The 115,343-nt window shown below is 63.2% G+C and carries 90 protein-coding genes, 2 tRNA genes and 1 pseudogene (2 of these 93 only partly in view); 47 read left to right on the top strand and 46 right to left on the bottom strand.

All coding sequences use genetic code 11. The features are described 5' to 3' along the window. Positions 1 to 1,046: the 5' end (the start) of a DEAD/DEAH box helicase gene (locus tag M3G14_RS02850; protein ID WP_259924486.1), read on the bottom strand. 5,386 nt of this gene lie to the left of the window's left edge; only the first 1,046 of its 6,432 coding nucleotides appear in the window; its start codon is at positions 1,044 to 1,046; its stop codon lies beyond the left edge, outside the window. A gap of 202 nt (positions 1,047 to 1,248) precedes the next feature. On the opposite strand from M3G14_RS02850, the gene M3G14_RS02845 reads away from it, so the two are divergent. Continuing rightward, positions 1,249 to 6,720, top strand: coding sequence for an AAA domain-containing protein (locus tag M3G14_RS02845; RefSeq protein WP_259924485.1), 5,472 nt, complete (start codon positions 1,249 to 1,251; stop codon positions 6,718 to 6,720). Positions 6,721 to 6,770: 50 nt separating this feature from the next. Here the strand turns inward: M3G14_RS02845 and M3G14_RS02840 are convergent. Beyond that, positions 6,771 to 7,184: pseudogene (locus tag M3G14_RS02840) on the bottom strand (mannitol dehydrogenase family protein); the annotation flags it as partial. Positions 7,185 to 7,705: 521 nt separating this feature from the next. Between M3G14_RS02840 and M3G14_RS02835 the strand changes: the two are divergent. Together M3G14_RS02835 and M3G14_RS02830 are read left to right on the top strand one after the other, a co-directional pair. Beyond that, positions 7,706 to 8,548: a helix-turn-helix transcriptional regulator gene (locus tag M3G14_RS02835; protein WP_259924679.1), complete on the top strand. Its 843-nt coding sequence runs from the start codon at positions 7,706 to 7,708 to the stop codon at positions 8,546 to 8,548. Between the two features lie 791 nt (positions 8,549 to 9,339). Continuing rightward, on the top strand, positions 9,340 to 10,608 hold the full coding sequence (locus M3G14_RS02830; protein ID WP_259924484.1) for an ATP-binding protein: 1,269 nt from the start codon (positions 9,340 to 9,342) through the stop codon (positions 10,606 to 10,608). A 105-nt stretch (positions 10,609 to 10,713) separates the two neighbouring features. Here M3G14_RS02830 and M3G14_RS02825 read toward each other — a convergent pair whose 3' ends face one another. The 6 genes from M3G14_RS02825 to M3G14_RS02800 all read right to left on the bottom strand — a co-directional run bounded on the left by M3G14_RS02825 (position 10,714) and on the right by M3G14_RS02800 (position 26,305). Continuing rightward, a complete protein-coding gene (locus M3G14_RS02825) occupies positions 10,714 to 12,837 on the bottom strand; it encodes a hypothetical protein (RefSeq protein ID WP_259924483.1) in 2,124 nt (707 codons plus the stop codon). A gap of 75 nt (positions 12,838 to 12,912) precedes the next feature. Next, a complete protein-coding gene (locus tag M3G14_RS02820; RefSeq protein ID WP_259924482.1) occupies positions 12,913 to 17,487 on the bottom strand; it encodes an Eco57I restriction-modification methylase domain-containing protein in 4,575 nt (1,524 codons plus the stop codon). Positions 17,488 to 17,499: 12 nt separating this feature from the next. Further along, positions 17,500 to 20,424 carry a DEAD/DEAH box helicase gene (locus M3G14_RS02815; RefSeq protein ID WP_259924481.1) on the bottom strand — a complete coding sequence of 975 codons (2,925 nt, stop codon included), beginning with the start codon at positions 20,422 to 20,424 and terminating at the stop codon, positions 17,500 to 17,502. A gap of 252 nt (positions 20,425 to 20,676) precedes the next feature. Next, a complete protein-coding gene (locus M3G14_RS02810; protein WP_259924480.1) occupies positions 20,677 to 22,704 on the bottom strand; it encodes a hypothetical protein in 2,028 nt (675 codons plus the stop codon). A 303-nt stretch (positions 22,705 to 23,007) separates the two neighbouring features. After that, positions 23,008 to 24,537, bottom strand: coding sequence for a DUF5129 domain-containing protein (locus tag M3G14_RS02805; protein WP_259924479.1), 1,530 nt, complete (start codon positions 24,535 to 24,537; stop codon positions 23,008 to 23,010). 382 nt (positions 24,538 to 24,919) lie between these two features. Continuing rightward, positions 24,920 to 26,305: an amino acid permease gene (locus M3G14_RS02800; protein WP_259924478.1), complete on the bottom strand. Its 1,386-nt coding sequence runs from the start codon at positions 26,303 to 26,305 to the stop codon at positions 24,920 to 24,922. Positions 26,306 to 26,672: 367 nt separating this feature from the next. On the opposite strand from M3G14_RS02800, the gene M3G14_RS02795 reads away from it, so the two are divergent. Next, positions 26,673 to 27,614, top strand: a complete 942-nt coding sequence (locus M3G14_RS02795; protein WP_259924477.1) for an acryloyl-CoA reductase — start codon at positions 26,673 to 26,675, stop codon at positions 27,612 to 27,614. A 24-nt stretch (positions 27,615 to 27,638) separates the two neighbouring features. On the opposite strand, the gene M3G14_RS02790 is transcribed toward M3G14_RS02795, so the two are convergent. Both M3G14_RS02790 and M3G14_RS02785 read right to left on the bottom strand, forming a co-directional pair. Further along, complete coding sequence (locus M3G14_RS02790; RefSeq protein WP_259924476.1) at positions 27,639 to 28,928, bottom strand: amino acid permease; 1,290 nt, start codon at positions 28,926 to 28,928, stop codon at positions 27,639 to 27,641. A 133-nt stretch (positions 28,929 to 29,061) separates the two neighbouring features. Then, a complete protein-coding gene (locus tag M3G14_RS02785; protein WP_259924475.1) occupies positions 29,062 to 30,540 on the bottom strand; it encodes a DUF5129 domain-containing protein in 1,479 nt (492 codons plus the stop codon). Between the two features lie 281 nt (positions 30,541 to 30,821). Between M3G14_RS02785 and M3G14_RS02780 the strand changes: the two genes are divergently transcribed. From M3G14_RS02780 to M3G14_RS02745, 8 genes are all read left to right on the top strand, one after another. Further along, positions 30,822 to 31,943, top strand: coding sequence for an ABC transporter ATP-binding protein (locus tag M3G14_RS02780; protein WP_259924474.1), 1,122 nt, complete (start codon positions 30,822 to 30,824; stop codon positions 31,941 to 31,943). A gap of 11 nt (positions 31,944 to 31,954) precedes the next feature. Beyond that, positions 31,955 to 33,193, top strand: coding sequence for a DUF4032 domain-containing protein (locus tag M3G14_RS02775; RefSeq protein ID WP_259924473.1), 1,239 nt, complete (start codon positions 31,955 to 31,957; stop codon positions 33,191 to 33,193). A 111-nt stretch (positions 33,194 to 33,304) separates the two neighbouring features. Then, positions 33,305 to 34,660 (top strand): ABC transporter substrate-binding protein, encoded by a 1,356-nt coding sequence (locus tag M3G14_RS02770; protein ID WP_259924472.1) that lies wholly within the window; start codon positions 33,305 to 33,307, stop codon positions 34,658 to 34,660. 15 nt (positions 34,661 to 34,675) lie between these two features. Continuing rightward, positions 34,676 to 35,521 carry a carbohydrate ABC transporter permease gene (locus M3G14_RS02765; RefSeq protein ID WP_259924471.1) on the top strand — a complete coding sequence of 282 codons (846 nt, stop codon included), beginning with the start codon at positions 34,676 to 34,678 and terminating at the stop codon, positions 35,519 to 35,521. Positions 35,522 to 35,525: 4 nt separating this feature from the next. After that, the gene (locus M3G14_RS02760; protein WP_396122178.1) at positions 35,526 to 36,413 is read left to right on the top strand and encodes a carbohydrate ABC transporter permease; all 888 of its coding nucleotides are present in this window, start codon (positions 35,526 to 35,528) and stop codon (positions 36,411 to 36,413) included. Positions 36,414 to 36,687: 274 nt separating this feature from the next. Continuing rightward, a complete protein-coding gene (locus M3G14_RS02755) occupies positions 36,688 to 37,323 on the top strand; it encodes a hypothetical protein (RefSeq protein ID WP_259924469.1) in 636 nt (211 codons plus the stop codon). 150 nt (positions 37,324 to 37,473) lie between these two features. Further along, positions 37,474 to 37,884: a hypothetical protein gene (locus tag M3G14_RS02750; RefSeq protein ID WP_259924468.1), complete on the top strand. Its 411-nt coding sequence runs from the start codon at positions 37,474 to 37,476 to the stop codon at positions 37,882 to 37,884. A 33-nt stretch (positions 37,885 to 37,917) separates the two neighbouring features. Next, positions 37,918 to 38,316, top strand: coding sequence for a hypothetical protein (locus M3G14_RS02745; protein ID WP_259924467.1), 399 nt, complete (start codon positions 37,918 to 37,920; stop codon positions 38,314 to 38,316). A 113-nt stretch (positions 38,317 to 38,429) separates the two neighbouring features. On the opposite strand, the gene M3G14_RS02740 is transcribed toward M3G14_RS02745, so the two are convergent. Together M3G14_RS02740 and M3G14_RS02735 are read right to left on the bottom strand one after the other, a co-directional pair. Beyond that, positions 38,430 to 38,972, bottom strand: coding sequence for a winged helix-turn-helix transcriptional regulator (locus M3G14_RS02740; RefSeq protein ID WP_259924466.1), 543 nt, complete (start codon positions 38,970 to 38,972; stop codon positions 38,430 to 38,432). A gap of 15 nt (positions 38,973 to 38,987) precedes the next feature. Beyond that, complete coding sequence (locus M3G14_RS02735) at positions 38,988 to 39,707, bottom strand: ATP-binding protein (protein WP_259924465.1); 720 nt, start codon at positions 39,705 to 39,707, stop codon at positions 38,988 to 38,990. A gap of 221 nt (positions 39,708 to 39,928) precedes the next feature. Between M3G14_RS02735 and M3G14_RS02730 the strand changes: the two genes are divergently transcribed. After that, positions 39,929 to 40,672: a S1 family peptidase gene (locus M3G14_RS02730; protein WP_259924464.1), complete on the top strand. Its 744-nt coding sequence runs from the start codon at positions 39,929 to 39,931 to the stop codon at positions 40,670 to 40,672. Between the two features lie 435 nt (positions 40,673 to 41,107). Here M3G14_RS02730 and M3G14_RS02725 read toward each other — a convergent pair whose 3' ends face one another. Further along, positions 41,108 to 42,331 (bottom strand): dicarboxylate/amino acid:cation symporter, encoded by a 1,224-nt coding sequence (locus M3G14_RS02725; RefSeq protein WP_259924463.1) that lies wholly within the window; start codon positions 42,329 to 42,331, stop codon positions 41,108 to 41,110. Positions 42,332 to 42,552: 221 nt separating this feature from the next. Here M3G14_RS02725 and M3G14_RS02720 point away from each other — a divergent pair, with 221 nt between their 5' ends. The 8 genes from M3G14_RS02720 to M3G14_RS02685 all read left to right on the top strand — a co-directional run bounded on the left by M3G14_RS02720 (position 42,553) and on the right by M3G14_RS02685 (position 50,454). Next, complete coding sequence (locus M3G14_RS02720; RefSeq protein WP_259924462.1) at positions 42,553 to 43,014, top strand: SdpI family protein; 462 nt, start codon at positions 42,553 to 42,555, stop codon at positions 43,012 to 43,014. A gap of 297 nt (positions 43,015 to 43,311) precedes the next feature. Then, entirely contained in the window at positions 43,312 to 44,892 is a 1,581-nt protein-coding gene (locus M3G14_RS02715) for an anthranilate synthase component 1 (protein WP_259924461.1), read from the top strand. After that, complete coding sequence (locus M3G14_RS02710; RefSeq protein WP_259924460.1) at positions 44,889 to 45,503, top strand: glutamine amidotransferase-related protein; 615 nt, start codon at positions 44,889 to 44,891, stop codon at positions 45,501 to 45,503. The genes M3G14_RS02715 and M3G14_RS02710 overlap by 4 nt, the downstream gene beginning before the upstream one ends. Continuing rightward, positions 45,503 to 46,531 (top strand): anthranilate phosphoribosyltransferase, encoded by a 1,029-nt coding sequence (gene trpD, locus M3G14_RS02705; RefSeq protein WP_259924459.1) that lies wholly within the window; start codon positions 45,503 to 45,505, stop codon positions 46,529 to 46,531. Before M3G14_RS02710 ends, trpD begins: the two co-directional genes overlap by 1 nt. 10 nt (positions 46,532 to 46,541) lie before the next feature. Further along, positions 46,542 to 47,951, top strand: a complete 1,410-nt coding sequence (trpCF, locus tag M3G14_RS02700; protein ID WP_259924678.1) for a bifunctional indole-3-glycerol-phosphate synthase TrpC/phosphoribosylanthranilate isomerase TrpF — start codon at positions 46,542 to 46,544, stop codon at positions 47,949 to 47,951. Continuing rightward, a complete protein-coding gene (gene trpB, locus M3G14_RS02695) occupies positions 47,944 to 49,224 on the top strand; it encodes a tryptophan synthase subunit beta (protein ID WP_259924458.1) in 1,281 nt (426 codons plus the stop codon). Before trpCF ends, trpB begins: the two co-directional genes overlap by 8 nt. A 1-nt stretch (position 49,225) precedes the next feature. Next, complete coding sequence (gene trpA, locus M3G14_RS02690) at positions 49,226 to 50,083, top strand: tryptophan synthase subunit alpha (protein WP_259924457.1); 858 nt, start codon at positions 49,226 to 49,228, stop codon at positions 50,081 to 50,083. Further along, positions 50,080 to 50,454 (top strand): Rieske (2Fe-2S) protein, encoded by a 375-nt coding sequence (locus M3G14_RS02685; RefSeq protein WP_259924456.1) that lies wholly within the window; start codon positions 50,080 to 50,082, stop codon positions 50,452 to 50,454. The genes trpA and M3G14_RS02685 overlap by 4 nt, the downstream gene beginning before the upstream one ends. On the opposite strand, the gene M3G14_RS02680 is transcribed toward M3G14_RS02685, so the two are convergent. Beyond that, positions 50,451 to 51,557 (bottom strand): NADH:flavin oxidoreductase/NADH oxidase, encoded by a 1,107-nt coding sequence (locus M3G14_RS02680; RefSeq protein WP_396122183.1) that lies wholly within the window; start codon positions 51,555 to 51,557, stop codon positions 50,451 to 50,453. The two genes, M3G14_RS02685 and M3G14_RS02680, sit on opposite strands and share 4 nt — an antisense overlap. A 14-nt stretch (positions 51,558 to 51,571) precedes the next feature. Between M3G14_RS02680 and M3G14_RS02675 the strand changes: the two genes are divergently transcribed. Together M3G14_RS02675 and M3G14_RS02670 are read left to right on the top strand one after the other, a co-directional pair. Then, the gene (locus tag M3G14_RS02675) at positions 51,572 to 52,546 is read left to right on the top strand and encodes a bile acid:sodium symporter family protein (RefSeq protein ID WP_259924454.1); all 975 of its coding nucleotides are present in this window, start codon (positions 51,572 to 51,574) and stop codon (positions 52,544 to 52,546) included. A gap of 13 nt (positions 52,547 to 52,559) precedes the next feature. Next, a complete protein-coding gene (locus tag M3G14_RS02670) occupies positions 52,560 to 52,871 on the top strand; it encodes a hypothetical protein (protein ID WP_259924453.1) in 312 nt (103 codons plus the stop codon). A 130-nt stretch (positions 52,872 to 53,001) separates the two neighbouring features. Here M3G14_RS02670 and M3G14_RS02665 read toward each other — a convergent pair whose 3' ends face one another. The 6 genes from M3G14_RS02665 to M3G14_RS02640 all read right to left on the bottom strand — a co-directional run bounded on the left by M3G14_RS02665 (position 53,002) and on the right by M3G14_RS02640 (position 57,356). Then, the gene (locus M3G14_RS02665; protein WP_259924452.1) at positions 53,002 to 53,454 is read right to left on the bottom strand and encodes a hypothetical protein; all 453 of its coding nucleotides are present in this window, start codon (positions 53,452 to 53,454) and stop codon (positions 53,002 to 53,004) included. 285 nt (positions 53,455 to 53,739) lie between these two features. Continuing rightward, entirely contained in the window at positions 53,740 to 54,090 is a 351-nt protein-coding gene (locus M3G14_RS02660; protein ID WP_259924451.1) for a hypothetical protein, read from the bottom strand. A gap of 125 nt (positions 54,091 to 54,215) precedes the next feature. Further along, positions 54,216 to 54,554, bottom strand: coding sequence for a branched-chain amino acid transporter permease (locus tag M3G14_RS02655; RefSeq protein ID WP_259924450.1), 339 nt, complete (start codon positions 54,552 to 54,554; stop codon positions 54,216 to 54,218). Further along, positions 54,554 to 55,270, bottom strand: coding sequence for an AzlC family ABC transporter permease (locus tag M3G14_RS02650; RefSeq protein ID WP_259924449.1), 717 nt, complete (start codon positions 55,268 to 55,270; stop codon positions 54,554 to 54,556). Before M3G14_RS02650 ends, M3G14_RS02655 begins: the two co-directional genes overlap by 1 nt. A gap of 6 nt (positions 55,271 to 55,276) precedes the next feature. Further along, complete coding sequence (locus M3G14_RS02645; RefSeq protein ID WP_259924448.1) at positions 55,277 to 55,867, bottom strand: YqgE/AlgH family protein; 591 nt, start codon at positions 55,865 to 55,867, stop codon at positions 55,277 to 55,279. Continuing rightward, positions 55,860 to 57,356 (bottom strand): CCA tRNA nucleotidyltransferase, encoded by a 1,497-nt coding sequence (locus M3G14_RS02640; RefSeq protein ID WP_396122177.1) that lies wholly within the window; start codon positions 57,354 to 57,356, stop codon positions 55,860 to 55,862. Before M3G14_RS02640 ends, M3G14_RS02645 begins: the two co-directional genes overlap by 8 nt. 84 nt (positions 57,357 to 57,440) lie before the next feature. Between M3G14_RS02640 and M3G14_RS02635 the strand changes: the two genes are divergently transcribed. The 7 genes from M3G14_RS02635 to M3G14_RS02605 all read left to right on the top strand — a co-directional run bounded on the left by M3G14_RS02635 (position 57,441) and on the right by M3G14_RS02605 (position 68,168). After that, positions 57,441 to 58,394, top strand: a complete 954-nt coding sequence (locus tag M3G14_RS02635; RefSeq protein WP_259924447.1) for an NUDIX hydrolase — start codon at positions 57,441 to 57,443, stop codon at positions 58,392 to 58,394. After that, a complete protein-coding gene (locus M3G14_RS02630; protein WP_259924446.1) occupies positions 58,391 to 60,985 on the top strand; it encodes a hypothetical protein in 2,595 nt (864 codons plus the stop codon). The genes M3G14_RS02635 and M3G14_RS02630 overlap by 4 nt, the downstream gene beginning before the upstream one ends. 79 nt (positions 60,986 to 61,064) lie before the next feature. Further along, complete coding sequence (gene murJ / locus M3G14_RS02625) at positions 61,065 to 64,667, top strand: murein biosynthesis integral membrane protein MurJ (protein ID WP_396122182.1); 3,603 nt, start codon at positions 61,065 to 61,067, stop codon at positions 64,665 to 64,667. A 101-nt stretch (positions 64,668 to 64,768) separates the two neighbouring features. Further along, positions 64,769 to 65,323, top strand: coding sequence for an RNA polymerase sigma factor (locus M3G14_RS02620; protein WP_259924445.1), 555 nt, complete (start codon positions 64,769 to 64,771; stop codon positions 65,321 to 65,323). A gap of 84 nt (positions 65,324 to 65,407) precedes the next feature. Continuing rightward, positions 65,408 to 66,427: a thioredoxin-disulfide reductase gene (gene trxB / locus M3G14_RS02615; protein ID WP_259924444.1), complete on the top strand. Its 1,020-nt coding sequence runs from the start codon at positions 65,408 to 65,410 to the stop codon at positions 66,425 to 66,427. 110 nt (positions 66,428 to 66,537) lie between these two features. Further along, positions 66,538 to 66,861, top strand: coding sequence for a thioredoxin (trxA, locus tag M3G14_RS02610; RefSeq protein ID WP_259924443.1), 324 nt, complete (start codon positions 66,538 to 66,540; stop codon positions 66,859 to 66,861). A 125-nt stretch (positions 66,862 to 66,986) separates the two neighbouring features. Then, on the top strand, positions 66,987 to 68,168 hold the full coding sequence (locus M3G14_RS02605; protein ID WP_259924442.1) for an N-acetylmuramoyl-L-alanine amidase: 1,182 nt from the start codon (positions 66,987 to 66,989) through the stop codon (positions 68,166 to 68,168). 11 nt (positions 68,169 to 68,179) lie between these two features. Here M3G14_RS02605 and M3G14_RS02600 read toward each other — a convergent pair whose 3' ends face one another. The 9 genes from M3G14_RS02600 to rpmH form a co-directional block, all read right to left on the bottom strand. After that, positions 68,180 to 69,517 carry an RNA-binding domain-containing protein gene (locus M3G14_RS02600; RefSeq protein ID WP_259924441.1) on the bottom strand — a complete coding sequence of 446 codons (1,338 nt, stop codon included), beginning with the start codon at positions 69,515 to 69,517 and terminating at the stop codon, positions 68,180 to 68,182. A 120-nt stretch (positions 69,518 to 69,637) separates the two neighbouring features. Then, complete coding sequence (locus M3G14_RS02595) at positions 69,638 to 70,279, bottom strand: hypothetical protein (RefSeq protein ID WP_259924440.1); 642 nt, start codon at positions 70,277 to 70,279, stop codon at positions 69,638 to 69,640. Between the two features lie 5 nt (positions 70,280 to 70,284). Continuing rightward, entirely contained in the window at positions 70,285 to 71,421 is a 1,137-nt protein-coding gene (locus M3G14_RS02590) for a ParB/RepB/Spo0J family partition protein (RefSeq protein ID WP_259924439.1), read from the bottom strand. Between the two features lie 10 nt (positions 71,422 to 71,431). After that, positions 71,432 to 72,415, bottom strand: coding sequence for a ParA family protein (locus M3G14_RS02585; RefSeq protein WP_259924438.1), 984 nt, complete (start codon positions 72,413 to 72,415; stop codon positions 71,432 to 71,434). Between the two features lie 7 nt (positions 72,416 to 72,422). Further along, positions 72,423 to 73,019 carry a 16S rRNA (guanine(527)-N(7))-methyltransferase RsmG gene (rsmG, locus tag M3G14_RS02580; RefSeq protein WP_396122181.1) on the bottom strand — a complete coding sequence of 199 codons (597 nt, stop codon included), beginning with the start codon at positions 73,017 to 73,019 and terminating at the stop codon, positions 72,423 to 72,425. Between the two features lie 197 nt (positions 73,020 to 73,216). Next, positions 73,217 to 74,197, bottom strand: a complete 981-nt coding sequence (gene yidC, locus M3G14_RS02575) for a membrane protein insertase YidC (protein ID WP_259924436.1) — start codon at positions 74,195 to 74,197, stop codon at positions 73,217 to 73,219. Positions 74,198 to 74,206: 9 nt separating this feature from the next. Continuing rightward, a complete protein-coding gene (gene yidD / locus M3G14_RS02570) occupies positions 74,207 to 74,521 on the bottom strand; it encodes a membrane protein insertion efficiency factor YidD (protein WP_259924435.1) in 315 nt (104 codons plus the stop codon). Then, a complete protein-coding gene (gene rnpA / locus M3G14_RS02565) occupies positions 74,522 to 74,899 on the bottom strand; it encodes a ribonuclease P protein component (protein ID WP_259924434.1) in 378 nt (125 codons plus the stop codon). Positions 74,900 to 74,913: 14 nt separating this feature from the next. Continuing rightward, positions 74,914 to 75,051: a 50S ribosomal protein L34 gene (rpmH, locus tag M3G14_RS02560; RefSeq protein WP_038593492.1), complete on the bottom strand. Its 138-nt coding sequence runs from the start codon at positions 75,049 to 75,051 to the stop codon at positions 74,914 to 74,916. An 892-nt stretch (positions 75,052 to 75,943) separates the two neighbouring features. Here rpmH and dnaA point away from each other — a divergent pair. From dnaA to gyrB, 5 genes are all read left to right on the top strand, one after another. Beyond that, a complete protein-coding gene (dnaA, locus tag M3G14_RS02555) occupies positions 75,944 to 77,530 on the top strand; it encodes a chromosomal replication initiator protein DnaA (RefSeq protein WP_259924433.1) in 1,587 nt (528 codons plus the stop codon). Positions 77,531 to 78,216: 686 nt separating this feature from the next. Next, positions 78,217 to 79,428, top strand: coding sequence for a DNA polymerase III subunit beta (dnaN, locus tag M3G14_RS02550; protein WP_259924432.1), 1,212 nt, complete (start codon positions 78,217 to 78,219; stop codon positions 79,426 to 79,428). Between the two features lie 27 nt (positions 79,429 to 79,455). Further along, complete coding sequence (gene recF, locus M3G14_RS02545) at positions 79,456 to 80,649, top strand: DNA replication/repair protein RecF (protein ID WP_259924431.1); 1,194 nt, start codon at positions 79,456 to 79,458, stop codon at positions 80,647 to 80,649. Then, positions 80,633 to 81,220, top strand: a complete 588-nt coding sequence (locus M3G14_RS02540) for a DciA family protein (protein WP_396122176.1) — start codon at positions 80,633 to 80,635, stop codon at positions 81,218 to 81,220. Before recF ends, M3G14_RS02540 begins: the two co-directional genes overlap by 17 nt. Before the next feature lie 126 nt (positions 81,221 to 81,346). Then, positions 81,347 to 83,416, top strand: coding sequence for a DNA topoisomerase (ATP-hydrolyzing) subunit B (gyrB, locus tag M3G14_RS02535; RefSeq protein WP_259924429.1), 2,070 nt, complete (start codon positions 81,347 to 81,349; stop codon positions 83,414 to 83,416). A gap of 59 nt (positions 83,417 to 83,475) precedes the next feature. On the opposite strand, the gene M3G14_RS02530 is transcribed toward gyrB, so the two are convergent. The 8 genes from M3G14_RS02530 to M3G14_RS02495 all read right to left on the bottom strand — a co-directional run bounded on the left by M3G14_RS02530 (position 83,476) and on the right by M3G14_RS02495 (position 87,451). Next, a complete protein-coding gene (locus M3G14_RS02530; protein ID WP_259924428.1) occupies positions 83,476 to 83,913 on the bottom strand; it encodes a DUF6918 family protein in 438 nt (145 codons plus the stop codon). Between the two features lie 36 nt (positions 83,914 to 83,949). Next, the gene (locus M3G14_RS02525; RefSeq protein WP_259924427.1) at positions 83,950 to 84,087 is read right to left on the bottom strand and encodes a hypothetical protein; all 138 of its coding nucleotides are present in this window, start codon (positions 84,085 to 84,087) and stop codon (positions 83,950 to 83,952) included. A 170-nt stretch (positions 84,088 to 84,257) separates the two neighbouring features. Continuing rightward, positions 84,258 to 84,416: a hypothetical protein gene (locus tag M3G14_RS02520; RefSeq protein ID WP_259924426.1), complete on the bottom strand. Its 159-nt coding sequence runs from the start codon at positions 84,414 to 84,416 to the stop codon at positions 84,258 to 84,260. Positions 84,417 to 84,756: 340 nt separating this feature from the next. Continuing rightward, positions 84,757 to 85,179, bottom strand: a complete 423-nt coding sequence (locus M3G14_RS02515; RefSeq protein ID WP_259924425.1) for a hypothetical protein — start codon at positions 85,177 to 85,179, stop codon at positions 84,757 to 84,759. Positions 85,180 to 85,241: 62 nt separating this feature from the next. Next, a complete protein-coding gene (locus tag M3G14_RS02510; protein WP_259924424.1) occupies positions 85,242 to 86,600 on the bottom strand; it encodes a type II toxin-antitoxin system HipA family toxin in 1,359 nt (452 codons plus the stop codon). Between the two features lie 9 nt (positions 86,601 to 86,609). Next, the gene (locus tag M3G14_RS02505; RefSeq protein WP_259924423.1) at positions 86,610 to 86,903 is read right to left on the bottom strand and encodes a helix-turn-helix domain-containing protein; all 294 of its coding nucleotides are present in this window, start codon (positions 86,901 to 86,903) and stop codon (positions 86,610 to 86,612) included. A gap of 62 nt (positions 86,904 to 86,965) precedes the next feature. Next, the gene (locus M3G14_RS02500; protein ID WP_259924422.1) at positions 86,966 to 87,238 is read right to left on the bottom strand and encodes a TetR family transcriptional regulator; all 273 of its coding nucleotides are present in this window, start codon (positions 87,236 to 87,238) and stop codon (positions 86,966 to 86,968) included. A 3-nt stretch (positions 87,239 to 87,241) separates the two neighbouring features. Continuing rightward, positions 87,242 to 87,451, bottom strand: coding sequence for a CopG family transcriptional regulator (locus M3G14_RS02495; RefSeq protein ID WP_259924421.1), 210 nt, complete (start codon positions 87,449 to 87,451; stop codon positions 87,242 to 87,244). Positions 87,452 to 87,535: 84 nt separating this feature from the next. Here M3G14_RS02495 and gyrA point away from each other — a divergent pair, with 84 nt between their 5' ends. The 6 genes from gyrA (at position 87,536) to M3G14_RS02465 (ending at position 99,083) form a co-directional block, all read left to right on the top strand. Continuing rightward, positions 87,536 to 90,112, top strand: coding sequence for a DNA gyrase subunit A (gene gyrA / locus M3G14_RS02490; RefSeq protein ID WP_259924420.1), 2,577 nt, complete (start codon positions 87,536 to 87,538; stop codon positions 90,110 to 90,112). A gap of 3 nt (positions 90,113 to 90,115) precedes the next feature. Continuing rightward, positions 90,116 to 90,460: a DUF3566 domain-containing protein gene (locus tag M3G14_RS02485; RefSeq protein ID WP_259924419.1), complete on the top strand. Its 345-nt coding sequence runs from the start codon at positions 90,116 to 90,118 to the stop codon at positions 90,458 to 90,460. Between the two features lie 105 nt (positions 90,461 to 90,565). Next, positions 90,566 to 90,639 (top strand) — tRNA-Ile (locus M3G14_RS02480). 32 nt (positions 90,640 to 90,671) lie between these two features. After that, positions 90,672 to 90,744: transfer RNA gene (locus tag M3G14_RS02475), tRNA-Ala, on the top strand. Positions 90,745 to 91,169: 425 nt separating this feature from the next. Continuing rightward, the gene (locus M3G14_RS02470) at positions 91,170 to 94,397 is read left to right on the top strand and encodes a hypothetical protein (protein WP_259924418.1); all 3,228 of its coding nucleotides are present in this window, start codon (positions 91,170 to 91,172) and stop codon (positions 94,395 to 94,397) included. A gap of 414 nt (positions 94,398 to 94,811) precedes the next feature. Continuing rightward, complete coding sequence (locus M3G14_RS02465) at positions 94,812 to 99,083, top strand: hypothetical protein (RefSeq protein ID WP_259924417.1); 4,272 nt, start codon at positions 94,812 to 94,814, stop codon at positions 99,081 to 99,083. Positions 99,084 to 99,153: 70 nt separating this feature from the next. Here the strand turns inward: M3G14_RS02465 and M3G14_RS02460 are convergent, their stop codons facing one another. From M3G14_RS02460 to M3G14_RS02445, 4 genes are all read right to left on the bottom strand, one after another. Continuing rightward, complete coding sequence (locus tag M3G14_RS02460; protein WP_259924416.1) at positions 99,154 to 100,674, bottom strand: cutinase family protein; 1,521 nt, start codon at positions 100,672 to 100,674, stop codon at positions 99,154 to 99,156. 30 nt (positions 100,675 to 100,704) lie between these two features. Continuing rightward, positions 100,705 to 101,136 (bottom strand): DoxX family membrane protein, encoded by a 432-nt coding sequence (locus tag M3G14_RS02455; RefSeq protein ID WP_259924415.1) that lies wholly within the window; start codon positions 101,134 to 101,136, stop codon positions 100,705 to 100,707. A gap of 69 nt (positions 101,137 to 101,205) precedes the next feature. After that, positions 101,206 to 103,299, bottom strand: a complete 2,094-nt coding sequence (locus M3G14_RS02450; protein WP_259924414.1) for a YhgE/Pip family protein — start codon at positions 103,297 to 103,299, stop codon at positions 101,206 to 101,208. After that, the gene (locus tag M3G14_RS02445) at positions 103,296 to 103,877 is read right to left on the bottom strand and encodes a hypothetical protein (protein ID WP_259924413.1); all 582 of its coding nucleotides are present in this window, start codon (positions 103,875 to 103,877) and stop codon (positions 103,296 to 103,298) included. Before M3G14_RS02445 ends, M3G14_RS02450 begins: the two co-directional genes overlap by 4 nt. A 108-nt stretch (positions 103,878 to 103,985) precedes the next feature. On the opposite strand from M3G14_RS02445, the gene M3G14_RS02440 reads away from it, so the two are divergent. Beyond that, on the top strand, positions 103,986 to 104,534 hold the full coding sequence (locus M3G14_RS02440) for a TetR/AcrR family transcriptional regulator (protein WP_259924412.1): 549 nt from the start codon (positions 103,986 to 103,988) through the stop codon (positions 104,532 to 104,534). Positions 104,535 to 104,642: 108 nt separating this feature from the next. Further along, entirely contained in the window at positions 104,643 to 105,671 is a 1,029-nt protein-coding gene (locus tag M3G14_RS02435) for an HNH endonuclease (protein WP_259924411.1), read from the top strand. A 147-nt stretch (positions 105,672 to 105,818) separates the two neighbouring features. Here the strand turns inward: M3G14_RS02435 and M3G14_RS02430 are convergent, their stop codons facing one another. Continuing rightward, a complete protein-coding gene (locus tag M3G14_RS02430) occupies positions 105,819 to 106,478 on the bottom strand; it encodes a hypothetical protein (RefSeq protein WP_259924410.1) in 660 nt (219 codons plus the stop codon). Positions 106,479 to 106,731: 253 nt separating this feature from the next. Between M3G14_RS02430 and M3G14_RS02425 the strand changes: the two genes are divergently transcribed. Both M3G14_RS02425 and metE read left to right on the top strand, forming a co-directional pair. Next, positions 106,732 to 107,697 (top strand): methylenetetrahydrofolate reductase, encoded by a 966-nt coding sequence (locus M3G14_RS02425; protein WP_259924409.1) that lies wholly within the window; start codon positions 106,732 to 106,734, stop codon positions 107,695 to 107,697. A 40-nt stretch (positions 107,698 to 107,737) separates the two neighbouring features. Next, positions 107,738 to 110,008, top strand: coding sequence for a 5-methyltetrahydropteroyltriglutamate--homocysteine S-methyltransferase (gene metE / locus M3G14_RS02420; RefSeq protein WP_259924408.1), 2,271 nt, complete (start codon positions 107,738 to 107,740; stop codon positions 110,006 to 110,008). Between the two features lie 134 nt (positions 110,009 to 110,142). On the opposite strand, the gene M3G14_RS02415 is transcribed toward metE, so the two are convergent. Continuing rightward, a complete protein-coding gene (locus M3G14_RS02415; protein ID WP_259924407.1) occupies positions 110,143 to 110,667 on the bottom strand; it encodes a DUF4334 domain-containing protein in 525 nt (174 codons plus the stop codon). A gap of 40 nt (positions 110,668 to 110,707) precedes the next feature. Between M3G14_RS02415 and M3G14_RS02410 the strand changes: the two genes are divergently transcribed. Together M3G14_RS02410 and M3G14_RS02405 are read left to right on the top strand one after the other, a co-directional pair. After that, complete coding sequence (locus M3G14_RS02410) at positions 110,708 to 111,232, top strand: peptidylprolyl isomerase (RefSeq protein ID WP_259924406.1); 525 nt, start codon at positions 110,708 to 110,710, stop codon at positions 111,230 to 111,232. A 60-nt stretch (positions 111,233 to 111,292) separates the two neighbouring features. Further along, positions 111,293 to 111,961 carry a rhomboid family intramembrane serine protease gene (locus tag M3G14_RS02405; RefSeq protein WP_259924405.1) on the top strand — a complete coding sequence of 223 codons (669 nt, stop codon included), beginning with the start codon at positions 111,293 to 111,295 and terminating at the stop codon, positions 111,959 to 111,961. A gap of 484 nt (positions 111,962 to 112,445) precedes the next feature. Here the strand turns inward: M3G14_RS02405 and M3G14_RS02400 are convergent, their stop codons facing one another. From M3G14_RS02400 to pknB, 3 genes are all read right to left on the bottom strand, one after another. After that, positions 112,446 to 113,885, bottom strand: a complete 1,440-nt coding sequence (locus M3G14_RS02400) for a hypothetical protein (protein WP_259924404.1) — start codon at positions 113,883 to 113,885, stop codon at positions 112,446 to 112,448. A gap of 350 nt (positions 113,886 to 114,235) precedes the next feature. Beyond that, positions 114,236 to 114,508 carry a cell division protein CrgA gene (crgA, locus tag M3G14_RS02395; protein WP_259924403.1) on the bottom strand — a complete coding sequence of 91 codons (273 nt, stop codon included), beginning with the start codon at positions 114,506 to 114,508 and terminating at the stop codon, positions 114,236 to 114,238. Positions 114,509 to 114,564: 56 nt separating this feature from the next. Then, a protein-coding gene (gene pknB, locus M3G14_RS02390) for a Stk1 family PASTA domain-containing Ser/Thr kinase (protein ID WP_259924675.1) crosses the window boundary here: on the bottom strand, positions 114,565 to 115,343 show its final stretch. 1,342 nt of this gene lie beyond the right edge of the window; only the last 779 of its 2,121 coding nucleotides appear in the window; its start codon lies off the right edge, out of view; the stop codon is at positions 114,565 to 114,567.

Raw genomic sequence — 115,343 nt, 5'->3', positions numbered from 1 at the left:
ACACCGGGCATTTCGCTTCTCGACGCCCCGCTACCGCCCCCATACGTCCCCGCCATCTCCTCCTGCCACTGCTCGAAGCTCAGCACGGTCTCGCCGATCAGCGCCTCCGGGTCGAAGTTTTCGCCGAAAATTGTGCCGGCGAACTCCAGCACGCGCCCGGTATCTCCCTCACCACCCAGGGTTGCCGAGGTGGCCACCGGGGTGACGCGACCCAGCGGGTTGTTCGCGTACTCGCCCAAGAAGCCTTCCGGCTGGTTCACTTTGAGCATCAGCCCCAGGCGGCGCAGTAGCAGGGCGACGTCAGTGCCTTGTGCGCCGTCGTAGGTGTGGAACTCATCGAGTACCAGGTACTGCAGGGAGGTGGCACTGATGCGCCAGATTTCGCGGTCGGCGGGGCGCAGCAGCAGCTCGTCCAACATCTTGTAGTTGGTCAACAGGATGTCCGGCGGATTCCGACGCAACGTCTCCCGGTCCGTGATGAGCGAATCCGGCGTCACCTTCGTCACGCCCGTGTTCTGATCACCGACGTAGATGCCCGCGTCCACACCCTCAAGGCCGGCCTCGGAGGTAAGCAGCTTGGCTAGACGGTTGGCCTGATCGCTGGCGAGTGCGTTCATAGGGTAGAGCAGTAGCGCCTTCACTCCGCGCTGGCCCTGGTCCCGCATCCGCTTCGCGTGCGCGAGGACGGGATAGAGGAAGGCCTCCGTCTTACCCGAGCCGGTGCCCGTAATCACCAGCGTGGGCTCTGGCCGACGCTCGCCGGCCTCGTCCCGGCTGCGCAGACGGCGGAAGGCTTCCTCCTGGTGGTGGTACGGCGTGAACCACTTGGGCAGCCACTCCAGGAGCCCCTCCCAGTCCGTGGCGCGCGCGTACGGCAGGCGAGTGCGTACGTACGGACCGCGGAACATGCCGGTGGCGGTGTCGCTGAGGAAAGACTTCAGCGCTTTTGCCGTATCCGGGTTAGCCAGCGAAAACGTCGTGGTGAGGTACTCTGCGATGCCCTCGAGGACGTGCTCGGACGCGTGGACGGGTAGAAGAGTAGACACGCCTAGCTAGTGTATTGGGTGGGGCGCAGTTTGGCGTCGTCTTTCCCGTGTCTGCGGTGGTCTCTCTTCAACGTTTTTAATCCGGGTATTCCGCTTCAACGCAGTTTGGCGACGTGTACATTATCTATGCTGAAACCTTTTCGGCTGACGTGCCCCGACGAGTTTGATCTCGTAGTTGTAAGAACACAACGGAGACCCGATAGTGCAAAGCAACGCAGATAAAGCCTCCCGCCTTTTCTTGTACCTTTCCGCATTAGAACGGCGGAAAGAGAAGCCAGTCCTTACCACCGCGAGCTACCAAAAGAATGGCGGTAAGGTGCTGCGTCTTGAACAGCTGCGGACTTTTGCTGAGCAAACGCAGATGGTCTTCCTTTGCCAACAACTCCAGGAAGCAATGGAGCTGGATCCGTCACACGCGATTGGGGAACTCGACGGGGGTAACGTTCTCGCGATCTTCAAGCGGCCAGCTCCTCAGACCGCGCCTGAAGTCCCAGAGATATTGGAAAGTGCGATCACCGAAACTATCGATGATCCGCACACCGAACCGGAGCTTCTCGAGTCAGAAGACGATGCCCCTCACTCAATAGAAGTGACGAATGCCTTTGCAGACTGGATCCAGGTATGGAGAACGTGGTCTCGGCTGAGTAAATACGGTTTGGCCTATCAGCAGGTTTTTGAGATCCAAACCAGCGTCAACCAACAATCCGATGAGTTCGAGTTCGTCCTCGGCCTAGGTAATTTGGCGTGGAAGCTAGAAAAGAGCACCATCGACAGGCCACTGTTCACAATTGGTTTGGACATTTCTCTAGACAAGCAAAGTGGCGATATTCGGCTCGCCCTTTCCGAGGACGACCTTCGAATGGAGTTTGAGGCAGTCCCGCCGCAAAAACTCGAAGACGGCACCTTTCTCTCGGATACTAAGGAGCAGCTCGCAGGTACCGAAGGGGACCCCCTTGATGAGGAGACGTTTGCGGAGCTTGGTCATGTCACCACCAATGGACTGGATACCAACGCTACCTATCTCCCCACTTGGCACCGTCAACAGCCGAAGGATGTGCCAGTCATCGCATGGCAACCCACCATCATCATGCGGAAGCGCCAGAGAACTGGCCTTGCTTCAGCGTTTAAACGCATCGCTGAACGCATCGAGGAATCTGGTGAGGTACCAGCTGGTTTAGCCCCACTCGTCGATCCATACGCCCCGTCGCAGGTAAGTACCGACCCCACCCCCGGTGCCGTTTTTGAGAGCAACGGCGAGATTTTTACACCGCTTCCGCTCAATGACAAGCAAAAGCAGGTGCTTCAGCGTGTTGATTCACATGCTCAAACAATCGTGCAAGGACCTCCCGGTACCGGTAAGACTCATATGGCGGCCGCGATGCTTTCGCACTTTCTCGCGCAGGGGCTCCGCGTACTTGTCACTGCTCAGGCAGATCGCGCGCTTTACGAGCTCCGAGGAAAACTCCCCGCGGAGATCCAAGAACTTGCCGTTTCCGTCATCAGTTCGAACCAATCTGACCTCTCAGATCTCCGGGTAGCAGTCGAAACGATTAACCATAGATCCACTCACTTCGACGAATACGAGTCACAACGGGACATTGTTTCACTCGAGCAGAGGCTCAACGCGCTTCGAGAGAAACGCACACAGCTGCTACGAGACTGGTCTGCGGCAATGGAAGCAGAGAATACTCCGCTGGACATACCTGGTTATGAACTTCGGCCATCAAAGGCGATAACGAAATGGTCTAGTGAGAAATTAAAGTTTGATTGGATACTCTCCTTTGACGAGTTATCGCTAACGAAACCTTTCCCCCTCAGCACGGAAGAGATTGAGGAGTGGTTTTCGCTCCTCGACTCCGAAGAGCTTTCAGCGCATAGAGTGTCACCCCTGGGCGACACGTTTAACTTCAACGATCTTCCCACCGTTGAGGAGGTTGAAGAACTCCATCTGGAAGAAGAAGGCATAGTGCAGGATCGCCTGGAGGCGGAGGCTGCGGTACCTGAAAGTGAAATATCGGCCTGGAATACCCTCGCACCCGCGGCCCAATCGGGGGTTCTCCGCAAAATCCAGGAACTCGATGAACAAGTCAGCAAGGTCAAAACGGCCCCATTTCCCTGGGCCGACGATTTGTATGCTGCTGTAAGAGCCGGCTCGCTAGCGAAGGAAAGGCAACTCCTTGAGAAGCTTCGCAACGATCTAAAAAATGCCCACGCCTTCGACGAGCGCCTTTCAGCTCTCAAGCACATTAGCGGCAAGGGACCCATTGACAGGTTTATGCCCGCCGCACGCTCGCTCCAGGGCTTCCTAGACGCTGGCGGTTCGATCAAGGTGAAAGCCGACGGCATGCCAAAAACCGGCCTCTTCACCAATAGCATCGTTAAAGAAGCGATGCCGTTTTTTGAAAACGTCCTTGTCAACGGTGTCCCTCCCACGACTTCAGCCGACATTACGTTGTATCAGACGTACGTAGAGTTTCAGTGGGCGCTGGAGCCCATGCACAGCGCATGGCATTACTCCGCACCTCCGAGCAACTCTTCTCCAAGAGACATTCTCTTGTTCTGGGACAACACGCTTGCTGAATACAGTGCCTCCCTCGAAGAGGCGGAGCGAATAGTCTCGCGCGTTGAATGGCTCAACAGATACGGTTTTGAGGTAGCCCTAGAGGAGCTCCCCTCGCTTAAGTCGCGGCTGGAGCTTCTGAACACGCATACTCAGCGTATTTCTCTGGCGGAAGAACAATCACAGCGCATGAGATCCGCGATCTGCTCGCTGACCACGGCAAAAGGCAAGCTTGGCCCATTACACTGGATGGGGCCCATGGAAGATGCCCTGGGCCTTCGAGATGCACACGCTTTCTCCGAATCGCTCAAGATGGCGCACGCGAATGTGGCGCTGTCGAGCAAATTGCGCAGACGCGATTCCCTTACAGAACGCGCTACGGACTGGTCCTCAAACCTAGCTGGAAAAGTAGTCGATCACGCTGATCAGGACTTTTGGCGGGACCGTGTCCGAATGGCCGAATCCGCGCGGTGCTGGGCGCAGATGGGTGAGCTCGTGTCACAGCGGCACGCGCCAAATTTGAACGAGTTGTCTGATTCGGTCGAAGCGGTCGACACGCAAATAACCCGAACGCTTTCCGCGCTGGCAGCCGAACGAGCATGGGCAAAGGCAGCCAACCCTGAACGCATCGATCAATCCATGCGCGTCAAACTGATCGCTTATAGCCAATCGGTAAAGCGACTTGGCAAGGGTACCGGAAAGTATGCTGACCAAAAGCGACGCGACGTACGTAAGAATCTTGAGGCTTGCCAGTCGGCTGTCCCTGTCTGGATCATGCCTATTTACAAGGTCGTCGAACAGTTTGGTTTAGAGGAGAACATATTCGACGTCGTCATCGTCGACGAGGCCTCCCAGTCAGGTGTTGACGCTCTCTTCCTGCAGTACCTTGCGCCCCGAATCGTTGTGATTGGCGATGACAAGCAGGTTTCGCCGACCAGTTTTGCAAACGAACAAGAGATCCGGAAGCTGGCTCGCCAGTACCTGAGCGATTTTGATCGCGTTGATACTTGGACGGACCCAGCACGCTCGCTCTTCGATGAAGCTAATATGCGCTACGGCGGGCGGATCACCTTGGAAGAACATCGACGCTGCGTGCCGGAAATCATCGAGTTTTCGAACCGATACATCTACGAACCTGAAAACATTTCGCTCAAACCGGTACGAGCTATCGAGCCTGAACGTCTGGCACCCTTCAAAATCACTCGAACCCCCAATGCGTTCGAGACAGAAAGTGGTTCCAAGCGTGTCAATACCGCAGAAGCGGACACTCTCGTAAGCAAGGTTCTCGAAGTCCTCGAAGATCCAGCATATGCAGGAAAAACGCTTGGCGTTATATCTCTTCTCAGCGAACCAGGGCAGGCACAATACATCCAGGCTCGATTGCTTGAAAAGCTCGCACCAGAAATCTGGGAGGAACGCGATCTCAAGGTCGGTAAACCCGCAGAATTCCAGGGTGCTGAGCGCGATGTGATTTTCCTCAGCATGGTCCAGCCTTCTTCCCCTGATTCTCGAATTTCGGTGCTTACGACGAGCACATTCCTTCAGCGCTACAACGTCGCGGTGAGCCGTGCGAAAGACCAGGTGTGGCTCTTCCATTCGGTCGGGTTCGAGGAACTCAATCCAGAGGACATTCGCGCAAAACTCCTCCAATACGCCTATGAGGTGGCCCAAGCACAGCCGGAGTCAAAGGTTAGCGAACTCGTGTCGAACGACGAGCGCGTGGAACCATTCGACTCGCTCTTTGAACAACGCGTTTACAACCGCATTGTGGAGCGCGGCTACCAGGTTATTCCTCAGTACCGCGCGTTTGGGTACCGGCTTGATCTAGTGGTAGTCGGAGCTGAAGGACGCCTCGCAGTAGAGTGCGATGGAGACTTTTGGCATGGTGACCAACAAGCACTTGCTGATCAACAACGTCAGCGTGAGCTCGAACGTCTCGGGTGGACTTTCGTGCGCTTTTTTGAGTCCGACTTCTACCTCGATCCAGACACGCAAATGCAGAAAGTCTGGGATGCACTCGACGAATTGGGCATTTACCCCGCTAGCCGGGAGATCAGTTTCGATCCTTCCAAGAACGTAGAAATCATTGAAGCTGTCTTTGCAGATGATGCCCCAATTGAACTTGAAACGGCCTCAGCACAGGTGCTCAACAGTGAAGAAGACATCGCAGACATCGAAGCGGCACCGGAGCCAGAAAATCCAGATCCCATTGAACCGGAAGAATCATCTGAGCCGACTGTTGCAACATCCCTTCCCGCCCGCATCGAGTCAGAAGAGTCTTCAACTCCTGAGGCAGACGTAGCCTCGCCTTCAGAGCGAGAAACACCCACCAGCACGTCAGTCGGCGTTCCTCCTCAAATTGAAACTCGAGACAGCGAGCCAAATCGTGTTCGTTTGGAATTGAACAAACGCCCAACCTCCGGGAAGCCTTCAAACCGGTGGCAGGACGCTGCCCCCATAGATCAGGCGAACGCCACTGAAACTGGCACCACAGGAGACACGCATACGCCGCTCAGCAGCGCAGCTCCTAACCGTGGAATTGTGCACCGAACTGGCGGCAACACTCCGGTGACTCTCGCAAGTGCCCCTATGCGGGCCGCGGGGCCATATGAGTCCTTTACCGGCACAACCGTGCCGGTACACTCGGCTACCCCACAAGAGCTCAAGAGAGGGCTACTGGAGATCCTCGAGGTTGAAGGCCCGATGCTCGCGAGCTATTTGTTCTCTCGCTACGTGAAGGCCAGCGGGGATTCGCGTGTGACTAAAAAGGTCACTTCCAGACTCAACCCGATACTTTCGATGCTGCGGAACAGCGGGGAAGTGGAGATGGACGATCCTCTGAACACGCGAGGATTCAAGGAGAAGACGTTCCGCCTTCCTCAACAGGAAATGGTGAATCTCCGGGAGCGAGGCCCTCGAAGAATCCATGACATTCCCCCGATGGAACTCCGTGCGCACGTGCTAAAGGCCTTCTATCGAGTAGGGACTACCGACCGTGAAGCTGTGATGCGCGAAGCTCTTCGATTGCTGGATCTCAAGCGACTCCCTTCTCTCACGGAGGAGAGGCTGCAGCCTCATTATGAGTCGGTGATGGAGACTGAAGGTCGGAGCTGACCAGTGCCCCCGGGACCACAGTTAGTAGCCCGGGGTTCCGGCTCAGGTGATTACCCCAACTCAGCCAACAACGCATCCAGCGTCGCCTCAGCACCAACCTCGTACAGCGACTTCAACACACGTGCGTAGGGCTCGGTGAAGCGCTCGTCGTCAACAAGGTCTCCGAACACTTCCCGGTCGCGTAGGAAGGCGAGGATGTCCTCACGGTTGCCCTGTGCGGTTTCCTGCAGGCGATCCGCCATGCGGTCGACCACCTTAATCGGGTTGCCCTGCTCGTCCAGGCCTTCCGCGTAGCGGGCCCAGGAGGCGACGATCGCGGCCGAAAGCGTCACGGGTGCAGCACCGGATTCCAGGTTCTCGCGCACGACCGGCAGCAGCCGCTTCGGGATGCGGTCCGAGGATTCCGCGCAAATGCGAGCGACGGTGTCCTTCACCGCAGCATTGCCGAGGCGGTCGATGACCTGATCCGGCTCAGCCAGCGCAAGGTGCTGGTGGTGGATTCTTCGAAGTTCGCGGTGGAAGGCATGCACTTTGTCACCCGGCTCTCTACGTTTGATGACATCGTGATCGACCAGCACACGACCCCGGAGCAAAACCGGGTCCTCGAGCAATCAGGGGCGCGGATCCATGTCGTTGAGACACAGCAACCAGAACTGCCCACCGCAAGCAGCTAGGAGTACTCATGTCACTCGTTCTTGGAATTGGCTCTTCCACCCAGTCGACAAATGTTGCGCGCGTGCATTTAGTAACACCGTGGTGAGTATCGGGTAACGCGATGGTGAGTATCGAGTAACACTTATAGTTTTCGGGGGAAACTCTTTGGTGACCGCGTGGCTTCAGGGCACTGCCTGGGGTAACCGGCGCATCCCGAGGTGAACTGCTCTGGGTCGGTGCCTGGGTGAGTTTGATTCAAGGCGACCACGACCGCGGCGGCGAGCTCGTGCAGGAGTGCTAGGATCTCGCCGAAGAGCTAAACAATGTCCACCTGAAGGCACATGCCCGCTGCTGGATGGCGCTCTACCATTTATTCACGGGGTCTCTGGAGCAAGCAATCCCACTCTTCGGCGAGACGCTGTCGCTTTTCGACGACTTGGACGAGACCGCCGCCAAACTCATCGCAGGATTCCAATACGCCATGGCGCTGGAGCTCAGCGGCGCCCACAACGAAGCACTGGAAGTATGCGCGCAAGCATTCACATGTGCCGATGAGTCCGGGGAGCGATGGAACCGCGCGCACTTCCACTGGGTAGCCGGGATGGCGCACTTCTCGCTCGGCCAATGTGAGAGCGGCCGTGAACACGCCCGCCAAGGTCTTGAATTTGCCGCAGACCTTCAAGACGAGATCATTGCCTCGCTCATCGTTGAACTGCAGAGTTGGATTGAGTCAGCAGTAGGGAACCACGAGCTCGCGAGCTCGCTCGCTACGGCAGCCGATGACATCTGGTGCGCCCAGGGTACTTCAGTCCAGGCATTTGGGCCGGCAATGAAAGCGCGCTCGGTGAAGGCACGTGAGCCTTTGGTGCTCGAGGAGCAGCGAGTGCCGAGATCCAAAAAGGACGCGATTGCTTTTGCCTTGAGCACGTACGACACCCTTCCCGAGGCTGACCCAACACCAAAGCCCCAGCCCGAGCCAGGGAAGGACAAGGACTCGACGCTTACCCGCCGAGAGCGCGAGGTCGCGGAACTCGTCGGCTCTGGCATGACCAACCGCCAGGTAGCGGACAAGTTGGTCATTTCGACCCGAACCGTCGAAGGCCACGTAGAAAACATCTTCTCTAAGCTGCAGATCAACAACCGTTCGCAGATAGCGGTGTGGCTGCATGGGTGAGTGCTGAGCCCGTTGTCCAGGTTCATCCTTTGTCAGGCCTGCCTTCAATCAGCATTTCAGCTCCAATGTTGCAAGATACGAACGTCTCCAACGTTCAGAACATGGGTTGACGGTTTGGGGGGAATCGGGTCGCCTGCGATTGGTCGAGCGTTGGCATCAGGGTTGGCGATCGTAGTGTTTTGGGCTGGTTGTCCCTAGTCTTTGCGGACAAAGCCGCTCCAGCAGCGCAAGCAGTGCCCGAAAAGCGCGCCGACCACCGCCATGGAGACCAGGTGGATCCAGAATTTGCTGCAACTGTTCTCAGCGCACGGCTATAGATCGATCCCAGTACCGTGAGCACGAAATCCACGACGCCCACGATGCTGAAGTTCAGGACCGTCAATCGTTCCTAGTCTTCTGCTTCGCGGCGACCCATCCGCCTCTCCAGTTCTTTCTCCCGTGCCTTATGACGACGCACGATCCCCTGCACCACCTGGCATTTCCAAGGGACACGTCATTCTACGTCTGCTATGTCGATTGTTTTTTGGGGTGGACGTTTAGAACATACTCGGGCAAAGGTCTATTACCCCAGTCAAGAGGTCGAGTTCCGTCGAGCTCACAGCATTGCTTGATGACAGCCCAAGTGAGCAGATCTGTGAGGTAATCTCTACTTCAAATTGCAGGGTCACCCCTAGCCCACTCGGACAATGAAGAGGCCGATCTCACCTGAGGGAGGGCGGATACCCGTTCAATCCCCGGTCCCTGCGTGCGGCTCAAGTGCTAGAAGTTCCATAATGGAAGGGACGTCAAAAATGCCTTATGACTTCACTAAGTTTCCCCATGGATCGGCTAAGCGCCGACAGTTGATCGATTCACTGATTGGTGATTCAGATCTCCGTGAGACCTTTTACCTCGAAGTGAAGTCGGATTTTGATTTGAGCAGCAAAGCGCACCAAGCGAAGCTCGCTAAGTTCATTCTTGGGGCTGCTAACCGCGATGCACGCGACGCAATGCGTTATCTTGGCGGATACGCCGTTTTGGTCGCTGGGGTAGGAGACAACGACGTCGTTGGGGTCAAAGGGGATGAAATTCTTGATTTAGACAAGAAGCTTTCCACCCTAATCGGCGCTGAGGGGGATCGGCCCGAATGGTTCTGGGAGCGGGAGCAGTACGGAGACAAACAGGTCCTACTCTTTTTCGTTGCACCACCCTCGGGCGAGATTTTTCCTGCGGTTGGCTCCTCCGGTGAAGTGCATGACGGGCGAGTGTACATGCGCACCAATGGACAAACCGCAGAGATTTCTGGTGCTGCTTTGAGGAACAAACTTCGAGGGCTGGTGAACGCATCAACGGCAATGGACATCAGGATGCTGCACTTTGGTGCTGCTGCGCCTCTATACCCAGACTACGAAATGGCACGTCAACAGATTAGGCGACGTGTTGATGTTCTTCGCTCAGAAGCGCCGCGTCCAGCATCAGATAGTTCGTTCCCGATCTCCCCAAGAATGGTGTTTAACACGGACTCCTACGGTCGAACACCCGAAGATTTTGCCACAGCCCTAGCTGCAGTGGAGCGAGCCTCGGAAGGTCAATTACGCAAGTTCGCTCTCTTGCAATCCGCATCGATAATGCCGCTTCTCATGCTTGAGATTGAGCTGATGAGTGAAAAGCACGCAAGAGACGTAGAGATTCACATTGAGTTGCCTGAATCTGTACAAGTGGTTGAGCGACCGACTCAAGAACAGGTTGACGCGGCTCTAGATAATCTCTTACCTCAGCCTTGGACAGAACCAATGAAGCACGGTATCCATTTTCCTCCAGCTTTTGCAACGCAATATCTCGACCGCAATTTGAGATTAGCGCACCTATCAGCCCGACGAATCAACGATCATTCGCTAGTGGTCCATGCTCCTGAATTGAGATTTGGCAAGTCAAAAATTCTCAAATTTGACGAACTTTTCTTACGCGCAGAGTCAAGTGGTTCGGACGCTCAGCCGTCCGCAAAGTGGAGGCTTACTGCTGGCAATTTGGATGGCCAACTTCAGGGCGAGATAGCCATCGAGCGTGGACGTTTACTGTGAGTTCGCACTCGCGTGAGCAACCTCTCCTACCGTAAATGAGAGAACCAGTCGTTATGGATGGCACAGGCGACGCCTGTCAATCTATTCCCCACTCCGACTCTCGTCTCACTCTTGCGAAGATATGCCCGCGTCGTAGAATAAATCAGAGATTCGTCCTTGGCCGTCAATGACACATCCGAAGGCTCGGCTGACGCACATATCTATCCGCTGAGCATGTAAATAGTCGGGTAGTGAGTTCCTAACACTCAGCCGATCAAAACCTTCCGCAGTTTGAAAAACCAATAAGCTTCCAAATCGTGGGTGCTCGCCGTCCTCCACTAGGAAACCGGCTTTATGAGGCAGATGATCATCCTTTGTCTTTTCTAACAGCCTCCCTATCAAGACCTGAGCACCATCCTGCGAATCTTCGCTTAATGAAAGCAAGGCCGCACCAAACTCAAACCAGTGTGGCATGTCAAATTTTCGGGCTTCGCGCGCATAACGGAGAAGCGAAGTCTCTTTGATATGTGGTTTCCGGTGCGACAATCCGTTTTTCCAAACATCGACTACGGCCGTCGCAGGAGCCACCGATACGAGAATGTTTGCGTCTTCGTCATCCTCAGCCCACAATCCATTCTGACGAAATGTTAGAAACATATCCAATTCATCAGTCGTGAGGTATTTCTTAGCGATTTTCGGATCGCGCCTACGCCGAAGATAAACCAAGAGCTCCGATGGTTCGTCAATCAGCTCGAGAATCACCTGAAGGTCACCAATGGAAATCAACCAGGGCAGCTGACCTTCTTGGTCCAAGATGCTCGTATCAATCAAGTCAAGAGGACGTGTTGCAAGCTCAAGCAAGTCATCCAAGGTGACAATTACCGTGTGAACCTCAACCACACTTGAAAGGTCAAGAGCATCGCCTCTTTCAACCGGCACGTATCCTTTAGTGGCAATTAGGGTTCGAAGCTTTTCTACTTGGTTTGATGCTTTGCGAATGTTATTCCACATCTGGCGACGAAACCGGGAGACGTTAGTGGGTTCTCCAGCTTTGAAAAGCGTTGCAGCTTTGACTTCAAAGATGATTGCCACTCCACCGATAACGAGAAGCGCATCAGCTTCGCCTCTCCCTGTTTCCGGATGTGAATACTTGAGGCCGAAAAATATCTGCGCATCTGGCAAAAAGATCCGCAATACGTCCACGAGGCGCTTTTCAACTAACTGCCCCCGGTGAGCTCCGTATGCCGAGTTACTCAACAAGAAGCTCTCGAGATTTTTCTTAACAGAGGGTGCTACTAAGCTCCCGTTTGGAAGCAAGTAGCGGCCCGCTCGCTCTTGAATCAGAGGAAACTCAAAAAGTGGGTTAGTGCCACCTTTTAGAGCCTCGAGCGCTTTACTCATCGGCCATGTCTTAAAGTCAAAAGAGAAATCTTCAAGGACCTTGCCTACGAGCTGCACTGGCACTTTGGTTTCATTCGCGATCTCCTCCGCGGAAAAAGTCGCATCAAGAAAAGTCGGATGAAACATCTTGGTCCACGCTTGATTACCACGCTCCAGATCTCTCACGCTGGGCTGGTATCCCCGACTAATGACCGCCCCAAGTTCATCTCTCGCGTCAAAAGATCGCTTTGCTGGCTCTTCCAAGATCCAGGCCAACACGGAATACAGCTGATGGTACGTATACCCGCGCGTTTCTTCTATCAGCTCCTGGACGATTGGCGCACCAAACAATTCTTCGTAAAGGTCAAACTGCGTCTCACGGTATGTAGTTTCCCGTATCCACTGACGACTTGCCGAATGTATCGCATTTAACCAGCCCACTTTGTCTAGCCTGGCTTCGAAAGGTAATCGAATTAACGTCGAGATAGAACGAATTCGCCGAAGAGATTCAAATAGCTCCTCCAGCAGCCCCCACCCTTCAGAACTCATCAGGTCTTTGTAGGTTTCAGGCGCGCAAAGCTGCTTATTGCAATAAATCAAAATCGCAGCCATCTCAATTAATGCAGGAGCGTAGCCGTAGTCTGCTTTGAGATATTCATCTTGCGATGTCATGCCAATTATAAGCGCAGCAGAGGACCGTATCCTCATACTCTGGATCGTGCGCGCAGGATCATACTGCGCCGTCTTGTTGACGATTCCCTGAGCTAATCTTGCTAGGTCACTTTCGAGCTCGCTCTTCGTGACATCACCTTCGACTAATTGCATGAACAGCGAGACAATCTCTTTGAATTCACCATCCCAAGTGTTCAAATTTACTCCTTCTGCCCCAAGAACCTTGCCTAAATCTGGATATGGAAATACGGAAGTGCCTTGTCCACTCCTCATTCATTTCAAGCGCGAATAGGCTTTCTGCAGCCGCTCCACCCGGTCTAGCTTCCGGAACGGGTACTCAAACACATAGGTGACCTCAGACTGCGGGTGGACCCACGTGCGATCCGCTTCCGAAAGCCCCTGCCTGTCCTTCAACTTCGCCTCGGCTTTGAGGATTTCCTTCGGAACGAGACGACCGTTCGCGTCAAAACGGTCTTCTTCGTCGTATCGGCGCATTACTGGGAATTGCGTGCGATAGATCATGCAGAGCTCGTCAGCAGTGATGTCAAGGGAGTACGCCACGATCGCATCAATTTCGTTTTGTGCAGCTTGCCGGTCCCACGCGTTCCGCAACGGTGTATCAGCGGTCCATTCTTCTCCAGTGATTTCCTCCCAGAGGGGAGCGTAGACGTCGGTGAGACAGTTCAACTGCAGATATAGCTTCTGCACGCGTTCTTGATGGCTTTCCGAAAAGGAGGGCATCGGCAAGGACTCAATCGTTTGCGCGTAAATGTTAGCCACACCTGTACTTCGGACGATGTAGTCCGACAGGAACGATGACGCGATGACCCCAGCTAAAACAGTGTCTTCTGGGCTTGCCGCGAAACCACTCATTGCCGCGCCGGAAAGCGCAGTACCGCGAGGAATCAAAGAAGCAATCAACGTCCTAAAACCAGTCGTAGCTGCCATTTTCCTCCACGCAAAGCGGAAGTTATCCCGGTCTCGGATCCACTCTCCATCGATTTGGTGCGCCGAATAGTCAACGTCGTACGTAGGCTTAGTTCGTCGGTCAGGTTGATAAGCAGTCGCCGGGATGAAGTCCGCAGGCATCGCTTCGAGGTCCACCTCGGACCAGTCAAGGTTGTTTTTCAGGGTCGGATTCGGCTGCTTGATCATCGGCGTCGAGACGCCAAGGTGCGGACCTTGGAGAATCACATCATCCCAAGAATCGGGATGCTCCCACCCTGTGTCGAAGTATCCCTTCTTCTTGTCGATAGATTCATCCCAGCCCCGAGAGAAGTGAAGGCCAACGGAACCAATACGCGGTTTATCAGCGAGCTTTGCCAGGACTGCGGCGGCTTCGGTGTTGACGGTGTAGACCATGCGAGTGTCGGCAATCGAAACGTCGTCGTCCTCCAAGATGGAATGCCACGTTTTGAGCGCCGTCATGTCGACACGTTGAATACGGTCACGGTGGGGGCGCAGATCCCAGTTGTCGTTGTCGTCTTTGAGGCCTGGAAGAGGGCCGGAACCATCATGGCTCAAGGATTCTTCGACAGTCTGCGGGTGATAAAGCGACGCAGCGTGCGCGAACGAAGGTTCCTCTTGGAGTGATCCATAAGTGTGAACTCCATAGGCATTGTGATGGTCGATGTCGAAGAGGACAAGCTCATTGACAAAATGCCAGTGACGACGCAGTCGGAAGTACGCACCGTGGCGAAGCGGTGCGGCCTTCTTCTCCGTGAAGTGTGATTCCGGGTGGATTAGAGACACAACGCCGTTGCTGCTCATGTTGGCCCACGTACGCTCCATGAAGGCTCGGTACAGATCCGGCTGTTGGTTGGCCAGGTGCGGGTACATGGCAACGTCGCCAAGCACGGCGGCGGTCGAAACTGTGTCACCCGTTCCGCTGAACGCGATCTCGCGGGCGCGGTCGTCGTCGTTCCACTGCTCGCGGCGCTCCCGCTTCTCCGCCTGTGTTGGCTTGTGCGCAAGAGAGAACCAGGGGTCCACCTCGGAGTACAGGCCATCCATGTCACCACGCGGCCGTACCCACGGCGGGTTGCCCACCTGTAGGTCGAAGCCGCCGCGGGCAAAGACGGCGGCGAAGTCCAGGTCCCAGTGGAGGAAGCCCTGCTCATTGGCAACCTGGCGCACGGTGTGCAGCCAGGGGTGAAGCTCCAGGACCTTGTCCAGCGACTTGGCACCGGACAGGCCCAGGTTCATGTCCTCGTGGTGGTTCAGCTCTTCCCAGGTTTCCGCGTTGGCGATGACGGTCTGTGCCTCGTCGCGAGCTTGGGCTTCGATACCGAGGAGGTCCTCCAGGGTTTCGATGTACTCGTCGAAAGAAGGCAGTGCGGTGTGGACTTCGCCGTCATCGCCGATCTGGATCTCGGTGAGTGGCCAGAAGGTCAGTGCGTTCCACGCATCTAGGGCGAGACGCAATCGTCGATAAGCACCCTGCTCATTGTTCAAAAGGTCGCGCTCGATTTCAGCGCGAGTAACGTTGCGCGAGGTGGGCGTGTGCTCGCGGCCCCACAGGGGGATGTCGCGGCGGATCTGCTGCTCCGCGATGTTCATGCGGGTCAGAGCGAAGGCCCACAGCGTCTCTACGCGGGCGGCAAGGCGGGTCAGTTGCTTCTTTTGGGGGTTGGTGGGGGTGGTGAGCACGCTGCGTCGCCAAGCGGCGAGCACCTTTTGCTCCTGGCCGGCGAGCTTCTTCAAATCCTTCGCCGCGTGGGCGGCACCCCAGGTCTGGGAAGGCAGCAGGAAGTGGTGGATGCGGCCTGCGGCGTGGGGGTCGCGGTGGCCGGCGTCGATAGCCTGCGCGAGGTGAGCCACGGACTCCCGGCGCGGCACGGCCTTCAGCCAAGCCTTCTTCTTCAGCTGGGAGGGGTCGTAGGTGGCGCGCAGGGCACCGATGAGCGAGTTGCCGCGGCGCAGGTGGAGGCCGAACCAGGGGGCGGTGAGCTCGCCGGTCATGGTGTCGAGCCACAGCGAGATCTCCGCGAGCTCCACCGCGGTGGGATTCAAGTCCACGCCGTAGACCTGGTGCAGGGCGATGTGGGCCTTGATCTTCTGCAGCTCGCGGGTGCGGTGCTCGGTTGGGACCTGCTCGCCGAGTTCGGCCTCGCGCAGTTTGAGGTAGCGCTCCGCGAGCTGGCGCACGGCTTCCACGGCGAAGGCGCCGGAGCCCATGGCGGGCTCGCAGATGGTCAGATCCAGGATGTCTTCGGCCGTTTGGATGCGGCTCTCCTCTTCGAGGACCTCGAGGGCCTGGCCGACGGTGAACTGGGTGAGCACCTCCGGGGTATAGAAGGAAGCGGAGCGCTCGCGGTCGCGGCTGGACTGGCGGAAGACGAAGGAGCCGCGCTTGTGCTCACGGCGGGCCGGGGCGTAGCCGCCCTCCGGCTGTTCGCGCATCTCCATGACGAAGCTGTCCTGCGGGACCGTGTTGGCGCGGCCGACGGGGAGGACCCAGGAGCCCTTGGAGGCGTTGCCGCCTGGAGCGACCTCGTAGAGGTCTTCCTGGGCGATGAAGCCGTGGTAGGACATGAGGCCCTCGTAGACCTGGCCGAGCTCGGTCACGCCGAGGGTGGCATAGGAAATGAAGCCGCGGTCGCGGCCGGCCTTCTCCTTGGACAGCAGGAGGCGCTGGAGGACCTCGGTGAGGGCGTGGTTGGAGAGTTTGGTGCCGCTGAGGAGCGAAGTGGCCGCGGACTTGAACAGGTCGGCCTCCAAGTTGCGGAAGGTCAGGCCCTCGTTCTGGGCGTCCTCGTCCGCGTTTTCCGTCTGCTCCGGGTGGTGGCCGTGGTTGACCTGGTCGAAGAGGATCTGCAGCGAGTCATACAGGTGGGTGCCGCGGCGGGCCTGCTCGGTCAGTGGGGGAGTCAGGGCGTAGTCGCGCAGGCGGCCGAGCCCGTAGCCGTCGGCGTATTCGGCGGCGTCGGTGGGCAGGATCTGCAGCTCCGGCGAGGCCTCGGCGAACAGCAGGAAGAGGATGCGGTAGAGGTAGCGCAGGGATTGGCGGGCCAGTTCATTGCCGTCGACCTCTTCGAGGGGGAGGCCTTGTTCTTTGCGGCGTTGGAGTACGTCGTTGCCGATGATTTCAATGGACTCGCGTACGGCGTCGCGAAGGTCCTCGGAGACTTTCACCGCGTGGTTGCGGGCCGACTCGAGTACCTCGGACCACCAGATGGTGCCGTCGGCGGCGCGTTCGACGTTTTCGCGGGCGAGGATGACGGCGGCGCGTTGCATCTCGCCGCCCTGTTTGGCCTCGTTGCGCTCTACTACCAGTTGGACGTTCACACCCAGGTAGCGGCCGAGTGCCCAGGTCTCGCGGTTGGCCAGCACGGCCCAGGGGCCGGCGAGGATGACGATGAACTCCGGGGCATCGTCGGTAAGGAAGAGCTCGCCGACCAGCTTGGCTACCGGGAAGGCTTCCGGCTCGCGGTCTTTTTGGGTGATGCCGCCGGCCACCGGGGTGGTGGTGATGTCCTCCAAGTCATCGATGGGCTCTGCCTCGAGCACGAGCAGGGTGTCGTCGGCGCCGGCCCAACCGGAGTAGGCGACGGTGCGGGTGGCGCGCTCGTAGGTGCGCTGGGTTGGTGTGCCGTAGCCGAGGGCGCGACGCAGGATCTGCAGGGCTGCCTCCTGGTCCGCAGTGGCGTAGGCGTTTTGGAGCTCGCCCCGGGCTTTCTTGAAGCGCTCGGCGGGTGAGAGGCTGCCCGTCTCTTTTTCCAGGTCCTTCCACTCCTTCACGCGTGCTTTGACGGACTTGGTGAAGGACTCGCCCTTCGTCTCGTCGGTGGTGAAGAAGTGCTCACTGATCCATTCATCAACGTTGATGAGTGAGTCATACGACGCCATTGGTGGATCTCCTTAGTGGGTGTTGGGCAGGACGAGAACAAGTGGACGGATGAGCTCCCGGTCCGGGGCAAGCGAGGCGATCAGCGCCTTCTCTTGGCGCAGCAGGTCCTGGGAGCGGCGCACGGTGCGGGAGCTCAGGGCAGTTTGGTTGAGGTCCCTGGATTCCTCCCAGTTTTCGGCGCGCTGCATCCAGTACTCGATGCGCTGCTGGGCCTGCTCGCGGGCCGCCTGCAGCATCGGGGTGAGTTGGCCGCGGGTGATCTCGACTGAGTCCGCGATGAGCTGCTGGGTGTTCTCCGGTAGTTCGAGGTCGCCGGTGTTGATCGCATCGGCGGTGAGCCCCACGCTGTGCAGCCAGTCGACCGGGTTGATGATGGTCTGCGGGATGATCCCGTTTGCCACGGTGACAAACGCGCGCGAGATCACCTGGCCGCGCTTGTTGGTCAGCGTGCCCATGAGCAAGACGGTGGGGAAATCGAGCGTGCCTTCGGCGGCGCGGATGGCGGGGATCTGCCCGCCGGAAAGGGAGGCCAGGGCGCGGTCTGCGGCCCAGTCCGTAACCGGGTGGAGCGGACCTAAGAAGTGTGCGCGCGGCCAGGTGGAGCCTTCGTCGCCCGTGCGGGCGCGGCGCAGGAGGTCGTCGGCAAGCTCGTGCGTGGTGGCAAGCTGGAAGCTCTCGCGCACCCGGCGCGCGGCGAGGTAGTCCTGCGGGAGCACGTCCAGGCGGCGGCGCAGGTCCTCCGGGGGCGCGAGCTCGGCCACGCCGTTGGGGTGCTCGGCGAAAGCGACGCCACCGTTGGTCACCGGCTTTTCCGGCTGGTTGTGGAAGGCGGCGTTGAGCGCGTCGGTGAGGTACGCCAGCTCGGAGGGGTAGAGGCTGGTCGCGCCGGTTGTTTGTGTGCCTGGGGTGTCTTGGGCTTCTTGGGCTTCTTGTGCCGCGGCTGTGCTTGCGGCGATGCGGGCGGCGCGGGCCAACAGGGCGCTGATGTCATTGGAGTTGTCCTCCAGGACCTCCTCAGGGGCCTTGACGATGTCGTCGAAGCCGGCTTCCCCGCGGAGCACCTTGCGGATCTCGTCTTCTTCGCCGCGGATGGTGTGCTTGCCCATGAGCGGGGCGGCGTCGCCAAGCACTGCATGCGCCTCGTGCTCACGCTCGATGAGGCGGCGCAACACGCGCAACTCCCCGATACCTGAGCCTTGTGTGTCGAGGAGGAGGGCGGTGATTTGTGGCGGGTTGGTTTGCCCGTAGCGGTCGACGCGGCCGTTGCGCTGCTGGATGCGGATAAGCGACCACGGGATGTCGAAGTGGATGAGGTCGTGGCACAAGGTGTGCAGGTTCACGCCCTCGGAGGCGACATCGCCGGTGATAAGCACGCGCAGTGGGGAGTCGGTGCGCTTGAAGGCGTCGACTAGATGCATCTGCTCCTGGTCCGACAGGCCGCCGTGCATGACTTCGACCGCGCCCTTGCCTAGTTTGAGGTCCTTGGCCAAGTGCTCCTTGAGCCAGTGGAGCGTGGCCACGCGCTCGGAGAAGACGACCGCGCGGGTGTGCTTGCCCTTGCCCACGCCGATCTCCTGCAAGTAGTTGACCAGGGCGGCGTACTTGTTGGAGTTTTGAGTGGTGACCTTGGCGTTGAGCGCCTGGAGGCGCTCGAGGGCCTCGCGCTGGGTAGTGTCGTCCGCGGCGACGGACTTGAGCCGGGTGGTGATCGTCTCATTGAGGGCGGCGGGCGAGGAGAGGAAGGATTTCACCAGCGTCCACGGGAAGAGGCGGTCCGTATAGGTCTGGCCCTTCTTGTTCAGCGCCTCAGGGATCGGGCTTTTACCCTCCGGGTGGACCCAGGTGGTCTCGAGCTCGCGGGCGACCGCGTTTTCCTCCGGCGAGGCCTCCACCGGGATGTTCTTCGGCTCCGCGCGCTCCGCCCATTTCGGGCCGACCACGCTGGCGACTTCTTTGCTGTGGCGGTGGCGGCGGATGAGCAGGCGGTCGATCGCGTCCTTGTCGATCTCGCCGTTTGGCAGCACCGCGGTGGGGTCGAGCAGGCGAAGGATCTCCTTGAAGGATTCCGGGTTGCCGTTGTGCGGGGTCGCCGAGGCGAGCAGGAGTGACTCGGTGGTGGGGGCGAGTGCCTTGGCGAGATCGTTGTTTTTGGTGCCCGCGTTGGTGGCGTTGTGGATCTCATCCATGACGACGACATCCCAGCGGACCTGTCTGAGGTTGATCAGATGCTTCTCTGCCTTCAGTGTGTCCAGGGAGACAATCACGCGAGAGAAGTAGGAGAAGGGGTTGCGGCTGCCCGGCAGCTTCTGCTTGATCCGCTGGATACCAGCGGAGTCCAGGCGCACCAGCGGGATGGCGAAGCGGGTCCACATCTCCTGCTGGAACTGCTCCATGATGTGCTTTGGGGTGACCACCAGGATTCGCTCGCCGCGGCCGCGCCGGATGAGTTCCGCGAGGATCATGCCGATCTCCAGCGTCTTGCCCAGGCCCACCGCGTCGGCGATGAGCACGCGTGGGCGCAGGTTGTCCTGCGACAGCGCCTTCTTCACCGCCGTGAGCTGGTAGTCCAGCGGATCCATGAGCATGTCTTCCGCCACCGACAGCTCGTCCTGGTACAGCGGCACCGGGGTTTGGCGCAGCGTAGTCTCCAACCACAGGCGCGAGGTGCGGTAGCCGGGGGAGTCATCGGCGACGACGCGCACCTTCGCCGGGTCCACCACCTCGATTGCGTCGATCGCGGTGTAGAAGCTCGCGGTGGAATCGCGCACGAAATCCGACAGGCCGCGCACCGTAAGCAGGTAGCCGTCCACCGACTGGGTGACCTTGGTGATCAGCCACAGCTCGTCGCGGACGCGCACCGTAAGCCCGGGGGCGTAGATGGCGTCTTCGGTGGACGTTGCGGCGTCTTTGGCGTCTGTGGCGTCGGCGGTGGTCATGCCGAACATGGTAGTTGGCTGTGTGCGGGTGCACGCTGGAATGCGTGGCGGGTCTGAGTGCGAATTTGATTGCGATTTTGATTACGCTTTTGGTTTATATTTTGAAGAATCGCACTCAGAATCGTATTCACGGCGCGCGACAGGCCTTCTACCTGCGGGTTTTGATTGCGATTTTGGTTTATATTTTGGTTTATATTTTGAGTTATGGTTTGGCGCGGCGGGGACAACGCGGCGTCGATAAGCGAAAAGCCCCTAGTCCTTGCGACCGATGACGCCCTGGCTGCGGAGTCGGAAGAAGAGCACCGCGCCGATCACCAGTACGAGTACGAGGGAGATGACGAACTCGGTGTGGCTGTCCTCGGCGCGCGGCCACAGGTCGATCAGTCCCGGCACCGCGAGCGCGAGACCAGCGATCGCAATGTTGATGTTCAGAGCCTCGCGGCGCTCCTGATCCTCCTCCGCGCGGCGGCGCTCCTGCCGCTCCTGCTCCTTCTCGCGCTCCTCCTTCTCCTGCGCCTTCTGGCGGCGCACCGTGTCGAGCGCGACCTGGATTGAGTCAGCCTGGGTGGCGTAGATGTCCTTGCGAAGCTCCAGCTCAGAGACGATCTCGTCAAAATCGTCGCGGGTGCCGGTGGCGCGCAGCATGTGGCGCAGCACCGCCGTATCCACGGGCCGGCCGCTGACGGACTCGTACCAGAGGTGGTCGCGGAACACGACGAGCTCGGTCTGCAGCGCCTCGAAGTTGCGCAGACTGCGGCGCAAGGTTGTCGACGCCCGCTGGATATCCTCGTCGCTCCACTCGTCCTTCAGCCGCAGCTGGTCGACCTCCGTGGAGCCGAAGGTCATTGCGCGCAACTGCTTCGCCATCTGGGCTAAGTACTTGTCCGCGCGGCGGACGAGGATGGCCAGGTCCACGAGGCGGGTGCCGGTGTGCATCCAGAAGTAGTTGTTGGCATTTTCGATCGGCGCGCGGCGCACGACGGCCACGCCGTTTTCGTCGGAGTGGACGGTCCAGTCGCGAAATAGCTGGACCCGGGATGCCTCGAGTGAGTGCTGGTCAAGCGCCGTGAGCTCGGGTTGGAAGACGTCCGCGCGGGTGGCCAAGAACCACGCCCACGCGTCGTGTACAGTCCACGGGCCGAGGTCGTCTGCACCAGGCTGCTGCATGCGGCGCGGCAGCTCGAGGCGCTCGCGCGCGGGGATCGCGGTGATCGCCGTATACGGCCGGCCGGCGGTGGGCCCGCCCTTCTCCTGCGCCCACGCCAGGCCGCCGCTCGCCGCGACCGACAGGCCGGTGCCGCCGACGGTTTCGTCGAACTGTTTCAGCAGCCAGCGCAAGAGGCTGACTTTGCGGAGCTCGGTGATGTGGTTTGTGTTCTGCTCGCTAAGGAGCGGGAGCTTGTTCCGGTTGCGGTGCAGCGACTTCGAGATCGCCTCGAGCGCCTGACTCGAGCAGTGCTCCGCGACGACGTGGAAGACCAGGAAGTCGTTCTGGAACGTGGTGCGGTCTGGGTTGTCTGGATGGTCTTGTTGGTCTGGGGTCTCTGGGTCGATGCTGCGCAGCGTCGGACCCGTGTACTGGAGGTGCTCCACGCACGCCAATGAGACGCGCGCGTGCGGGTTGTGCAGCGCACGACCCTTGAAGTGGTCGAGGTCCCGCACGTTGTGCTCTACCGCCTCGAGCACCTCCGGGTCGTCCACGAGGACGAACTGTGCACAGTCGCGGACAGTCTGCCGTGGATCTGCGGGAGGCTGCTTGTTGTTCTCCGGCGTGATGTCAGGGCGGAAGAGCAGACGCTTGACGCGCACGCTGACGTTGTGGCGCGTGTGCGAGGAGGAAAACAGCGAGCTGCCGTCGATCGCGTCGACGGCCCGTGCGCCCACGGACTCATTCAGCGGGGTCCGGAAGTGGCCTTCCGCGCCCTTGAGGAAGACGCGAGGGGAGTAGTGGTACGTGGCGTGGTCGAGGCAGTCCTCGGGAGCTTCGGAGGCGCGTCGATAAGCATCGGCTTCCGCGTCCCACACCGGGACCTCGATCGACTTGATCCCGCGGAAACGGCCCGGGGCCCACTCGCTTGTGTCCAGGCTGGCCAGGGCGTCCGGGAAGACGGGGAGGATCACCGCGAAGTGGGCGAGGCGCCAATCCGGCAGGTCGTTGCGCGCGACCTTGAAGCCCTCCGGCAGCGGGAACTTCGCGCCCTGGAAGCTGTACGCCGAGCGGTTGCTCACATCGTTGGCCTTCTCGGGGGTGAGCTGCGAAGCGGTGGTGTCCTGCGGCATGGGTCGGGGTCCTTTGGGCTTGCGGGGATGGTTACGGCGATCGTACGACAGGGGGCGTTGGCGCGCCGGCCAACGCGAAATGGCCCAGGTTTTGCGAGAAATTTATGGGCTTTGACCTTGCGGTTTGCGGTTTGAGAAAAATTGTTTTTGCGCTGGGGTAGACAACATCTTTAAAGCGTGTCATACTTCTTTCTGCGAACCTTCTCGCCCACGGCCCACCCCCCCCGAGGCCGGCGGAGCGCTCACCACCCCCCCCATTTAGAGCGCGAGCGGCGAGAGGGTTCGCACCTATTTGTCGGGACTTTAGAAGGAACTGGAGCCGCCGGAGCCCGAGAACCCGGAGCTGAAACCCGAGTTCGTTCCGCTGCCCGAGCTGGGGCTGTTGCTGGTGGCGTCCCAGAGAGACAGCTCGTGGTAGCTGACGTAGCCGGGGTAGCGGAAATCCGGCTCCCACAGGCGCGGTGCCTCGTAGTCGTCGACGCCTTTGCGCGCGGCGAAGTGACGGGCCTGCAGCACCTCCATGCTGGTGCGGTAATCGCCGAGCACGCGGACGAAGGTGTCCATGAAGCTCGCGTCCTCGGGGTTGGCCGCGAGCGCGTGGAAGCGATTGCCGATCCTGTCGAGCCCTTCTGCGAGTACCTCGTCGCCGGCTTTGGCGGCGGCGTCGCGGGCGTGGGTGGCGTCGTCGTGAAGCTCGGCGAGGCGGGCTTGGCGCACCGCCACGTCGCCGCGTTCCATGCGGTAGAGCGCGTCGATGTGTTCCTCGGCGCGCTGGGCGTCTTCGAGGGTCTGCGCGGCGTCGGCAAGCGCGGTGGCGTTGGCCAGGGCGTCACTATCGAGCGCGACGGGCAGATCCCGCACCGCGTCATCGAGCTCGAGGAAACGGTCGCTGACCTGCTGCCACTGCGCGCGCAGCTCGCCGTCGACGAAGCGCGAATCCACGCTCCGCGCCCGCTTATCGATTTCGTCGAGACGCAGCGCAAGCGCGGCGTGCTCGCGCGTGAGCAGGTCCTTGTCGCGGCGGGCCTCCGCGATGCGCTGTTTGCGCTTCTCGACGCGACGCACCGGCACCGAACCTATAACCAGCGCTAGCGCGAAGACGCCCCCGCCGACGGGCAGCGGCACCAGCGCGCGCAGCAGGCGGGCGTCGGTGAACTTGTAGTCGTAGACGCGCTCGGGGTCGGTGGCGTAGCGGGTGCCGTCGAGAAGCCCGCGCGGAATGTCGTTGGCGCGTAAGCCTTCGGTCATGGCCTCGAGCGAGGCGTCGAGGTGCGAGCCGCTGCGCAGCGCGAGCTGGTCGGCGACGTCCTCGCCGGCGAAGATGAACTGGTGGCGCGTCTCCATGGCAGCGCCGACGAGCAGTGTGCCATCGGCAAAGTGGTCCGGGCCGATCTCGGCCGGGTAGGTGTCGCGCATGAAGTTCTCGACCGAGTCGTTGACATTGTCGAGGGAGTCATCGAAGACGATGAAGCGCAGCCGCGTGACTGTCGACGGGTGCGGCAACGCCTCCGCGCCGCGCAGCAGGTCCTGCTCCTGCGCGGGGGTGAGCAGGTCCGCCGGGTCGTCTACGAAGGTGGCGGGAGCCTGCGAGACGGTTGCTACGCGGGCCTCCTCCTCTGTGGGGACGTGCCAGAGGCTCCAGATGATGAGCGCGGGCAGGAGGGCGAGAAGCGCGGCGATTGCGAGCAGGATGCGGCGCGCGCGGGGCGAGCGGAACTGCCTGCGGTACTCGCGTGCTTCCTGTTCGCGCTCGTTGCGCAGCTTGCTGGCCTCGGTTTCTCGGAAGCGCCAGCGAGGGCCGGAGGTATCCAGCGTGTACTGTCTGCTCGACATGAAGAAAAGTATGGCAAAGGAAAAGCCCGGCGTCTCGTGTTCTAGACGCCGGGCTCTGCCTCGATAATCTCCTGGCTTAGCTTACAAAAGCAACGCCGGTTTACATAGCGAGATGCGTAAAATTATTTTCCCCGCATAATTTTCATCAGCTTGCATGATGCCTATTCGACAGTCGACCGCGATGACCGGCGGAAATGTTGAACACTTGCCTTCGAGGTGGTCAAGAGTTGTTTATGGCCGCGAATAAGCACGGAGAAACCCGGCGCGTGCCCGGGTGGCTTCATAAAACGGGTGCCATGCGGATGAGTGCAGCACCACGAAACGTGGTATATCTCACACGCCGCGGGGTGCTGCGGGGGTAGTGGCACGGGGGAGTGGCGGCCTAGAACAAGTCGATGATCGACACGCCAACGGCCAGCACGCCGACCACGAACACGAAGATGGTGTCGGGGCGGAACGCGTAGTGCCTAAAGGCGGTGGCCTTCAACGCCAAAAGGGCCGGCAGGATGAACAGCAGGAACGCCATGAAGACGCCGCCGACCACGGAGATCATATCCAGGATCGAGGGGTTGGCAACCGCGGCGAGAATGGCGGTGACGAAGACGAAGGAGAGCACGAGGCGTCGAGTAGCGCGAGGGTTGAGCTTGGACGCAGTGCGCGGCGCGGCGACGCGCACGAGGTAGCTGGTGCCCTCCTCAGTGCCCAGCAGGTGACCGAAGTAGGAGGTGATAATCGCGCAGATGGCGATGACCGGGCTCACCCACGCAAGGAAGGGCGTATGCGTCTCGTTGGCCAGGTACGACAGCACCGGGATATTCTGCTCGCGGGCCGCATCCATGCCGTCGGCACCCAGCGCGAGCGCGCAGGACCAGACGAAGAACATAGTGAAGAGCACGAGCATCGCCGCGGCGGCCAGCTCGATGCGCGAGACCGCCCTCTCCGTTGCCGCCACGTCGCCGGCGTGCCGCTTCTGCATGTCCAGGGCGAGCTGGGACAGGGCAGCGATGTGGCTAAAGGAGAAGACCAGCACCGGCATGATCAAAATGGTGGCCTGCCAGAGGGGCGTCTCCGACTCGTAGCTGCGGAAGCTTGCCAGGTCCCACTTGGGGATCAGGTAGATCGACACCGCCGCCAGCGCCACAATCAACGGGTAGACCAGCACATTGGCCAACCAGAGCGTGATCTTCATGCCCATCGCGTACGCGCCAGTCAGCAGCGTGACACAGATGGTGGCCAGCAGCCAACGGTTGATCTCGGGCCCGCCCAACTGGTTGACGATGAAGCTGTCCATCGTGTTGGTAATCGAGATCGCGTAGATCAACACCACCGGGTAGATGCCCAACCAATACATCAGCGCGGTAGCCAGGCCGCGCTTGCGACCAGTCAGGGCGGTGACCACCTGGAGGACGTCAAGGCCCTTCTCCGGCGACGCCGCCACGATCCGCGCGTAGGCGCGGTGCGAGAAGAACACCATCGGGCCGATGATCAGCGTGGCCAGCACCAGCGGCCAAAAGCCGAAGCTGCCAGCGTTGATGGGCAAAAAGAGAATGCCCGCACCGACGCCGGTGCCGAACAGCGCGATCACCCAGGAGATGAACGAGCCATCCGGCTTGTCCCCAGCGCGCTGCTCCTTGATCTGCTCCATGTCCGCGTCCGAGAGGTGCTCGGTGTTGAATTCGGCACGGCCGAGCTCGAGGTGCTCGTCGCTGTACTGCTCCGGGAGTTTCCCGTCGCGCCCGACAGAGCTGCCGGTGTGTGAGGTAGACATCAATACCCGCCTTTCTTTGTGGTGCGCCACACATTAACACGGCTTGATGTTTTCTTACACTCGCCTAAGAAAATCAATGGTCTAGGCGTGCGGAGGGGGCAGCGGGGCGTTCCCCCTCGTGGGGTTTTCTGGGCGGTGTTGGTCTACATGGAGCTAGCTCCATTTGGGGCTTGCGGTGGGACGCGACCTGGGGTTTTGCGGGCGGGGTCGGTCTAAATGGAGCTAGCTCCGTTTGGACGCACTCAGCGCAGGTGAGTAGGAGCGACTCCGCGCGTTCATTCGTTCTGAGCAGAACTCCACGCTCGGCATACTCCTGCAACGATTTTCCGCCGCCCCGCCGCCACGCGACATCCCTATACTGGCGCCCATGAATCGCACGTTGATTGTTACCGAGCAAGGCCCAGAGATCGTCGGCACTCGCAGCGAGTTCGCGGGCGAGGGCGACACGCTGATCACCCTCAGCCACTCCTCGCTCAACTACAAGGACGCCATGGCGCTCGATGGCAACCGCGGCATCCTGCGGCACCTGCCCACGGTGCCCGGCATCGATGCGGTCGGCACGCTTGCCGACGGCACGCTCGTCACCGTCAACGGCCGCGGCATCGGCGAGCGCCGCCACGGCGGCTACACCCCCGAGATGCGCATCGACGCCGCCGACATCACCCGCGTACCCGAACGCTTCAACGCCCACGAGGCCGCCGCCATCGGCACCGCCGGCTACACCGCGGCGCTGTCGGTGGCCGGCTTCGAGCGCGCGCTCTACGGAGACACCGCGGAGGGCCCCGTCCTGGTCACCGGCGCGACCGGCGGCGTCGGCTCGATCGCGGTCCAGCTGCTCGCCGCGCGCGGGCATGAGGTGTGGGCGGTGACGGGTCGCGTCGATAAGCATGGCCCTTGGCTGCGCGAGCTCGGGGCGAGCGAGGTACTCGACCGCGCCGAATTTTCCGAGCCGGGCAAGCCGCTGCAGAAGGCGCGCCTGGGCGGCGTGGTGGACACCGTCGGCTCGACCGTGCTGGCCAACGCGCTCACGCAGCTGCGGTGGGGCGGCGTGGCCACCGCGTGCGGCATGGCGGCCGGCAACGACCTGCCCGCGAGCGTCCTGCCATTTATCCTGCGCGGTGTGCAGCTGGTTGGTATCAACTCTGTGGATACGCCCAATACGCTTCGCGACGAAGCGTGGCAGCTCCTCGACGAGTCCTTAGACACCAACGCCATCCGCACCGAGGAAGTCGGTTTGGATGGCGTCGTGGAGGCTGGGCGCCAGCTGCTCGATGGCCAGCACAGTGGACGCGTCGTGGTCACCCTGTAGCCACGGGAGCCACGGGTTCCTGCCTTAGGCGAACATCTGCCAGATAGCCACGCCCATGATGACGATGCCCAGGATGAACACACCCCAGGTCTCCGGTGTGTTGGCAAAGCGGCGGTAATCCTTGGCGTAGCGGAAAAGCAGCATCGGCACGATGTAGACCAAAAACGTGATGAAGATGCCGCCGACCACCGAGATCAAGTCCAGGATGGAAGGGTTGAGAATGCCGGCGGCCACGGTGGTGACGAAGACGAAAACGTAAATGCCCCAGCGCAGCTTCTTCGGGTCCAGGCGCTCGGCAAACCCCGGCGCGACGGCGCGCACGAGGTAGGTCGTTCCCTCCTCGGCGCCCATGACGTGGCCGAAGTACGACGAGGCGATCGCGCACAGGGCGACGAGCGGGGAGAGGACGGCCAAAAACGGGGTCTGGGTCTCGTTAGCCAGATACGACAGCACGGGGATGTTCTGCTCGCGCGCCGCCTCCATACCGTCAGCACCAAGCGCAAGCGTGCACGACCACACAAAGAACATGGTGAACACCACGAGCAGGCCGACGGTGATCGCCTCAATCTTCGACACAGTCCGCTCCGCCGCCGCGACATCGCCGCCCTCACGCTTTTGCACGTCGAGCGCAAACTGGGACACTGCCGGCATGTGGTTGAAGGAGAACACGAACACCGGCAAAATCAGCAGCATCGCCTTCCAGAACGGAGTACCCGACTCGTAGGAACGGAAGCTGGCCACATCCCACTGGGGGATGAGGTAGAACGACACTGCGGCCAGCGCAATGATGAGCGGATAGACCAGCGCGTTGGCAAAGGCGAGCGTCGCCTTCTTCCCCAACGCGTACGCGCCCGTGAGCACGCCCACACACACCGTGGCCATCAGCCAGCGCGGCACATGCGGACCGTGGAGTTGGTTGACCACGAAACTGTCCATGGTGTTGGTCACGCTCACGCCGTAGATCAGCACGATCGGGTAAATGGACAACCAGTACATCAGGCCCGTCATCAGTCCGCGGTTGCGCCCCGCCAGCGCCGTGACCACCTGCAGCACGTCCAGCCCCTTCTTCGGCGACGCGGCGACGATGCGCGCGTAGGTGCGGTGCGAGAAAAACACCATCGGGGCGATAAGCAGTGTAATTACAAGGAGCGGGAAGAAACCGAAGCTGCCGGCGTCGATAGGCAAAAAGAGGATGCCCGCCCCGACGGCAGTACCGAACAGTGTGATCGCCCAAGACAGGGTGCCGCCGTCGGGGGCGGTGCCGGAGCTGTGCTCGGCGATCTGCCGCTTATCTGCCTCCGTGAGGTGTTCCATATTGAATTCGCGTGCGCTTGTGGGCAAGGGCTGCCTCCGTGAAACTTGCGTTGTGTGGGACACGGGGAGTCTAAAGCACGGGTGTTGCAGTCGTCACATCGTCGCACCGATGTGGGGTAGTGGCGCGGTACCCCTAGAAGGAGCTCGACCCGCCCGCGCCGGAGAAGCCGCTGCTAAACGAAGAGTTCACGCCCGAGCTCGACGAGGACTGCGCCGCCTGCTCCGCCTCCACGTTGGAGGTGTGCCAGGAGGCCAGCGCCACGTAAGGCACGTAGCCGGAGTAGACGTAGCCCGGGTCGGTCAGGCGCGGGGTGTGCAGCTCGTTGTGCTCCTGGACGTCGCTGAACTCGCGGCGCTTGACGCTATCCAGCAGGACGCGGTAATCGCCGAGCACGCGGACGAAGGCGTCCAAAAAGTCCGGCGAATCCGGGTGCGTATCCAGCCAGTCCACCCGCTCCTGCAGCTGCGCCAACCCCTGCGTGAGCTGGGCGTCCTTGACCTCGTAGCGGGCGCGGACGATGTCCTCGCGGATATCGGTGAGCAGGTTGCGGCGCGCAGCAGCGTCGCCCTGTTCCACCGCGAAAAGCCGGTTGATGTTGTCCTCGGCGTGGCTGGTGTCTTCGAAGGTCTGCGCCGCGTCGCGCAGGTTGTCCGCGCTCTCGTACGCCTGCTGGTCGGTGGCCACGCTGTTGCGCTGGGTGACGTCGTGCAGGCGCAGGAAGCGGTCGCGCACCTCCGACCACTGCTGGCGCATCTCCGCATTGGCAAAGGCCGAGGACACTGAGTTGGCGCGCACGTCCAGCTCGTCAAGGCGCTGGCTCAAACCCGTGTACTCGCTGGCCAGGAGGGCGTGGTCTGCGCGGGCCTGGTTGATCTTCTTGCGGCGCTTGTCTCGCCTGGTCGCCGCGATACTGCCGCCGATCAGGGCCGCGCCAGACGGGATCCCGCCACCCGCGATAGCGAGGCCGATGCGCGAGCCCTCGGCGTCGCTAGCGCCCCACTGCTGGACCGCATCCGTGTCCATGGCCAGGTTCGCCCCGGCGAAGACGGCCGCGGGCAGGTTGTTGTCGCGCAGCCCCGGCTTCATCTCCTCCAGCACGTCGCTGAGGCGCTGGCCCTTGCGGATTTTCAGCTGGTCAGCGACGTCCTCGCCGGCGAAGACGAAGTTGTTGCGCGACTGCATGTCGGCACCGAGGATGAGTACGCCGTCTGCGAACTTGTCGTTGCCAATCTGCTCCGGGTAGTTATCGCGCAGGAAGTTCTCCGCCGAGTCGTTGACGTTCTCGCGGCCTTCGGCCAGGAAGATGTAGTGGATGGTCTGCACCGTATCCGGGCGGGGGAGGCGCTCCGCGTCGCGCTGCATGCGCTGCTCGTCCTCGGCGCTGAGGATGTCCTGCGGGTCCGAGACCATCAGCTGCGCGGCATTCGCCTGCGTGGACACCGCGAACTGGTCTGCGTCCGGGACATCGGCCAGGCTGTAGCCGGCCGCACCGCCACCGACTGCCAGCAGCGCGGACGCGCCGATTACCGCCGCCCAGTCCTTTGCGGCCGAGCCCTTCGCGGGCTGGCGGGTACCGGTGCTTTCGCGTGTTCCGTCGGGAGTCGAAGCCATGGGGCCAAGGATAGCGGGGGAGGGGTGGGAGTGGGCGTCGAAAAGCGAGCGGCAGGGTGGTAACCAGCAGATGGTAATGAGCCCAGGTCGGCATAAACGCAACAAACGATGCCCTGGGATGATTACCATCCTGGGGTTACCATCCTCCGCCTCCCATCCCCCGCCTCCCACACCCGCGCGCGCCGAAGATGCCCACCCGCACCCGCGGCGGGGGTAACGTGGGGAGCGACCCTTTTCCCCACTACGGATCGTTCGGCACGTACCTGCCGATGGAGGACAACATGGCAACTGTGACCTATGACAATGCAACCCGCATCTACCCCGGCGCGGAAAAGCCGAGCGTGGACAAGCTGAACCTGGAGATCGCTGACGGCGAGTTCCTGGTGCTGGTGGGCCCGTCGGGCTCGGGTAAGTCGACGGCGCTGCGCATGCTCGCGGGCCTGGAGGACACGAATGAGGGGCGCATCCTCATCGGCGACCGCGACGTGACCAATGTCAGCCCGAAGGAACGCGACATCGCCATGGTGTTCCAGAACTACGCGCTCTACCCGCACATGACCGTGCGCGAGAACATGGGTTTTGCGCTGAAGATCGCAGGCCAGGACAAGGCGGAGATCGACCGCCGCGTGGAAGAGGCGGCAAAGACGCTGGACCTGACCGAGTACCTGGACCGCAAGCCGAAGGCGCTTTCCGGTGGTCAGCGCCAGCGCGTGGCGATGGGTCGCGCGATCGTGCGTGAGCCGCAGGTGTTCCTCATGGACGAGCCGCTGTCCAACCTGGACGCGAAGCTGCGCGTGCAGACCCGTACGCAGATTGCCAACCTGCAGCGCCGCATGAAGGTGACCACGCTGTACGTCACCCACGACCAGACCGAGGCTCTGACCATGGGAGACCGGATCGCGGTGCTGAACTTCGGCGTGCTGCAGCAGGTGGGTACGCCGCGCGAGCTCTACGACCGCCCGAACAACGTCTTCGTCGCCGGCTTCATTGGCTCGCCGGCGATGAACCTGTCCACCTTCGATGTGGATGACGCTGGCGTGGCGCGTCTGGGCCAGGCGTCGATTCCGCTGCCGCAGGACGTGCGCGCGCACCTGACTGATGCCGATAATGGCCAGGTCATCCTCGGTTTCCGTCCGGAGGCGCTCACGCTTGTCGACGGCAACGCCGAGCACTCGATCCCAGTGGAGATCGACTTTGTCGAGGAGCTGGGCTCCGACTCCTACCTTTACGGCCACCTCGCCGGCGGCGGCTGGAAGGAAGAGGGCTTGCAGGAGGAGACCTCCGGGCAGATCGTGGTGCGCACCGCGCCGCTGTCGGGCGTGCACAAGGGTGACGTGGTCCACGCCCAGATTGCCGAGGGCGGCCTGCACGCCTTCTCGAAGGCGACGGGCGAGCGCCTGTAGGAGCGTCAGGCGTGCTGGAAAGACTCAGCGTTGTTTCTCCCACGTACGCGCCCACGCTGCTGAAGATGCCGTGGTCCACTCCGCTCGAGGAGTGGAGCACGGACCTTTTGGCGGCGCTACCGCGCGGCATCTCGCGCCACACCGTGCGCCTGATTGAGGCGGATGGGCTCGTTTTCGCGGTCAAGGAGATCGGGGAGCGGGTGGCCTACCACGAATACCGCAACCTGCGCCGACTGCAGGAGCTGGGCGTGCCGTGCGTGGTGCCGGTGGCGGTGATCACGCACCGCCGGGGCGAGGACGGTCAGGAGCTGACCCCCTGCCTTGTCACCGAGCACCTGCGCTTTTCGCTGCCGTACCGCGACGTCTTTTCGCGCGACCCGGCGGCGGAGATCGTGTCCAAGCTGGTGCGCGCCCTGGCCGTGCTGCTCGTGCGCCTGCACCTGCTCGGCTTCTACTGGGGCGATGTGTCGCTGTCCAACACGCTGTTTCGCCGCGATGCGGACCAGTTCTCCGCCTACCTGGTCGATGCGGAGACCGGCGAATTCCATGAGCCGCTGTCACAGGGCCGCAGGCTTTACGACGTCGACGTGGCCCGCGTCAACATCATCGGCGAACTCATGGACCTCCAGGCCGCCGGCGCCATCGACGAGGACGCCGACGTCATCGCGCTCGGCAACGCCATCGAGGCCGTCTACCTCGAACTGTGGGACCTGGTCACCGGTGAGCTGGTGGTGGAGGGGGATGCGTTCGATGCCGTGGCCAAGCGGGTCGAGGCGATCAACGCGCTCGGCTTCGATGTGGGCGAGTTGGAGATTGAAAACGACGGTAACCGCTACCGCATCATCATCGAGCCCGCCGTGTTTTCCACCGGCTTCTACCAGAAGAAGCTGCTGCGGCTGACGGGACTGGATGTCCAAGACGGCCAGGCGCAGCGGCTGTTGGGGGAGATGGAGGTCTACCGGGCGGTGCGCTACGGCGGCAAGCTGCCGCTGGAGGCAGTGGCGCACCGGTGGATGGTGCGCGAGTACGAGCCGGTCGTGGCGCTGATCCCCGAGACGCTGCGGGAGAAGCTGGAGCCGGCGCAGATCTTCCACGAAATCCTCGACCACCGGTGGTTCCTCAGCCAGAACGAGCAGCGCTTCGTGCCGCTGATGGAGGCCGCCGCGTCGTACTTCCAGCGGGTACTGCCGGGACACCGCGACGAGGCGATGGTGTACCGACTACCCCCGACGTCACCCCGGACCAGATAGGTAATACCAGCTAATACCACCGTATAACTGTTATATATTAACCATATTGTTGACCCCGTTCAACGGTCGTACGCTGGAAGAGTACGTAAAATCCAATACGAAGGACCGCCGATGAGTACGAGAGTCAGCAAGGCTCGGCGTGTGGTGGCGAGTGTGGCGACGGTGATGCTTGCGTCGATAAGCATGGTTGCCTGCGGCACGGACAATGGGCCCAGCGTGTATTACCTGAACTTCAAGCCTGAGCAGGCGCAGGCATTCGAGACGATTGCGGAGGAATACACGGCCGAGACCGGTATCCCCGTCAAGGTGGTCACGGCCGCCTCCGGCTCCTACATGCAGACGCTAAAGGCCGAGATGGCCAAGAGCAACGCGCCCACCCTGTTCCAGATCAACGGCCAGGAGGGCTACGGCATCTGGAAGGACTACCTCGCCGACATCTCCGAGTACGAGGTCGTCGAGGCGCTCAACGACGACGCGCAGCCGATCACTGCCAAGGACGGCACCGTGCGCGGCTTCCCCTTTGCCATGGAAGGCTTTGGCATCCTCTACAACGAGGAGATCTTCGATCGCTACTTCGCACTGCCCAACCCGGCCGTGGCCTCCATGGACGAGGTGAACAACTTCGGCGCGCTCAAGGCGGTTGCCGAGGATATGCAGGCGAAGAAGGAGGAGCTGGGTATCGACGGCGCGTTTGCCGTGACCAGCCTCATCGCCGGCGAAGAGTGGCGCTGGACCAACCACCTGATGAACGGGGCCTACCACTACGAAATCGAGGACCGCGGCATCAACGAGTTCCAGGACATGCCCACCATCGATTTCTCCTACGGCGACAACTACAAGCAGCTGTTCGACCTGTATTTGGAAAACTCCACGACCAAGCCGGCGCTGGCCGCCTCCCGCGCCACGAGCGATTCCATGGCGGAGTTCGCCACCGGCAAGGCGGCGATGGTGCAAAACGGCAACTGGGCCTGGGGGCAGATTGCCGAGGATGCCTCGAACGTGATCAAGGAAGACAAGATCAAGTTCATGCCCATGTACATGGGCCTGCCCAACGAGGAAGAGGTCGGGCTGAACATCGGCACCGAGAACTACTTCGCGGTGAACAACAAGGCCAGCGAGGAAGACCAGCAGGCCACCCGCGACTTCCTCACCTGGTTGTTCCTCTCCGAGCGCGGCAAGGAGCTGGTTGTCGACGAGCTTTCCTTCATCGCGCCGTTTACCAACTACAGCCCCGAGGATGTGCCGGACGACCCGCTGGCTCGCCAGGTGCAGGCCGCGCTGTCCGACACCGAGACCGAATCCATCCCCTGGGACTTCCAATTCAGCCCCAACCAGCAGTTCCGTGACCTCTACGGCCAGAACCTCGCCCAGTACGCCATCGGCAACATCACCTGGGACGACGTGGTGGCCAAGCTCAAGGAAGACTGGGAGTACGAGATGGCCAACCAGATCGCCTTGCTGGACTAGGCAGAGGAGCACACCATGCAAGCAACACTGAAAAAGTATTTCCCCATCTTCGTCCTGCCGACGCTGGCGGCCTTTGCCATCGCCTTTTTGGTGCCGTTCATCATCGGCTTCTTCCTGTCCTTTACCAAGTTCACCACGATCACCGACGCCACCTGGGTCGGCCTGGAAAACTACGGGCGCGTCTTCCAAGAGCGTGAGGGATTCGTTTCCGCCTTCGGCTTCACACTGGCCGTGGCGGTCGTCTCGATCATCACCGTCAACGTGATCGCCTTTGCCATCGCGTGGACGCTCACGCGCAAACTCAAGGGCACGAACTTCTTCCGCACGGTGTTCTTCATGCCGAACCTGATCGGCGGCATCGTGCTCGGCTACACCTGGCAGTCCATGATCAACGCGGTGCTGGCCCACTACGAAACCACCATCGCCGCTGACTGGAAGTTCGGCTACGCCGGCCTGATCATCCTGATGAACTGGCAGCTGATCGGCTACATGATGATCATCTACATCGCCGGCCTGCAGAACGTCCCGCCGGAGCTTCTCGAGGCCGCCGAGCTGGACGGCGTGAGCAAGTGGGAGATGCTGCGGCACGTCACCATCCCGATGATGATGCCGTCGATCACCATCTGCCTGTTCCTCACCCTGTCGAACACCTTCAAGCTGTTCGACCAGAACCTCGCGCTGACCAACGGCGCACCGGGGCAGCAGACCGAGATGGTCGCCCTCAACATCGTCAACACCATGTTCAACCGCGTCGGTGCCGAGGGCGTCGGCCAAGCGAAGGCAGTGATTTTCGTTGTCGTCGTGGTTGTCATCGCAATGTTCCAGCTGCGCGCCACCCGCAGCAGGGAAGTGGAGGCATAGAACAATGACCACCAAAGTAACGAAGCCGGCAGCGAAACCGGCTCCCAGCGAGGCGAAAGTCTCCGGCGGCGCAAAGGGCTTGATCTACGCGGTGCTGATCTTCCTCACCATCGTGTTCCTCGGCCCCATCCTGTTCATCCTGCTCAACTCCTTCAAGGACCGCTTCGCTATCTCGAACAACCCGTTCGCGCTGCCGGTTGGCGACATGTGGGCCGGATTCAGCAACTACGTCACCGGCATCCAGGGCGAAGGCTTCGGCTGGGCGATCGTGTGGTCCTTCGTGATCACGATCCTGTCGGTCGCCGCCGTCGTCTTCTTCTCCTCCATGACCGCCTACTACATCACCCGCGTGAAGACCTGGTGGACGAGCACCCTGTACTACCTGTTCGTCTTCTCCATGGTCATCCCGTTCCAGATGGTCATGTTCCCCACCGTGGTCATCGCCGACCGCCTCGGCATGGCCAACCCGATCGGCATGGTCATCCTCTACATGGGCTTCGGCTCCGGCCTGTCCGTCTTCATGTTCTCCGGCTTCATCAAGTCAATCCCCCTGGAGATCGAGGAAGCCGCAACTATCGACGGCTGCTCGCCCCTGTCCACCTTCTTCCGAGTCGTCATGCCGATGCTCAAGCCCACCGCGATCACCGTGGCGATCCTCAACGCCATGTGGATCTGGAACGACTACCTCCTGCCGTACCTGGTCGTCGGCCTGTCCACGCCGTACCGCACCATTCCGGTGGTCATCCAGCAGTTCATCGGCTCCCAGGGCGACCGCGACCTGGGCGCGATGATGGCCATGCTCGTGTTGGCGATCATCCCCATCATCGTCTTCTACATGTCCGCGCAGAAGCACATCGTTGAGGGTGTTGCCGCGGGTGCGGTGAAGGGCTAGTCGCTTCGGTTGGCTGCGGCTGGCTGTGGCTGGCTTGGCGTCGGGACCGGGTTTCGGTCTCGGCGCCTTTGCTTTTGGGTGGGGTCTGCCTCGGGCGAGGCGCCTCGGTCCAAATGGAGCTAGCTCCATTTGCACGCGGGGCCAATAAACGACCTGGGGTTTTAGGTGACGGTGCCATCTAAATGGGGCTAGCTCCTCTTGGAGGCGTCACCCGGCGCGGCTCCGTGGCATCTTGTCCGCTGCAGCTTGGCACCCACCAACTACGCTGGGGCGGGTGAACATGTTTAACCCGGACTCGCGCTTCATGTCCGCCTTCACTCTGCTTGCGGACGTCGTCATTCTCAACATGCTCATCGTGTGCTCCAGCCTGCCGATCGTCACAGGCGGTGCCGCACTCCGCGCCGCGAACGTGGTCGTCGGCGACATGATCCAAGGCATCGGGTCCCGCTACGGGCTGCAGTACCTACGCGAGTTCCGCAACCAAGCACGACCCGCCACGGCGTGGTGGCTCGTGCTGCTCGTCGCGGCCACGGTACTGGTCTACCAGCAGTGGGTACTTTTCCAGGCCGGCATCGACGGTGCCGCACTCTTCGCCCTCCAGGCACTCGCGCTGTCCGGAGCAATGATCCTTGCCGGGATCTCCGTCTGGTTCTTCGCGCTGGAATCGCTGCCTATCGACGCCCACCCATCCGGCCTCCGCGCGAGCCTGAGCCGCGCAGTCGTGCTCGCTTTCAAACACCTCATGCATACTCTCGGCGCGCTCGCGGTGCTCTGGCTGGCCATCTCTTTGGTGCGGTTTCTGCCACTGGTGTGGGCGGTACCGGCCGTGTTCTTTTTCGTCCCTGCGCTGTGTGTGTACGTCATCCGGCTCGTGCTGGCGGCACCGCTTGGGCAGAAACTAGGGGAGTAGCGGTGGGTGACGTGCCACCTAGTATTTTCCTAAGCGAATATTCTTATTGATTTTTGTCCGCTAAGCGGTTGCGGACAGCCGACATGCACTGTTTCATGGTTATAGGACGTAGATCACAGTCCTGCCAACAGATTCTTCAAGGAGATACCAATGAAGCGCATTGCAACCGCGGCTCTCGCCGCCACCACGGCCCTTTCCCTGACCGTCGCCCCGGCACACGCACAGGTCGAGGTACCGCCGCCGAACAAGCCCGATAGCTCGTCCGAGGCGTACCAGACGTGCGTGAAGGTGAACAATGATCTCGAGAAAGATGCCGAACAGCAGGGTAAGGCCGATGACTTCAAGAAGCTGCGTGAGGAGGCAGCCAAGAAGGAAGGCGTTGCCGGCTCCAGCAACGAGGGCTACTGCATCGGCATGCTGACCAAGGACGACGACTACAAGGGCGGCGCTATCGCCCTGCTCACCCTTGTCCCGCTGGGCATTGTTGCACTGCTCGGTGCAGCGGCTGCTGCTTCCGGCATGATCCCGGGTGTCGCCCTGCCGGCAATCCCGGGCATGTAAGACACGGAATCCACACCCCGGAAGGACGCAACCGTGAAGCACACGGCCATCGCGGCTCTCGCCGCCACCACGGCCCTTTCCCTGACCGTCGCCCCGGCACACGCCGCCGACGACGCCAAGCCCGGCTCCTCGGAGGCGTACCAGGAGTGCCTGAAAGCCTTTGAAGCGCAAGAAGAGCAGGCCAAGGCGGCCGGTAAGGAAGAGGAGTTTAGGAAGCTGCGCCAAGAACGTGCCTCGGAACGAGGCTATTCCGGATCGAGCAACGAGGGGGTGTGCATCGGCCTGGCTACGGATAATGACCCGGGTGGAATCGCACTCGTCATCCTGCTCCCGCTGGTACTCGCCGGGCTGCTGGGTGGCGGCATCTATGCAGCCACCTCCGGCATGATTCCTGGTGTCAGCCTTCCCGCGATTCCGGGGATGCCACTCTAGGCAGAACCGTCGAGGTCCTCGGTCCACACGAGCCGCTTAGCGCACTCGTTAGCTTCAGTCCACGCCCCACCCACACTCTTGCCGGAATATGTTCGCGGTTTTTCGAGTAGCCCTCACGGCGCACTAGAGACGCGGAGATACTTTCTCGCTCGGCTTGTGGGTGGGGCGGTGGCGAGGATGAGGTTGGCGTCGAGAAGCGACCGGAGCTTCACGCGAACAGTGCTGACGGATAGCCCAACCTGATCGGCGACTTCACGCGCCGACCGAGCCTCAGTTTGCGACAGGACATCAAGGACACGCCGCTCGGAAGCATCAAGCGGTGTGGACTCAGAAGTTGCCGACGGCTCGGTGTCAGCGAGGACGAAGCGATCCACGTCCGGGGTAGCAGCAAGCAAACCCTCATCCACCATCGTCCGGAAGAGCGAGCGGGCGTCGTCGCTGTCCATCCCGAGGTTCTTTCGCAGGTCGCGCGGGGTGACCGCGCCAAGCCCACGAGCAATTGCAAGTGCAACGCGCCTGTCCCGGCTTGCATTCGGAGCGCGCTGCTCGAGCCACTCTGCGAGGTCCGGGGTAAGCAGGCCGAACCGATGTAAAGTCACGCGGAACTCACCAATCTCGGCGTGGAACTCCGGACTCGGAAGCCCCTTCTCCCTCATCCCCTGAAGCATTCGTTAGATCCCGCTACCGTGGTTTTCTGCGACGTGGGACGAGCCATTGGGTGTCGGGAGGTGGCTGAGCAAGCTCGCGATATATGGGTTACGCGATTCGGAACGCACCTCATAGAGTTGCTCCACCGTCAAACCCCGCCAGAGTCCACCAGGGTTAATGACCTCTACGCGGTCCGGATAGACATCAACATGAACTTGCATGCCGCGAGCCGCCGCGCTGTAATCACGGTGCATGACCGCGTTCGAGATCGCCTCACGCAGCACGATCTCTGGAATTTCTGGCTCGTCCACCATCGTGCCTCCGCTCTCCACCGTTCGAGTTCGCAGGCTGCGAAGCACAGCTTGGATGGCATCCTCCACAGCAACGGGAAGTGGCCCGTCACAATGCTTCCGATCCACAAAACGTGTCGCCTGCGCCGATTTCTCGAAGGTAGGGTGTACGGCCACATCAATGAATAACTGGGGGAAAAACTGCTGCGGATACTTACCGACGGTCAGCAATCCCGCCATCACTGGAACATTGTCACCGTTTACGATGTGCAATCGTTCGAGCACTTCCGAGTCAGTAGACGTTCCGTACATAATCTGAGATCCACTCTTCACGAGCGAATTAGCCAGCTCTTTCCAGCTCCGCTTCCCGGAGCCCGCCTTCGCCTCAATGGCATGGTCGTCATTGCCCTGGCGATTTAGGCGATTCATGATCTCCGTCATGCGGTCACTCATGTCGTCACTATCCCTCACTGACATGAGTGACAGAGTGAGTGACAGTAGTGAGGATGTGGATGACCGTAGTGAGGACGTGAGTGACGGCAGTCAGAAACGTAGTGACCGTAGTGAGGACGTGAGTGAGGAAACGTGCCTCGGCCTGAAAGCCCCAAGAATTCCCAACATGAACAGCCAGACTCTACCCAGCGCGATACGATTGCTCTGAAAGGAAGGCCGTTGTGAAGAAGAAAATAGCCAGCATCGCTGCAGCCGCGCTCACGCTCATCGGAGGTGCCATGAGCACTGGAACGGCAGAGGCGTTGTCGCTGCCGCCGCAGGTTACGGTGGGGTCCTCGCAGCTCAGCGGGGCACTCGGCGCGAATGCACCACGTGGAACTGTGGTGCGGCAGGGGGATGCGATCCGCACGGACAATGTGCTCACGTACGGGCAGTGCACGTTGGGGTACGTCGATACGCGCGCTCGTGTTGGGTACACCGCCGGGCACTGCGGCCTGGCTGGACAGCCCGTGCTCAACACGCGGATGCAGATCATTGGGTACTTTGAGTCCTCCACTCTCATCACCAGGAAAGCCAACCTCTATGTGGATTACGCGGGCCAGATCTTTCCTGAGCTGGCGAAGTACACCTACCGCGGGCCGCTGAAGGACATGGCGAGGATCCGATTCGTTCCCGGCGTTTCGCTCGCCGGCAACCCGCTGAGCGGTGACCGTATCGTTCCGCTGCGCGAGATTCGGGGTGGCGACAAAGTGTGCGCGACCGGGGTGGCGAGCAGGCGCGTCAGCTGCGGCACGGTGCAGCACGTCCACGGGCAAACGATCTTCGCCCACCACAATGGCCTGCGTAATGGGGATTCCGGCGGGCCGGCATGGATCCCGGGCAAGGGCTTCATCGGCGTCATTTCGGCAAAGGAGTGGGGGAGCCGCTCGGGCTACCGGATGGTGTTTGCCCACCCGCACGGGTAAGCGTTGATATTCCGGGTGTCTTCCTTCCGGATACCTTGGGCCTGTAGGCACTGGCTTCTTGTCGTTCTGGCTCAACATTCTACTCGAAAGAATTTCGAGTAGAATGTTATCCGCAGGTCAGCCTAGATAAATTCGTTTCAAGTACGTTTCGAGTAGCTTTCAAGTAGATTTCGAGCACCTCGCTGCGCACCACGTTTCACGTGAAATGCCGACGGGCGCTTGCGCGAGAATAGTTCTCGGTGTCGTCGCCGATAGCTACAAAAAGTGCACGCCCGGCGTGGATCCCAGGCAAGGGTTTCATCGGCGTCATTTCGGCGAAAGAGTGGGGGAGCCGCTGGGGCTACCGGATGGTGTTTGCCCACCCGCACGGCTAAGCGCACAAAAAGACACCGCCCGTTCAAACCAAACGGGCGGTGTGTTGTTTTGACGCGGGGGTTAGTTCGTGGCGGGGGTGGGGGTCTGCGTGGCGTCGTCAAGCTTTTGGCCCTTGATCTTGCCCTGCGCAAACTTGTTGATCACCATCGCGATCGCGCCGTCGCCGGTGACGTTGGCGGCGGTGCCGAAGGAGTCGACGACGATGTAGGCGGCGATCATCAGAGAGACCATCGACTCATCGAAGCCGAGGTTGGCCTGCAGCAGGCCGACGGCTGCCATGATCGCGCCGCCCGGCACGCCCGGCGCGGCGATCATCATGATGCCCAGCAGGAAGATGAAGCCGATGATCTGGCCGGCGGACACATCCAGGCCGCCCATGAAGACGACAGCGAGCGCGTACAGCGTAATTTTCATCATCGAGCCGGAGAGGTGAATCGTCGCGCATAGCGGCACGATGAAGCCGGCGACGTCCTCGTCCACCTTGTTCTTCAGCGTGGAGCTGTAGGTCACCGGGATGGTGGCCGCCGACGAGGAGGTGCCGAGCGCGGTGAAGTAGGCCGGCAGCATGTTCTTCAGCGCGACGAACGGGTTCCGGCCCGCGATGATGCCGGCGATGATGTACTGCAGGAGCACGATCAGGATCGTCATCACGATCGACAGGACCAGCACAGTACCGAACGCCGCCATGGTGGAACCGAAGTTGTCGTTCATGCCCAGGTTGAGGAAGGTGCCGAAAATGAACAGCGGCAGCAGCGGCACGACGAAGCTCTTGACCACCTTCATGATCACGCCATTGAGCTCGTCGAGCACCTCGTGCATGGTGTTCGACTTCACCGACGTCATCGCGATACCCACGACGAAGGCAAGCAGCAGCGCCGACATGACCTCGAAGGGTGCGGGCATTTCAACCTCGAAGTAGGGGCTGAGTCCGCCCGCGTCCGGGTCGTCCACGTTGGTAATCAGCTCGGAGCCCTTCAGCATCGTGGGGTAGAGCGCGGAAGCCGTGCCCCAGGCGATAAGGCCGGAGATAATGGTGGAGCTGTAGGCCACGCCCGCGGTGATGCCGAGCCACTTGCCGGCTCCGCGGCCGAGTCCGGCAATCGCGGGTGCAATGAGCGCGAAAATGAGCACGGGCACAAAGAAGCCCAGGAAGTTAGAGAACAGGCCGTTGAACGTCACAAAGACGCGCGCGAGCCAAGCGGGGAAGAACAAGCTGCACAGGAAGCCGAGGATAATGGCCACGACGACCCAGAACAGCAGTGACTTCAAAACGTTCGATTTCATTGTTGGAACCTTTTGCGGTCACGGGACCGTGGACGGACCCGAAGATGTACAGGGAAAAGACAGGTGGTTGTTCCTGTCCTTTGAACGTTATTGTCCCTCATCTGTCACCAAAAAAACGAACTTTCGCTGAATTTTTTTGCATTTACCTCGCCGATTGCGGCTATACTGCCGCGGCCACGCCGTACTTTGCACTGCTACCGTTCCGGTTTATCCTTGAGGGCATGTCCCCGTTTGCAACTATGACCACGCTGAACGTGGTGCTCGGCGTCCTGTTCATCATCGGCGCGCTTCTTTTCCTCGTCCCCGGCGCGATGGCCACCGCGGGCAAGCTTCCCGGCAATAACTTCATCGGCCTCCGTTTGCCGGAGGTGCGCAAGAGCGAACACACCTGGATCGCGGCGCATCGCGTCGTCGGCCCCTTCGCGTTGCTCGCGGGTGTGGCGATGGCGATCGGTGCCGCCTTCGCCTTCATCGCGCAGGGCTGGGTCTGGGTCGCCCCAGCCATCGCACTCATCGCGGCGATCGCCGCCTTCGCCGTCGGCGGGAACTACGGCGCCAGGGCCGCCAAGCTTACCGACGCCGCGCTGAACCACCCCGACGAACCCACCGAGACCGCCCCCGCGCCGGAGGTCAACCTCGACGCGCTGCGCCGCGCCGCGGGCAAGGCGGACGGCGAGCAGTAACAGGCCGGCCAGCAGAACCCGGGATGTTTCACGTGAAACATCCCGGGTTTTCGCGTCAGCGGCTGATTTACTTTCACATCGTGAGAAAAGTTGTCCGTTTTCTTGCGGGAGGGCGTCTAGATCGATAAGTTAATGCATGTGACTTACATGACTTCAACCAACTGGTGGTGGCGCGCTTAATCGGCGTGCCATCGATTGTAGGTATCCACACATCACGGCCCGCCGGCTTGTACGCAATCAAGCACCGCGGGTCTTTGCTCCCAGAACCCTCGGTGTCAGCACACACGAAGGACAACAATGAGCAATCCCCCACCACAGTTCGCACCGGGCGGCACACCCCGGTTCACGCGCAAGGCTGTCCGCTATCACCAGGACGCGGCGAGCCTGTTCGCCCACCTCGGCGGTACCACTGCGAAAGACTCGGTACTTTTAGAATCCGCCGACATCACTACCCGCTCCGGGCTCCAATCCGTGGCCATCCTGCGCGCCTCGTTGCGCGTCACCTGCTACGGACACCGCGTACGCGTCGAGCCGCTCACACCATCCGGCGAGGTGCTCGCCTCTCACCTCCGCGAGCAACTGGGGGAGTACCACGCTTCGGATAACACCTACGAGTTCCCGCCCTCCTCCGCCGCAGACGAGCGCGAACGCCTGACGGCAGTCTCCACCGCTGAGGTGCTGCGCGCGCTGACCATCGACGCCGGTTACGGCAACGAGGATTTCCCGCTGCTCGGCGGTGGCTTTGCCTACGACTTCTTGGAGACCTTTGAGACACTCCCGCAGGTCAAGGACGGCGCAAACACCTACCCCGACTACCAGTACGTCCTCGCGGAAGTGCTGCTGCGCATCGACCACCAGGAGCAGACTGCGTACCTCGCGGGCGTCGACGCGGCAGGCGAGGGCATTGATCTTGACGAACTCGCCGCCCACATCGAGTCGGCCGAGCCCGGTGCGGGCGACGCGTACCAGCCCACCGAGCCTGCGGCCAACACCCTCCGAGTGCGCGCCGACATCCCCGACGCGCAGTTCTGTGCGGACGTGGACACGCTCAAAGGCAACATCTACAACGGCGACGTCTACCAGGTCGTACCCGCGCGCAGTTTTGTCACCGAGTGCGTGGATGCTTTCGCCGCCTACCTGCAGCTGCGTGCGACGAATCCTTCCCCGTACATGTTCTACCTGCGCGGCATGGATACGCACGGCGAGCCCTACGAACTCTTCGGCGCCTCGCCGGAGTCGAACCTGAAGTACTCGCACGCTGACCGAGAGCTACAGCTCTACCCGATTGCGGGCACGCGCCCGCGGGGGCTGGCCGCCGACGGATCGATCGACCACGAGCTGGATACCCGTATGGAGCTGCAGCTGCGCACGGACGCAAAAGAGGTCGCCGAGCACACCATGCTGGTGGACCTGGCACGTAACGACGTCGCCCGCGTGGCCACCCCCGGTACGCGCAAGGTAGTGGACCTGTTGCAGGTCGACCGGTACTCGCGGGTGATGCACCTTGTTTCGCGGGTCACGGCCGAACTGGCCGCAGACCTCGACGCGCTCGACGCCTACCGCGCATGCATGAACATGGGCACGCTTACCGGCGCGCCGAAGCTTCGCGCAACGGAGCTGTTACGCGAACTCGAGGGCACCCGCCGCGGTTCCTACGGGGGCGCGGTCGGCTACCTGCAGGGCAACGGCGATATGGACACGTGCATTGTGATTCGCTCCGCATTCGTCTCCGGCACGACGGCGGTGGTGCAGGCCGGTGCTGGGGTGGTGCGCGATTCCAACCCGCAGTCGGAAGCCGACGAAACGCTGCACAAGGCGTACGCGGTACTCAACGCGATCGCGTTGGCAGCCAATGCTGAATTGGAGGTGGAGAAGTGATCGTCCTTCTAGATAACCAGGATTCCTTCGTATATAACTTGGTCGATGCGCTTTCTGAGTACGACTCAACAGTATTCCGGAACACCGTAAGCGCCGAGGCGGTGCTCGCAGCTGAGCCAGACTTAATAGTGCTGTCTCCAGGGCCGGGCTATCCCGCCGAGGCCGGCTGCATGGCCGAGCTCATCGAGCGCGCGCAAGGCTCAATTCCCATTCTCGGCATCTGCCTGGGTTACCAGGCGCTTGTGGAGCACTTTGGGGGAGCGGTGCGGCCGTGCGGTCCGGTGCACGGGGCGTCGATAAGCATGGAACTGACGACCGCCGGGCAGCAATCGCCGCTGTTCGAAGGGATGACCGTGGACGACATCCCTGGTCAGCGCGGCAAGCTCGTGCCGGTGGCGCGCTATCACTCGCTCGGGGCGACCGAGGTGCCGGCGGGCATGCACGCGCTCGCGCACACAACCACCGAGATTGGCGACGTGGTGATGGCCGCGGCTACCGACGACCACATGTCCATTGGCCTGCAATTTCACCCCGAATCGATCCTTACTCCCGCCGGGCCGACCATGCTGCGGCGCAGCGTCGATATGCTTCTGAAGAAAGGTAGAAAGTAATGGCAACCGACTCATCCCTCGAGATTCTCAAGCGCTTCCTGGACAACACGGAGCCCACGCTGGAGGAGGCCATCGAGGTCTTCACCCCGCTGACCGTGGGCGATTACGACGACGTACACATCGCCGCGCTGCTGGCCACGATCCGCACCCGCGGTGAAACCTTCGCGGACATCGCGGGCGCTGCACGTGCGTTCCTCGCGGCGGGCCGGCCGTTCCCCATCACGGGGAAGGGGCTCATGGACACCGCTGGCACTGGCGGCGACGGGGCGAACACCATCAACATCACCACCGCGGCGTCGCTCGTCGCAGCCGCTGGCGGGGTGAAAATGGTCAAGCACGGCAACCGCTCCGTGTCCTCCAAATCCGGTTCGGCGGATGTGCTCGAGGCGCTGAATATTCCGCTTGACCTGGACCCGGAGCGCGCGGTGCGCCAGTTCGAATCCGCCAACTTCACGTTCCTCTTCGCCCCGGCGTACAACCCGGCGATCGCGCACGTGCAGCCGGTGCGCAAGGCCCTGGGCGTGTCCACGCTCTTTAACACGATGGGCCCGCTGCTCTCGCCTGCGCGCCCCGAGTTCCAGATCATGGGTATCGCGAACCCGGCGCAGGGCCAGATCATCGCTGAGACAATGCGCGAGCTCGGGCGGACCCGCGCGCTCGTCGTCCATGGCGCGGGCACCGACGAACTCGCGGTGCACGGCGAATCGGAAATCTGGGAGCTCGACCCGGAAGGCAACATCTCGCACTACACCATCACCCCGGAGGAGCTCGGCCTCACCCGCCACTCGCTCGAGGACTTGCGCGGAGGCGACGGGGAGGAAAACGCCGCGGCGATGCGCGCGACCTTCGCCGGCGAGGGCCCGCAGGCGCACCGCGATGCGATCGCCGCCGCTGCCGGTGCAATGTTCTACCTGTACGGCACGTGCGATTCCATCGCCGAGGGAGTCACACATGCGCAGCGCCTGCTTGACGACGGCACCGTGCAGGAATGGCTGCGTCGCCACGAGGAGGCTGACTACAGTGGCTAAGAATTCCGGTCTGCCTACGGTGCTGGAGGACATCGTCGAGGGGCGTAAAGGTCACCTTGACGAAATACGACAGCGCGTAGCTCATGTAGCTTTCGACACGTTACCTAAATCGGAGCGCTCGCTCTACGCCAATCTCAAGGCACCAGGGACGAGCTTCATCATGGAGTGCAAGTCCTCCTCGCCTTCGCTCGGGTTGATCCGCGAGCACTACGAGCCCGGCGCGATCGCCTCCGTCTATTCCCGCTACGCCGCCGGCATCTCCGTGCTGTGCGAGCCGGACCGCTTCGGCGGCGATTACGACCACCTCGCCGCCGTGGCGTCTACGACCCACCTGCCGGTGCTGTGTAAGGACTTCATCATTGACGAGGTGCAGGTCTACGCAGCCCGCTACTTCGGCGCCGACGCGATTCTGCTCATGCTTTCGGTGCTCGACGACGAAACGTACTCGCGCCTCTCCACGCTCGCAGACTCGCTTGGCATGGACGTGCTTACCGAGGTAATCGACGAGGACGAGGCCGCGCGCGCCGCCAGGCTTGGCGCGAGGATCTTCGGCGTCAACCACCGCAACCTGCACGACTTGAGCATCGACCTCACGCGCTCGGCCCGGCTCGCAAAGCTCGCGCTGACCGATGCCGTGGTGGTCTCCGAGTCCGGCATCCGCGACGTGGAGACGGTGCGACGACTCGGTGCGCACTCGGACGGCTTCCTCGTTGGCTCGCAGCTGACCAGCCAGCCTGATATCGACCTCGCCGCGCGCGAGCTGGTCTACGGCCCGAACAAGGTCTGCGGCCTCACCTCCTGGTCGGCCGCGCAGGCCGCGAAGGCCGCGGGCGCGGTCTACGGTGGCCTCATCTTCGAGGAGCACAGCCCGCGCAATGTTTCACGTGAAACATCGGCCGACATCATCGCGCACGAGCCGGGGCTGAAGTATGTGGCGGTCTCGCGCCGCACCTCCGGATACGGCGACCTACTCCAACCTGGCATCACCGGCGTGCAGGTGCACGCCCCCTACCAGGGCTCGCTGGAGGCCGAACTTGACCTTACCGGCCGCGTGCGCGAAGAGGTCGGCAGCGACATCGAGGTGTGGCGCGCGGTGTCCATGAGCGCCGGCGATGGGGGAGTGATCGCGGAAGGGCTGCACGCGAGCGTCGATAAGCTGGTGCTTGACGCCCACGCTGGTGGTTCGGGAGAGACCTTCGACTGGGCCGACATCCCGGAAGCGGTGAAGCCGCGCGCGCTGCTTGCAGGCGGCCTGACCCCGGACAACCTCGAGGGCGCGCTACGCGTTGGCTGCGCGGGTCTCGACCTCAACTCCGGCGTGGAATACCCCGAGTGGGCCGGCCGCAAGGACGCCGGGGCCCTGCGCCGCGCTTTCGACATCATTGGCAACTACCACTACCCAAGGACGAACAATGAGTGACAACACCCAGGGCGGCAGCACCATCCTGCCCTCCTACTACGGAGAATTCGGCGGGCAGTTCGTCGCGGAGTCGCTGCTGCCCGCCCTCGACCAGCTGGAGCGCGCGTTTGTCGACGCCTTCGAGGACGAGGGGTTCATGGCCGAGTACCGTGGCCTGCTGCGCGATTACCTCGGTCGGCCCACCCCGCTCACCGAGTGCAGGAACCTGCCGCTTGGCGACGCTAACGCGCGCATCTTCCTCAAACGCGAGGACCTCGTCCACGGCGGCGCGCACAAGACGAACCAGGTCATCGGCCAAGCGCTGCTGGCGAAGAAGATGGGCAAGACCCGCATTATCGCGGAGACCGGCGCGGGCCAGCACGGCACCGCCACCGCGCTCGCCTGCGCGCTGCTCGACCTGGATTGCGTGATCTATATGGGCAAGGTGGACATGGCGCGCCAAGAGCCGAACGTCTACCGCATGCGGCTCATGGGCGCGGAGGTGATCGGCGTCGACTCCGGCGCGGGCACGCTGAAGGACGCGGTGAACGAGGCGCTGCGCGACTGGACCGCCACCTTCCACACCTCCCACTACTTGCTGGGCACGGCCGCAGGACCGCACCCCTTCCCGAAGATCGTCAAGGAGTTCCACCGGGTGATCTCCGCAGAGGCGAAGACGCAGATGCTCGAGCGCACCGGCAAGCTGCCCGATGTGGTCTGCGCGTGCGTCGGCGGCGGCTCGAACGCCATCGGCATGTTCGCGGAGTTTATCGACGAGGACGGCGTCGAGCTCATCGGCGCCGAGCCCGGGGGAGAGGGCTTCGGCGTGGGTAAGCACGGTGCCGCCATCAATGCGGGCACGGTGGGCATCCTGCACGGCACCCGCTCGTACTTAATGCGCAATCCGGACGGGCAGGTGGAGGAGTCCTACTCCATCTCAGCCGGGCTGGACTACCCGGCCGTCGGTCCCGAGCACGCGCACCTGGCCAAGTCCGGCCGCGCATCCTATGTGCCGGTCGCTGACGAGGAGGCGTTGCGCGCCTTCCAGTTGCTGTCGCGCTACGAGGGCATCATCCCCGCGCTCGAGTCCTCGCACGCCCTGGCCTACGCGCTCAAGCGCGCAGCCGAGCACCCCAAGGATGCCGAACCGCTGCACATCCTCGTCTCGCTGTCCGGTCGCGGTGACAAGGACGTCGCGCATGTGCGCGCCACGCTCGATGAGCACCCGGACTGGGTCATCGAGCGTACCCGCGCGACCGACACCAACGACCGCACTGACACAGAGAGGAACTAGCATGAGCGCCCCAACACCCTCACGCTACGAGAAGGCCTTTGCCGCGCTTGCAGACAAAGGCGAGGGCGCGTTTGTGCCCTTTATCATGTTGTCCGACCCCAGCCCGGAGGCCGCGCTGGAGATTATCGACACGGTCGTTGAGGCCGGCGCGGACGCGCTCGAGCTCGGCGTGCCTTTCTCTGACCCGGTTGCCGACGGCCCCGCGATCCAGGCCGCGCACGTGCGTGCGCTCGACGGCAGCGCTACCGTCGACCAGGCCCTCGAGCAGGTCCGCACAATCCGCGAGCGCTACCCGGACCTGCCGATCGGCATGCTGATCTACGCCAACGTGGCCTACGTGCGCGGACTCGACGATTTCTACGCCGCCTTCCACGACGCGGGCGCGGACAGCGTCCTGCTTCCCGACGTCCCAGTGCGCGAGTCCGCTCCCTTCAGCGCAGCCGCCGTCGAGGCGGGCATCGACCCGATCTACATCGCCCCCGCGAAGGCAACCCCTGCGACGCTCGAGGGGGTCGCCGCGCAGTCCCGCGGCTACATCTACGCCATCTCCCGCGATGGCGTGACTGGCGCGGACAAGGCGGCCTCCGTCGAGGGGCTGCGAGAGGTGGTAGACAACGTGCGCACCTACGGGGGTGCCCCGGTGCTGCTCGGCTTCGGCATCTCCACCCCGCAGCACGTGGCCGACGCGATCGCCGCCGGCGCCACAGGCGCGATTACGGGCTCTGCGATTGCCAACATTATTGCGAAGTACACGGAGCACACCCACCCCAACCCGGCGCGCATTAACGACATGGCGGCGTTGAAGGCGGAGCTGGAGTCCTACGTTCGTTCGATGAAACAGGCTACGATCAAGGCATGACTTGTTCTCGACGCCTGTTTCTCCTCGGTACCGCCACCACCTTCGCCGGTGCGTTCCTCGCTGCCTGCGGCGAGGCCCCCAGCGAGGAAGTAGCGAAGACCGCCGTGCCCGTGGGTAGCGCGGTGATCCTGGACCGCTTCATCATCGCCCAGCCGAACCCCGGCGAGTACGTCGCCTACTCCGCGGTCTGCCCGCACCAGCAGCAGAAGATCACCGTGGTCGAGGGCGAGAACGTGCGCTGCACCGCGCACGGCTCCGTCTTCAACACCGCCAGCGGCGAGGTGGTCTCCGGCCCGGCGACCACCGGCCTCACCACCGCCGTGCTGGAGGAGACCGGCGACCAGCTCACCGTCTCCAACGCCGACGCTTAGCCGCGGGGCGCGCCGGCCCAACCACGGAAGTAGGACTCCGGCCACGGCAGTGCTGCTTCCGGCACGCCGAGCTTTTCGAGTGCGTCAAGAGCCCACTCGGCGTCGCGCAGCGCTGGCCGGCCGATCAGGACCGCGTCGGCCGCGCTGTCGTCGAGCACCTGCTGGGCCTGCTCGGACGACAAAATCATGCCGACCGCCGCGGTCGGCAGCCCGCTAGCCTCGCGGACGCGGCGCGCGAAGTCGACTTGGTAGCCCGGCCCGACCGGGATGTCCGCGCGGACGTTGCCTCCGGTGGACACGTCGATGAGGTCCACGCCGGCGTCGCGAAGCAGGGGAGCGAGCCTTTCTGAGTCTTCAGCGCGCCAGCCCTCGGGCTCGACCCAGTCTGTAGCGGACAGGCGGACCAGAAGCGGCATGCCTTCGGGGATCGCTGCGCGCACCGCCTCCACGACCTCGAGCAGCAGGCGCGTGCGGCCGTGAAAGTCACCGCCGTACTCGTCCTCGCGCGTATTCGACATGGGGGAGAGGAACTGGTGGAGGAGGTAGCCGTGCGCACCGTGGATCTCCACACAGTCGAAGCCGGCATTGACGGCGTGGCACGCGGCGTCGGCAAATTGGCCCGGCACGGCGCGCACTTCCTCGAGCGTCATTGCGCGCGGGGTTGCCTGGCCGTCCGCCGCAATCGCGCTTGGGCCTCGCGTCTCCCAGCCGCCCTCAGCAACCGGGATCGTGCCGCGCCCCGAATTGTCGGGCAGCATCGGGTACGTCGACGCTTTACGGCCGGCGTGGCCGAGCTGAATGCCCATCGCCGCTCCCATCGTGTGCGCAAACTCTACAATCGGCGCCCACGCCTTGGCGTGCGCGTCGCTCCAAATACCGGTGCAAAACGGTGAAATCCGCCCTTCGGGCACGACGCCGGAAGCTTCCGCGATAATCAGCCCGAAACCGCCGGCCGCGCGGGCCCCGTAGTGCACTGCGTGCCACATCCCGGGCATCCCGTCGCGCTCGCGCACCTGGTATTGGCACATCGGCGGCAGCCAGATTCGGTTGCGGATCTCAAGTTCTCTCAGACGAATTTTTTCACTCAGCTGCATGGCGACCAGCCTAGACTGCAACCATGCTTTCTTTCCTCAAACGACTGGACCCGTTGGTCGTTGGCATCATCGTGGCGGCAGGTCTCGCGTTCCTCATCCCCGCTCGCGGCGAGTTCGCCGACGCCTTCGGGGTCGCGGTCAAGCTCGCCATCGCGTTGCTCTTCTTCCTCTACGGCGCGCGCCTTTCCACCCGCGAGGCGCTCGGCGGCCTCACTCACTGGCGGCTTCATGCGGCGATCCTGACCTGCACCTTTCTGGTGTACCCGCTGGTTGGGCTTGCGCTGCGCCCGCTCACCGCGTTCATCTCGGCGGAGCTCTACCAGGGCATCCTTTTCCTCACGCTCGTGCCGTCGACCGTCCAATCCTCGGTCGCGCTCACGGGGCTTGCGCACGGCAACATCAGCGGCGCCGTCGTCGCGGCAAGTCTCTCTTCGATCGTGGGGGTCGTGGCCACCCCGCTGCTCGTCATGTTGCTTATGGGCTCGGGAGAAGGCTTGCTTATCGACGCCTCCGTGTTCCTCAACATCGCCATCCAACTTCTCCTGCCGTTCGTCCTGGGGCAAGTAGCGCACAACCTCTCGGCGCGCGTGAGGCAGTTGGCCAAGTCCAAGGCAACGAAGATTGTGGACCGCGGCTCAATATGGATGGTGGTCTATTCCGCCTTCTCCACGGGGGTCGTGGCCGGGGTGTGGAAGCAGCTGCCGCTGTGGGAGATCCTCTTCCTCGTCGCCTTTTCGATCGCGCTCGTCCTCGTCATGCTGTGGCTGACCCGGGTGGTGCCCGGCAAACTCGGCTTCAGCCGCGCCGACAGGGTGGCGATCCAGCAGTGCGGCACGCAGAAGTCGCTTGCGACGGGGCTGCCGATGGCCTCGGTCATGTTCGGCGGCGCGACCCTCGGCACTATGATCATTCCGCTGATGATCTACCACACGGTCCAGCTCATGGTCTGTTCCGCATACGTGTCGCGCTACGCTGGAGCGGACAGCGACGAAGCATAAGGAGACGTTTCACGTGAAACATTACGTGCGCATCCACTACCAGGTGCCCGAGCTCGGCGGCGAGCTCCTCAATATCGCGGAGCTGGAGGAAGTGACCAGCGAGCGTTGCACGATGGTCCGCATGATCGAGCTCGACCCGGAGGAAACCATTACGGGCGTGTTTGTCGACGGCCGCGTGATCGGCCAGGCGAACGAGCCGATGCCCGCGGTGCCGCACCCGGATTCCTACGACAACATCGAAGGCATCACGGCGGTGCGGCTGACCCGCATGGAGTTCGAGGGCCTGTGGGGCGAGGCGAAGGTGAAGTTCCCCGAGATCGGGTAGGGGCCACCCGGTGGCGCGACTGAGGGCCCCTGCGTGGAAACTTCGCAGGGGCCCTCTTCGACGTCTTGCCGTTCTAATTCGGCCCTTGACGCCTAGGGATCTAGACGGATCCTAGGCGTGGGTGAAGGAACTAGAACGGGAGCTTGATGTTGCCCAGGCCCGGGATTGCGCCGCCGCCAGCGACGACAGCGAGGATGCCGAGCACGAGAGCGCCGATTCCGGTGCCGAGCAGGATATTCGCGGTCTTGCCCGGCTCCCAGCCATTAGCCTTGTCGCTCTTGATGGAGGACAGCAGTGCGGAGCTGACGTCCTCATCCTCCTTGCCCTCCTTCGGCTTGGCGAGGCCGGTGGCCTTGTCCTGGTTCTCCTTGTAGTAGTTCTGCGCATCCTCGTCAGAGATGTCGGAGGAACTGACCTTCTTGCCGTCCTGCTGCTCACCCTCGGAGGAGCTGCCCTGGTTGTCATTGGAGCTAGCGTTGGTGTCGTCCTTGCCCGGATCCTTTGCGTCCTCAGCGTAAGCCGGGACGACAGCGAGGGACAGGGCGGTTGCGGCTGCGATTGCAGCGGTAGCGGTGCGCTTCATGAGGGAATCCTCTCTAATCGGGTTCGAGATACCGTACTGCACCTCGAGTGGGTTCAAACCTAAAGTCTGCGACTTAAGGCCTGCAAGCTTTTGCCTGCCTAGTGGTTGGCAATTGCTTACTATTCACCACATCGAAGTGCTTGGACGCAACGTTACACACCTCAACCCACTCACGTGGTGTGTTTTGTGTCTTAGGGCACTAACGCGACCCATAACGCCTGCGTAACACAAAAATCCCCACCCTCGCAGTCGCGAGAAGTGGGGAAGTGCATCATGCGCGATGCCCTAGAACGGAAGGTTCAGCAGACCCGCCTGATTAGCCACGAACCCGATCGCGCCGAGGCCTGCAGCCGCAACAGCAATCCAAGTCAGGGCCCAGCCCGCCTGCGTCCCTTGCCAAGCCTGCTCCGCAGTGGAGCCCTGCTCGACAGAACCTGTCATCATGTCCTTAGCACCATCAGTTTCAGGAGCAGCACCGTAGCCCTTGTCAGCGACGATGCCATTGAGCTTGGCAATCTCGACGAACTGTCGACCACCCTCAACGAGGTTGTTCGGACCTTCGGCCGCTTGTGCGGGCGCTGCAGCGAGCGACAGTGCGGTCATGCCGGCGAGGCCGACGGAAAGAATGCGCTTCATGTTGTCTCCTTCTCATTTTCTGAAGCTCGTTTGACACATGCCCGCATCACGGACAGTGGTGCCAGGGTAGCGCTACATTTCATCATTTTCCACTTGGAATACAGCAAGTGTTGCAAAGTTCCTCATTAGAACACGAGATTCACCAAAAGCATGTAGGCGAGCGTGCCGCTGAAGATAGAGAGGCCGGGGGAACGTCGCCAAGCGTGGAGACCAAGCGTCAACGCGCTCGCAATGAGCGCCGCCGCAATCCCGCCTGGGGATCCGGCGGCCCCGCCGACGGTGTAGACCACGAGTACGGTCATCACGCCGACGGGCATGTAGACGCCGAGGAACTCGATAAACGGGCTCCCCTTGAGCAGTTTGAGAAAGGAGAAGGGTAGGGCCCTTAACGCCACTGTGACGATACAGACCGGGATGAGCACTGCCCACACCATCGCCGGAGTCACGCCTGCGGGCAGACCCATTAGCGCAACCTCCACGTCATTTTCTTGTCGAGGGCGGGCACCCAGTAACGCACGAGCAGGAGGAGGAAGTACGCAATCAACGCGACCATGAGCATCGACGAGGGCGCGAGCACGAACGCGAGCACGCCCATGCCCGCGGCGATGACGACCGCCCCAAGATCACGGGAGGACGTATACGCCTCGTAGGCCAAAACAATGAAAAGGGCGTTGAGCGCGAACTGCATGCCCTGGACTTCCGGGGGGATGATCTGCCCGACGAGTGCCCCGATGATGCCCGGGATCACCCAGAGCAACTGGCAGACCACCTGGATGGCCAGGAGTCTGGTGCCGGTCACTGGCGCGTTGGGGCCGCGGGCTGAGACGATGGCGTAGGTCTCGTCGGTAAGCGCGTAGGCCGAGTAGCGGCGACCCCACCACGAGCGGATGCGGTGACGCGGGTAGGTGAGCCCGTAGAAAATGTGACGGAAGTTCACCATGAAGCCGGTGATAGCCGCAGACAGCGGACCAATGCCGGCGGCGACCATGTTGATGGCCAGAAACTCCATGGACCCTGCGTAGATGACCACGGAAAAGATCGGGGTCCACCACCAGGCGTAGCCGGCTTGCGTCATGAGCAGCCCGAAGGCCAGGCCGAGCGGAATCAGCCCGAGACCGACGAGCCACGTGTCTTTGATGCCCCCGCGAACCTCAGCCAATGTTTCACGTGAAACAGCCACGTGCCCTTACTCCGAATCTGCCGGGTTGGCCTGCCAGCGCACCGGGTTGCGCCGCATGACATCGCTCCACAGGTCGGCGTCGTTGGGGGAGAGGATGTCTTCAGGCTGGGCGTCGGCAAGCAGCCACCGGCCGTCGCCGAGGTCCTCGCGGAGCATCGCCAAGTCGAACAGGGTCAGTCCGATAAACATGCGAGCATCCGCAACATCATGCATGAGCCGAGCGGGCTCCTTCGAGCCGTGCAGTACGGCGATCTTATCCGTGAGCGGGTTCATGTGCATGTGCGCGCGGGGGTCCACCCCGTCCTTGAGCACACCTACAAAGCGGGCCGTACCGACGTCCGTGAGGCCGCCGGCGCGCATATACGCACTGTCGCCGGTGAGCACCTTGTCCCAACCGTCGTAGTGCTCGTTGATCTTCTTGTCCATCGGCAAATGCAGCATCAGCGCTTCCGCCTCATTATCCTGCGGATACAGGCCGATGATCAGGCACACGGAGCGCCCGACCAAAGGCTCATCAAGCTGCGGGTCGGCCACCAACAGCATGCCGGGCTTCAGCGAACCCAGGCTGCGGTCGCCGGGAATTAGGCCATCAGCCATGCTCCGCCTCCCACCACTTCTTCAGCTCCGCGACCGCCTCGTCGCGCTCGAGCTCGCCGCGTTCGAGCCGCAGCTCCTTCATGTATTTCCATGCTTTCCCCACCTCCGGGCCCGGCTGCAGCCCAAGAATCTGCATAATTTCGTTCCCGTCCAAGTCGGGGCGCACCCGGGCCAGGTCCTCCTTGGCCGCGATGTCGGCGATGCGCTCCTCCAAGTGATCATAAGTGCGCTGGAGCCGGCGCGCTTTCTTTGGATTCCTGGTGGTGCAATCAGCACGCACAAGCTTGTGCAAGCGTGGCAGGAGCTCGCCCGCGTCGGTAACGTAGCGACGGACAGCGGAGTCGGTCCACTGGCCCTCGCCGAAGCCGTGGAAACGCATGTGCAGGAAGACGAGCTGCCCCACGTCCTCGGTCACGTGCTTGGGGTACTTCAGCTTCCGCATCCGCTTGCGCGTCATCTTCGCGCCGACCACCTCGTGGTGGTGGAAGCTCACGCCGCCACCCGGCTTCTTCGCGCGGGTGTCCGGCTTGCCAATGTCGTGCATAAGCGCCGCCCACCGCAGCTTGAGGTCCGGACCCTCGTCCTCCAGCTCAGTGGCCTGGCGCAGCACAGTCAGCGAGTGCCGGTAGACGTCCTTGTGCTGCATGTGCTCGTCCTGCTCCAGCTGCAGCGCGGGGATCTCCGGCAACACTTCATCTGCCAGTCCGGTCTGCACCAACACGTCGATGCCCTCCCAGGGCCGGGCACCAAGCATGAGCTTGTCCAGCTCCGCCTGAACGCGCTCCACCGTGATCCGGTTGATCTCCCCGGCCATCTCGCGCATCGCCTCGAAGACGCGGGGAGCAACCGCGAAGCCGAGCTGGGAGACAAAGCGGGCGGCTCGCAGCATGCGGAGCGGGTCGTCCCGGAACGACACCTCCGGCGCCTGCGGCGTATCAAGTCGGCGCGCGAGAAGATCCTCGAGGCCGCCGACGGGATCGTGGAAGGTGGGGGCAAGCGCGCCGTCGACAAGCGAAAGCTCGATCGCCATCGCATTGCACGCGAAGTCGCGTCGGACAAGGTCGCCCTCGAGCGAGTCGCCGAAAGTGACCTCCGGGTTGCGGGTCACGCCGTCGTAGAGATCGGCGCGGAACGTGGTGATTTCCACCTGTTTGCCCTGCTTGACTGCAGCAACCGTGCCAAACTCGATGCCAGCGTCCCAGGTCTTTTCGCCCCAGTCCTCGAGAATCTCCTGGGTCACCTCGGGGCGCGCGGAGGTGGTGAAGTCTAGGTCGTGGCCGAGCTTGCCCAGCATCGCATCGCGCACGGGGCCGCCGACCATATATAAGGTCTCGCCGCGGTCCGCGAAACGCTGCGCCAGCGGCGTGAGAAAACCAGCGAGATCCGTCACGCCCCGCTGCGCACGAGCCATCAACATTGCGGCCGCGTTGGGGTCGGCCGGGTCAGGCAAATCGAACAGTGGCGAAGGAGTTTTCGGCGTAGTCACCATGCACACGTTACCCGGACACGCCAAAGGAGAGGAAGGGCGTTGTGAAATACCACAACCGGCGGTCAGACAGATACGATAAGGCGGATGACTGACAACACACGGCCCAACCGGACCGCCGGCAACCCCAACGGTGCCGGCGGTACTGGTGCGCGCGGAAAGGGGAGCGCCGGCGGGGATGCAGGCACCGGCGGGGGCCAGCAACGCGGCAAGCGGCGACGCCGCCGCAGGCGCGGGCGCGGCAACCGGTCGAACAACAACCAGACAACACAGCAGGGGCAGCAGGGGTCCGGCGAGTCCGGGCCGTCCAAGGGTGCCTCGGCAGGCGAAGGCCGCAATTCCGGGGGCCGCAATTCCGGAGGCCGCAACTCCCAGGGCGGCAAGCGCCGCCGCAATCGCAATCGCTCCGGTGCGAAGGGGTCGAACGGCGGCAATCGCGGGCAGTCGGGGAAGCACCCCGCGCGGCGGAAGCGCGGCCGCGGCCAGGGCAGTAACCGCCGCCACTCGCAGTACAGCAACCGCTCGCAGTCGGGGATGGAGACGCGCGACGAGACCTCGGCGGGCGGCCTGGTGGTCTCGGGCATGGCCGAAGCGGTCAACCCGGAGACCAACAAGGTGGACATGTCGCAGATTTACGTCGCCCTCATCGGGCGACTCGACCGGCGCCGCCGCCTGCTGTGGTCCATGCCGAAGGGGCACGTCGAGGTGGGCGAGCACCAGTGGCGCACCGCCGAGCGCGAGGTGTGGGAAGAAACCGGCATCGTCGGCGAAGCATTCGACACGCTCGGCACCATTGATTATTGGTTCGTGTCCGATGGCGTGCGCATCCACAAGACTGTGCACCATAACCTGCTGCGCTACGTCGACGGCATCCTCAACGACGAAGACCCGGAAGTCACCGAGGTGGCTTGGGTGCCTATGAGCGAGCTCATCGAACGCCTCGCCTATGCGGACGAACGCAAGCTCGCCCGCGTGGCCTACGACAAGATGCCCAATCTGGCGCGGGCGGAGGCGGAAGCCGGAAGGGCCACTCCGCGATGAGGAGGCCCGCTGGCGCTACGCTGTCCACCCTCGCGGTTGCGGGGCTGGCACTCGCCGCGGGCGCATACCCTACCGCCGCAGCCACCCTGCCGGTACCCACCAACCCGGATAACCCGGAGGTGGCCGCGCAGTGGGCCAACCCCAACGTGCGCGTCGGCGACGGCGAGCGGGCCACACTCCAAGCCGTCGAGCTGCCGGACTCAATCCGCGCGCACGACCCGTTTCACGTGAAACTTCGCGTCCGCAACACCTCCGAGGCGCCGCTCGAGGACCTGCGGATCGTGCCTCGCCGCGGCCCGCTCACCGGCTCAGTTGAGGATCAGCGCATGGCTACCATCGCCGCGCTCGAGGAATATGTCCAGGTCGGCGAGCCGCACACGCTACCCGCGCCGCTCGCGCCCGGCGACACCACCGAGCTCGAGCTCGACATCGACAGCGATGCGCTCGGCATGGGCGATCTCGGCACCTACCCGCTCGCTTTTTCGCTTCTCGACGCCACGGGAACCCCCCTCGACTCCGAAAGGTTCCACCTCTCCGTGCGCGGGCTCGACGACGGCGCGCGCCCGGGTTCGCTCAGCGCGCTCTACCCGATATCCGCCCCCGTCGACCTCGTGCCGGGGGAGACCGGCGACGCGCCCGAGGACCCGCAACTCGTGCTCCAGTCCGAATCGCTGGCCGCCCAACTCGCACCGGGCGGGCGCCTCGACCGGCTCGCGACAACCTACCTCGAGGCACTGGCCACCCCGCAGGTGCGCGAAGCCACGTGCGCCGCAATCGACCCCGCGCTTGTCGCCGCCGTCGACCGCATGGCCGGCGGCTACACCGTGGATACGCAGCGAGCGCCCGTGGTTCAAGAGCCCAAGCGCCTGCGCGACAGCTGGGGCAGCCCAGGCGACGACGCCAGCGGCACCCCCGGGGTCGGGGCAGAAGACGCCGCCAACTTCTTGGACACACTGCGCGAAATCTCGCGCATCGGCTGCACCGTCGCGCTGCCGTGGGCCAATGCGGACTTGGACGCGGTGGCGCGCACGGGAGACCCGTGGCTGGTCCGGGAAACCATCGAGCGTGGGCCCTTCGTCCTCGAGCGGGTCCTCGGCACTGCCGGCGTGCACAACGCCGTGGTCCCCAGCACGGCTGTGGAGCACGCGACATTCCCGGCACTCGGGTGGGCCGACCACACGCAATCGACCGTGCCCACCGGCGGCATGCAGGCGGCGTGGGAACGCGCCAACGCCGAGACCGACGCGTCGACCGCGGGGGAGAGCAGCACCCAGAGCAATCTCGACGTGCGCACCCCGGGCTCCGCGCGAACCGCCGCCGCACCACGACCAGAGACCACCGTGCGCGTCCTCGTGCCCGCCAACACGCTTGAGGCGGACCCCGATGTTTCACGTGAAACATCGCCGGACGCGCAACGCTTCGCTTGGGCCGCGCCCAACGTGCTCGCGGTCAGCTACCAGGACGCGCTCGCTTCGGTCCTCGCCTCCGTCGGGCCACAACCGACGACAGCGAGCTACGCCCCAGAACTCACGCGTTACGACGCCGTGCGCGACTCCACAGTCTCCCGCGCAACCAACGCGGCAAGCGCCATCCGCCTTGCTGCGCAGCAGGCCTGGACTTTCGAAGACCAGCCCGCGAGCGAGCCCGTCTTCGTCGCCCCGCCGGCAACGTGGGACGCCGACAGCGCCGCCACGCTGCTGGGCACAGTCGCCGACCTTGTCACCCACGGCGGAGCAGCGCCCCTTCCGCTCGAGCGCTACCTGGCACAGCCCGCGGACGCTGCGATCCCGCCGGCAGCATCGGTGGGAACGCACTACTCCGACCCCGGTGCGTACGCCGATACGGAGATCCTCGCGGCGACGCAGCAGGCGCGCTTTATCAACGACCTCACCGAGCTGCTCGCCCCCGACCCCTCTATTGCGCTGACCCGCTACGGCTACACCCTGCCGCTGCGCCGAGACCTCATCACCGCGCTGAGCCCCGGCCAGCGCCGCGCGCTGCACGGGTACTCGACGGCGGTCGCCACCACGAGCGAAACACTCCGTGGCTCGCGCGACACGCTCACCGAACTGCGCAACTCCGTCGCGCTGATCCCTCCCGGCAATGTGTACACGCGCACCTCGCCGTCGAGCCCCCTGCTGATCGTTGCGCAGAACGGGATGCCCCTGCCGGTGCGCACCTCGATCCAGTACCGCGGCCCCGAAGACGCACGCTTGAACGTGCCGGCCGCGATGCGTATTCCGGCACGCGGCTCCGTCACCGTGCAGATGACGGCGGACCTGCCGGAAGACAACCCAGAAACCAAACTGCAGCTCTTCCTGGCCGGCCCGCACGGCGCCGCGATGTCGCAGCCGGTAGACATCACCGTTCGCACCGCCGGGATGGCCGTGCGTGGCTCAGTCCTGCTGCCCGCGCTCGCGGCACTCATCGCCGCCTTCCTCTTCTTTGCGGTCTGGCGCAAACACCGCCTCGGTGACGACGGCCGCGGAGACACGACAGAGACCGGCAGCGACCCGCCCGACACGGCTGCACCAAAACGCCCGTACCCACCACACGCGAATGGAGAAAGCTTCCGTGACACAGCAGGATGACGCAGCGCGCGCCGCCAGCTTGCGGCGTCGCATAGTCACCCCCGCCCCGCCGGCGCCGGTGCCCAAGCCGCCCGCCAAGATGCAGGGACCAGCGGAGAACCCGGAGCAGCCCGACAAGTCGATGCTGACTACCAGCCCCAAGGGCGAGCGCTCCGCGCCGGCAAAAACAGCCGGCGCGAAGGATGTCGACGCCCCCGCGAAGGCAGAAGCCAAGGCCGAGACCAAGGCAGAAACCACCGACACCATTCAGGTTGTCGACACGCCCGAGCAGCCAGACGACGACAAGGCCGCACCCGCAGCACAGGTTGCCGCGGTCGCCACCGCCACGCGCGAGGCGGACCGCGAGACAGGCACGGAAGACGCGGGGGAGGGGGAGACCTCCAACGCCTCGGTGGTGCGCGCCACCGGCTCGATGGCGGTGGCCACACTCATCTCTCGCATAACCGGGTTTATCCGCACCGTCCTCATCGGCGCGGCGCTCGGCCCAGCTGTTGCCTCCGCCTTTAACACGGCGAACACGCTGCCCAACATCATCACCGAGATCGTGCTCGGCTCCGTGCTTACCGCGCTGGTGGTGCCGGTCTTGGTGCGCGCCGAGAAAGAGGACGAGGACCACGGTGCCCGGTTCATCCGGCAGCTGTTTACGCTCACGTTCACGCTCATGGCGGTCGTCACGGTCATCGCCGTGCTCGCGGCGCCGTTGCTCACACGAGTGTTTTTGGACGGTGAAGGCAAGGTCAACATCGTCCAGGCCACCTCTTTTGCCTACCTGGTGCTGCCACAGATCTTCTTCTACGGCATGTTCTCCCTGTTCATGGCCATCCTGAACACCAAGGAGCACTTCCGTCCGGGTGCCTGGGCCCCGGTAGCCAACAACGTCGTGTCCATCGCGGTCCTTTTGCTCTACATGCTGGTGCCGGGGCACTTGCATCCGGCGGCGCCGGCGTCGATAAGCAATCCGCACGTGGCGCTGTTGGGCCTGGGCACCACCCTCGGTGTGGTGGTGCAGTGCCTGATCATGGTGCCCGCGCTGCGCAAGCTGCGCATCGATCTGCGCCCGCTGTGGGGCATCGACGAACGTCTCAAGCAGTTCGGCGGCATGGCGCTGGCGATCATCACCTATGTGGCGATTAGCCAGGCCGGCTACATCGTGACAACACGCATCGCCTCGACGGCGAGCGAGGCCGCCCCGATCATCTACCAGCAACACTGGATGCTGCTGCAGGTGCCCTACGGCATCATCGGCGTCACGCTGCTCACCGCGATCATGCCGCGCCTGTCGCGCAACGCCGCCGACGGGGACGACGAGGCCGTGGTCCGAGACCTCACGCTCGGCACGAAGCTCACCTTCATCGCGCTGATCCCGATCATCGTGTTCATGACGGCGCTTGGCCCCGACATCGGGCACGCGCTGTTTGCCTACGGCAACTTCGACGGCGATACGGCGCGCACCCTCGGCCTGACGATCAGTTTCTCCGCGTTCACGCTCATCCCTTACGCGCTCGTCATGCTGCACCTGCGCGTCTTCTACGCGCGGGAGGAAGCCTGGACGCCGACGATGATTATCGCCGGGATTACCGCCACCAAGATCGTGCTGAGCTACCTCGCACCCATGGTGGCCGACTCCACCCAGTCCGTAGTCGTGCTGCTCGGTGCGGCAAACGGTTTCGGCTTCATCGCCGGCGCGCTCATCGGCGCCTTCCTACTGCGCCGCAAGCTGGGCACCCTGGAAGCCGCCACCGTCATGCGCACCTCAATCTGGGCGTTCGCCGCGGCAATCGTGGGCATCGCCGCGACCTTCCTGCTGCGCTGGCTCGTGCGCGACCTGGCGGGTGCGGACATCCCGGGCGCGCTCGGCGGGCTTATCGGGTTGCCATCGCTCGGCTTCCTTATCGAGGTGATGATCCTAGGGATCATCTTCGTTGTCGTCACCGGCCTGGTCCTGTCTCGCTCGAAGCTACCCGAGGTGCAGAACCTCGGCCGCGCACTGGCGCGCATCCCGGGCCTGTCGCGCTTCATCACCCCGGACGACGAGGCGGCCCTCGAAGTCGGCGAAGTCGACCCGCGGGATATGTCCACGCAGTTCCTCGCCTCCGATACCTTCAACGCCAACCCGGTCCCGCCGCCGATGTCGGCCGGCGTGGTCCGCGGGCCTCGCCTGGTGCCGGGCGCCAGCGTTTCGGACGGGCGCTTCCGCCTCATCCGCGACCACGGCGCGACCACCGGCGCCCGCTTCTGGCAGGCCCGCGAGGTAGCCACCGGCGCACCCGTCGCGCTGACCTTCGTGGACACCACCGGTGCCGCGCCCATGGCGCCTGCCACCCCGCGCGAGGCCGCACTTCAGGCCGCGGGCGTGGCGCGCCGCACCCGCAAGCTGGCCAACCTGCACCACCCGGCCGTGGCCGAGAACATCGAGATCCTCTCGTACCGCACCGGCTCGCTGATCGTGGCCGACTGGATCGAGGGCTCCTCGGTCAAGGCGGTCGCGGAAAGCGGCCAGACGCTGCACACCGAGGCCGTCGCCAACGCGCTCGCCCCGCTCGCCGGTGCGCTCGCTGCGGCCCACGAGGCGGGCATCCCGCTCGGCCTGGATAACCGCCAGCGCCTGCGCGTGGACACCGACGGCCACGTCCGCCTCGCCTTCCCCGCGATCCTGCCGGAGGCTTCTGGTCCCGCAGACGCCGACGCCTTCGCCTCGGCACTGCAGCTTTTGACCACCAACGTCAACTCGGACGCGCTCGAAGCCATCACGAAGCGCACGCGTGCACTTGTCGACGCCGACGCCATCGAAGACAGCGACTTCCACGACCTCGAGGCCGCCCTGCGCAAGGAGGCGAACCTGCCCGCTCCGGGCGAGGAACTCCCGCAGCAGCAGGCCGCGGAGGTACCCGAGACCGCGGACGCGGACGGCGACGAGTCCGAGGACGCAAGCCTTGCCGAATACGTCGAGCCGGTCGCCGAGGAGACGGACGACCCGGACGAGGTGCGCGGCGGCTTCGGCTCGCGCCGCCTCAGCGCGATCACGACCGTGCTGCTCTCCGCCATCGCGGTGGGGGCGGTGGTGCTCATCGCAGCGCTGACCGCCTCGCTGATCGGCTTCCTCTCCGGCGACGACACCGTCTCCCCGGTCACGCACGACTCGGTGCAGCAGGGCGCGGAGCACATCGAGGAGGAGGCCACCGAGCACGTGGGCCTGCCCGTGATCATCAGCCCACTTTCCGCCCAGCCAATCGACGCCGAGGGTCAGCCAGCGGGCAAACCCGGCAGCGGCGACAGCGCAAACGACGGCGACACCGCCAAGCCGGACAAGGACACCGAGGGCCCCGCCGCCACGGTGGACGGAAACCGCGCGACCGGCTGGACCACCGCGCGTGGCGGCGGCATCGCGCTGACCCCGCCGACTTCGGCCGGTACGGTGAGCGTCGAACAGCTGCTCATCGACACCACCTCCGACGGCGGCCCCTACAGCGTGCACGCCATCCCCACCGACTACGAAGGCCCGCTCACTGCGGAGGCGCTGCCAATGCTGGCCGAGGGCACCTTCCACCCGGGCCAGAACAGCGTGGACGTTGATGAGTCCGGCGAGCTGCGCGGGGTGTTCATCTCCCTGCCGGCGAGCGAGAAAAGCAAGGAAATTCAGGTCAAGGAGGTCTCGCTCATCGGGTTCACCGAGTTGCGATAACCGTTCCTGAATAAAAATGCCCGGCCCTCGCGCGCTCGCCGCAAGGGTCGGGCATACTTGTGCCTACATCATCTACTTGGGGGAGTTTTTGGGGGAAAACTATGCAATTTCGCACTGATCGCGAGCTGCTGCGCGCACACGCCCGCGGCGAGCAGGACGCCTTCGCAGACATCGTTCGCAAGCACACTCCGCACCTGATGCGGGTGGCCTACAACTATTCGCGCAACGAGCACGACGCCCAGGACGTGGTGCAGGAGGCGCTGCTCAAGGCCTATCGCAACCTGCGCAACTACCGCGGGGAGGCGCAGCTGGCCACCTGGTTGCACCGCACCACCGTCAACACGGCCATAGACTACAAGCGCCGCACCTCGCGCAAGGACCGCGAGCTGAGCATCGACGACGAGGACAAGGTGGGCATCGAGCGCAACACCAGGCTTTCGCACGACCCGCTGCGCGGCGTCGCCTCGGCGATGGCGTTGCGCAACGAGGTGGCCAAACTGCCGCGGGCGCAGCGCCGAGCCCTGCTGCTTATCGACGTCCACGGCATGTCCGTCGAACGCGCTGCCCAGGAGCTTGGCGTGCGTCCGGGCACGGTGAAATCCCGTCGTTACCGTGCGCGATCGGTGGTGGCGGAGGCGATGATGGATCGCATCTAGCAGCCCCGGTTGCACGGGGCAGTACACTGTGGAACCGGAAATGACGCAGAAGTCGTACCCGTGAACTGATGAAGGTGGAAGAAGATGACCAACCCCGGTTTTAACCTGGTCAACGTCGATACGCTCGGCAGCTCCGAGAAGGCTGCAGCGAAGCAGGAGCCCGCAGCCGCGGATGCTGAAAACGCAGTACACGACGTGATCATCGTCGGCTCCGGCCCGGCCGGCTACACCGCAGCCTTGTATGCGGCGCGTGCTGAGCTTAAGCCGCTGGTGTTCGAGGGTTACGAGTTCGGCGGCGAGCTGATGAATACCACCGAGGTGGAGAACTTCCCCGGTTTCGCTGAGGGCGTGATGGGCCCGGACTTGATGTCGAATATGCGCGAGCAGGCCGAGAAGTTCGGCGCCGACCTGCGCCCCGAGCTCGTCGAACGCGTGGACTTTAGCGGCGAGATTAAGAAGGTGTACGTAGACGGCGAGGAGTTTCAGGCGCGTGCCGTCATCCTGGCTACCGGTGCCGCGCCGCGCCACCTCGGTATTCCGGGCGAGGAGGAGCTGACCGGCCGCGGCGTGTCGACCTGCGCAACCTGCGACGGCTTCTTCTTTAAGGATCACCACATCGCCGTAGTCGGCGGCGGCGACTCCGCGATGGAGGAGGCCACATTCCTCACCACCTTTGGCTCCAAGGTGAGCCTGATCCACCGCTCGGAGAACTTCCGCGCCTCGAAGATCATGCTGGAACGCGCCCGCGAAAACGAGAAGATCGAGTTCATCACCAACACGGTCGTCGATGAGGTCCAGGAGGCCGACGGCAAGGTGAGCGGACTGAAGCTGCGCAACACCGTCACCGGCGAGGAGCAGGTGCTCGACGCGACGGCCCTGTTCGTGGCCATCGGGCACGACCCGCGCTCGGCCTTCCTGGAGGGCCAGGTCGCGGTAGACGAGGGCGGCTACATCCAGGTCAAGGCCCCGACGACGGCGACGAACGTGCCGGGCGTGTTCGCGGCCGGCGATGTGGTGGATAACCTCTACCGCCAGGCCATTACCGCCGCGGGCTCCGGCTGCCGCGCCGCGCTCGACGCACAGCACTACCTCAACACGCTCTAGCTTGTGACCCTTCTGTTACCGAGGGCCACGGTCGCGCCTCCCGCCTTTTGCGCGGGCGGCGCTAAGGTGGGGAAGCAACGTAGAAGCGAGTCCGCGAAGGAGCCGAACCCATGAGCGCACCAGTAGATGTCACCCAGTCGACTTTCAAGTCCGAGGTCATCGAGTCCGAGATCCCGGTTATCGTCGATTTTTGGGCCACCTGGTGCGGCCCGTGCAAGAAACTTTCGCCCATCCTCGACGAGGTGGCCCAGGAGTTTGACGGCCAGGTCAAGGTGGCCAAGGTCGACGTCGATGCCGAGCGCGCCCTCGCCATGATGTACCAGGTGATGTCGATGCCGACGGTGATGGTGTTCAAGGGCGGGCAGAAGGTCGACGAGTTCATTGGTTTGCGGCCCAAAAACGAGGTCGTCGAGCGTGTGCAGAAGCACCTTTAAGCGCCTGGCGCGCGGGTTCGCTAAGCCGGCTCCGCGCCGCGTAAGATAGTGCTATCTACGTCTCTTGACCTCCCAGAATCCGGGTGAACTCCCGGACCTGCCCCCCGAACACAGAAAGGCCTAAAGTGCGTGCAACTCTTCGCGTTGGCGATTCCAGCGCTCGTGTCGCTGAGGCCCGCACCACGCTCGCGCGCCTCGGCATGTTGCAGGAGTACGAGGGGTCGCTGGAGGAGTGGAACTCCCGGAAGTTCTCAAAGCAAGAGATGCTTTTCGACGAAGCGTTGGCCGACACCATCAAAGCCTTCCAGCAGTCACGCGGCATCATGCCTACCGGCAACATCGATGACCTCACGCTGCGCGAGCTGCGCCAGGCCTCGTACAAGCTGGGCAACCGCGTCCTGAACTACCAGCCGGGGCAGGAACTTGTCGGCGACGATGTGGTGCAGCTACAGAAGCAGCTCCACGAGCTGGGCTTTTACTCGCACCGCATCGACGGGCGCTTCGGCCCCCGCACGCACGAGGCGCTGATGACCTACCAGCTCAACTCCGGGCTGGAAGACGATGGCATGTGCGGTCCTGACACCTTGCACGCACTGAGCCGTTTGGGACGGCGCATCACCGGCGGCTCCGCCACTGCGATCCGGGAGCGCGAGCACGTCCGCCAGGCGGGACCGCAGCTCACGGGCAAGCGGGTCGTCATCGACCCGGCGCTCGGGGGGAAGGAGCAGGGCCTGACCGTCGAGGGGTGCTACGGCCCGATCACCGAGGAAGACATCGTCTGGGACCTGGCGCAGCGCGTCGAGGGCCGCATGATTGCCGCCGGGGTGGAGACGATTCTCTCGCGCACCCGCGGCGACAACCCCTCTGCCAAGTCCCGCGCCGACCTGGCCAATGGATTCAACGCCGACCTGGTGATCTCCCTGCAGCTCGACCAGTACCCAAACGAGAAGGCCAACGGCGTGGCCACCTTCTACTTCGGCAGCGAGATCGGTAACTCGTCCATGACGGGCGAGACACTGTCCGGCTACATCCAGCGCGAGATCGCGGCGCGCACCCGCCTCCAAAACTGCCGCAATCACGCCCGTACCTGGGAAATGCTGCGCATGACCAAGATGCCTACCGTCGAGGTGGTCGCCGGCTACCTCACCAACCCGGGGGACCTGGAAATACTCACTGATCCTGCGCAGCGCGACGCCATCGCCGAGGCCATCGTCGTTGCGGTCAAGCGCCTCTACCTCATGGAGTCTGACACCCAGCCCACCGGCACCTATTCCTTCCAGGACCTGCTGCGCGAAGAGCGCGCCTAGAAACCCTGCGCCTACTTGATGTAGTAGCGCGTGGTACGGGTAGTGCCGATGCGGCGGAGCAACGCGGCGTCGACAAGCTTGCGCAGCGCGCGGTAGGACTGCTGTTGGCTCAAGCCCGTGCGCTCGGCGACCTCGCCGCTGGCCAAGCCAGCACGGCCCGCACGCTGCACCAATTCGAAAACGCGAGCCTCGTTGCCCTTGAGCTCGTGGTTCGCCGCGGGCCCGGCGTGCGTCACGGTCACGGTCACGCCGCGGCCGTGGGTGCCCGCGAAGCTCACCGGGTCCAGGCCGGCGGAGTCCAGCTGCTCCCGCAACCTGGGCATACCCGTGCCGGCGGCGCGGGTCAGCCCGGTCATCGAAATCGCCGTGGCCAGGTGCAGGGAACGCGGGGCGTAGGTGGCCCGGCCCAGCGCCAGCTCGCGGGCATCGACCCCGCGCGGAAGCCCGCCGGGGCTCGACACGGTCGAACGATCCTCCTCTAAAGCCACGTAGACGGGGCCGGGCTGGAAGTAGTCGCGGTGGATCAACGCGTTTACGGCTAACGGGAGCGCAAGGCCCAGCTCAGCGCGCTTCTCCGTCAAGGCGTGCAACATCGAAGCGAGCGGCGCGGTGCTGCGGTGCGTCTGGTGCGTGCGGCGACGCTCCGAAATGACGAGCTGATGGTACGGCAGCCAGCGTCGAATAGCGGGCGCGCGGCCGAAGAGCGCGATGGCGCCGAGGGTGAGCGGGGTAGGGGAGTCGTCGCGGAAGCCTAAGGCGCGAACGATCCCGTCGTCGCTGCGCTGGCGCATGCGTGCCTCGCCCCCGAAGGCTGCGGCGAGCTCGCGGAAATGCTGGAAGGCGGCCGGGTCGATGTCCTCGGGTGTCGCGCCCTCGGCGGGCAGCAGCGCCCAGTCGATGCCGTTGGCGTCGCGGTAGCGGGTGAACAGGTAGGTGGGGTCCATCCCGACGGTCTCGGCGACGCCGTGCGCGTTCAGGCGGCGAGTGAGGTAGGCGCCCCACGTTGTGGCGACGGGGCTCGGGTGCGCTTCGGTGCGTACAGCGACGACCTCCTCGCCGTCGAGGCGCGCGATCTCCACCTCCACGTGCAGGGGCGGATTGGTATATCGGCGGACCGACATGGCGAGCTCGGCCGGGTCGGTCTTCTCGCCGTGGAAGGGGTAGCATCCACTGATGGAACCGTCGCTGTCCACGCCGATGAAAAGGGTGCCTCCCTCGGTGTTAGCCAGCGAGGCCATAGTTTCAATCAGGCGGCGTTCGTTGATAAATGCGCCCGACTTGCGGCGTGCGAAAACCCTGGTCAGACCCTGACCTTGAGTGATTGATTCGTGGATATCCGCAGCTGCCATGCGGCTATCTTACATCATTGAGATTCCTTCAGCGCATCGCCGCGCACAGCGTGATTGATTGATTGAATGATGCGCGCACGCCGCCCGAATGCAGTGATGCAATTACTGCGATATGCGCGCTCAGGCCGCGGGGACGTCGGCGAGCAGCTCGGCAATCTCGTGTGCTGCGAGTAAGTCGTGCGCGGGCGGCAGCGCTAGGCGCAGGCGGGGGAGGACCGGGTGGTCGGCGACCACGCGGAAGCCGGCGGATTCGAGGATCTCCACCGCGGTCAGCCCGATGGATTGAGCGTGGCGGGCGATATGAGCAACGGAAGCCTCGGCGTTGCCTTCCTGGCGCAACCCGAAGACCTCGAGGGCTTGGGCACCGGCACGGGTGGCGGCGGCGATGGTGGCGTCGAGAAGCACTGCCTCGAAGCCGCGGTGCTTCGCGCTGGTAGCGATGTGCAGGCTGGTCAGCGCCCACGCGTCCTGGCTGATCGGTGCCGTGGGCATACGGGCGGCGCCCGGGGCGTGTTCGGGCGGGCAGAACAGGCATGTCGCGAGCGCACCAGTCGTGGTGGTGGCTTCGGCGATGGAGAACCCGACGGTGTCCTGCGCGAAGCAGCGCGCGAGCAGCCAGGCACCCTTGTCCAACTCGGAGATCGGGTTGTTGCTGGTCGCGGCAGAGTCGAGCTCCCAGAAGACGCTCGAGGCCGCGCGCGGGTGGATGCGCGCGAGCGTCGCCTCTGTAAGCGCGACGAGCTGACCCCCGGGGCGCGCCATGGCTGCTAGTCTTCGCCCTGGATGAGGCCCATGATGCGCTCGAAGTCGTCCTTGTCGCCGAACTCAACGACAATTTTGCCCTTGCGCTTGCCCATCGTCACGGACACTTTGGTGTCCCAGGCATCCGCGAGGTTGTTGGCGGCCTCGGTGAGGTATTCCGGTTGGGGCGCGGGCTCGCGCTTCTTCTTCGTCGGCAGGGCGCCGTTGTTGTTCAGCAGGGTGACGGCCTCTTCGGTCGCGCGGACGCTCAGGCCCTCGGCGACGATGCGGTTGGTCAGCTCGTCCTGCGCGGCCGAGGTCGCCTCCTCGCTGTCCAACTTCACGCCGAGCAGCGCGCGTGCGTGGCCGGCGGAAAGCACGCCGGCAGCGACGCGGCGCTGCACGTCGACAGGCAGGCGCAAGAGGCGGATCGCATTGGTGATCACCGGGCGGGAGCGGCCAAGCTTGTCAGCCAGCTGCTCCTGGGTGACGCCGAACTCCTTGAGCAGCTGCTCGTAGGCGGCGGCCTCTTCGAGCGGGTTGAGCTGGACGCGGTGGATGTTCTCCAGCAGCGCGTCGCGAAGCATGTCCTCGTCGGAGGTTTCGCGCACGATTGCCGGGATGTGCTTGAGGCCGGCCTTCGAGGCGGCGCGCCAGCGGCGCTCGCCCATGATCAGCTCAAAGCCTTCCTTGGTGTCGCGCACCACGATGGGCTGCAGCAGGCCGAACTCCCGGATCGAGTGGACCAGCTCGGCCAGCTCGTCCTCGTCGAAGACCTGGCGGGGCTGCTTCGGGTTCGGGATGATCTGTCCCAGCGGCACCTCTTGGTAGCGCGCGCCCACCGGCACCGGCTGCATCACGTTATCCTTCGCCGCCTGCACCGTCGGCGCGCCTGCAACCGGGCCTCGCGGGGTGCCGCCGACCGTCGGCGCGCCCTTCACTTTCTTCTTTTTCGGCGAGTTCGCAGCGTCATCACGCTGCGACTTCGGCTCCTGCTGCTCATGTTCGCGGCGCTCGCGGGCACCGGCATTGTCGCCGAAGATGATGTCGGAGGCGCTATTGCCAATCGCGCCGGTCTTGCCCGTGGTGTCCGTAGTTGCGGGCGCGGACGGGATCAGCGCAGCGAGGCCGCGGCCAAGTCCACCTTTTCGTTGTTGTGCCATGAGTTTCTCCTTACATTCCCTCGTCTGCGCCGTCTGTACCGTCTGTGCCGTCTGTACCGCCATCAAGCTCCGCGTACACCGCCGGGCTTACGCCGATCGGCCCGGTCGTTTCGTGCGGCTGGTAGTCGCCGCGGGTGGCCAGCTCGCACGCGGCGTCGAAGTAGGCGAGCGCGCCGCGAGAACCCGGGTCGTACTCGATGACGGTCTGGCCGTAACCAGGCGCCTCGGAGACCTTCACCGAACGCGGGATCACGTTATTCAGCACCACCTGGCCGAACTGGTCACGCACCTCCGCGGCCACTTCGGCGGCGAGCTTGGTGCGCGCATCGTACATGGTCAAAAGGATCGCCGAAATGTGCAGGTTGTGGTTCAAGTGCTCGCGGATCATGCCGATGTTGCCCAGCAGCTGGCCCACGCCCTCAAGCGCGTAGTACTCGCACTGGATGGGGATAAGCACCTCGTCCACCGCGGTCATCGCGTTAATGGTGAGCAGACCCAGCGACGGCGGGCAATCAATGAACACGTAGTCAAAGCCGAACTCGTCCAAAAAGCCGCGCCGCAGCGCGTCGTGCAGCCGGTACTCGCGGCGCACCATAGACACCAGCTCGATCTCGGCGCCCGCAAGGTCGATCGTCGCCGGGATGCAGAAGAGGTTCGGGTTGTCCGCATTTTCCTGCACGGCGTCGGCGGCCTCAGCCTCGCCGATAAGGATCTCGTAGCTCGACACGGTCCCGGAGGTGTGCTCGGCACCGAGTGCGGTCGAGGCGTTGCCCTGCGGGTCGAGGTCGACCACCAGGACTTTCAGCCCCTGCTTGCTTATCGACGCCGCCATATTCACCGCCGTCGTCGTCTTCCCCACCCCGCCCTTCTGGTTGGCGATGGTGAGCACGCGCGGGTGCTCCGGCTTCGGCAGCGTCTTGCGCCCCGAAGTCATCTGCGCGGCTCGCTGCGCCGCGGCCATGATCGGCGTGTCGTCGTAGTTTTGCTCGTCCATCCCAGCCCTACTTTCGCACGATCCGGATCAGGGTGGTCGGCTGCGCAAGCAGCCCCTCGCCGACGAGGAAAATCTCCGCGTCCACGCCGCCAGCCTTGCGGATCTGCGCCTGGTCTCGCTCGAGCTCCTCGCTTACCGACGCCCCCTTCATCGCCACCATCGCGCCACCGTGCCGCACCAAAGGCAGCGACCACCCGGCGAGCTTGCCCAGCGGTGCGACCGCACGCGAGGTCACCGCGTCGAACTGGCCACGTTTCTGCTCTTCGGCACGGCCGCGCAGCACTGTGACGTTGTCCAGACCCAGCTCGGCCTTGACCTCCTTGAGGTAGGTCGAGCGCTTCAACAGCGGCTCAATGAGCGTGAGCTGAAGGTCGGGGCGCGCAATCGCCAGCGGGATGCCGGGCAGGCCTGCGCCCGAACCGACGTCGGCGACGGATGCGCCCTCGTCGAAAGCCTCGGCAGCGACCGCGCAGTTAAGGATGTGACGCTCCCACAGCCGGTCCACTTCCTTGGGGCCGATGAAGCCGCGCTCGGCGGCCACCGTGGCCAGCGAATCGTGGTAGGCCTGCGCCAACGGGTACCGCTCACCGAAGACGGTGCGCAGTAGCGCTTCGGTTGGGGTTGCTTGCGGGCTGGGTTCCGACACGGCTGTGCACTCCTTAGTGGCAAGGGGAATTCTCTAGGCACCGACTCTAGTAAATGCGCCGAACTTTGGGGCAATCGTGGCGTCGACAAGCATGAAAGGCGAGGCACGAAAAAACCCGCCGCCTCGATGAGGCGACGGGCTGCAAGCGATGCGGGCTACTTGCCCTGCTTGCGCTGCTTCTTCGTGCGCTTATCCACCGTGCGGGCGCCAACCTGCGGTGCCGAAGCACGCTGCGCCTCGCGCTTGGCGGCCTCCTCTTCCGCTTCTTCCTTGTCCATCTTGGCGTAGACGATACGGGTCTGGAAGAACGTCCAAATGTTGTTGGACAGCGAGTAGAACAGCAGGCCGACGTGCCACACGAAACCGGTGAACAGGATCATGGCCGGGAGGAACCACAGCATCATCTTGTTCATCATCTGCATCTGCTGGTCCATCATCTGCGCGTTGTCACCCTGCGGGGTGTTGACCTTGCCGGCGGCGCGGCGGGCCTGCTGGCGCTGGATGGACATGCGGGCGTTGAGGTGCGTAAACGTCGCCGACAGGATGACCAGCGGGAGGCAGACCGCGATAATGTGCGCGCGGGTGAGCTCATCCACGCCGGTAAAGGCCGCGAACGCGTCCTCCGGCATCGACATGTAGGCCGACAGGGGCACGCCGAAGAAGTCTGCGTCCAGGAAGGAGCGGACGTCATCCGGGGAGAAGGCGTAGTTGGCGATGTTGCGGTTTTCTTCAACCGACAGGCCGAGCGCGCCCGGGCCGGTGCCCGTGCGGTTGAACGAGCGCAGCACGTGGAACAGGCCAATGAACACCGGCATCTGCACCAAGGGCACCAGGCAGGAGGCGAGCGGGTTGGTGCCCATCTCCTTGTAGAGCTTCTGGGTCTCCTCGGCCATCTTCTGCTGGTCGTTCTTGTACTTGGTGCGGATCTCCTGCATCCGCGGCTGCATCTCCTGCATGCGGCGCATGGAGCGCATCTGGTTGACCATCGGCTTGACCAACAGCGCACGGATAGTCACCGTGAGCATGATGATGGACAGCGCCCAGGCCATGCCCGAGTCTGGCGAAATAATCGCGCCGAAGAGTTTGTGGTAGGCCCACAACACCCATGAAATCGGCCAATAAATGAAGTTCAGCACTTTCGGCAGTTACTCCTCATCGGTTCGTCGTGTGTTCGTTTCCGCAGCGTGCGGGATGCTTCCCGGGACCGGGTCGTAGCCGCCCGGGTGCCAGGGCCCACACTTGGCTACCCGCGCCGCGGCAAGCAGCGTGCCTTTCAGGGCACCGTGCCTTGCCACGGCCTCGAGCGCATATGCGCTACACACAGGCAGAAAACGGCAGGTCCCACCCAGCTTAAGGGGTGAAACGTACTTTTGGTAGAGGCGCACCAGCTTCACCAGCGCGGATGCGAGCAGTCCCCGGGGCGCGGGGATCTCACCGCCCGCGAAGTTGTAGTACGCCATCTAGGTTGCGCGCGTGGGGTTATCCGCCACGGCCTTCTTCCGGGCCTTTGCCACAGCCCGGGCGAAATCGTGGTCCAGCTCCGCGCTCGTCGCGTGCGCCGAGGCCGGCAGCGCGCGGATGACCACATCGCACTCGCGCGGTAGCGCTTCCGCGTGCGCGCGCGCGATCGCCCGCAGCTTGCGAGAGACCGCGTGCCTGGTCACGGCGTTGCCCACTTGCTTAGACACCACGAGCCCGAACCGGGGCCCGCCTGAAATAGCGGTCTCGGTTCGGGCTCGCAGATGGACCACCAGGGTGCGCGACCCTGCGCGCGAACCGCCACGCATCGTGCGACGAAAATCGCGCGAGCTGGCAAGCTTCAGCGGGGCAGGCAGCACGGTGGCAGAAAAGCTTAGGCGCTCAGCTTCGCGCGGCCCTTCTTGCGACGCGCGGAAACGATAGCGCGGCCAGCGCGGGTACGCATGCGGGCGCGGAAGCCGTGCTTACGAGCGCGACGACGGTTATTGGGCTGAAAAGTCCGCTTAGACACGATGGACTCCTTGTAGATGCATCACGGCGACCAACGGTGCGCAGCGTACTGCGTACCTCCCGGGGCAGAGGCCGCCTCCGGTAAAAAATTGTGTTGAGATTGCGTATTTCAAGGTTCCGCATGCCCCACCTGCGCAGACTCGCCCTTGCGGGGGCCCGGTACTCGGCGCGGGTGGCGCTCTCAAGCGCGCAAGGTGTGACCGGGCTGCACCGGATACTCGGGTACCTGGTGACAGCGCCAGACGCAACAGGCGCGACAGACCCCACTAGGGTACGTGAGGGTTGACCCGCACGACAAATCGACACGCCCCGCGAGTTGACAGCCGCCCGCGGGTGCCCCCGGAATTACACAAGTGTGTTTTTCTGCAGGTAGGGCCCGGTTCTATCCGCGCATAGTGCGCGAACCTTACTTCCTTGACACTGCTGTGCCAGACACCTGTTCGACGCTTTGGGTTATCCACAAAGCGAGCCTGAGCGCTCATCTAGACACTGCGAGGTCGCAACGGGTAACAATGTTTTATCACCACAATTTCACATCACTTCTGTCCACACCGAGCGGCAACGCTGTGGATAACTCTGAAGTAAAGGTTGAGACTTTTGCGCAGAATTTGTTATCTGCGCAGTTCAAAGGGATGTTTACCTTCCACGGAAGTTATCCACAGGGTTGTGCACCCGTTGTGGATAGAACCCAACCACGAATCTATCCACAGGTGTGGATAAACTTGTGGAAGATGAGGTGAGGGCCCCGCGGGGTCCTCACAAACTTGTGGAGGCATCGCGCATTCCGGTGGATTCTGCGGTGGGTTTTGAAATTACATGTTTCGCCCGCCGCGGCACACCGACGCGTGCCCCCACTGTCTACACACCGTCGACCGAAGAAAAGGAGCGCTTAAGTGGCGGAGCAACACGTTGAATCGCTGTGGCGCGACATCGTCACCGAGCTACTGCAGCTCTCCGAGCGCCCAGATTCCTCGGTCCCGCAGCTGACCTACCAGCAGCGCTCCTACCTTCAGTTGGTCAAGCCCGTCATGCTTGTCGACGGCTACGCCGTCCTTTCCGCACCCCACGCCGCAGCCAAGACCGTGGTGGAGGAGTCACTGGCTCCCCACATCACCGCGCTGTTGGCCTCGCACATGGGCACCCCCTTTGCGCTGGCAGTATCGGTAGCGCCCACGCCGCCGGCACCCGCTGAATCTTCGCCGACTTCAGTGCCGGAAGAGTTCTCGCCGGAACCAGTGCGCCAGCCGGCGCAGCCAGTCCAACCAGCACAGCCGGCACCACAAGCGCCGGCGCAGCCGCGCCCGGATTCCACCGCACCCGGCGAGCAAATTCCCATGAGCCTGGATGAGCTGGCACAGATGCACGCGAAGCAGCAGCCACAGGGCCACCCGACGGTGCCGCGTCGTATTCCGCGCGAAAAGCCCGCGCACGACCCGGACCGTTCGACCAGCCTGAACCCGAACTACACCTTCGAGAACTTCGTCACCGGTTCTTCCAACCGCTTCGCCAACGGTGCGGCGCTCGCGGTCGCTGAAACCCCGGCCCGCGCCTATAACCCGTTGTTTATCTGGGGCGGGTCCGGCCTGGGCAAGACCCACCTCCTGCACGCAGCTGGCAACTACGCCCAGGTGCTGCAGCCGAACCTGCGGGTCAAGTACGTCTCTTCCGAGGAGTTCACCAACGACTACATCAACTCGGTGCGCGACGACCGGCAGGAATCCTTCAAGCGCCGTTACCGCGACCTCGACATCCTGATGGTGGATGACATCCAGTTCCTGCAGGGCAAGGAAGGTACGCAGGAGGAGTTCTTCCACACCTTCAACGCCCTGCACCAGGCGGATAAGCAGATCATCTTGTCCTCGGACCGACCTCCGAAGCAGCTGACCACCCTGGAGGATCGCCTGCGCACCCGCTTCGAGGGAGGGCTGATTACCGACGTCCAACCACCGGACCTGGAAACCCGCATCGCAATTTTGATGAAGAAAGCCGCCGCGGACGGCACGGTGGTCGACGACGCCGTCTTCGAGCTCATCGCCTCCCACTTCGAGGCGTCGATCCGCGAGCTCGAGGGGGCCTTCATCCGCGTATCCGCGTACTCCTCGCTGTCCAACGAACCGATCACGCTGGAGAACGCCCGCGCCGCGCTGCGCGACATTTTGCCTGATGAGGCGGATGTCAAGCTCACCGCAGACACCATCAAAGAGGCGGCCGCGGAATATTTCAGCCTCACCCTGGAGCAGCTCACCGGTGCCGGTAAGGCCCGTCAGGTGGCGCATGCGCGCCAGATTGCGATGTACCTGTGCCGCGAGCTGACCGATCTCTCGCTGCCAAAGATCGGCGACGAGTTCGGCGGCAAGGATCACACGACCGTGATGTACGCCGACAGGAAGATCCGCAAGGAGATGACCGAGACCCGCTCGACGTACGACGAGATTCAAGAGCTCACCCAGATCATCAAGAACAAGGCGCGCCAGGGCTAGCATCAGCGCTAGCGACTTGCGCGCGAAACAGGAACATCCCACCGGATCACACGTGAGGTTCGGTGGGATGTGTCATTTTCAGCCCCAATAATCCCGATAACCACCTCAATCACACGGCTACCACTATCCACAGACTTCTCCACACCTGTGTAATTACGCCGTTGTAACTTGGCGATGTTGCTCACATTTCCCCGCTGAGCCGCGCGGGCGCGGCACTCGACGAACAGGCACTTTAGGCTGTGGACAACCCCGTTTTCGCATGTGCAAGGCTGGTGGACAACTCGGGGCTCCGTGTGGATGAATTCCCCAACCCAAAAGTTATCCACAATGGCTCCGACTTATCCACAGGAATTACACACGCGGAATCACATCCCCAATTCCCCCAGCTACCACGGACAAAACCCCGTGATCCACAGATTGCACAGCACCTATTGTTGTTACCAACTCTTTTACTTGTAATTCTCCTAAGAGAAAGAGAGCCTGTGCACTTTCGCCCGCCGCCCGCCCTTTCGCAGCCGATTCTTGGAATTACACGTTCCGTGACCCAAGCTGGCAACGGCCACCCTTTCCGCCTAAAGTGAGAACGTAAATTACACACCCGGCGCTCGAGGGGGAACCTGCTTGGGCCGGAGTTGGTAAACCACACATCCGCCTAGCAACGACAAGCAAGGGAGCGTTACGCCGTTATGGTCGAGAGCATCGGTGACAACTCCGCTGGCACTGGCGTGTCATTTCGGGTCCACAAGGAGGACCTCTCCGACGCCGTCGCGTGGGTAGCGCGCAGCTTGCCCACCAAGAGCACGCAGCCGATTCTGCGCGCGATTGTGATTACGGCGCACGAAGAGGGTCTCGAGCTCGCCGGCTTTGACTACGAGATCTCTACGCGTGTCCGCCTGGGTGCCGAGGTTGAGAACCCGGGCAAGGTCGCGGTGGCCGGCAAGCTGCTCGCAGACATCGTTGCCAACATGCCGAACCAGCCGGTAGAGGTGTCCACCGACGGCAACACGATGAAGCTGGTGGGCGGCAAGGCTCGCTTCGAGCTGCCCCTGATGTCCTTGGACGATTACCCGCAGGTCCCCGACCTGCCGGCAACTACCGGCCAGATCGCCCCGGCGGCGCTGACCCAGGCGGTCACCCAGGTCGCCTCGGCGGCGGGCCGGGATGACACGCTGCCCATGCTCACCGGTATCCACATGGAGATCAACGGGGAAAAGCTCCGCCTGACTGCCACGGACCGTTTCCGCCTCGCGCTGCGCAGCCTCGAGTGGGAGCCGAAGAGCCCGCAGGTCGAAGCGAAGCTGTTGGTCCCGGCCAAGACGCTGCTGGACAACGCCCGCACCCTGGATACCCACCTCGAAGATCCGGTGGAGATCGCCGTGGGCACCGAGGACAATGTCGGTGCCGAGGGTCTCTTCGGCATGCACGTGGGTAACCGGGAGACCACCACGCGCATGCTCGATGCCGACTTCCCGAACGTCGAGCCGCTTTTGCCGAAGGTGCACACGTCGATGGCCACGGTGGAGGTCGCCCCGCTGATGGAGTCCATCCGCCGTGTGTCCCTGGTGGCCGACCGCAACGCGCAGGTGCGCCTGCACTTCACGCCGGGCGAGGTGTCCCTGCACGCCTCCGGCGCCGACTCGGGCGAGGCGAGCGAGTCCCTCGCGTGCGCGTTTACCGGCGCAGATGAGCTGCTCATCGCGTTCAACGCCGGCTACCTGCGCGACGGCCTGTCGGTGGTAGACACCGACCGAGTCGTCTTCGGATTCACGGAGCCTTCGCGCCCCGCGATCATGATTCCGGAGCCGGAGGAGCTGCCGGAGGCGGACGCGCAGGGCGAGTTCCCCACGCCGGATACCCACTTCACGTACCTGCTCATGCCGGTGCGCCTGCCGGGTTAAGCCGGAGAGAGTGCGCAAGGGCATTTCGTGTACGTAAGCCAGCTTGACCTGCGCGATTTCCGCTCTTGGCCCGAGCTCAATGTGGAGCTCGAACCGGGGGTCACGGTGTTTGCTGGCCGCAACGGCCACGGCAAGACCAACATCGTCGAGGCGGTGTATTACACCTCCGTGCTGGGCAGCCATCGCGTGAGCACGGACGCGCCGCTGGTGCGCGCTGGAGCGGAAAACGCGCGCGTCTCGGCCACGATTATCAACGAGGGCCGCGCCCTGACCACCCACCTCTTGCTCAAGGCGTCGGGCGCCAACCAGGCGCAGATCAACCGCACCCGCCTGAAATCCCCGCGCGAGCTGGCCGGAGTGTTGCGCACGGTGATGTTTTCGCCGGAGGACCTGCGCTTAGTCACCGGCGAGCCCGCGGAGCGCCGCCGCTTCCTCGACGCGCTCGCCGCGCTGCGCACCCGCCGCCTGGGCGGGGTGAAGGCTGACTATGACAAGGTGTTGCGCCAGCGTAACGCGCTGCTCAAGCGCTCAAACATGGTGCTGCGCCGCGGCTACAACGATGCGCAAGGTGCCAGCGCGCTGAGCACGCTCGATGTGTGGGACGGCCAGCTCGCCGCGCTCGGCGCCCAGGTCATCGCAGGTCGGCTCTCGCTTATCGACGCCCTGTCGCCCCACATCACCGAGTCCTACACCGCAGTCGCGCCCGAATCCCGCCCGGCCGCAGTCCATTACAGCTCCACCCTGGATACAGCCGTGCGCCAGCTCGCCGGCGAGGCAACGCACGACCCAGCGATCTTGGAAGCTGCGATGCTCGCCGAGCTCGGCCGACGCCGCGAAGAGGAGCTCGACCGCGGCACCACGCTCGTCGGTCCGCACCGCGACGACCTGGTGCTCATGCTGGGCGATGCGCCGGCCAAGGGCTACGCCTCCCACGGCGAGACCTGGTCTTTCGCGCTTTCGCTGCACTTGGGCGAATACGCCCTGTTAGTGCAGGACGGCGTGGAGCCGGTGCTCATCCTGGACGACGTCTTCGCGGAGCTGGATGCGAAGCGTCGCGAGCGTTTGGTGCACGTGGCGGAGGGTGCCGAGCAAGTGCTCATTACCGCTGCGGTGGGCGATGACCTGCCCGGGAACCTGGACAAGGCCGTCTCGGCGCGCTACACCGTGCGCATGGAGGAGGGGGTGTCCCGGATTGAGCGATCTGGTGCAACAGACCTTTGAGCAGCTGCGCGAAACCGCGCGGCGCGGCGGTAGGAAGCTGCCGAACCTCAAAAGGCAGGGTGTGAATGTGGTGCCGCGGCGGAGCGTCGATAAGCGAATGCTCCGCGAGAGTAAAGAGGTGCCGGTACCTGGCCTGAACTTTGCCGAGGAGAAGAAGCGGCCCTGGGTGCGGCGGGGGCGGCCGACCGGGCAGGACGGGCGCGCGCTACCGCGAAGTTACGAGGTGGCCTCGTTTTCGGCGCTGGTGGGCAAGGAGGTCCGTCAACGCGATTGGACCGAGCACATGGCGTATGGCTGGGTGATGGGAAACTGGGAATCGCTGGTCGGCGCGAAGATTGCCCAGCACACAAAGGTGGAGATGATCAAGGACGGCGAGGTGCACATCACCTGCGACACCACCGCCTGGGCCACCCAGATGAAGTACATGCAATCCACCATCCTGCGCGCGCTCGCTGAGAAGCTGGGGCCAGATGTGATTACAAAACTGCACATCTTCGGGCCGCGCACGAAGAGCTGGCGCTACGGGCCGCTGCACGTCAAAGGCCGCGGGCCGCGGGACACCTACGGGTAGGCCGCGGGGCGTATACCGCGCGAGAAACGCCCTCTCGCCGGTTCGCCTGGTGCCCTCAATTCCCCCCACACCGTGTAAGATAGAGCGGGTTAAACACGCTTTTGGCAATAGAGGAGAGTCCAAGCAGTGGCTGAACATCAACCTCACTACGACGCGTCATCGATTACCATCCTTGAGGGTCTCGAGGCTGTGCGCAAGCGCCCCGGCATGTACATCGGTTCCACCGGTGCGCGCGGCCTGCACCACCTGGTGTGGGAGGTCGTGGACAACTCGGTCGACGAGGCCATGGCGGGCTACGCCGACCGAGTCGATGTCACCCTGTTGGCTGACGGCGGGGTCGAGGTCGTGGATAACGGCCGTGGTATCCCGGTAGAGATGCACCCCTCCGGCGCGCCGACCGTGCAGGTGGTCATGACGCAGCTGCACGCCGGCGGCAAGTTCGACTCCGAGTCCTACGCGGTCTCCGGTGGTCTGCACGGCGTGGGTATTTCCGTGGTCAACGCGCTGTCGACGCGCGTGGAGGCGGACATCAAGCGCGACGGCAAGCACTGGTACCAGCGCTTTGCCAACGCAGTGCCGGAGGAGCTCGAAGAGGGCGGCAACGCCCGCGGCACCGGCACGGCGATCCGCTTCTGGCCGGACCCGGAGATTTTTGAAACCGTCGAGTTTGACTACGACACGATCTCGCGCCGCCTCCAGGAAATGGCATTCCTGAACAAGGGCCTGACCATTACGCTCAAGGACGAGCGCGTCACCGACGAGGAGCTCGAGCTCGAGGCTATCGCCGAGGAAGGCGAAACCGCCGCCCTGGTGGAAGAGGACTCCTTCGACGACGAGACGGTCGTGGAGGACGCTGACGCCTCCGGTGCCGAGGCCGTCGCGCCGAACAAGAAGAAGAAGCGCGAAAAGAAGATCACCTTCCACTACCCGAACGGGCTGATCGACTACGTCGAGCACATCAACAAGGGCAAGAGCGCGATCCACCCCACCGTCATCGGCTTCGAGCAGAAGGGTGAGGAGCACGAGGCGGAAATCGCACTGCAGTGGAACAACTCCTACAAGCAGTCGGTGCACACCTTTGCCAACACCATTAATACGCACGAGGGCGGCACGCACGAGGAAGGCTTCCGCGCGGCGCTGACCACGCTGATGAACCGCTATGCCCGCGAGCACAAGCTGCTCAAGGACAAGGAGCCGAACCTTTCCGGCGACGACTGCCGCGAGGGCATCGCCGCCATCGTCTCCGTGCGCGTCGCCGACCCGCAGTTCGAGGGCCAGACGAAGACGAAGCTGGGCAACACCGAGATCAAGGGCTTTGTGCAGCGCACCGTCAACGAGCACCTCTCCGACTGGTTCGACGCCAACCCGGCCGAGGCGAAGGCCATTGTGAACAAGGCCGTGTCCTCCTCCCAGGCCCGCCAGGCGGCGCGTAAGGCGCGCGACCTGGTGCGCCGCAAGTCCGCTTCCGATCTGGGCGGCCTGCCCGGCAAGCTGGCGGATTGCCGCTCGAAGGACCCGGTCAAGTCCGAACTGTTCATCGTGGAGGGCGACTCTGCAGGCGGTTCCGCCAAGGGCGGGCGCGACTCCATGTACCAGGCGATCCTGCCGCTGCGCGGCAAGATCCTGAACGTGGAGAAGGCGCGCATGGACCGCGTGCTGAAGAACGCCGAGGTCCAGGCCATCATCACGGCGCTGGGTACCGGTATCCACGACGAGTTTGACATCAACAAGCTGCGCTACCACAAGATCGTGCTCATGGCCGATGCGGATGTGGACGGCCAGCACATCGCCACCCTGCTGCTCACGCTGCTCTTCCGCTTCATGCCGGACCTGGTCAAGGACGGGCACGTCTTCCTGGCGAACCCGCCGCTGTACAAGCTGAAGTGGGCGAAGGGCCAGCCCGGCTACGCGTTTACCGACGCCGACCGCGACCGCCTCCTTGCCGAAGGCCTTGAAGCCAACCGCAAGATCAACACCGACGACGGCATCCAGCGCTACAAGGGTCTGGGCGAGATGAACGCGAAGGAGCTGTGGGAGACCACACTCAACCCAGAAACCCGCATCCTGCGCCGCGTTGAGCTGGAAGATGCGCAGCGCGCCGACGAGCTGTTCAGCATCCTGATGGGCGACGACGTGGCGGCTCGCCGCAGCTTCATTACCCGCAAGGCGAAGGACGTTCGCTTCCTCGACGTCTAGTCTTTGTATGGCGAAGGCGCGGTCCCTTTTCTAGGGCCGCGCCTTTTGTCTTTGGCGTGTTATTTGGTGTGCTTCTGCACGATCTGACCAAGCTCAGGCAGGGCCGGGCCGACAATCTTTGCGGCCTTGTTGCGCAGCGAGGTGTAGACCTTCTTCACCGGGCCCGGCAGCGAATCCACCGCGGCATCGGCGGCTTTGACCAGGTCGTCTACGACTTCCTTCTCGTGCGTCGCAAGATAGCTGCCAAAATCGCTGCCCTGCTCGGCCTGGAACTTCGCCCAGTGGGGACCCAGCCCGTCAACCACCTTGGGCAGGACTTTGTTCATGCCCTTGGGGATGGCGTCCGCGTCAGCCTTCTTACCGGCAGCAAGGGCCGACTTCATCGCCATGCCGGTCAGGCCCGACTGGTTGGCGGTGGTCGTCTCCGCCAGCTCGGCAAGGTCGTTGGCTACTGCGGGGCGGGTGGTGGGGTCAAGCAGCTTCTTCAAATCAGACATGCAGACAGTCTACTTCTCGGAGCGCGCGGGTTTGGCTTAGAAGTTGACGCCGTTGCGAGCAGCTGCGGTGCGTGCAGTTTCCGCGATGGGCATGGTGGGGTGGTTCTTACCAACGACAAAGGTCTCAAGGATCGCCCAGATGAAGGCGAGGGAGCTGAGGATGGTAGCGATCATGATTGATCCTTTCTGTAACGGTTTACTCTAAGAATAGTCCAGGCTACAAAAGGTATTGTATTACCCCCGCCGCTTGTCGTACATAGAGATGGGGCGATCCCGAGAAAGGGATCGCCCCATGGTGTGGCTCTTCCGCCACAGCGCTCGGGCTCGGCGTTGCTGCGTCGAGCTTAGAAGCGGATGCCGTACTTCGCAGCAGCGATGCGGGCTGCGCGGTCGATCGGCATGCCCGGGTGGCGCTGAGCGGTGGTGTAGACCTCGAGCACTGCCCAGATGGTTGCGACGGAGGAAGCCAGACCGACGACGGAGCCAACGATGGAAGCGATCATAATGAGTTCCTTACTGTGAAGTAGAAGACGATTTGCATGTCGGAACTGAGTATAAAGCAAGTACTCGTATATCGCTCAGGTAAACGGGAATTATTTTTACACGTGGCAGCAATACATCCACAGCTCTTGCAGGGTAGACATACAAAAACAGGGCGACCCCTGCTTCCGGGGTCGCCCTGTCAACGGCTGGTTGTGGCTCTTCCGCCACAGCACTCGGGCAGTGCGACGTGGAGCTTTGAACACCAGTCACATGAGTCACTGCAACCACAACTGTGACAAACCTAGCATGGGCTAACTTTGGTCGCTACGTAAGGTGCTCTGGTGCCAGCTGGACCCCCAACTAGCGGGGCATTTGCGGCAGCTGGCCGGCGAACTCCTCCGCCATCGCGATCCACGCTGGCACGTCGAAAATGCGGTTGCCCTCCGAGGACCCATAGACGCCTTGCAGACCAGCTTGCTTGGCGATGTCGTCGACGGCTTGGCGCAGGGGCGGGGTGGCGTCGATAAGCAATTGCACCGCGATGAAGGTCGCAGCGGCAGCGATGCCCAGCGAGAGCGGGGCCGAGCCCGTGTACGCGCTGCCGAGCGCGGGCTGCTCGGGCACCTTTGGGCCATCCTCGGGGACTTCGCCCTCGGGGACCTTCGAGCTACCGGAGCCCGATGAACCGGCGGAGGACAGCTCGGCGACACCTGCGTGCGCGGGGGCGGGGACGGCGAAGGCGAGGGCGGCCGCGGTGAGCGCGGCAAGGGAGCGTTTTCTCATGCACAACACTCTATGCCGTCGGAGGGTTTGGGGGAACCGGCGTGCCGCGCGCGGCGGTGTTATCACTGTTTCGATGCACAGGTGCTGCCCATGCCTCGGGCGATCGCCTCGGGAGTGCGCAGCACCCGCCCGCAGCGCGAGCAGCGGGGCAGACCCTCGGTTGTGTCGCGATCCTCAACCTCCAGTGTTTCCACATCATGGGTAAGCGTGAGCGCTCGGGCGAGGTGCTCGCCTTCAAAACCGGGTTGCACATAGATGTCCTGCGACGGGGGGATGCCGTTTTTCCGCGCCAGCGCTGGCCACTGACGCACTGCTGAGGCCACCGTCGCGAGCCGGGTGCGCGCCTCTTTCTGGTCGAGGGCAAACCATTCGGCGTTGCCCAGCAGCGTGTCAATCGTGTCCGGCTCTCCGGGAGCAACCGGCAAAGCGAAATCGGTCTTGGTGGTGGCAGGAGTTACGTCGAAAAGCGGGGAGAGTTGCCACACCTCGTGTTTGTAGAGAAACCCGTGGTTGCGGAGGTGATTGTCGGTGTTGCCCACAAGCAGATTCAGCGCCGTACGGGAGAATATTTCCGCCAGATCTGCACTGCTGCCGCCCTCCACTCTGAACGCTTCGGCGACCTCAACCATCGTGAAATCATTGTCGTTGTCTGCCGCGTCGAGCATGGTCATGGCCGACATGTACGGCACCCGCGTCTCGTTGCCGTCAACGTCGTACTCACGGTCAAAGCGTTCCATGAGCAAGACATTCCGTCCGTTGATGGACTTTAAGGTCGCCTCCGGTGTGGTGATTTTTGAAAGCCGGGCAATATCGAGGCACACCTTTTCCCACGCGCAGACGTCAATGTCCTTGTCATCTGCGGCTGCGAACTTTGCCATCATCGTGTGCCCGCGGTCATCCACCACGGTGGCCTTCGGCCGCGCGCCGCCAAGGGAGGAGCCTGCGACGACGAGGCGCTCCAGGACATCCGCCGTATCTTCGTCTGCGTCTACTTCTCGCGCGGCGCGTTCCAACGCGTCGAGTTCAATCACCTTCGGAACTCGCGACAGCGGTGCCTGCACCTCTCCGTTGACGCGGTAGCGCAACGCACCCATGCGGAACTTGTCCGCCACAGACAGGAGGTAGTCCGTTGGTAGGGGCTGCTCTCCCCGCGCGGCGAACTGTTTCCTGATGACTTTTCGGCCCCAGCGGTCCGGGGCAGAATCAGAAAACGCGACGGGTAAGGCACCTGGGCCCATCGTGAGCGGTTGGTTTCCTTCCCGCAGGTCAAGGTGGGGAGTAAGCGGGTACGCCTCGGGGTGCGCAATCCATTCCTGGGAGTATGCGAATGTGCCAGCGCCTCGCGGGTGCGGGTAGTAGGTGCCCACGGTCACGTTTTGGCCGGAGAGGGTGAGGAACACCTCGATTGGCGGTTGTTTCATTGCAGTCTCCTACAGGAGGGTGGTAATCAGCGCTCGGCCCCGGTCGTGGTTGAGCGGGTCGGTCGCGCCCTGGACGTCACCGAGGATCCGGTAGATGTGCGCAACGCGCATGAAGTTCTCCAGGGTTGCGCCGTGTCCCTGCTCAAGACGGCGCAGCGTGGACACGCTCACCCCAGCCCGGAAGGCCGCGTCCTCGATGGAGAGGCGATTGAGACGCCGCCACTGTTGGAGGTTGGCGCCCACCTCGCGCAGCGCCGCAGACACCTTGGGAGGAGTGCGCCTACTCATTTGTGAGCTACTCATGGCTTAAATGTATCAAAAATGAGTAGGGAAGAGGATGGAAGAACACCGCCGATACCGCAGTATCACAACTCCATCCCAACCCACCGCAAATACACCTCCGCAGCAATCTCCGCGAACCCGGAATTGCCAGCCGTCAACGGCTCCATCCTGCGCACCGCTGCAGCCAGCGCCTTTGCAGCACGCGAAGCCGTGTCAAAGACAGGCACCCCGTGCACCCGGGCACCTGGAACAGCTGCGCAGGCAACCAGCGCGGAGAAGGAGCGCACCCGAGTACCTGTCACCGCGCAGTACTCGTCGGCCACGGCCAGAAGCTGCTCGGCGCTGAAACCTCGCATGGGCTACCTGGCCTGCCGGATGCGCGACTCCATGGCTTTGTAACCGGGGATGGTGGAGCGTGCGAGGTCGGTGACGGCGGCGTCGTCAAGCAGCCGAGTGGCGGCGGTGACCACGGCGCGGCGGGCGGCCTCCTGCTTGGAGCAGCCCCACGCGGAGGCGAGCAATACGAGGGCCTTGTCTTCATCTGAAGTGAGCCGAAGTGTCATAGCCATACCACTTTGATACCACTGCCGGACCCTGCAAAGCGCTACAGGGCCGGTAAACTGCGTCCTAGGCTAAGTAAAGAAAGGTGAGCAATGAGTGATGACACTCTAGGTGGCGGCGTAGGTGGCGGCGGTTTCGACGCCATCCAGCCCATTGACATCAATGAGGAGATGCAGACCAGCTACATCGATTACGCGATGAGCGTGATCGTGGGTCGCGCGCTTCCTGAGGTGCGCGACGGCATGAAGCCGGTGCACCGCCGCGTTATCTACGCGATGTACGACGCCGGCTTCCGCCCGGAGCGCTCTTTTGTCAAGAGCGTGAAGGCCGTCGGCGAGACGATGAGTAACTACCACCCGCACGGCGACAGGGCGATCTACGACACCCTGGTGCGCATGGCGCAGCCGTGGGCGATGCGCTACCCGCTGGTGCACGGGCAGGGCAACTTCGGCTCGCCTGGCAACGACGGCCCGGCCGCTATGCGTTACACGGAGTGCAAGCTCACTCCGCTGGCGATGGAGATGGTGCGCGATATCCGCGAGAACGCGGTGGATTTCTCGCCCAACTTCGACTCGAAGACTCGCGAGCCGGATGTGCTGCCCTCGCGCGTGCCGAACCTGCTCATGAACGGCTCGAACGGCATCGCGGTCGGCATGGCCACCAACATCCCGCCGCACAACCTCAACGAGTTGGCCGAAGCCATCTACTGGATCCTGGAAAACCACGACGCGGACGAGAAGACCACCCTGGACGCGGTGCTCAACTACGTCAAGGGCCCGGATTTCCCCACCGCGGGCCTGATCGTGGGCGATAAGGGCATCAAGGAGGCCTACACCACGGGCCGCGGCTCGATCCGCATGCGCGGCGTGACCGAGATTGAAGAGGTGGGCAACCGCCAGGTCATCGTGATCACGGAGCTGCCGTACCAGGTCAACCCGGATAACTTCATCCACAGCATCGCGGACCAGGTCAACGCGGGCAAGATGGCTGGCATCGCCAGCATTGACGACGAGTCCTCGGACCGCATCGGCATGCGCATCGTGGTCAAGCTCAAGCGCGACGCCGTGCCGCGCGTGGTGCTGAATAACCTGTACAAGCACTCGCAGCTCGAGACGAATTTCTCGGCCAACATGCTCTCCATCGTCGATGGTGTGCCGCGCACGCTGCGCCTTGATCAGATGCTGCGTTACTACGTGCAGCACCAGATCGAGGTCATTGTTCGCCGCACCCAGTACCGCTTGGACGAGGCGGAGAAGCGCGCCCACATCCTGCGCGGCCTGGTCAAGGCCCTCGATGCGCTGGACGAGGTCATCGCGCTTATTCGTCGCAGCCCGACGGTGGACGATGCGCGCCAGGGGCTCATGAAGCTTCTCGACGTCGACGAGATCCAAGCCAACGAAATCCTCGCCATGCAGCTGCGCCGCCTGGCCGCGCTGGAGCGCCAGAAGATCGTGGACGACCTGGCGGAGATTGAGCGCCAGATCGCGGACTACAAGGACATCCTGGCCAAGCCGGAGCGCCAGCGCAACATCGTGGCGACCGAGCTGAAGGAAATCGTGGAGAAGTTCGGCGACGAGCGCCGCACCAAGATCGTGGCCGCCACCGGCGACGTGACGGAGGAGGACCTGATTGCGCGCGAGAACGTCGTGGTGACCATCACCTCCACCGGCTACGCCAAGCGCACCAAGGTGGATGCGTACAAGAGCCAGAAGCGTGGCGGCAAGGGCGTGCGCGGCGCGGAGCTGAAGCAGGACGACGTGGTCAAGCACTTCTTCATCTGCTCCACGCACGATTGGATCCTCTTCTTTACTAATTTCGGCCGCGTCTACCGGCTCAAGGCCTACGAGCTGCCGGAGGCGGGCCGCACCGCCCGCGGGCAGCACGTGGCCAACCTGCTGGAGTTCCAGCCGGAGGAGAAGATCGCCCAGATCATCCAGATCCAGTCCTACGAGGACGCGCCCTACCTGGTGCTGGCCACCCGCGATGGCCGCGTGAAGAAGTCGCGCTTGACCGACTACGAGTCGGCGCGCTCCGCGGGTCTTATCGCCATCAACCTCAACGAGGGCGACGCGCTCATCGGTGCCGCGCTAACCAACGAGGAGGACGACATCTTGTTGGTCTCCGAACAGGGCCAGGCGATCCGCTTTGCCGCGGACGACGAGCAACTGCGCCCGATGGGTCGCGCGACTGCGGGCGTGAAGGGCATGCGCTTCCGCGACGACGATCAGCTGCTGGCCATGACGGTGGTCCAGGACGGCGAGTTCCTGCTCGTGGCCACCTCCGGCGGCTACGGTAAGCGCACCGCCATTGAGGAGTACAACCAGCAGGGCCGCGGCGGCATGGGCGTGATGACGTTCAAGTACACGCCGAAGCGCGGCAAGCTCATCGGCGCGCTCGCGGTCGACGAGGAGGACCAGATCTTCGCCATTACCTCGGCCGGCGGCGTGATCCGCACCGAGGTCAGCCAGATCCGCCCGTCCTCGCGCGCGACGATGGGCGTGCGTCTGGTCGATCTTGCCGACGATGTCGAGCTGCTCGCCATCGACGTCAACGTCGAGGACTCCGGCGAGGAGGAGGCCACTGCGGTGGCAAAGGGTGAGAAGACCATGGAGGAGGCGCAGGAGGCGACGCAGTCGTCGATAAGCGGTGGCCCCGAGGGTGAGGAGTAAGCGATGGCCGCACGGAAGGTAACCATCCGCAACATCGGCGCGAGCTCGGTGTTTAAGGTGGCGACGATCCTGGCGCTCATCGGGTTTGTGGCGTGGATGATCGGCGTGACCATCGTCTATTTCGGCCTCGAGCAGGCCGGGGTGATTGAGTCGGTCAACTCGCTCATCGGCGGCGTCGGCGGGGACCAGGTCATCGACATGAAGGTCTGCCTGTCGGCCGCCGGCCTGCTCGGCCTGATTGGCGTGGTGTTTACCGCGATCATGGCGCCGCTGACCGTGGTGATTTACAACAGCATCGCTGATCTCGTGGGCGGCGTCAGCTTCACCATGTCCAACCGCGCAAAGTAGGGCCAAAGAGTGCTTATCGACGCCACGTTCAAGGCGTCGATACGCACCCCTACCTGCGGATTTGGTGGTTATGGCAATGGTGCGTAATATTCTTATCCGTTGCCAGGGCCTATAGCTCAGTCGGTTAGAGCGCATCGCTGATAACGATGAGGTCGCAAGTTCGATTCTTGCTAGGCCCACGGAGACACTAGTAATATAGGGTCTCGGCAATGGGGCATTAGCTCAGTTGGTAGAGCACCTGCTTTGCAAGCAGGATGTCAGGAGTTCGATTCTCCTATGCTCCACAGTGTGAGACAACCCCCGCACCGCCACAGCGCGGTGCGGGGGTTGTTGTGCTGTGCGCTTCCCGGTTGCGCGGTGCGCCGTTTTCTGTGCTGATTTTAAGTTTTTCCGACGCGAATACCCCTTTTCTGAGTTACAAACACAAAAATGTGGCACATATCACGTCAACATTTTTGGGTTTTTGTCAGGTTGGAAAGACCAAGGTCAGCGCGTTTGTCGCTTGCCTTAATTCCCGCTGTGCGCGCTGTGGTGCGAATTTTCCCGACGCTGGGGGAATAGTGGACTACTTTCCACGAAACAGTTGTGATTGAATGAAAGTCTGTCAGTGTGTAGATCCGTGTTCAGGAGATCTCCAGGCTGCTTCGATTATCTCCGACAAGTTTTAAGGATTGGGCCGTTGCAAAACGCAAATCTTAAGAAGCGCATCATGGCTTCGCTTATTACCTCCGTCGTCGCTACGAGCGGCGTTGTCGCTATTACTCCCGCTGCTTCGGCGCAGGAGAAGGCTGCGGACGTGACCGTCACGGAGACGGCTGCGCCGACTACCACCACCGAGACGGTGACGAACGCGCCGAAGCCGGCGGTGACCACCACGGTGGAGAACCGCACTGAGGAGCGCGTGGAGCGCACGACCGTGGTCGAGCGTTACTACCGCAAGTACGAGTACGGCTTTGACTTTTCCCAGAAGAAGGAAGAGCGCTACATCGTCGTAGAGAAGCTCAGCGATTGGAAGATCGACTTTGTCGACGATTCCAAGGGCCTGGTCAAGGTGACCAAGTCCAAGGACGGGCTTGTCATCACCCCGGTGAAGGAAGGCGAGGGCGACGTCCGCATCGTTGTGGTGGACAACGAGGGCAACCGTCACGAGTACACCATCCACGTGATCAACAAGGCGCAGAAGGAGATCACGACCAAGGACGTTGTGGTAAACAACCACTACTTCAACGTCACGGTTGCTGGCGCTTCCCAGGAGATCCAGATCCCCAAGGGCTGGGATTACAAGATCGAGGAGGGTGGCGCCTACATCACCACCACCCAGAAGGGTGACAAGCTCATCGTCACGCCGAACGAGGGTGTCATCAGCGCCAAGGCGAAGATCTCCGTCCACGAGCCGGGCGAGCGTCCGCGCAACGAGAACAACTACATCTTCAACATCGCGCCGGATAGCAAGTTTGATCAGCACCGCGTGATCGGTAACTCCAACGCCTACAAGCTGGAGATCGATAACGCCCAGGGCGAGCCGAAGATCATTGAGGGCGAAAACATCGTCGACTCCCTGAAGAAGAACGACCAGGGCGTGTGGGTGCTCACCCCGAAATCGGATAAGACCGGCAAGGTCGTCATCACCATCAAGGATGCCGAGGGCAACACCCACCAGTTCACCCTTGATGTGCGCCAGGGCAACAACGTGCTTGTTGACGTCGTGACCGAGACCGTAAGCGTCGGCGATGACTTCATTCTCGACGCCGACGGTGACTACGACCTGGACTTCAAGCAGGGCGAGGACATCGCCGATGTGAACAAGGCCAACGGCAAGATCACCATCACGCCGAACGCCGAGGGCGTCATCGTCGCGAACCTCTACGAGAACGTTGACGGCAACCGCGTCCTGGTCGGCACCTACACGCTGATCTCCACCCCAGCTGGCGTGAAGGTGGACACCCAGGAAGTCACCCAGGAGATCAAGGACCGCCAGACGGTCGAGATCACCAAGGGTGCTGAAGACCACGAAATTGTTGTCGTTGAGGGCAAGGACAAGGTCACCGTTGCTGAGGTGGAGAAGGACGGCAAGACCGTCACCCGCCTGATGCCGGACCAGGGCTTTGAGGGCAAGGTTGTTGTGGAGGAGCGCCGCGGCGATGATGTCGTGGTTCGCTACACCATCAACGTGACCAAGAGCGAAGTGCGCGAGTACGAGCAGGACGTCAACGAAGGCTCCACGGTCTACGTCAAACGGACGAGCGACCTGCAGCGCATCGTCGTTGTCGAGGGCGAGAACCTGCTGAAGAACGCGCCGAAGGGGGACGAGAAGCAGTTTGTTCCGGAGTTCGTCGACGGTGCCGAGGGCAAGGTTGTCATTGAGGTGCAGAACTCTCGCGGTCTGCCGGTCACGCGTTGGATCCTGAACCTGAAGCCGGCGAAGGCTTCCGAGTTCACCTACAACGTCACCGACCGCTCTGAGGTCACGCTCACGACCTCGGAGAACTCGACCTACAAGATCATTAAGGGCGAGGACCTGATTAAGGTCACGGGCGAGGGCACCGACTTCGTTGTCACCCCGAACAAGGGTGCCAAGGGCACCGCCATCATCGAGTTCACCAATGGCACGAAGACAACTCGCTACGTCCTGAACATCACCCCAGTTAACGGTGGCGCAGGAAGCGATACCACCACTGGTGAGAGCTCCTTCAAGGTCTCCGAGCTGGGCAACTTCACTGTGACCATTCGCAACGATAACACCTACGAGGTGATCAAGGGTGGCGATTACGTCACCGTCACCGAGAAGGACGGCAAGTGGATCCTCACCCCGAATAAGGACACTGCCGGCAACTTCGTGACTGTTGTGGAGAAGACCAAGACCGGTGAGGTGGTCAACCGCCACATCATCGAGATCACCGAGCAGACTCGCGAGCTGAAGTTCACCGAGGTACGCAAGACCATCGATCCGAAGATCGAGAGCTGGGAGACCCCGGGCAAGGGCAACACCCTGCGCATCGTTCGCGGCTACGACCTGGTCGAGAACCCGGATCCGGACGAGCACGGCAAGCTCACCCTCAAGCCGATCGAGGGCAAGACCGGCACCATCCTCATCGAGGAGCGCGATGCTAACGGCAACCCGGTCCGCATCATCGAGGCGGAGATCCCGGAGACTTCCGGCGGCGAGACCATCGAGAAGCCGGAGATCACCCGCAATGATGACGGCTCGATCACGATTGTGGTGAAGGAGAAGGGCGACCTCGAGTTCAAGGTCTGCACGGACAAGAACCCGCCGAAGGACGCCAAGGATTGCAAGAACCTCAAGCCGATTGATGACAAGTACATCAAGGACAACGGCGACGGCAGCTACACCATCGAAAACGGTGGCATCCCGGACGGCACCACTGCGCTTGTGGTGACTCCGAAGGGCAGCGAGAATAGCTTCATCTTCGAGATCAACATCGAAACCGACAACAACCAGGGTGCCGGCAACGTCAACGTTGGTTCCTCCGACCCGAAGTGCATCGCTTCCCTGGTGGGCCTGGCTTCGCCGCTGCTGCTGCTGATCCCGCTGGGCGTGCTGTCTCAGGTGCACATCCCGGGTCTTGAGGGCTTGCGTGGTCAGCTGAACTCGGCCATCCGTGAGGCGAACGACCGTATCCAGCATGGTCTGGGCATTTACGACCGCGATCGCGCAGAGCGCGCCGCGGGCCTGCAGGGTGCGTTCGCGATCGAGAACTCCGAGATGATCGGCATGGCTGCCGGTGCGCTCGGCGTGATCACTGCTGGCCTGCTGATTGGCGACGCGGTTCTGCGTGCCTGCGGCCAGGAGGAGTCGACCTCCTCCTACCAGCTGGGTAAGGCGACGAACAACGACACGCTGATGTACGGCTCCTCCGGCAAGCCGGCCGAGACTGAGGCTGCAAAGCCTGAGGAAGGGTCTGCTGCTGAGAAGTAGTCTCTAGGCGACTAGCGGAAGCCGCTTGCGTGGGTTGATGGCCCGCGCAGGCGGCTTTTCGCATGCTTAGCGACGCTCGTATACGCCTGGGCCGACCTTCAATTCTGTGCTGATTTTAAGTTTTTAGCCGCAAAAACCCCTATTTCTGGTGGAAAAAGAAAAAATGTGGCGTATATCACGATAAGATTTTTGGGTTTTTGTCAGGTTGTAAAAGGCAAGGTCAACGGCGTGGAATCAAAGCTTGCTAGCGCCTGTGCGCGTTGTGGTGCGCTTTTTCCGCGCAGCTTAAGGATGGTGGACTACTTTCCACGAAACAGTTGTGATTGAATAGAAGTCTGTCAGTGTGAAGATCCGTGTTCAGGAGATCTCCAGGCTGCTTCGATTATCTCCGACAAGTTTTTAAGGATTGGGCCGTTGCAAAACGCAAATCTTAAGAAGCGCATTATGGCCGCGCTTATCTCCGGTGTTCTCGCTACCGGTACGACCGTTGTTATTGCTCCCGACGCCATCGCTGCCGATCAGATGATCGTGGAGGCTTACCAGAAGCTCGACGATCCGGCACTGCACCAGTTTGAGGTTGAGCAGCAGAAGCTGCAGAGGACCTACAACCAGTGGAACCAGGCAGTGAAGGTCTTGCCGACCAAGCAGGGCCCGGGCTGGTGCATCGACTGGGGCATTGATAACTCCTGGAACAACCCGGACGGCTTCCAGGTTCGCAAGCTCACGGGTAAGTCCGGCCTGGTGGGCGACGGATACGCCATCGATGAGAATGTCCGCATTGCTGCCATCAGCTTGACCAAGTCCATGCTGAAGGACTTCCACGAGTGGGAGAAGAATCCGAACGACACGCTCGCGGGCCAGATCACGACCAAGAACAGGTACCTGCAGGCGCTCCTGGGCAACAACGCCTCCGAGCTCAACGGTCTGCGTGACAACATTTACCACGGGGACCACGCCCAGTTCCACGCATTGACGGGCTTCCACATCACGCACGTCACCAACCCGAGCGATGGTGTGAATTACCGCCTGGTAGCTGACGAGGCGAAGATTGCCGAGCTGAAGAAGAACGTCGGCGAGAACGAGTACATCACCGTGCTCGTGCCGAATAACTACAACTGGAACGCGAACAAGCGTGAGGAGTGGACGTTCCAGCGGCTGATCACGATCTACCAGCCGGGCCTGGACATTCCGGATAACCCGAAGCCGCCAGAGACTACCACCGTCACGGTTCCCAAGGAGACGACCGTGGTCACTACGGTACCGGGAACTACCGTTACCGAGACGCTGCCGGGTGAAACCGTGACCAAGACGGTGACGACCGAGGCCACCACGACGGTGACGGAGCCGGGCACGACCGTGACCAAGACGATCCCGACCACGGAACCCAAGGTTGAGACTTCGAAGGTCACCACGACCCGCACCATTCCGGGTGGCGAGACGACCGTGACCAAGACCCTTGACATCCCGGAGACGACTGTCACGGTGCACAAGGACTCGAAGTACTACTACGAGAAGGTCTACGAGTCCGTCAAGGAAGTCTACGAGTACTACCACTTTGCTGGCTTCACCAAGGAAGAGAAGTCCAAGGTTATCGAGCTGGACAAGCGCATCAGCGGCTCCTGGAGTTTCGAGATCACTGAGGGCTCCGAGTTCGTCATCGTTGAGCGCGGTGAGGACGGCAAGCTGATTATCACCCCGCGCCCGGGTGTTGAAGGCGAGCACAAGGTCACCATCGTTGTCACTGACGACCAGGGCCGTCAGCACGTCTACCACCTGACCATCAACAACACGGTCAACCTTGAAGAGTCCATCAACGTCACGGTGAACAACTTCTTCTACAACATCAACACTGGTGGCGAAGGTGACCGCTACAAGGTCATCAAGTACAACAAGGGTGACAAGGTTGAGACCATCAAGGGCGGCGAGCTCGTAGTCGTCGATGATGACGGCAACGGCAACCTCACCGTTACCCCGAAGGACGGCGTGACCTCGGGTGAGGTGATCGTGCGGATCACCGACAAGGAGGGCACCGCTCGTGAGAACATCATCACGATCGAGAACAAGGAGTCGAAGTACGACGTCACTCGTACGATCCTGAACACCTCTGTCGGCTACGTCGAGTACCGCGGCGGCTCCTTCGAGATCATCGAGGGCAAGGACGTCATCGATATCGTCGAGACCGAGGTTAACGGCGAGAAGGTTTGGAAGATCGTCCCGAAGGTCGAGGAAGGCAACGCGCACGTTGTCTTCACCGACAAGGATGGCGTTGAATACACCTTCAACTTCGAGGTGGTCAAGGACGCCAACGGCGGCCCGAAGGTTGTCGAGCACAACATCAACTACAACGGCAACGTCGAGATTGAGCGTCGCGAGGACTACACCTACGAGGTTGTGAACCGCGAAGGCCTGCTGAAGGAATCGCAGCTCAACATCGAAGAGACCACCCGCGACTCCGACGGCAAGCCGGTCTGGAAGATCACCCCAAACGAGGACGACCTTGAGCTGAAGGAAAACGGTGGTACCGCCGTCATCAACATCAAGGACAGCGAAGGCCGCCTGGTTGGTGTGTTCACCATCAACATCGAGCGCGATACCACAGGCAAGATTGACAAGGTCACACGCGATCGTGAGGTCGTTGACCGCTCCAAGGTCAACGTGTTCCTGGGCAACCACGAAGACAACCACTTCACGGTAGAGCCGCTGGACGGGGCAAGCCTGGGCGACTTCTTCGACAACCCGGAGGACTACGAAGGCAAGGAGATCCAGGACGATCTCCAGCTGAAGTTTAAGCCGGGTGCCGAGGGCAAGTTCAAGGTCACCGAGTTCTACACAGAGTTCATCTACGAAGAGGTCGAGGGCCAGCCGTCGAAGCTCGTTGGCACAAAGAAGCACCCGATCACCGAGTACGTCTACACCGTCAAGCCGTTCACTCCGAGCGAGTCCACCTACACCATCACGGCTGACAACGAGGTCGACCTCCAGGGCACGAAGCTGTACGTCACCGAGGGCACGGATCTGCTCGTGTCCACCCCGACGGACGGCGATGACAAGCTGAAGATCACCCCGAAGTCGGATGCTAACGGCAAGGTTGTGATTGAGAACCGCACCGAGGACGGCTACGTCTTCGAGCGCTACATCCTCAACATCACCCCGGGCCGCGGTGCCTCCAAGGACCAGGTCACCAAGAAGCGCATGTCCTGGACCGGCACCGCACGCATCAGCAAGGAGGAGGGCGATACCTACGAGATTGTCTCCGCCACCGATGCCGACGGCAAGGAGGTTGACGGCAAGGAGCTCGTCAATATCAAGGAGGAGAACGGCGAGTTTGTCGTCACCGGCCGTAAGGACAAGACCGGTTTCGTGACCATCGCCGTAAAGGATAAGCGCGGCGTCTACGCGACTTACCAGCTGAACATCACCGAGCCAAACGCAGGTGGGGACTACTACTACCAGGTCTCGACCAACGGTGAATTCCGCGCGACCCTGGTTGAAAAGTCGAACCAGTTCAAGGTCGTTGACGGTGGCGAGTACCTCGAGCTTCCGAACAACGATGGCAACCAGTGGACCATTAAGCCGAAGGCGGATGCTGCTGGAAAGAACGCAACGGTCCAGGAGTTCGATCAGGACGGCAACGTGCTGAACACCTACAACCTGCAGATCGTACAGGGCGCAACCAGCGGTTCCCGCCAGCTGCGTGACTACCTCATCATCGGTGAGGGCAAGGCATACCAGCCGATCTCGGAGGGCAACACCTTCAAGGTCGTCCAGGGCGCTGAGCACGTCACCACGGGCAAGGACGGCAAGGGCAACTTCACGCTGACCCCGAAGGATGGCACCGAGAACAAGGTCGTTGTCACCGAGGAGTACGACAAGGACGGCAAGCTCGTCCGCACGATCACTTCGACGATCGTCCCGAAGTACCTCACCTCTAACGGTGCGTTCCTGGGTGACAACCGTGACGTTGCCCGGATCGAGCACGACGAAAAGACCGGCCAGATCACCGTCATCTTCGATAAGGAAGGCGGCGAAGTTGCGATCGCTGAGGGTGCTGACCTTGTGGACCAGCGCCGCGATGGCAATAACATCATCCTCACTCCGAAGGATGGTGCAAGCGGTACGGTCCTGTTCATCCCTGTACTCGATGGTGTCCAGAACAAGACCATCGGCAAGGTGAATATCAACGTCAAGAACGGCAACACCCAGGGTGGTGGCGACGTGAACGTCGGCTCCTCTGACCCGAAGTGCATCGCTTCGCTTGTTGGTCTGGCATCCCCGCTGCTGCTGCTGATCCCGCTGGGTATCCTCTCCCAGGTCCACATCCCGGGTCTCGAGGGCGTGCGCGGTCAGCTCAACGCTGCGATCAAGGACGCGAATGACCGCATCCAGCAGGGCCTGGGCATCTACGACCATGATCGTGCACAGCGTGCCGCTGGTGTCCAGGGTGCGTTCGCGATCGAGAACTCGCAGATGATCGGTATCGCAGCCGGTGGCCTTGGCCTGATCACCGCTGGCCTGCTGATCGGTGACGCTGTCCTGCGTGCATGTGGTCAGCAGGAGGCGACCTCTTCCTACCAGCTGGGCAAGGCTACCGATAACGAGACGCTGATGTACGGCTCGTCAGGTAAGCCTGCTGGTTCTGAGGCTGCGAAGCCGGAGGATGAGGCTGCTGCTGACGAGGAGAAGTAGTCTCTAGCGCCTGAAGAAGCCGCTTGTGAGGGTTGAAGCCCACACAAGCGGCTTTTCGCTTTTTACGCGCTCACCCCTCCCGCAGCACCCCGCGGACCACGTCGTCGAGCCAGTCGAGCGCGTAGTCGTAGCCGGTCTGGCCGTCGATGCTGAACCCGCCGGGGCTGTCGGTGTAGCCGAGCTTGTAGTAGGACATGTGGCGCGGCCCGAAGTCGCCCGCCTGCGCCGCAGATGCGAGAAGGTTCGCGTTAGCGGGGTTGCGCATCGCCGCGTTAAGACCCGCGGCACTCGCCACCTGGTCCATCAGCTGGCTGACCGCGGCGTGCGTCGCGGCCTGGCGCTGCTCGGTTGGCGTCGGCACGCGCGCAACCACGCCGGCGCTGGCCAGCTGCAGGTAGAAGCGCTCGGCGGCCTGGGTCGCCCGCATCGCCTCCAGAGCGACGTCGTACCAGCCCGCCTCCTCGCCGGTCGCAACCGCCCCGCGCAGCCCCTCGAGCGCGGGCAGCAGGTACGTCCAGGTCACGCCCTCTTTCGCCAGGTTCGGCAGGGCGGACATTAAGGTCACGGCCGCGAGCTGCTCGGCTGGTGTCGCCGCCTGCTCGGCGCGGGTGGCGCGGTCCGCGGCCTGGGCGAAGAGTCCTATCTCTCCGAGGATGAGGGCGGCGGTGGGTGCGTCGAGAAGCGAGAGCCCGGACTCGCGCACCGCCTGCTGGAGGGGCGCGCCGGAGTCCATGAGCCGCGAAAACTCGAGCACATGCATGCCGGTCGCCGCGTTCGGCGGGCCGACAACCTCTTCGCGCATCGCCACGTCCGCCAACTCCCGCAGCGCGGAGTCCGGGTCCGTCGAGCACGCCATGTCCGCCGCATTGCACAGCGACAGCACCTTGCCCTCCAGCCCGGCGAAACTCAGCGCCCGCTCGCCCGCCAATCCCACGCGACCAGGCACAACGCCCGAGCCGCCGCCGTTGATCAGCTCGCCGCCGCGCGCCAGCTGCCCCTTCGGCGCGGGCGCGTACAGCTTCGCGGGAGCCAGGGGCCTTTGCTTCACGACGCCCGACCGCCCCGGATCCGCAAACAACACCACCGCAGCCACCTGATCCGGCCCAACGCCCGCTACTTTCCCGTGGCCGATCTCCGCCGCGACATCGCCGATCAGGTGCGCGCCCTGCGAGTAGCCGATCAGGATGAGGCGGGTGTCCGGGCAGTTGCGGGCGACGGTGCGAATCTCGCGGGCGGCGTCGTCGGCACCGAGGGTGACGGACTCGCCGTAGGTGGCGGCCTCCGTGCCCTCGATGCCGCCGCTGGAGCTGCCGAGCGCGCTGAAGCGGCCGAGCGAGGCGGGGTAGCGGACCTGGTAGGTGCGCACGGTGCGGGTGCCGAAGTGTTCGGTGAGGTCGGCGGCGGGGGAGGAGTGGTCGTCGAAAAGCGACTCGCGCGCGGACGGGTCCCAGGAATGCGAAAACCCGGACCCCGCCGCTTGCACGACGTGGACCGGGGTACAGCTCGGCGCCACCAGGTCCCACGGCTGCGCCTGTGCAACCGGGGCGAGGGGGACGAGCGTGGCGAGCGTGAGGGCAGCGAGATGTTTCACGCGAAACATTTTAGTCTCGCAGCGGCCTGCTTACTTGCGCGGCAGCGCCATGAGCGCGGTGCCGATGGACACGAGCCAGGAGTCCTTCGACAGGGCGAGGCCCTCCTGGGAGGCGCGGATGCCGTCGTCCTCGGTCATGGCGTCGTTGCCGAAGTACATGGTGAGTAGGCCCGCGCCGAAGGTGGCGAGCGCTGCGCCTGCCAGGCGGTTGGACACGAAGGGCGCGAGCAGGGCCGCGCCGATGCCGGTCTCGGAGTACGCGACGAACTTGGCGAAAGTCTTCGGGTCCACGTCCTTGACCGCCGGGATGCCGGTTTGCGCCGTGCCGTGAAGGAACTCGGCGGTGCCTTCGTCGGCGCCGAGCTTGCCCGCGCCCGAGTTCATGATGTACAGGCCGGTAGGCACGCGCAGCAGGGCGGCGGCGAGGCGGGTGCTGGGGGTCTTCTTCTCGTTGCGGAACATGGTGTCTCCTTTGTTGGTGGGTTGCAATTGTAGGTTGATGATACGTCTACAAACTGGGTCTGGCAACAGTTACACCGACAGCTCCGGGTGCAGGTCCCGCTCTGGGATCTGCCGCAAGTGCTTCAGACCCAGGCAGGAAACCACCCACGAGCCGACCGCGATGCCGACGAGCACCAGCGTCGCCCGGATCATGCGGGGATCGCCGCCGTTGGTGCCAAACAGGGCGTAGCGCATCAAGTCCACTGAATACCGCATCGGGTCCCAGCTGTGCACCCACTGGATGAACTTCGGCTGCACTTCCGGCGGGTACAAGCCGTTCGAGGCCACCAGCTGCAGCGACATCAGCGCCATGGTGAGCAGGCGGGCAATCGCCTTACCAAAGATGCAGTTGAGCATGTAGATAAACGAGATGAACGCCCACGACACGCCCACCAGCACCAAAAGCAAGATGCCCGTGTAGGTCGGGTCGATGTCCAGCAGGAAGACCTGCACGGCCCACAGCAGGAAGGCCTGCACCGCGCCCACCAAGAACGAGGGCACAAGCGTATCCAGCACGACGCGGAAGACCGGGGTGCCGGAGTCGATCGCGCGGCGGTTGATCGGCTGCATCACCATGTACAGGATCAGTCCGCCGAACCACAGCGACAGCGAGAGGAAGAACGGCGACAGACCCTTGCCAAAGTAGGCCAAGTCATCGCCCGTCTCGTTGAGCACCACCGGTTGTGATGCCGTCTCGACCGCCTTGTCCAGGCGCTCGCCCTTCCACGTCGGGGCCTCTTCTTGCGCGTCGTGGAGTTTGACGCTGAGCTCGCCGGTGCCGTCGTCAAGCTGCACCAGGCCGTCGTTCAGCGCGCCCAGTCCCACGACCAGCTGGTTGGAGCCGTCCGCAAGTTTCGACGACGCGTCCGAGGCCGTATTCGCCGCCACGACCAACTGCGAGGTGCCGTCCTTGAGCTGGGCGACGCCGGCGACCAGCGTGCCGGAGCCGTCCTGCAGCTTGGCCAGGCCCGCCGCCAACTGTTGCGAGGCGTCCGTAGCGCGGTTGACGCCGCCGCGGTACTGCGCGTTCGGGTCCGACAGCTCGGTCGCGATCTGGTGCGCGCCGCTCTGCAGAAGCTGCAGCTGGCCCAGCAGGCTCGAATCCATCGCCGACGACAGCGCCCCGTTGTGCAGCTTCGCCTGCGTGGCGCGGGCCTGCGCTGCAAGCTCCGCGGTGCCCGGGATCGGGGAGGCGTCCAGGTCGCGAATGACCTGGTTCAGCGAGGCATCAATGTCCGCGAACGCGTCCTGCGCCGCGCCCAGCTGGCCCGCCACGCCCGCGATCTTGTCCACGCCACCGGCGACCTGGGCCGCGCCCGCGCCGAGCTTGTCGGTGCCAGACTGGAGCGTGAGCATGCCGTCGGAAAGCTGGTTCGCGCCGTCAGCCGCAGTGCCGATGCCGGTGTTGAGCTGGTTCGCGCCGTCGGCAAGGCGTGCGACGCCGTCGTCGAGCTTGTGCGCAGCACCCGGCATCTCCTGCAGCTTCGAGTTGAACTCCTGCATGCCGTTGTCGAGCTTGGTCGCGCCGTCGTCAAGCTTCTGCCCGCCCTCGCCGGCCTTCTTCGCGCCCTCGTTGAGCTTGCCGGCACCATCGGCCGCCTGGCCCATGCCGTCGTTGATGGTGTTGAAGCCCACGAAGAGCTGGTCCACCACCTTCGAACCCACCGTCACCGACACCGCGTCAGTGATCATGCGGGTCGCCTGGCTGCCCAGCATCGTGGGGATGAAACCGTTGGTCTCGTTCAGCGTGACGTTGATCTTCGCCTGGTGCGGGTCGTCCTCCTTCACACTGGTCGCGGCCTCGGTGAAGTCGCGCGGAATCTCCATGCCCAGGTAATAGGTACCGTCGGCGATGCCCTCGCGCGCCTCCTCGGCGCTGACCACCCGGAAATCCATTGGGTCTTCTTCGAGCAGCTTATCGACGATCTCTTGTCCCGCCTCGCCCTCATCCGAGTTCACCAGCGCCACCGGCACCTTGTTCAGGTTGCCCAGCGGGTCGAAGTAGCTCCACACGAACAGGCCGCCGAACAAAAGCGGGAGCACCATGATCGCAAGCATGGCCAGAGGCGGCAGCTTGCCGTGCAGAAACTTGCGGAAGTTCGAGCCAATATGCAGTCCGCTCATCGGTCCTCCTCGTTCGCGCTGATGACCAAGACGGCAATGTCCTCGGCCACGGCGTGCAGGTTTTCTAGCAGTTCGGCGCGCAGCGACATGTCGCGGATCTGGTCCACGTCGTCCACGATCAAAAGCTCCGCGTCTGGGCGCGCAACCAGCGCGAGCAGGATGCGCAGGCGGAAGCGGTTGAGCACGTGGAGCTCGCCGACCTTCGTTGCCTCGTCCAAGTCCTCCAGCCCGAGCGGGGCCAGCCAACGCGTCACCGTGTCGTGCTCGAGTGGGCGGCGCGGGGTCGGCTTGAAGAAGGGCTGCGACCACGCGATCTGTTCGCGTAGCAAATCGCGTACGGGGATCTGGCGGTCGAGGGAGTCAATCATGTGCACGCCGGCGAGCGCGGTGCGCTTGAAGCCGGGGCCATCGACGTCGCCCGAGTGCTGTTTGTAGCGCCCGGCGAGCGTGAGGGCGAGGGTCGTGGCGCTGGATTCGCGCCCGACCTGCAAGAAGTTGAACCCCTCTTCGGCGTCGACGCTCACGGGCGTGCCGCCTTTGCGCAGCACAAGGTCTGTGGCGCTGAGAATTGTAGTCATTGTCAAAACTCCAAGTGGAGGGTTAGCTATCACTTAAAACTCCTGCTATGGTGCTCCGCAGACTCGGCGATGTCAAGACGAAAGAGTATCGCGCCCGAGGAGGCACCCATGCGATCAGACGCGCGCGCAAAACGCGAGAAAATCATCACCGCTGCCACCGAGCAGTTCCGGACCCGCCCGAACTCCGCAGTCACACTCGAGGCCGTGGCCAAAGACGCAGGTGTCGGCATCGCTACACTCTACCGTCACTTCCCCTCGCGGGCCGCGCTGCGACAGGCGTGCGCGCTGCGATTTATCGAGGAGCTCGACGTCCTCCTCGACGACACGCTCACGAACTTTTCCGCCGACCCAGAGGGTAATTGGGAGCGCTTCATCTGGCAGCTTGTCGACGCCGGCGTAGGCATCCTCGTCGGCGCCCTCGCCCCCGAGCACCCCGTGGGCACCGAGCGCCTCGACGAGTTCTTCCGCCACGTCCAAGTCCTCCTCGACACGGCCGCGCCGCATGGCCTGATCGCCCGCGACGCCACGCCGGGCGAGCTCGCCTCCGAACTCATCGTGGTCACTCGCCCCATGGACGAGACGCTGACCGCGCTGTTTCCCGACGTCCGCGAGCGCCTCGTCCGCCACCTCCTTTCCGCCTGGCGCGCTTCGGCCTAACCTGTATTAGACGCAGCTTTTGGGTCGTTGGTTCCGTTTTGGGCCGATATTGGGTTCATTCTCACAATTGCTTGTTTGCGCAGGTAAGCGCGGTTTATTCTCGGGTATATGACAGATTTGGATGCACTCGCCATGTTCGACCGTTGCGGTTTCGACTTCGTTCACGCTGCGGCCGGATACACGCCTGCGCAGCTGCAGGCACACGGCATCCAAAAAGACCGCGCCACACAACTACACGCCACAGCTTCCGTGTTGTGCGGGCCGACCTCGCACACGAAATACCAGGCCCGCGCCGAAGCCGGGGCGCGCGAGCAGGGCCACCGGTTGGAGACGTTGGCCTATATCGTGAGGTCTTCCCGCGTACTGCGCGATGCCACCGCGCGCTGGCGCTACATCGAGCACTTGTGCAACACGGCAGGGGATCTAGTGCGCATCCGCCATGTCGCCGCCGAACTGAAAACCGAACTGCAGGCACCTGCACCGCGCACGCCGAAGGCGGGCGTGACCCACCACGGCGACGGGCTGGCCACCCTGCGGCTGACCGGCCCGGCAGCAGATGTGCAAGGCGTGTACGACGCGGCGAAGCATGACGTGCCCGCCTGGCTTGCAGGCGGTTGCGCAAAGGCAGACTATGTGGTGCGGGTGACCGCCAACCTGGATTTGGGGGATTACCTGCGGATTATCGCAGGCGATGGCAACGACATCCAGGTGCACTTCAACAACGGAGTAATCGTCTCCGGTGAGGAGTTTGTGCGCATGCAGCTCGAAGAGCTGGGCTCGATCATCCTGGTTGGGGTGATGGATGGGCCGGTCAACGCCTATCACGCGCGTTTTGCCCACCCGAAGCACCGGGAAGTCATGCTGGCGGACTCCACCACCTGCACGTGGAAGGACTGCAAACGTCCCGCGTCCGAGTGCGATGCGCACCACATGGTCGAGCACCAGCACGGTGGGCACACCGCCCCGGAGAATCTTGGGTCGTTGTGCAAGTATCACAACTCCCAGGCCGCACGCGGCACAAGGGGCCATACGGAAAGACGCGACGGCCAGATCGTGTATGTCTCACCCTACGGCAACGTGACCGCTACCGGCACCGACCACAAAGCCCGCGCCGAACACCGAAAACCACCCGACTAAAACCCCACGCCAACACCCGCGCGCCAGCAACAACCGGCGCGCCTACAGGCATGCCCGGAACTAGTCGTCCCGGCATACATAACCCCGCCGACCTACCAGGCGCTGCCTGGCGTTGTTCGGCGGGGTAGACGTGCGCGTGGTGAAGCGTTAGTTTGCGCCCGTGGTGCCCTTGCGCTGCGAGTCGTCGAGCGCGTCCAGGGTGGTAAGCGTCTCGCCTTCCACGCCTTCCGCATCGGTGGTCAGCGTGGTGGTCTCCGTCGGCGTTGCGGCGTGCTCGCCGTAGGTGTCGGCATCCGGCGCGTAGACGCCCGTGCTCTCGGTGGAGGTGGAGTACACCAGCTTCGCCTCGCCGTTGCGGGCGACGTCGGTCAGGTCGATCTCGGGCTCGGCGGCCTCGAGCTTGTCCTTGAGCCAGAACTGCCACAGCGCCCAGCCGGCACCGGCGAGCGCACCCGCCCCGAGGAGCCCGGCCGCAACCGTGCGGCCCTTGCCGCGGGATTTCTTCTTGTGCGCCTTGGCTTCGGCGCGCAAGGCTGCGCGCTGCGCCTCGCGCCCGGGCAGTGCCGCGTTGAAGGCGGCGCGGCGCTTGTCCAGGCGGGCGTGGGCGGCGCGGGTGATGTCGCCGGCTTGGGTACGAGCGGCGTCGTAAAGCTGCTCGAGCTCATCGGCGTCGGTGATGTCGCGCTCCTCGAGGGCGGCGACGAGGGTGTCGTAGACCTCGCGCTTGCGCTTGTCGCCTTGCTCGCGGAGGTACTTGGCGGCGTCGGTCACGCCGTCGAAGAGCAGGCGCAGGGTGTAAGGGTTCATGGTGCTCCTTTGCGTTGGTTGTCTCGTCACCGCCAGCCTACTCAAACCGACCGGACTAAGCGTTACGCAAAAGCGTACCAAGCGGTTCATTTTCGCGATTAATATTCAGAAAAAAGACGCCTTTGCGCTGCGCAAACAGGCGTGTCAATTGTGCGACAAAAGTGCGCACCCTAGATTCTTGGACACCGTTGAAAAACGGAAAACGTCAGCGCCGAGCCCGGCGAGATCACCGACATCGAAAGGCATTTTTCACATGCGTGGGACACTTCCTTCGACGCGACTGTCGGCCTCCGCACCGCTCGACAGCCTCGGCGAAGCGCCCGTGCAGCCGCAGCGCCGCGCACGCACCGCACTGAGCTTCGAGCTCATCCCGCCCCGCCACGACGCGGACGCCGGGAAGATCGACGAGCTCATCGCGGGGCTTGCCGCGTACAACCCCGACTACATCGCCGTGACCAGCTCGCGGCGCAGCGATTGGCTCACCGGCACCGCCGCCCTGATCGCGCGCGTCGCCGAGACGACCAACCTGCGCCCGATCGCGCACCTCGCCTGCACCGCAGGCACGCGCGAGGAGCTGGTCACGTGGATTCGCACGCTTATCGACGCCGGCGTCCGCGGCTTCCTCGCCCTCCGCGGCGACCTGCCCGAGACCGGCATGCCAGCGCACTACCTCCAACACGCCACCGACCTGCTCAACCTGATCCAGGACGTGGAGGACGAGGAGGCTTTCCGGCTCGCCGCGGGCAAGCTGGCGCTGTCGGTGGCGTGCTACCCCTCGGGGCACGCGGAGTCGAAGAACTTCGACGAGGACTTGGACGTGTTGCTGGCCAAGCAGCGCCTCGGCGCGGACTTCGCCATTACGCAACTGTTTTTCAACGCGCAGGACTACCTCGACTTCGTTGAGGTGGCCCGCCTGGCTGGGGTTCGCATCCCGCTCATCCCCGGCATCATGCCCATGACCAGTCTGAAGCGCGTGCAGCGCATGGGCGAGCTCTCTGGCATCGCGGTGCCGGAGTGCGTGACCCGCACACTCGCGCAGGCGAAAACGCCGGAGGAGGAGTACGAGCTGGGCATGCAGATGTCCGCCAAGCTCGCCAACACCATCCTTGACGCCGGCACCGGCGGCCTGCACGTGTACACGCACAACAATCTCGCGGTGACCCAGGACCTCTTGGACCGCATTGGGATTGTCCAGCCCGCTGGCCACTCCCTCATTTAGACCACCTCATTTTTCAACAAACAGCAGAAAAGGACGCACCGTGTCTACAGCGACTACACCGTTTCCCAAGGCCACGATCGAGGGCTACCCGCGTATTGGCGCAAACCGCGAGCTGAAGCGCGCGCTTGAGAGCTACTGGGCGGGCCGCATTGATGCGGAGACTTTCCGCTCGTCGACGCACGCGCTGCGCGTGGACAATTACAACCACCTGCGCGACCTCGGCCTGACCGAGGACTACGCCATCCCGGCCGACGTGGCCTACTACGACCAGGTGCTCGAGACCGGCCTGACGGTCGGCCTGATCCCGGGCGGCACTGACCTGGACGAGGAGTTCGCGCTCGCCCGCGGCAACGATTCGCGCGTCCCGCTGGAGATGACCAAGTGGTTTGACACGAACTACCACTACCTGGTGCCCGAGATCGCCGCCGGCCAGGACATCACCCCTGCGCCGGAGCGCATCCTCGCCATCGTCGAGGAGGCCCGCGCCGCCGGCCACACCGTCCGCCCCTTCCTGGTCGGCCCGGTCACGCTCATTGCCCTGTCGAAGCCGGCCGAGTTCTCGCTGTTGCCTTCGCTTGTCGACGCCTACGCCACCGTCCTTTCCGCCCTGCACGAAGCCGGCGTCGAGTGGATCCAGCTCGCGGAGCCCGCCCTGGTCGCCGACCTGGACACCCCGGACGCGGAGCTTGCGAAGCACCTGCGCGAGGCGTACTCCACCCTGCTGGGTGCGAAGAACCGGCCGAATGTCTACCTGACCACCCCGTACGGCGCGACCCGCGAGGCGCTGCCGGTGCTGGCCGAACTCGCCCCGGAGGCGCTGCACGTAGACCTCGCACCGTGGACGCTCGACGAGGACGCCGAGTACCCGCAGCGCATCGCCGAGGCCATCCCGGCGAAGACCCAGCTGGTCGCGGGCCTGATCGACGGCCGCAACGTGTGGGCCGCGAACCTGCGCGAGCGCACCGAGGTCCTCGCAGCCGGCGCGGCCGGCCGCGACGCTGTTTCGGTCTCCACCTCGACCTCCCTGCAGCACGTGCCGCACACGCTGAAGGCGGAGAAGAACCTGCCGGTCGACGTCGCGACCTGGCTGTCCTTCGCAGACGAGAAGGTCGCCGAAATCCAGGCGCTCGTCGCGGGCGAGGCCGATGCGAAGGAGGCCTTCGCCCAGTCGGATCGCGCGGTGCGCACCCGCGCGGAGTCGACGACGATTCACAACCAGGCGGTGGTGGATCGCGTCGCTAAGCTGCCCGAGGGCGCGGTGAAGCGCGAGCCGGCCTTCGAAGAGCGCAACGCCCAGCAGCGCGAGGCCCTCGGCCTGCCCGCGCTGCCGACCACCACGATCGGTTCCTTCCCGCAGACCCAGGAGATCCGCAAGGCGCGCGCCGACCACAAGGCAGGCACGCTTGACGACGCCGCCTACCAGGAAGCCCTGCGCTCCGAAATCAAAAACGTCATCGAGCTGCAGGAAGAGATCGGCATCGACGTCCTCGTCCACGGCGAGGCCGAGCGCAACGACATGGTGCAGTACTTCGCAGAGCTTCTCGACGGCTTCGTCGTCACCGAGAACGGCTGGGTCCAGTCCTACGGCTCCCGCTGCACCCGCCCGCCGATCGTGGTCGGCGACGTCTCCCGCCCGGCCGCGATGACCACCGAGTGGGCAAAGTACGCGCAGTCCCTGTCCGACAAGCCGGTCAAGGGCATGCTCACCGGCCCGGTGACCATCCTGGCCTGGTCCTTTAAGCGCGACGACGTGCCTTTGAGCGTCTCCGCCGACCAGATCGGTGTCGCGCTTGCCGACGAGGTCCGCGACCTCGAGGAAGCCGGCATCAAGGTCATCCAGATCGACGAGCCCGCCCTGCGCGAGCTTTTGCCGCTGCGCGCCGACAAGCGCAAGACCTACCTCGATTGGGCCGTGCGTGCCTTCCGCCTCGTCGCCCTGCAGGCGGAGCCGACCACGCAGATCCACACCCACCTGTGCTACTCCGAGTTCGGGCAGATTATCGACGCCGTCGCCGCCCTCGACGCCGACGTCACCTCCATCGAGGCGGCCCGCTCCAAGATGGAGCTGCTCGAGGACCTCGACGAGTCCTTCCACTCCGAGATCGGCCCGGGCGTGTGGGATATCCACTCGCCGCGCGTGCCCTCGCAGGAGGAAATCGCTGGCCTGTTGCGCGCAGCACTCGAGAACGTGCCGACCGAGCGTCTCTGGGTCAACCCGGACTGCGGCCTGAAGACCCGCGGCTACGCCGAGGTCGAGCCCTCGCTGCGCAACCTGGTCGCTGCCCGCGACGAGGTCGTCGCCGGCCTGTAGTTAGTTGAAGAGGTTGGTGGCCCACCAGGCGAAACGCCTGGATACCCGCCGGCCGGGGTAATCACCGGGGTTGGCGGGAGCAGCCCTTTCAGGCGCGGGCACCGCGTCAGCGACCAGGGCGTATTCGACGCGCATCAGCGGATCACCGGGGCCTTTTCCGCAGGGACGGCGCGCAGCGTGAAGAAGAGCGGGTCCGGGTTCTTGCGGTAGTCCATCGCGCCGATGAGCGTGGTCTTGTTGAGGCGGCGGAAGTGATCGAGGATGGGCAGGTCGTCGTAAAGCATGGCGGTGCTGACCACGCCGCGGTAGCGCACCTCGCGCAGGCGCGCGGCCGGGCGGAAGGTGCGCAGCGAGGCCACCACCGGGCGCACCGCGCGCCTCGCCGCCTTTGTCAGCTCGAAAACCTGCGGCGGCGCGCCCATCGGCATGAGCGCCGGGTTGACCCGCACCAGCTTGCCGCGCGGGCCGAAAAACAGCAGCGGGTCGACCTCCTCGGGAGAGGTGAAGCGCTTGCCGTACCAGCCGGTCGTCTCGAGAAGCCCATCCATCATGTCGCCGGTGGGCAGCTCCGCGCCGCGCCAGACTCCGGTGAGTTCGGTGGGGGCGACGGGCGCGGAGGCGTCGAAAAGCGCGAGAGTGTCCGCTCGTACGTCTGCCATGAAAGCCACAATAGAGACAAAACCGCGTATCCTAGTTGCCATGACTTTGAAGACGCAGACGATGACACTGCACACCAACCACGGCGACATCGTGATTGACCTGTTCGGCAACCACGCGCCGAAGACTGTCGAGATCATCACCGGACTGGCCAAGGGCACCCAGGAGTACTCGGCGGCCAACGCTTCCGGCACGAACGAGGGCCCGTTCTACGACGGTGCGATCTTCCACCGCATCATCCCCGGTTTCATGATCCAGGGCGGCGACCCGACCGGCACCGGCACCGGCGGCCCCGGCTTCACCTTCGCCGACGAGTTCCACCCCGAGCTCACCTTCGACCGCCCGTACCTGCTGGCCATGGCGAACGCCGGCCCGGGCACCAACGGCTCCCAGTTCTTCATCACCGTGGACGCCACCCCGTGGCTGAACAACCGCCACACCATCTTCGGTGAGGTCACGGACGAGGCTTCCAAGAAGGTCGTCGACGAGCTGGCGAACGTGCAGACCGGCCGCATGGACCGCCCCGTCGAGGACGTGGTGATCGAGTCCGTCGAGGTCTCCGAGTAACACCCGCTCGCGCTCCTGCCCCCGCTCGCCGCGGGGGCGCTTTTTTGTCAGGGGAGGCTTATGCAGAACTTTGCCCGTCAGCTGTTCCGCGGCGCGCCCGTGAGCGCCGCGATTGCCGCCGCGTGCACGCTGGTGTTTGCGGTGATGGCGGCGCAGGCCCGCTCGCTTCGCGACGTCGTGTGGGATTCCGTCGGTGCCTACCTTGTGCTGTGGGGCCCGGAGGTCCGCGGCCTGGGCGCGGCGCGGGCTTTCACCGCCGGGTTTGTCCACCTGGACCTGACCCACCTGGTGCTCAACATGCTGCTGCTCGCCGTCATCGGCACGGAGGTGGAGCGCGCGGTGAGCAGCGGGCCCTTCGCGCTTGCCTACGCGGCGGGGGTGCTGGGCTCTTCGGCGGCGGTGCTCGGTTTCGCGTTCATCACGCCGACTGCGGGGGCTTCGGGCGCGCTGTATGCGCTGATGGCGGTCTTCGTCGCTATTGCTTATCGACGCCACGTCGACCCCCGCCCCGCCATCGCCCTCATCGCCGTCAACGTCGTCTACACCTTCATCGCCGCCAACGTCAGCGTGTGGGGGCACGCGGGCGGGCTGCTCATCGGCGCGCTCATGGCGTGGCCGTTGACCTCGCCGAATACGCGCGTGCGGTGGCTGACCGCAGGCGCCGCGCTGGCCGGCGCGGCGGCCGCCGTTGCGGTGGGGGCGCTGCCTTCCACGCAAGCGCTGACGTAGCTTCGCGCCGCACGAATCCCACACCCGGTAGCGCTTCGGGTGTGGGTTTTTCTGTGCCCGGGTGTACCCGCGCGCCGGGCCTGTGGACAACCCCGGCGTGTTATTCACGAGTTATCCCCAGGCGCGCGGGCTGTGCGTTGTCCACATACGTTGTCCACATTGTGGATAGTTACGGTCGTGTAATTCCTCGAACAGCTTCGTCGCTCGTGCGCCCCGGGTGCGCCGTGGCGGGCGGAAACGGTGTTCGAACAGCGCATTTGTTCGGATTGTGGAAGTAGTGCACAGGTTTATCCACAGGCTGTGGATACCCGCTTATGCACAGCATTGTCCACAGCCTGTGGATAACCGAGCTCGCGCGCAGTGCACAAGCGCGCACCGCGTGTCGCTCCCGCACGTTCGTGGGGAGGGGTGCTAGGCGCACGAAAAAGCCCGGCCCCTCCGTGGTGCGGAGGGGACCGGGCAGTGAGGCGAGGCAGGCGCCTACTTAGAAGGTGCCGTCGAGCTTGCGGCCGAAGTCAGACACGGTGGCATCGCGGGAGTCGATGTCCTGGTCGTTGTCGTCGGACTCGTCGCCGTCGAGGCGGCCCGTCTGGGTAGCGGTGATGTAGTTGTGCAGGCGGCCCTCAGAGGTGTTGCCGTCGCCGAAGTTGAAGGAAGCAACTGCGACCTCCTCGCCAGCCTTGATCGGGTTGGCCAGGGTGACCTCGAAGGTGCGGACGCCCTTCTTGCGGTCGAAGCCCAGGTCGCGGACGTGTGCGCCCTTGTGGCCGTTCGCGGTGATCAGGCGGTCAACGCCCTCCGGGCCCTCAGCGGTCTTGACGTCAACGCGGAAGGTGACGGCCGGGAACTCTCCGTAGTAACGGTCGGTGCCGACGTTCTTGATGCGCAGCGCGGTGGTGCCAGCGAAGCCGGAAGCCTTCCAGGAGGAGGAGGTGAAGTAGGGCTCAAGGTCGAGCTTCTGCTGCTCGCGGTCTGCGGCCTCTTCAGCGGTTGCGCCCTCGGTGTCGGTCTCCTCGATGGTTTCCTCGACCTCGGTGTTCTCGGACTCGGCGACCTCGTTGGCCTCGTCATCCTCGACGACCTCGGTGCCCTCGTCGGTGATGTCCTTGTTGGTCACGTCGGCGGCCTCGTCGTCGTTGACCTTGGTCACGTCGTCGAGATTCTCGCCCTCGCGCAGCTTGTTGACTTCGTCCTCGAAGTTCGGGTTCTCATCGTCGACAGGCTCGGTGACCTGTGCGCCCTTGTTGGGTGCCCAGGAGGCGGCCGGGGTCTCGTAGTTCTTGACGCGCACCTCGTTCTTCACCGGCATGTTGGCGATCCAGGCGGTCGGGGTTGCCCAGGTGCCGTTCGGGCGGCAGCGCTGCTGGGTACCGGTCATGGTGACGGTGCGGAAGCCGTAGGTGGCTTCGCCGGTGTTGCCGGCCGGGACCTCGTAGGGGCCGATCTTCTGGCCGACGGACCAGGACAGGGAGCCAGAGACGTCCCAACCCAGCGACTTCGCCAGGGTGTAGCCGATGGTGCCCTGCAGGCCGTCCTTGGAGCCGGTGCCGCCGATGTTCAGCGTCTCGGTCTTGGAGCCGTTGACGGAGGCGGAGATCTCCTGGGTACGCGACAGGTCCTGGGTCAGATCGACCGGCGTATCCGACAGGTTGGTGGTGGAGATGGTGCCCACCGGCAGGAAGTTGTCGGTGACCTTGTAGACCACGGTGCGGTAGTCCTCGGTGGAGTTGCAGACCGGGCGAGCGTTGAGCACGTTCGCCTTGATGTGGTCGGAGCCGCGGTAGGTGTGGATGATCGGCAGAGCGTCGTTGTTTGCCGGGGTCTCCGGGCGGGACTCCTCGTTGGTCATCGCGTGGGCGGGGAGGGCACCACCGGCGATGGCCAGGGTGGCCACGGCGGCGAGTGCGGTGCGGAAGCTGCGCATCTGGTTGTCCTTTCGGCGTTGTTTAAGCACGAATTGCAAGTACGGTGTGACGTTCCTTAACGTCCTGTGAAGCATTTATAGCGGCTAAACTGAGATCGCGCTGAGTGATGAGCACCATACACACCCATCGGGGGGTGGAGGGATGATGTATTGACAACCGAAGGAAAATTATCACGGCAGGTCACGTCGTTTTATGCCAATCGCTGAATATAAACAATTCCCCGACTTGCTTCCGTGACGCATCACTAAACCTTAAGAACGGCTTGGTAATTCACAGCTACCGCAGGCAACAAAAAGCGGGCACCCAACGGGTACCCGCCTTGAGGCCCTTGAGGCGCAGCGCTTACACGCTAGCGCCAGCCCATCGTCATGAGTAGGCCGACGATCATGCCGGCGAAGCCGATCGCGTAGTTCCACGGCCCGAGTTCCGCGAGCAGCGGGATCTGGTCGGCCGCCAGGTAGAAGACGATGATCCAGCCCAGGCCGAGGATCATCAGGCCGAACATGATGACCTTGTACCACGTTGGCGTGCCGCCGGTGTTGATCTTCACCGGGGTGCGCGTGGCGGTGCTTGAGGCAGTGGTGACGGGCTGTGCGTCCTTAGTGACTTTTGCTTTAGGCATTGTGCTCTATCGCTTTCTACTCCGGCGCTTGCTACTGGGTGGGAAGCGGCCCTTGTTTATAGGCCGATTCCGCGAAGCGCGTCGCCCAGCGGGCGCCCATTGGCATTCTGGCCCGTTACCTTACCAGGCTGCTCGCCGGCTGCATTATTCTTCAGGGGGTTGAGCTCGCCTGCGTCGAACTCCCAGAGGTTGTAGCCGATGGCCTGGTCCTTGCGGATGAGCTCGCCGACCTCGGTGCCCTGATGCCCGATCAGGCCTGCGTCCACCATCGCGCCGGTAGGCACTGTGGGGCCTGCGACGAGGCGCCCGTTCCAGCCGGCGTCGCGAAGCTTCCGGTCAGCCTCGTTGACGTCCATGCGGGTGATCTGCGGCATCGGCATGAGCATGCCGTTGGACACGCGCAGCTCGACCGTGGTGCCGGTGTCGACCTCGGTGTTTTCACCCGCGACGGCGAGCACCTCGCCGTCGGGGCGCTCGGAGTCGATCCGGGTGACGGTAGCGCGCAGGTCCAGCTGCGACAAGGTCGCGGTGGCCTGGTTGACGTTGAGCCCCACCAGGGAAGGCACCTCCACCTTCTTACGCCCCGTCGACACGGTAATGGTGACCTTGCTGCCCTTCGACAGCTGCGAGCCGGCAGCCGGGTGCTGCGAAATGATCACGCCCTCGGGCACGTCCTCGGAGGACTCGCGACGGATGTCGGAGTTGAGCTCCAGGCCTGCCTCTTCCAGTGCGGCCTGCGCTTCCTGCGGGTCCATGTTGGTCAGGTCCGGGACGTCGGTGACCTCCTTGCCGCTGGACACGTTGAGCGTGATCAGGGTGCCGCGCTGCAGCTCGG

The sequence above is a fragment of the Corynebacterium sp. p3-SID1056 genome (assembly GCF_025152525.1).
Classification (GTDB): Bacteria; Actinomycetota; Actinomycetes; order Mycobacteriales; family Mycobacteriaceae; genus Corynebacterium.
This window is presented reverse-complemented; position numbering and strand designations above follow the sequence as displayed.

Excerpts from the sequence above, each read along its gene's own strand:
- M3G14_RS02675 (WP_259924454.1), top strand. The coding sequence starts at position 51,572 with ATGCTTTCTTTCCTCAAACGACTGGACCCGTTGGTCGTTGGCATCATC.
- M3G14_RS02635 (WP_259924447.1), top strand. The coding sequence starts at position 57,441 with ATGACTGACAACACACGGCCCAACCGGACCGCCGGCAACCCCAACGGT.
- M3G14_RS02630 (WP_259924446.1), top strand. The coding sequence starts at position 58,391 with ATGAGGAGGCCCGCTGGCGCTACGCTGTCCACCCTCGCGGTTGCGGGG.
- M3G14_RS02590 (WP_259924439.1), bottom strand. The coding sequence starts at position 71,421 with ATGGCACAACAACGAAAAGGTGGACTTGGCCGCGGCCTCGCTGCGCTG.
- M3G14_RS02655 (WP_259924450.1), bottom strand. The coding sequence starts at position 54,554 with ATGGGTCTGCCCGCAGGCGTGACTCCGGCGATGGTGTGGGCAGTGCTC.
- M3G14_RS02430 (WP_259924410.1), bottom strand. The coding sequence starts at position 106,478 with ATGAACCCTTACACCCTGCGCCTGCTCTTCGACGGCGTGACCGACGCC.
- M3G14_RS02645 (WP_259924448.1), bottom strand. The coding sequence starts at position 55,867 with ATGGCTGATGGCCTAATTCCCGGCGACCGCAGCCTGGGTTCGCTGAAG.
- M3G14_RS02790 (WP_259924476.1), bottom strand. The coding sequence starts at position 28,928 with ATGGAACACCTCACGGAGGCAGATAAGCGGCAGATCGCCGAGCACAGC.
- M3G14_RS02760 (WP_396122178.1), top strand. The coding sequence starts at position 35,526 with ATGACCACCAAAGTAACGAAGCCGGCAGCGAAACCGGCTCCCAGCGAG.
- M3G14_RS02810 (WP_259924480.1), bottom strand. The coding sequence starts at position 22,704 with ATGCCGCAGGACACCACCGCTTCGCAGCTCACCCCCGAGAAGGCCAAC.
- M3G14_RS02485 (WP_259924419.1), top strand. The coding sequence starts at position 90,116 with ATGGCCGCACGGAAGGTAACCATCCGCAACATCGGCGCGAGCTCGGTG.
- M3G14_RS02830 (WP_259924484.1), top strand. The coding sequence starts at position 9,340 with ATGCCTTATGACTTCACTAAGTTTCCCCATGGATCGGCTAAGCGCCGA.
- M3G14_RS02765 (WP_259924471.1), top strand. The coding sequence starts at position 34,676 with ATGCAAGCAACACTGAAAAAGTATTTCCCCATCTTCGTCCTGCCGACG.
- M3G14_RS02740 (WP_259924466.1), bottom strand. The coding sequence starts at position 38,972 with ATGAGGGAGAAGGGGCTTCCGAGTCCGGAGTTCCACGCCGAGATTGGT.
- M3G14_RS02505 (WP_259924423.1), bottom strand. The coding sequence starts at position 86,903 with ATGAGTAGCTCACAAATGAGTAGGCGCACTCCTCCCAAGGTGTCTGCG.
- M3G14_RS02585 (WP_259924438.1), bottom strand. The coding sequence starts at position 72,415 with ATGGACGAGCAAAACTACGACGACACGCCGATCATGGCCGCGGCGCAG.
- M3G14_RS02445 (WP_259924413.1), bottom strand. The coding sequence starts at position 103,877 with ATGACTACAATTCTCAGCGCCACAGACCTTGTGCTGCGCAAAGGCGGC.
- murJ (WP_396122182.1), top strand. The coding sequence starts at position 61,065 with ATGCAGGGACCAGCGGAGAACCCGGAGCAGCCCGACAAGTCGATGCTG.
- M3G14_RS02785 (WP_259924475.1), bottom strand. The coding sequence starts at position 30,540 with ATGGCTTCGACTCCCGACGGAACACGCGAAAGCACCGGTACCCGCCAG.
- M3G14_RS02400 (WP_259924404.1), bottom strand. The coding sequence starts at position 113,885 with ATGCGCAGCTTCCGCACCGCACTCGCCGCCGTGGCCACCCTGGCCATC.
- M3G14_RS02435 (WP_259924411.1), top strand. The coding sequence starts at position 104,643 with ATGACAGATTTGGATGCACTCGCCATGTTCGACCGTTGCGGTTTCGAC.
- M3G14_RS02455 (WP_259924415.1), bottom strand. The coding sequence starts at position 101,136 with ATGTTCCGCAACGAGAAGAAGACCCCCAGCACCCGCCTCGCCGCCGCC.
- crgA (WP_259924403.1), bottom strand. The coding sequence starts at position 114,508 with ATGCCTAAAGCAAAAGTCACTAAGGACGCACAGCCCGTCACCACTGCC.
- M3G14_RS02530 (WP_259924428.1), bottom strand. The coding sequence starts at position 83,913 with ATGTCTGATTTGAAGAAGCTGCTTGACCCCACCACCCGCCCCGCAGTA.
- M3G14_RS02770 (WP_259924472.1), top strand. The coding sequence starts at position 33,305 with ATGAGTACGAGAGTCAGCAAGGCTCGGCGTGTGGTGGCGAGTGTGGCG.
- M3G14_RS02820 (WP_259924482.1), bottom strand. The coding sequence starts at position 17,487 with ATGGCGTCGTATGACTCACTCATCAACGTTGATGAATGGATCAGTGAG.
- M3G14_RS02665 (WP_259924452.1), bottom strand. The coding sequence starts at position 53,454 with ATGAAGCGCACCGCTACCGCTGCAATCGCAGCCGCAACCGCCCTGTCC.
- M3G14_RS02425 (WP_259924409.1), top strand. The coding sequence starts at position 106,732 with ATGCGTGGGACACTTCCTTCGACGCGACTGTCGGCCTCCGCACCGCTC.
- trxA (WP_259924443.1), top strand. The coding sequence starts at position 66,538 with ATGAGCGCACCAGTAGATGTCACCCAGTCGACTTTCAAGTCCGAGGTC.
- M3G14_RS02800 (WP_259924478.1), bottom strand. The coding sequence starts at position 26,305 with ATGTCTACCTCACACACCGGCAGCTCTGTCGGGCGCGACGGGAAACTC.
- gyrA (WP_259924420.1), top strand. The coding sequence starts at position 87,536 with ATGAGTGATGACACTCTAGGTGGCGGCGTAGGTGGCGGCGGTTTCGAC.
- trpB (WP_259924458.1), top strand. The coding sequence starts at position 47,944 with ATGAGTGACAACACCCAGGGCGGCAGCACCATCCTGCCCTCCTACTAC.
- M3G14_RS02640 (WP_396122177.1), bottom strand. The coding sequence starts at position 57,356 with ATGGTGACTACGCCGAAAACTCCTTCGCCACTGTTCGATTTGCCTGAC.
- M3G14_RS02780 (WP_259924474.1), top strand. The coding sequence starts at position 30,822 with ATGGCAACTGTGACCTATGACAATGCAACCCGCATCTACCCCGGCGCG.
- M3G14_RS02600 (WP_259924441.1), bottom strand. The coding sequence starts at position 69,517 with ATGGCAGCTGCGGATATCCACGAATCAATCACTCAAGGTCAGGGTCTG.
- M3G14_RS02440 (WP_259924412.1), top strand. The coding sequence starts at position 103,986 with ATGCGATCAGACGCGCGCGCAAAACGCGAGAAAATCATCACCGCTGCC.
- yidD (WP_259924435.1), bottom strand. The coding sequence starts at position 74,521 with ATGGCGTACTACAACTTCGCGGGCGGTGAGATCCCCGCGCCCCGGGGA.
- dnaN (WP_259924432.1), top strand. The coding sequence starts at position 78,217 with ATGGTCGAGAGCATCGGTGACAACTCCGCTGGCACTGGCGTGTCATTT.
- M3G14_RS02405 (WP_259924405.1), top strand. The coding sequence starts at position 111,293 with ATGCAGAACTTTGCCCGTCAGCTGTTCCGCGGCGCGCCCGTGAGCGCC.
- M3G14_RS02715 (WP_259924461.1), top strand. The coding sequence starts at position 43,312 with ATGAGCAATCCCCCACCACAGTTCGCACCGGGCGGCACACCCCGGTTC.
- M3G14_RS02660 (WP_259924451.1), bottom strand. The coding sequence starts at position 54,090 with ATGAAGCGCATTCTTTCCGTCGGCCTCGCCGGCATGACCGCACTGTCG.
- M3G14_RS02795 (WP_259924477.1), top strand. The coding sequence starts at position 26,673 with ATGAATCGCACGTTGATTGTTACCGAGCAAGGCCCAGAGATCGTCGGC.
- M3G14_RS02805 (WP_259924479.1), bottom strand. The coding sequence starts at position 24,537 with ATGTCGAGCAGACAGTACACGCTGGATACCTCCGGCCCTCGCTGGCGC.
- trpD (WP_259924459.1), top strand. The coding sequence starts at position 45,503 with ATGGCAACCGACTCATCCCTCGAGATTCTCAAGCGCTTCCTGGACAAC.
- M3G14_RS02725 (WP_259924463.1), bottom strand. The coding sequence starts at position 42,331 with ATGAAATCGAACGTTTTGAAGTCACTGCTGTTCTGGGTCGTCGTGGCC.
- trxB (WP_259924444.1), top strand. The coding sequence starts at position 65,408 with ATGACCAACCCCGGTTTTAACCTGGTCAACGTCGATACGCTCGGCAGC.
- M3G14_RS02525 (WP_259924427.1), bottom strand. The coding sequence starts at position 84,087 with ATGATCGCTACCATCCTCAGCTCCCTCGCCTTCATCTGGGCGATCCTT.
- M3G14_RS02750 (WP_259924468.1), top strand. The coding sequence starts at position 37,474 with ATGAAGCGCATTGCAACCGCGGCTCTCGCCGCCACCACGGCCCTTTCC.
- M3G14_RS02495 (WP_259924421.1), bottom strand. The coding sequence starts at position 87,451 with ATGGCTATGACACTTCGGCTCACTTCAGATGAAGACAAGGCCCTCGTA.
- M3G14_RS02515 (WP_259924425.1), bottom strand. The coding sequence starts at position 85,179 with ATGAGAAAACGCTCCCTTGCCGCGCTCACCGCGGCCGCCCTCGCCTTC.
- M3G14_RS02520 (WP_259924426.1), bottom strand. The coding sequence starts at position 84,416 with ATGATCGCTTCCATCGTTGGCTCCGTCGTCGGTCTGGCTTCCTCCGTC.
- M3G14_RS02720 (WP_259924462.1), top strand. The coding sequence starts at position 42,553 with ATGTCCCCGTTTGCAACTATGACCACGCTGAACGTGGTGCTCGGCGTC.
- M3G14_RS02450 (WP_259924414.1), bottom strand. The coding sequence starts at position 103,299 with ATGAGCGGACTGCATATTGGCTCGAACTTCCGCAAGTTTCTGCACGGC.
- M3G14_RS02470 (WP_259924418.1), top strand. The coding sequence starts at position 91,170 with ATGGCTTCGCTTATTACCTCCGTCGTCGCTACGAGCGGCGTTGTCGCT.
- M3G14_RS02620 (WP_259924445.1), top strand. The coding sequence starts at position 64,769 with ATGCAATTTCGCACTGATCGCGAGCTGCTGCGCGCACACGCCCGCGGC.
- M3G14_RS02410 (WP_259924406.1), top strand. The coding sequence starts at position 110,708 with ATGACTTTGAAGACGCAGACGATGACACTGCACACCAACCACGGCGAC.
- trpA (WP_259924457.1), top strand. The coding sequence starts at position 49,226 with ATGAGCGCCCCAACACCCTCACGCTACGAGAAGGCCTTTGCCGCGCTT.
- M3G14_RS02500 (WP_259924422.1), bottom strand. The coding sequence starts at position 87,238 with ATGCGAGGTTTCAGCGCCGAGCAGCTTCTGGCCGTGGCCGACGAGTAC.
- M3G14_RS02595 (WP_259924440.1), bottom strand. The coding sequence starts at position 70,279 with ATGGCGCGCCCCGGGGGTCAGCTCGTCGCGCTTACAGAGGCGACGCTC.
- M3G14_RS02510 (WP_259924424.1), bottom strand. The coding sequence starts at position 86,600 with ATGAAACAACCGCCAATCGAGGTGTTCCTCACCCTCTCCGGCCAAAAC.
- M3G14_RS02685 (WP_259924456.1), top strand. The coding sequence starts at position 50,080 with ATGACTTGTTCTCGACGCCTGTTTCTCCTCGGTACCGCCACCACCTTC.
- M3G14_RS02415 (WP_259924407.1), bottom strand. The coding sequence starts at position 110,667 with ATGGCAGACGTACGAGCGGACACTCTCGCGCTTTTCGACGCCTCCGCG.
- M3G14_RS02735 (WP_259924465.1), bottom strand. The coding sequence starts at position 39,707 with ATGAGTGACCGCATGACGGAGATCATGAATCGCCTAAATCGCCAGGGC.
- M3G14_RS02815 (WP_259924481.1), bottom strand. The coding sequence starts at position 20,424 with ATGACCACCGCCGACGCCACAGACGCCAAAGACGCCGCAACGTCCACC.